This window comes from Spiroplasma endosymbiont of Nomada ruficornis (genome assembly GCF_964030795.1).
Lineage (GTDB): Bacteria > Bacillota_I > Bacilli_A > Mycoplasmatales > VBWQ01 > Spiroplasma_E > Spiroplasma_E ixodetis_A.
This window is the reverse complement of sequence record NZ_OZ034962.1, coordinates 865,074-980,416: the sequence shown is the minus strand read 5'-3', so window position 1 is coordinate 980,416 and position 115,343 is coordinate 865,074. Positions and strand designations below refer to the sequence as shown.

Below are 115,343 nucleotides of genomic sequence, written 5' to 3'. Positions count from 1 at the left end.
GCATATATCAACAATCATTATTTCATACTGGATGATTTATTTTAGGAGTTACTTCACAAACATTAATTGTACAATTATTACGAACTTCTAAGGTACCTTTTATTCAAAGTATGCCATCTCATCAGTTATTTTTAACAACAATTATAATTACTATTATTGGCATTAGTATTCCATATACACAATTAGGAGCTACTATGGGTTTAACACCAATTCCTTTAATTTTTTATGCTTATTTAGCTGGTGTTGTCATTGTTTATTTCATTGCTAGTCAATTATTCAAAATGATATATATAAAGGTTAATAAACGCTGATTATAAACTAAATTTTAATTTTAAGAAAAATGTATTGGATTTTTTTAAAATTATGATACAAATAAATGTAAAACTAAAGAAAGTTTTTTTATTCCTGTTACTTTATTAAAAGTAACAGGAATTTCATATTATAGATAGGAACAGATAAAAGTATGCTAACATTAAATTACCTTATTGATCAATTTCAAAAGAAAAGAATTCAATTTTCTATTATTGAAGATTTTATGAATAATCCAAACATTAGTGATGAGGAAGTTATTAGTTTAGATAATAACAATAGAAATGCCCTTCATAATAGTTTTTTATTAGATTTAGATGAAGGAGCAGAAATAGAAGATGAATATAACTATGATCCACATGAGGAAGGTTGAGAAACTTCAAGTTAATTAATAGAATTTACAACTAATAAAATAAAACTTATTAATTGATTAATAAATTTTAAAAAAAATGATAAAAATTTTTTAAATCAACAAGATATTGAAGGAAATTCACCCTTACATTTAGCAATTATGAAACAATATATTGTAGACTGAAAACTTGGAGGAGAGTTTAAAAATATAGCAAAACAACTAATTAATAATTCACAAGTTAATCCCAATTTAGTAAATTTGCAAAATGGGGTTTCATTTTGCAAATTATTAATACAAGAGATTAATAAAGCTGATGCATATCCGACAAATGAAGAAATTCGTGAATTAGTTAATGATTTTCAAAATAATTCTCATTTTAATATTAATAGTATTAATGCTGAATTATACTTGTAAGTGCAAGTAAATAAAATTGCAAAAAATTCTCGCTAAATTGTAAAGGTAAGTGCAACTAAATTATTTTTCTATCCAAATATTCGATTGGTGAAAGATAATTTAGTATTTTTCTCGGTCTTTGATTTAAAGACAATATAAATTTATGAACTTCATTTTTATTAGTTTTTGAAAAAATAAATTTTTTAGGAAATTTTTCTCTAATTAAACCATTAGTATTTTCATTAGTACCTCTTTGTCAAGGTGAATATGGATTGGCAAAATAAATTTTTACATCTAAATTTTTTTCAAGTTGTTGTCAATTTGAAAATTCTTTGCCACGATCAAAAGTAATAGTTTTAACAATGTTTTTAGGAAGAATTGATAAATAATAACTGACATTTTTATTAATAACTTTAGTAGTTCTGTTTTTAACTAATATTGCTAAAGTAAATCGTGATACTCTTTCAACTAAAGTTATTAAACATGATTTGCTTTTACCTCGTGATGATACTATAGTATCTCCTTCTCAATGACCAAGTGTTATACGATCATTAACATTTCTAATGATTTCTTGTAAATTTTTTGCTTTTTTAATGCCAATTTGTTCTAATGTTTTAGTTTTTTCTGCTAAACTAATAAATTTAGTTGTACGATAACCACGACTAATTCTATTAAGTCCAGCAAATGCAGGTAATATATTAAAAAAAGTATTTAATGGTGTAACATTTCCTTTTAAATAATCATAAACTTGATTAATAGTAAAATCAGTTAAAAACTCTACACCAACAGCACTAATACTAGCAAGTAAATCACTTGCACCTAAACCAAGTGCTAAACTTTCACTTAATCCACCAGTAAAAGGAGCAAGTGCTACTGCTATTACTTGTACACCAATCATTTCTAAAATTTCTCATCATCAACTTTTATGTTCTTGTTGTTGACTTGTTCTAGTATGTTTTGGTTTATTTATGTTTAAAAGTATTGCTGTACTAGTTGTACCAATTGGCATAATAATTATCCTTATTTAAGAGTTATTTTTATAGGATTTGTTGAACCTTGATAATTTTTATCAGTGTCATTAGTAGTGATTACTACATATAAATCTCCTGCTTTTTGGTTTTGATTACTTACATCCACTTGACCTTGGGCATCACTAAAATGATTAATAATTGGAGTTGTTAAATTTGGATTTAAATTATTTAGTTCAGTTGTATTTTTAATTGTTGTATCTAATAATTTATTCTTTTTAGTAGTATCAGCAGTAATATTAGTTGTTAATGTTGTAATTTCTTCACTTAAATATTTTTTATTAACAATACCACATAACATTCATCTTGATTCTGTTTCTGAGTTTGACATATAAGGAATAGATTCTCCTGTTACTTGTCCACCAACTAAATATCTTTTTGGAACTTTACCATCTTTAATATCTTCAACATATATACTAGTTTGTTGTAACATATATCTTTTCATTGCTTTTGGTGTTGCTAAAACAAAATTCATAATTTGATTTTTATTTTCAGTATTTTTAAATGTCATATAATCATCCATAACAATTTGACATAATACACCTTTAATATATAAATTTGTTCCATTTAATCTTAATTGTTGTGCTAGTTGATTATCAGTAATTAAACCTTTATTATCTGCTAAATAAACTAAAGTATCATAAAGACTATTTGTTATAAAAAATTTACAATTATTACTATTTCTTAATTGAAATAAAGTATTTCATGCTGATAACATTGATTTTAAATATCCTACTGGTGTTGTATCAGTAATGATTACTTTTTTGGCAGATTTAGCAATTGTATTTGTATCATTATTTGCTAAATAATCTGCTAAATCATTAGCAACTTCATATTGCATACTTTCTAGTAAATTTTGCCCATTATCTGCAAATAAATCAACTTCACCAATCATTTCTCCTGTACTAGCTTCTTTTGTAATTTCTTTAATAATTTTATCAGTATCAACATAACCAACTTCTAATCCTTTACTTTTATCATTTCAATGAAGTATTTTGAATGTTGGGTCTTTTGGTTTTTTAACTATAAATTCAATTTTTGTAGAATTAACCATTTCAATTGGAAAAAAACTTGCTCATGGACTATTTGATTGTTTATAAAATTCTATAAATTCAGGTGTTTCTACTAATTTTGTAGTATTATCTAAATTTTGTTTAAATGGCACTGGATTTGGCATTTTAAATTTTCCTTTCTTTTATAAATTATTTTTCTTTTTATAATCTAATAAACTACTTTTTATTGAAGTTTCTTGATTTGTTAATATTGTTTCTTGTTTACCACCTGTATTAATTGGTTCTTTAAATAGTGGTTGTTCTTTAATCATTTTTTTAATAGTTTCTTCAATTTTTGAATTTTCTATATTACTTGTTTTAAATTTTAAAAATTCATAAAATTCTTTTTTAACTTGATATTTTTTAAATATATTAATTATTTCTTTTTCTTTAATTTCTTGATTAAGTTTATTTAACTTATTTTCTAATTCAACAATCTTAATTTCTTGCTCTTGTTGTAAATTATTATTTTCAATTAAAGGTTCAGTATTTTGTTCAACATTAGTTTCATTTTCTAACATTTAAATCACACCTTTATTATTTATTTTCTTTTCCATTAATTTTTTCATTAAGTTTTGCTAATTTTTTTTGATGTTTCATCACTTTATTATTTCTTCTAATATGTTTTGGAGTTGTAATAAATCTTTTAAATCAAACAATTAATTCTCTACAAATTAATGTTCCTACACTTGTTCCAATAATAATTAATTCATGTAAAAATTCTTTCATTTTCAATTATTTCCTTTCAATTATTTATTTTTAATTATTCGTCAAATTGACCATTATTAATTCTTTCAATCATTGATTTTGAATTACTTATAATAGTTACCAATAAAGATATTTCTTTATTTAATTGTTCCATTCTTTCTTTATATGTCTGAATTTCATTGTTATAATATTCAATCAATTTTTCTTTATTCATTAGTTATCATCTCCTTTATAAACTATCATATGTAGTTGGTCTTTCATATAAAACATCACTACTTCCACTATTATTACTAATAGCATCACTATTAATTAATCTTCTTGTTTCATTTGTAAATGATGTTTCTTGCATTTCTTGATTATAATTTGTAGTTTCCATAGGTAATAAATTATGTATAATTTCACTTGCACCAGCAACTATTGTTGGTACTGCATAAGCATTATTAAAATCATTATTTATACCCATAGCTACACCACTTGAAATTAGACATCCACTAGTTGCCATATTACATATTTTTCTTATTACTTCAAATCTATTAGGTATTAGTTCACTTAACCCACCAATTAGATTTGATATACCATAAGTACTTAAACTAATATATGTATCTCAATCCATTTGTTGTTTATTATCATTAGTTAATAATAATGGTCATGGTGGTGTTTCTGTGGTAGTAGTTGTTAATCAAGGTGGTGGTTCAGGATTAGGATTGATTTTTGTAAATTTTGCATAATTAATTAAACCAATAGTTCCTAAACCTAATAATATTTTTTTTACTTGAATTTAATATTTTCTTTTTAGTACTTGGCATTTGATTTAAGTTTCATATATCAATTCCTAACTTTTTACTAAATAATAAAGCATTAATACTTCCTAATACTGGATTACCAATAATTTGACCATAATAAGCACTTGTACCAATCATTGCTGATAATGGACTTATTCCAATTCTTATTATTTTTAATAAAGTATAGTTATTTGATTGTACATTCGTGTCATTTGGCATTTTCATTTACTCCTTCATTTTTTGGTTTAATAAACACTTCAACTCAACCTGTATAGTGAACGTTATCACCAACTAAAATAGCAGTATTTGCATGTGGTTGAGAAACAACTAAATATTCAGCAATAACATTAGGATATTTTCATAAAATAATTGCTTTTATATCATTACTATCTGTTAAATCTTTGGGATTTGGTGAAAATATTTCTATTTTATCTTGACCAAATAAATCTGTTAATTTAGTCATTATCAAATTCACCTTTTTCTATTTTTTCAATTAATAAATTTAAAATATTTTTGTCCAAATCAGAGTTTGTATAATTAATTTTTTTAGTTCATTTAATTATATCTTTCATATATTTAAGTAATTTTTCTTTATTCATTATTTATTCTCCTTATTTAAATAATATCAACCAATTAATAAACTATCTGCTTCATCATGATTTGATATTTTTATATTTCAATTATTTTCTTTAATAATTTCTTCAGCAACATATATACTTAGTTCTTTATCTCAAGGTCTTAATCAAAAAATAGGTGGGTCATAACGTTCATATCATTTCTTTCATTCACTTGGACTTATTAACATATCTTTTGTTAATAATTTATTAAATTGTCCTGCAATAAAACCACGTAAATGTTCTTGAGTTTCATAACCAATACCATTTTTTGAATTAAAAGTACCACGTTCAATAATTAAATCCAATTCATTATCATTAACTTTTATATCTCAATAAAATTTTCTTTGTCCATCATATTCTTTTAAATTATAATTTTTAACAAATATTGGTTTTCAATTTCAAAAATCATATTTATCATGTAAATAAACTTTTTTTCATAAAGTAAATCCAGTATTTTTAATACTTGGGTCAATTGAAAGTAAATAATTAGTCATTATCAAATCACCGGTCTTTAATTCTGGTTTTAATTGGTTTATAAACTTCTTCATAATATCCGTTTAAGCGATATGTGTTTTTAAGATATTGCATAAATCTTTCTTTATTAATACAATTTTTATGTCTTGATTTATTAATTTCATCAACTTTATTTCTATGTTCTTTATCACCTTGATAACAATGTTCACATACATTTTCTCAGCAGTTTTTTTCGCAAGTAAATAAATCATGTTTTTTATCACATACACAACAATCTTCACAACATACTTCTTTATTCATTATTTATTCTCCTTTCTATTATTTCTTTCTTGCTTTATTAAGAAATTTATTCAAATAATTTGATTATCATCATCACCTAATTTTTTTAAAAGATATTCATATCTTTTCTTAAAATCTTCACTATCAATATCTCTATCTTGGTAAATTATTTTTTTCAATTTTTTTATTTTATACAAGGTTTTTGGAGAATATATTTCTCCATGCATGCAAAGAAAACATTTCATTATTTATTCTCCTTATTTTCAATTTGATTAGCAATTTCACTTAATATTTTTAATACTTTATATTCATTTTTTAATTCTTTAATAATAAATATTAAAAATATTATTAGTGTTATACTTGTTATTAATATTGGTGCTATTAATAAAATTTCTCATCATATCATTTTTTACTCTTTTCATTTTTTAAATCATTTAACATTAATTGAACAAAATACACGATTTTAGGAATGTTTAAAGTATTAAAAATTTGACCAGTGACAATAATTTCATCGTTTTTGTTTAATAAAATACATCGGTTATAAAATTTTGGATTATTAAAAATTAAAGTAACATAGTTTAAACCATTTCATTGACCACGAACACTATAATATAATTCTTTATTACCTTTTTCGTAATATTTTGCTTCAATAGTGTTACTTAGTTTTACTGTTAATTTGACATAATTGGCTTTATCTTTCATTTTTATAATTCCTTAAATAGTATTGAATGTGTTTATATGCATCTTGTTCATGTTTTGTTAATTTTATATTTCCTTTATAATTTGTTATTTTATTTTTATTTTTTGGTTGGTTTTCTAGATAATCTCAGTTGAAAACATCTTGTACTAATACCATTAATGAACCAATAATTTTAGGAGTTGCTAATGGATTAGTTAATAATTGTTTTGAACTTAAAAAGAAATTTTCTACAATAACTAATATTTTGTTTTCAAAAAATTGTTCTTTGATTATTGATAATATTCTTTTATAACGATTTTTACTTTCAAAAACATGTGTTGTGTTGAATGTTTCTGTATAAATAATCCTATTTGTTTCATTTGAATATATAACAATTCCATTATTACCAATACCAGCGGGGTCAATCCCAATAATTAAGTCATATTGCATTATTAATCAAATTCACCATTTTTAATTTTTTGATTTAATTGAGATATAAGATTTAATCTTCCATTAAAACAACTTTTTCAAAGTTTAGTTACTTTTTCATCGTCTCTCATTTCTTTATTTCATTCTCATTCATCTTTAAGATATTCAAGTATTTTTTCTTTATTCATATTTATACCTCCTACTTAACCTAATATTTAAAATACAGTCATAACAAATTGCTTTACTATTTTTATCTCTTAAAAAATATTTTCTTGTTTTTATATCATTAGTATTAAAGAATAAATAATCTAATTTATTTTGTTTACATGTTCAACAAAAATACTTTTTCATTATGAGTTGAAATTTCCTTATAAGAAGTAACTATATAATTAATTGGTAAATCATCATGTTTATATGGATTATTTATTTTAAAACCTTTTCTGTTTTCTTCTCACGTAATGTTATATTTAAAACAAGGATTAGTAATTTTAGTTTTGTTATCTGTTATTTCACCCATAAATCAACTATTATGCTGTTCATAAAATGTTAATTGTTCAAGTTTTATATCATTAAGATAATATTCTTTTGGAGCAGTTGGTTTATTAACAGTTATTTTTTGGTCTTTAATATATGGTTCTAATAACTTTATTAATTCATTACCACTTAATTCTTTTTTAATATTTTCTAAATTAAAAACTCAATATGTGCAACTGTTATCAACAATAAAAGAATTATTTTTAATCATTCATTTTGGAAGAGATAATTTATATTCAACATAATCAATAAGAATAGATGGTGGTTTATCTTTAACAATTTGTTCTTTTTTAAATTCTATTTGCATAATAATCCTTTCCTAATATGTTCTGTTGCTTCTAGCATAAAGAACATATATTTTTATTCTTAGATTATTAATAATACTACTATTTGTTTTATTCATTCCAGCAATTCTGGGCTCAAAAATAAATTGTGAAATTTTAAAAAACATTGAGGCATTCGATTCAATATTTATTTAATTTGCGTTTAGCAAATTAATATTTTAATTGAACCGGTCCCGCTCAATTTTTTTTACAAGTTTGAAATTTATTTTCTCTCCCAAAAATTTTTCAAAAAAAAATAAAAAATAAAACCAACACTTGCTCACTTGGTAGTGGCAAGGTTGGTTAAATAAAGAATAATAGTTGGTCCCCACTCCGGGTCTATATATACTAGTTTCCAATTCGCTCCCACCCCAAGAATTACCATTTCTGGTTAGTATATTTTATTAGGTATCACTCCACTTTTTATTTATCCATGCAAGTCCACATGCTAGCTACTATTTTTAACAACTATGTTGTAGTTCACTTTTTTAGTTCCTAACACGTGTTGATAATAGTGCTAAAGACGGTTATTAAAAATTTTAAAATTTTACAATTACAAAAAAAGACAAGAATTTTATTCTCGTCTTTTGTCATTTATTTTTTAATTTAATAGTTTAAAAAAGAAAGGAGTTATTTTTAAAAATTTTTATTTATCGACATCTTCGGTACGCTCCCAATAATTAGGTGATGAATATTATTCAGGTGCAGAAATTTATGAAATAAATTCAATTGCACCTCATTTATTATAAAAAAGGAGTAATTTAATATGCAAACATGAATAAAAACAAATTTAAGTAAAATAACATTAGCATTAGCACTAACTGGTGCTACAACTGGAACAATAGGATTAATCATGGGGGGTGCTTACCCATAAAATAGATAATTCCTATTTAGAACCAAACGGCGAAAGAGTATTATGAATAACAACTATTTGATGAAATAAATGAGATAGTCCGAATAAAACTGAATTATATTTTTCTAAATTTAAACATCATGATGAAGATGTAAAATGAGATGGTACTTATACAAATAATTATTTTGAATAATTATATCTCTAAATTTATATAAGAAATATTTTCGTTATATTTATCAAATAAATTAATATTTTGTAAATTTATTTCTTGCTTATCTGTCATTAAAATTAAATCATAATTTCCAGCACCAAATATGCCACTAATTTCAATCCGATTTAAATTATTAATCGGATTTTCTATTTGTAATTCAAATTCGTTATTATTATCAATTTGTAAAATTTCTTTATAAAATTCTAATTTTGAAAATAATTGTGATTTATTTGAACCATATAAATTTAAAACATTTTCAATTTTTTTTTTCAATAATTGTTCTTGTAAAGTATTTTCCGTATTCTCCATTACCAAGTGTTCAATCAGCAGGAATTAATGAAGGTATATTGTTACTTTCTAATTCATTAGTTATAGATAATCAATTAAATTGATTATCATCTAACTTAAATAATTCATTTTGACTAATATCATTACTTTTTAATTTGATATTATTAATATCAGTCAAATCAAAATATGAAGAGTGTAATATAACTTTTATATCTTTATACTCTCAAATTTTATTTTCATTTTGATGTATTGGTTTTGATTTTAATTCAAAAAAATAAGGTAATAAAATTTTATTATCATCATTTAAACCTTTATTAATTGACATACTTGAATAAATATATTTTGATAACATTATAAATATTTGTTTAAATATTTTCACTTGTAGTAAATTTATGTAATTTGGATAATCTAATTCTCATTGTTTAAACAAATTGGTTATTAGTTCTTCGGGTTTTTGTCCTTCAAATTTTGCTCTTAATTTTGCTATATCATTATCGGGTTTACCAGTTTTATCATTATATTTAGCACCTTCAAAATTTCTATTGTAGTTATATGTATAACTTAGCATATCTAGTAATAACTGTTGTAAACTATCAATTGGTGGTTTATCATTTATTTCAATTTCAATGTCATTAAAATTCTGTGATAACTCAATAGCAATATATCTACTTGGATATGGTGGGTTTGGTTCTCTATGACTATATAATGTATATTGTTCATTCTTTTTCATTTCAAAATCAGCTAATTTTTTCGGTACTGGTGATGGTCCATCATATTTACCAATTTTAGCATATGTTATTTTTGCATTATTAATAATTTCTTTTCTTGTTTCACTTCCACCACCAATAGCAATTAAATCTAAAACTGATTTTTCTTGTCCTATAAATTGTTTTGCTAAATTTCATGGTAATATTTGTTCACTAAATCATTGTTGTAATATTCTAACTTTTGGTTGAGTTTCAATAGGCATTGATAACAGCGGAAATGCTATCTTATCCTTGACAAATAACTTTGGGTATACTTCCATATTGTCAACTTCACCAAGTACCTTTATATTGCCAAAAATCATGCTTCTAGGTGCTTTAATTTTTAAACCAATAACTTTGGTGTCTTTATCTAGTGGTTTTTGTAATTTAATAATAATTGGATAACCATCTCTTGTTTTAAAATCTTTCATTTTAATAATAGTTATACTTTTAGTACTTATTGTTTTTGGGTTTTGATATGGCTGTGAATAATTATTTATTATGCTAAATTGTAAAGGTAAGTGCAACTAAATTATTTTTCTATCCAAATATTCGATTGGTGAAAGATAATTTAGTATTTTTCTCGGTCTTTGATTTAAAGACAATATAAATTTATGAACTTCATTTTTATTAGTTTTTGAAAAAATAAATTTTTTAGGAAATTTTTCTCTAATTAAACCATTAGTATTTTCATTAGTACCTCTTTGTCAAGGTGAATATGGATTGGCAAAATAAATTTTTACATCTAAATTTTTTTCAAGTTGTTGTCAATTTGAAAATTCTTTGCCACGATCAAAAGTAATAGTTTTAACAATGTTTTTAGGAAGAATTGATAAATAATAACTGACATTTTTATTAATAACTTTAGTAGTTCTGTTTTTAACTAATATTGCTAAAGTAAATCGTGATACTCTTTCAACTAAAGTTATTAAACATGATTTGCTTTTACCTCGTGATGATACTATAGTATCTCCTTCTCAATGACCAAGTGTTATACGATCATTAACATTTATATCTCGTTCTTGAATTGATTTACCATTAAACTTGCCACGATTTTCTTTAGATTTTCGTTTTTTACCTTTTCTTCTTAAATTTTTACTAGTAACTTTATCAAGCATTCCAAAATAAATTAAAGTATAAATTGTTTTAAAACTAATAACTCAATCTTTATGAAAATTTTTAATTCTGCCATAAATTTGTTCAGGTGATCAACCTAATAGTAATTTTTGTTGTACATATTTTACTAAATTCTTATTTTTAAACTTATGAAAACTAATATGTGATTGTTTTCGATTTTCAGCTTTATTTTGTGCAATTAATGAAAAATAATGATTATTATCTTTATTTCTATTAATTTCTCGAATAATAGTACTAATACTTCGATTAAGATTTTTAGCTATTTCACTAATTTTAAATTTAAATTTCAATTGATTCTCAATATAAATCCTTTCATCTATGCCAAGATGTTTATAACTCATATAAAAACTCCTTACTTTTTTCTAAACTAAATTTAGCATTATGAAATTTTTATATGAGAATTTTTTGCAATTTTATTTACTTGCACTTACAAGTATAATTCAGCATTTTCATTTTTTTTCTTATTTTCGATTTCTTGTTGTTGTCTTTCTTTTTCAGCTTTTTCGGATTCTTTTTTTAATTTATTAGCTGCAATTTTTTCTTTTATTCTTGCTATTTCTTTTTCTCTTTTATTTTTTTCATCCATAAAAATCCCTTTCTCACTACTTTTTTGGTATATTTATTCTTATACATCTAAAATACCCAAAATCAGTGTACATTTTTTAGAAAAAAAATAAATATAAAATATTAAAAAAGTCACTCTTTTTAAAAGAGTGACTAAAAATTAAATTTAAATAGTGCTTTTAATTGAATGGCATTGGATGGTATATTCCTGTACTTGTTGATGGTTGGTTATTTATATCATTTGCAAATTCATATGGATTGTCAATAGGAAATTCTTCTATTGATGTTTCGTCATCAGTTTCTTTTTCATTTGATGATTTTTCTGATTCTATTTGTTGTGATAAAACTTCTTCAATACCAGAATCTTCAAATTCTTCTTCCTGATATTTTTTAAACAATTCATCAAAAGTTGTGCATTTCCCATTGTTTTCTAATTTTTCTAAATGTTTTTCAAGAAAAACTGCTTCTTTTTTAGTAAATCCACAACAACTAGTTAATATTGCTGTTATTTTTTTTATAGTTATTGGTTGATTAAATACATCTTTATAAAAATCAGAAATAGCAAAAGCAATCATATCAATTGCTGTTACACCAATTGAAAATCCTAATGTTGTTCATCTAACAAATTTTTCATAAAATAATTTTGTGGCTTTTTGAAATCCATATTCAGTAACTAATGCAGCTTCTGTTTTAACAGCATTAACAGTACAAGTGACTGATAAAAATAAAGGGATTGCCATTAATATTTTTTTATATCTAGTTTGTTTTTCAACTCATTTTGAAAGTTTTTCAGGACAAAGATTAGTTGGAATTCCTAAGTTTGTTAAACCCGATTTAAAAATATTATTAATTGGTCTCATAACAAAATAACGACTTATATTTGCTGCTAAAGCACCTGTAGTAAAAATGTCTTTCGTGATTCAATCATGTAAATTAAAATCTTCTTTAGAAGTATTTTCTGATGAACCAGTTAGAATAATATGACTACCTGCCCATGTTAGTGTTTCTAAAGTTAAATTAACTAAAAGATTACGTCCTCAATTAGTTACTAATGCTATTGGTTTATTATTTTGTTGTTCCATAGTTTTAATTGTTTTATTTGCTAAAGATATTACTTGTTTAATTTCAATATCATTATTAGCATTATTATTTTCTGTTTGTGAATTAATAATTAGTTTTTTAATTCGTTCAATTTCTTTTTTAAAATTTGGATGATATTCAAATTCTGTTTCTACACAATTTTCAATTTGATTAAATTTCTGTATTAAATCATTAAGTATGGAAATATTTGAAAAATATTTCATTAATTTTTGATGGTCTTCTTCAAATAAAAGTGTTTCAAATATTTCTTTATATTTTTCAAAGTCACTGGTATTAAATTGATTGATTTCAATGGGATTTGTTTTGTTTTTTTTATTAAAAAAAACATCTCGTGATCAACTTGAAGCTGCTGAAGTGAAAAATGTGCCAAGTGCAGTATCAAGTAATACCATAACATAATTTTGTCAATTTCAAAATATAGCATCAATATAATCTTGGGATGTGTGTTCTTTACCATCAATGGGAAAATTAGAAACTACTCTTTGTAAATTTTTGCCAGTAAGTCCAATATAAATTTCTAATAATCCTAAAAATTTATATGCAATATTTCTTATTATTCCTGGTTTTGTTTGATCAATAAAATTTTGTATTATTGTTAAATATTTATATAATTTTAATAAAACATTTAAATCTCTATTATTAGAATTTTCTTTAAATAATTTTAATTGTTCATTAAGTGAGTTGGTATTTGTTATAAATTTATTAAGATTATTAATAGTTTTTATAGTAATACCTTCTAAGAATTGATCTTCGGGTGATAATCTTCTTTCTTTTTTTTGAAAAGTTTTTAAATCTAAATTATCATCAATATATTCATCAACATCATTGTATTCTTTTTTATATATTTCTATTGTATTTCTATTAAAGTTTATTTTTAATAATTCTAAAATCACTATAATTACTGTTCCATTTTTTTCAACAAATGTTAGTTTTTGTCAGTATTGATTGTTATTAATGGTAATAGTGCTTTCATTAAAAAAAGTTAAACTATCAAAGTTATTTTTAATTTGGGTTTCATATTTTCAATTTCCATTATCATCGAGTTTTTTTTGTGTTGTTCCTCCATAACGACTACTACAATTTATTCAATTATTTTCTTCACTATCTTCTATTTCGATGATTGTAATTGAACTATTAAGACTTTCAGTACTACTTGAATTACTATTATTTATAGAAGATTGTTGCTGGGTAATTCCATAATTAGCATGTTTATTTTTTTCTAATAAAGGTTTTTTTTCTTCTTTTGGCATTTTATTTTCTCCTTTAAGTATAAAAGTCCTATTTTGTTTATAACAACAAAATAGGACTTAAAAATATATTTAAACATATATCTGATTTGGATTATATCATTTATTTAATAGTTTTTAAATAAAAAATATCTTTTTATATATAGTTAATAAAAATTAAGTTTTTTATTTATTTGCTGAATTATACTTGTAAGTGCAAGTAAATCAAATTGCAAAAAATTCTCATATAAAAATTTCATAATGCTAAATTTAGTTTAGAAAAAAGTAAGGAGTTTTTATATGAGTTATAAACATCTTGGCATAGATGAAAGGATTTATATTGAGAATCAATTGAAATTTAAATTTAAAATTAGTGAAATAGCTAAAAATCTTAATCGAAGTATTAGTACTATTATTCGAGAAATTAATAGAAATAAAGATAATAATCATTATTTTTCATTAATTGCACAAAATAAAGCTGAAAATCGAAAACAATCACATATTAGTTTTCATAAGTTTAAAAATAAGAATTTAGTAAAATATGTACAACCAAAATTACTATTAGGTTGATCACCTGAACAAATTTATGGCAGAATTAAAAATTTTCATAAAGAGTGAGTTATTAGTTTTAAAACAATTTATACTTGAATTTATTTTGGAATGCTTGATAAAGTTACTAGTAAAAATTTAAGAAGAAAAGGTAAAAAACGAAAATCTAAAGAAAATCGTGGCAAGTTTAATGGTAAATCAATTAAAGAACGAGATATAAATGTTAATGATCGTATAACACTTGGTCATTGAGAAGGAGATACTATAGTATCATCACGAGGTAAAAGCAAATCATGTTTAATAACTTTAGTTGAAAGAGTATCACGATTTACTTTAGCAATATTAGTTAAAAACAGAACTACTAAAGTTATTAATAAAAATGTCAGTTATTATTTATCAATTCTTCCTAAAAACATTGTTAAAACTATTACTTTTGATCGTGGCAAAGAATTTTCAAATTGACAACAACTTGAAAAAAATTTATATGTAAAAATTTATTTTGCCAATCCATATTCACCTTGACAAAGAGGTACTAATGAAAATACTAATGGTTTAATTAGAGAAAAATTTCCTAAAAAATTTATTTTTTCAAAAACTAATAAAAATGAATTTAATAAATTTATATTGTCTTTAAATCAAAGACCGAGAAAAATATTAAATTATCTTTCACCAATCGAATATTTGGATAGAAAAATAATTTAGTTGCACTTACCTTTACAATTTAGCATTTAAAAAATTCAGTAAATGATTTTTTGCTATGACGTTCAAGAAATTTATTAAATTCAATTGTTTTTTCATTTTTAATTTTTTCTAAAAATATATTAACTTCTTTTCCAGTACCTAATGGAATTGTATTAGTGTCAATACCTTTTATTTTTTTAATTTCTTCTAAAAATAAATAACGACTAATAATAGTACTACAAGCGATAGCTAAATACTTACTTTCTGCATTAGTAACAAATTGAACTTTATCTTTAATAATTTTATTACGATTATCTTTCATATTTTCAATGTATTTGTAATATGTATCTTCATTAATATATTGATCAATAACTATAGTATCATATTGAATTCTATGTTGTAACATACGAACTAATGCTTGATTTTCTCCTCAGGTTTTAATAATATTGGGGCTATAACCCGCATCAATTCATTGATTATATTTACGATTGTTAATGATTACTGACTCAAAAATAATTGTTTTCATAATATCTTGTGCTAATTCAATAAATTTACTTTGTGATAAGTCTTTATAATCGCGAATGTTAAGTAAACGTAATTTTTCTAAATTACCCGAACCAATATAAGAACTAATAATAACAAGTGGACCAAAAAAATTATTAATACCAAATTCAGCATTGCCAATGACTGGTGATTGATTTTCATCAAGTTGATTTCAAATTCTACGATATTCTGCAATAATATCCTCTTTAGTACCTTTAAAAATAACTTTTTCTTGATAAATTTCAATTGTTATATTATGATATTGAAATAATTCATAACTACTATTTTTATTATCAACTTTATAGTTTTGGTAGTGTTCTTTAATTAATGATTTTTGTTTTTGATTTAAGTAAAATGTCATTAATATACCACCATCTTTTCAAAATTTATTTGATTTATTGAAATTAATATCACACTTTCTTTCATATTAATTATATAATAAAAACAATGATTTTAGGGTTTTAACCTTTTATTTTATATAAGGAGTTAACAATGCGTAGTGTAGGTATAGATATTATTGAAGTAAATCGAATAGAAAATATTGAAGAATTTGCTAAAAGAATTTTAAGTAAGAAAGAAATTATACTTTTTAATCAATATTCTTTACAACGTCAACAGGAATTTTTGTCAGGAAGATGAGCATTAAAAGAAGCAATTTTTAAGGCATTACCACAAGAAAAGTTAACATTTAAAAATATTGATATTAGTTATAATCAATATAATCAACCAATAACTATCATTAAGAATTATCAATTACTTTTATCTTTATCACATAATGAAACTAATGCAATTGCAATTGCAATTGTTATTTAATAAAAAGAAAGTAAGGTGTTTTATTAAAATGTATATGATTGATTTAATCTCTAAAAAGAAATTAGGACAAAGTTTAAATAAAGAAGAACTAAAATTTTTAACAGAAGGTATTGTCAATGAAACAATACCAGACTATCAAATTAGTGCTTGAGCAATGGCTGTTTATTTTCAGGGAATGACTAATGATGAATTAGTAGAATATACAAAAGCCGTTATTAATAGTGGTGAAACCATGGATTTATCACAAATTACTGGTTTTAGTATTGATAAACATTCAACTGGTGGTGTTGGTGATAAAACTAGTTTAGTATTTGGTCCATTAGCTGCTGCTTGTGGATTAAAGGTTGCAAAAATTTCTGGAAGAGGATTGGGTATTACTGGTGGTACTATTGATAAACTGGAAATAATTCCAAATTTTAAATGTGATTTGGAAATATCAGATTTTATTAAAGTTGTTAATAAAGTTGGTATGAGTATTATTAGTCAAACTAGTAATTTAGTGCCTGCTGATAAAAAATTATATGCATTACGTGATGTTTCAGGAACAGTTGATTCATTGCCATTAATTGCTGCTAGTGTTATGTCTAAAAAAATAGCAATGGGTGCTGATTTAATTTTACTAGACATTAAATGTGGAAAAGGCGCCTTTGTTCAGGATATAGTAACTGCAAGAAAGTTAGCAAAATTAATGGTACATATTGGTAAAGCTTTTAATAAAAAAATTTATGCTATTATTAGTGATATGAATAAGCCTTTAGGACAAACAATTGGTAATGCATTAGAATTACAAGAAGTTATTTTAAGTTTAAAAAATAAAGGACCAGAAGATTTGAAAATTCTTGTTAGTAATTTAGTAGCTTTAGCCTTATTGGGAGCTAAAAACGTAAAAACCTTAAAAGAGGGTATTGATAAAGTTAATGCTATGTTTACTAGTGAAAAACCACTACAAATTTTTTATGATTTTGTTAAAAGTCAAGGTGGAGATACTAAATATCTTGATAATATTGATAAATTACCACCAGCTAAATATATTATTAAAGTTAAGGCACAATTATCGGGCTATTTAGATGTTACTAATAATTATGCTTTAGGTGAATTATCAGTAATATTAGGAGCAGGAAGAACTACTAAAACTGATATCATTGATCCAGTGGCAGGAATTTATTTAAAACAAATTCATGGTCAAAAAGTTGAAAAAAATAGTGTAATTATGGAACTCCATACTAATAAAGATCAACATTTTCATCAACAATTTTTAGATTTGGCAATTTCTACATTTCAGATTACTAATAAAAAATACGATATTAAACCAATAATTTTAGAAATAATAATGTAATTTAGTTTAAAATTGTTTATAATGTTACAGTATTTTAAAAAATATTAATTAAATGAAATGATAAGGAGCGTTTTTGTGAAATCTTTATTAAAATTACTGGGCACACTTGCTTTAGCAACAACACCAGTTGTAACAGTTGTTGCTTGTGGTAGTGAAAATAATCAAATGACTCCAAGGGATATTCTTAATTTTGCTGCCTCTTTTGTTACTGATAGTAGTGTGCAAATTAAGGCTGATCTTAATTTATCAGATGATACCAATATAGGAGAAATGAAAAGTAAAATTTTTAGCGAATTAGATACTTCTGTGCAAACAGCTATTGGTAACTTTTTCTCTAGTAAACTTAAAGAAAGTACAAATGAACATCCAAAAAATTGATATCACCCTGATGCACATGTCAAAATTATGGACTATGTTCCAAAAAAAGATAATGATAATGATGAAAAAGACAAACCTAAGTTTGTTTTACCAACTGGTAGTGAATTAGTCAATGGTCATTTATGAGTAAAAGCGGAAATCTCTTATTTAAATTTACCATCAGTTACTAAAGATATTAAAATTACAATTAATAATGATACAAGTCATACTAGTGATCAAAAAAAAGCTGATGCAATTAGAGACTTTATTAAAGAAGAAATTACTAAAGGTAATCTAAATATTAATGTTGAAAATTTACCAATAACTGGAGAAATTAAAGGAGCAGAAAAAGAAGAAATTGCTAGAACTCAGTTATCATATATTAAACAAAATTTAATTGTTGCCATTAAAGATAAAGTTCAATATTCTGGTTTAAGTTTAAGTTTTGAATTTTCAGGTGATTTTTCAAATGTTCCTAAATCAACTTTATTTAAAATGGCAGATCCAACGGTGACCAATAATGATGATAAATCAATTGTATTTAATGGTAATGTTAGTAATATTACTATTGATTTCTTAGTTGGTAATGATGGTAATTCTACTTTTAATACTGGTGATATTGAAAGTACTACTGCTATTAAGATTAACCAAACTTTTGTTGATGCAACAACACAAATTTCAAAAATATTTTCTGACTGAACAGTTGATACAGTAAAGGAATTACCAAAAGCTTCAGATAAGTATTCAGATTATGACAAAGATGGAAAAATAAAAGAACAAGTTATAACAAATGGTTATTTTGCTAATATTAATAAAATTTATAGTATTCTTGTTCCTAAATGAAATAATGTAATAACTATTACTAATCCTGAAAGTAGATTTAATCTTAATCCTAATGAAAAAAATGGTTATTTTAATTTAAACTTTAAATTAGAATATGATCTAAGTAAAGTCTTTCCAGATATAAAGACAACTTCAAAATTTGAAATATCTGCTGAAAATATTCATATTACGTTACGTGAAGTTAAATAATAATATTTAAAAATATAATAACTTTTAAAACTTATTTTAATCATTAAAAAATTAAAAATAAGTTTTTTTTATTTATTAAAGATTAATCAAGTACTATTAAATTAAGTTATAATTAATATTAATAAGTATAAAATGATATTGAGGGAACGAGAATAATGTTACAACCAGTAATTACAATTGAATCTTTTCAAGGACCAATGGATTTGCTTTTGCATTTAATTAAAGAAAAAAATATTGATATTTTAGATTTAAATCTAAATGATGTTACTAACCAATATGTTCATTTTATTAATGAAGAATTAATTAAAAACATTGATTTAGTAAGTGAATATTTACCGATTGCTGCTTATTTATTAGAATTGCAATCAAAACAATTATTACCAAAACAAGAACTATTACTAGTAGTAGATAGTGCTTATGAAAATGAAGTTAATCGTCAAAAATTAATTGCTCGTTTATTAGAATATAAAAAATTTAAAGAAATAAGTAATCATTTTAAAGAACAGGCTGTATATAGAACCCAATTATTAACAAAAGCACCTAGTGATTTAAAAACATATTTAGTTGATGAAATTACACCAATTTTGGTAAAAAATAATGTTAATAAACTAACACAAGCAATGTTAAACTTATTTAATAGACTACAAAATGAAAATAAATTACCAGTTAATTTAGCATTAAACTTAATTTCAGCTGAAGATCGAACTAAAGAAATTAAACAGTTACTGAAAAAAAATCCCAAGCAACATTTTACTTTAGAACAATTATTTTTTACTAAAACATTAACTTTACATTATTTTATTATTACTTTTATTGCAATTTTAGATCTTGCAAATCATCAAATGTTACATATTATACAAACTAATACTTTTACTGAAATTACAGTAATTTATCGAGGTGAGAAAAATGAATAATAGCAATTGAAAAACAAACGAAAGATTAGCAGTTTTACAAGGTTTATTATTTATTGTTGGCAATGAAGGTCTTGATTTATTAACACTTGCTGAATATTTAGAATTAACAAAAAAACCAAAAACTGTTGAAAATTTAATTGCATCTTTACAAATGAAATTAAATGATGATGATACCAGTGGTTTAAGTTTAATTAAAGTTGGTAATATTTATAAATTAACAACAAAACCTATTCATTATAATCGCTATCAAGTATTAAAACAACAACCTTTAATACGTTTATCACAAGCAGCTTTAGAAACACTAGCTATTATTGCTTATAATTATCCAGTTACTAAACCACAAATTGAAGATATTCGTGGTGTAAATTGTGATTCTATTATTTTTAAACTAAAAAGTTTAAATTTAATTACCGAGATTGGTCGTAGTGAATTACCGGGAAAACCAATTTTATATGATTTAACTGATGAATTTATGGATCATTTTAATATCGAATCTTTAACTCAATTGCCAACTTTGCCTCAATTTAATAACCAAAATGATGAACAAGAAATCTACAACTTTACTAATGAATAATGATTTAGAACGCTTGCAAAAAGTTATTGCTAATTCTGGAGTATGTTCACGACGAAAAGCAGAATTACTAATTATTAATGGGCAAGTAACAGTTAATGGGCAAATTATTACAACGTTAGGTTTTAAAGTTACAAGTAGTGATGTTATTAAAGTTAATAATCAAATTATTAAGCAATCTAATCATATTTATTTAGCATTTTATAAACCACCTAATTGTTTAACAACAGTAAGTGATCCTAAAAATCGACCAACGGTAATGAATTATTTTACTAATATTAATAGTAGAATTTACCCAGTCGGTCGTTTAGATTTTGATACTTCAGGTTTGTTGTTAATGACTAATGATGGTGAATTTACTAATGCTATTATTCATCCTCGTTATAAAATAGATAAGGTATATGAAGTATTGGCAAGTGGTATTTTGTCATCAAATGCTATTAAAAAACTACAAGACGGTATTATTTTATCAACTTCATTTACAACTTCTCCTGCTATTGTTAAAATAATTTATAAAAATATAAAAAAAGAAAATACTTTACTACATCTCACTATTCATGAAGGACAAAATCAACAAGTTAAACGTATGATTAAAGCAGTAGGAAGTAGAGTAATTACTTTAAAGCGTTTACAAGTTGCTAATATTACTTTAAAAGATTTAGCAATGGGTGAATATCGTTATTTGACAGAAGAAGAAGTAACAACATTGATGAAATTGAGTCAAAAGAGTTAAAATAAAAGAATAATTTATTTTTTAAATATAACAACTTTTTATATTTTCTGGGTTTGTCTTTATATCAAAAACCTTATTTATTTCAATAATATTATCAGCAAAATCTTTTGCTGTTTTTATTTCGTCTTGTAATTTTTTATTTGTAATAATATCATTTTTAAAATTTTTCAGTATTTCAATAAGATTATTTAAGTTTTAAAATTTATTTATTTCTTTAGCAATAGCGTATTTTTGTTTTTCACAGATTTTAATACCGATATCTATTCAATCTTGTAATTTTTTTATTTTTCATTTTTGATTTGGAGTTATTAATGGTGGATTTTGATAATTGTTAATTGCATGATACATGCTTGTGTTAAAAACCATTATTCTTAATCCATTATTACTTAATTCTTGGTGAAAATATTTATTTAAGTTACCTTTATTATTTAAAAGATAATTAATAGCATTATGTGTTCCGCGATCTCAATTTCTTATAATTTTTTGAAAAAAACTCAACTTTGTATTATTGGATTTATAGGTCTTTGACTTTGAAGAATAAAATATTTAACACTTCTGAAACGAATACTTTCTGATGTAGTTAGAATTACTCCTATTAATGAGCATTTAATTTGATTTTCATTTAAGTTAGAATTTGTTAACAATAAAAAATCATTATGTATTGTTTGTCAAGAATAATTATTATGTGCCTGGAGTCCATTACTTGCTACATAACTTCCTACAAAAGGTAAAGATTTGCAAAAAATATTTTTTATATTAGGATTTATTAATGTGCTGTCTTCAAAATAATAATAAGTTGTTTCAAAAGTAAATCCTTGTAGGTATAAACTTTTTGAACGCTGAATTATACTTGTAATTGCAAGTAAATAAAATTGCAAAAAATTCTCATATAAAAATTTCATAATGCTAAATTTAGTTTAGAAAAAAGTAAGGAGTTTTTATATGAGTTATAAACATCTTGGCATAGATGAAAGGATTTATATTGAGAATCAATTGAAATTTAAATTTAAAATTAGTGAAATAGCTAAAAATCTTAATCGAAGTATTAGTACTATTATTCGAGAAATTAATAGAAATAAAGATAATAATCATTATTTTTCATTAATTGCACAAAATAAAGCTGAAAATCGAAAACAATCACATATTAGTTTTCATAAGTTTAAAAATAAGAATTTAGTAAAATATGTACAACAAAAATTACTATTAGGTTGATCACCTGAACAAATTTATGGCAGAATTAAAAATTTTCATAAAGAGTGAGTGATTAGTTTTAAAACAATTTATACTTGAATTTATTTTGGAATGCTTGATAAAGTTACTAGTAAAAATTTAAGAAGAAAAGGTAAAAAACGAAAATCTAAAGAAAATCGTGGCAAGTTTAATGGTAAATCAATTAAAGAACGAGATATAAATGTTAATGATCGTATAACACTTGGTCATTGAGAAGGAGATACTATAGTATCATCACGAGGTAAAAGCAAATCATGTTTAATAACTTTAGTTGAAAGAGTATCACGATTTACTTTAGCAATATTAGTTAAAAACAGAACTACTAAAGTTATTAATAAAAATGTCAGTTATTATTTATCAATTCTTCCTAAAAACATTGTTAAAACTATTACTTTTGATCGTGGCAAAGAATTTTCAAATTGACAACAACTTGAAAAAAATTTAGATGTAAAAATTTATTTTGCCAATCCATATTCACCTTGACAAAGAGGTACTAATGAAAATACTAATGGTTTAATTAGAGAAAAATTTCCTAAAAAATTTATTTTTTCAAAAACTAATAAAAATGAAGTTCATAAATTTATATTGTCTTTAAATCAAAGACCGAGAAAAATATTAAATTATCTTTCACCAATCGAATATTTGGATAGAAAAATAATTTAGTTGCACTTACCTTTACAATTTAGCAAATTAATAAAGATGTACAAAATATTTCGATTTCAACTCCTTCATTAAAAGTACATACATTAAAAATGTAAAATATATAACAAGCTATTTTTTAATAAAATCATTTAAAAATCTAGAATTTAATTTTTTTTAAATTATGATATAATCACTTTAAAATAATTATTAATTTTTTACAATATTTAAATGAGGTATATATATGAAAAAACCATTATCATTTATGGGTGCATTATTATTATCAAGTGCAGTCACTGCTAGTACAACGGCATGTAATAATCTAACTATATTCAAAAAAGATTTAAAAAAAGATTTAACACAAACAGATTTAAAAATTGTACCAGAGGAACATCGAGGAACAATACCTACAGATTATGAATTAAAATCACAACTATTTATTTTAAATCATGAACTTCATACTGATAATATTAAAATTATTAATAAAACCACTAATTATGCTTTTGTTGTTGGTGATGGTATTTTTTATAATCAAGATAAAATTAAAATTACTTATCAAATCCAAACTATTGATATTAGAACAATAATTGTTGATGGAGCATCCATTGGTAATTTTAGTACTAGTGGTCAAAAACCTACTGTGGAAGCTGTTTACAGTCGTATTCAAGAAAAATATTCTAATTTAGAAATGGATCGCCTTAAAATTGACGTTATTTCTAATAAAGAAGCAACTATTACAGGTATTACGGGTGATGATATTATTCCTCTTTATACTGGTAAGGTAACAGTTACATTTAGTACTAATGATAGTGTTGATTTAAGTACTATTATTAATAAAAAAGATTTAACGGTTAAGACTAGTGGTCATGATATACCATCAAATAATGATGTAATGAGAGCATTACGTGATACTTACCAAGAAAAGTTAGATACTTCTTTTATTGCAATAGAAATTACTTCTACTAATAGTGCCACTATTACTAGTACAAATCAAAAAAAATATACTGGTAAAGTAATACTAAGTTTAAATCTTGATATTAGAATTGCTCTTAAAGACGTTATTAATAAGGGATTAGATAAAATTGCTATTATAGGAAAAGTAATAACTTTAGAAGATGTTAATAGTGCATTGAAAAAACAATATTCAAGCTTAAATATGAATGCTATTCAAGTAACGTTGCAAAATAATAGTGTTACTATTAAATCTATTAATCAATATGTATACACTGGTCCTAATGTAGTAATTGATAATTTACTTATTGATTTCAATAGTGTTTTAAATAATAAATTACCAACTTTTAATATTCCTGGACAAAACAAACCAAGTAAAGGACAATTAATTTCAGCACTTAAAACCGCTAACTATAATCTTGATGTAAGCAAAATTATAGTTGATAAAATTACTGATAATAGTGCAGTTATTAATGGTGATGGTAAATTTTATAGCAATGATAGTATTGTTGTTACTTATGATTGTGATAAAACAGAACTTTTAAGTGATGTTTTTAAAAATTTAAATTTAGGAACAATTAAAACTAATGGATTATCAAAACCAAATATGGAAGAAATTAAAACTGCGATTAGTAAAAGTAATCCAAATGTAAAGTTAGATGCAATTAAATTTAGTGAAGATGATATTACTAATCAACAAGTAACTATTAGTGGTGATGAAACTATTTATAAAGGGAAGATAGTTGCTGATTTTACTATTGATAGTAGTATTATTAATAATGATCAACTAAATTATAATTATAGTGAAACTAATAGTGTTGGTTCATTAAAAAGTACTTGAACCAGCCCCGATATTACTCTATTATCTAATTGAACAAATTATGCACCAGATTGAGATAGTTTTTCTAATAAGTTTAGTAAATTAAGTTTTGGTGATAATTCGTATTTTAGTCTTTATTGTAATACTTATACTGATCAAAAATTAAAAGGTTCGCAATTAAGTATTAATACTAATGATATTAATAATGATAGAAACAAAAATATATTTGAGCTTAGTTATTATTATGATGGTGGATTTTGAGGAGCCTTTCTTGAATTACATGGTTATATTCATATTTGACATGATGAAGAAAATGTTTATGTAAGCATTAATTGAAGCATTGACACAGTTAAATGTTTCCGTGATCGAGTATGGAATATTAACTTGCAAGGTGTAACCTTTAGTTAGAATTTAACAGATTATATTTATATAGTTTTACTGTTAATCATATAATTTTGAAATATTAATTTTTATTAAAAAGATAAATGAGAGATAATACTCTCATTTTTAATATCTTTTTATATAAATTGAGTAAATAACTAAAAAAGGATATACAAAGTAAGTTTAAAAGCTGAATTATACTTGTAAGTGCAAGTAAATAAAATTGCAAAAAATTCTCATATAAAAATTTCATAATGCTAAATTTAGTTTAGAAAAAAGTAAGGAGTTTTTATATGAGTTATAAACATCTTGGCATAGATGAAAGGATTTATATTGAGAATCAATTGAAATTTAAATTTAAAATTAGTGAAATAGCTAAAAATCTTAATCGAAGTATTAGTACTATTATTCGAGAAATTAATAGAAATAAAGATAATAATCATTATTTTTCATTAATTGCACAAAATAAAGCTGAAAATCGAAAACAATCACATATTAGTTTTCATAAGTTTAAAAATAAGAATTTAGTAAAATATGTACAACAAAAATTACTATTAGGTTGATCACCTGAACAAATTTATGGCAGAATTAAAAATTTTCATAAAGAGTGAGTTATTAGTTTTAAAACAATTTATACTTGAATTTATTTTGGAATGCTTGATAAAGTTACTAGTAAAAATTTAAGAAGAAAAGGTAAAAAACGAAAATCTAAAGAAAATCGTGGCAAGTTTAATGGTAAATCAATTAAAGAACGAGATATAAATGTTAATGATCGTATAACACTTGGTCATTGAGAAGGAGATACTATAGTATCATCACGAGGTAAAAGCAAATCATGTTTAATAACTTTAGTTGAAAGAGTATCGCGATTTACTTTAGCAATATTAGTTAAAAACAGAACTACTAAAGTTATTAATAAAAATGTCAGTTATTATTTATCAATTCTTCCTAAAAACATTGTTAAAACTATTACTTTTGATCGTGGCAAAGAATTTTCAAATTGACAACAACTTGAAAAAAATTTAGATGTAAAAATTTATTTTGCCAATCCATATTCACCTTGACAAAGAGGTACTAATGAAAATACTAATGGTTTAATTAGAGAAAAATTTCCTAAAAAATTTATTTTTTCAAAAACTAATAAAAATGAAGTTCATAAATTTATATTGTCTTTAAATCAAAGACCGAGAAAAATACTAAATTATCTTTCACCAATCGAATATTTGGATAGAAAAATAATTTAGTTGCACTTACCTTTACAATTTAGCAAAAATTAAAATTAAAAATTATTAATTTATAATTATTATAAACTTAATATAGTTTTTATTTTAAAATAAATGAGTTTAGATTGAAAGGAAAAAAATGATGAATAGAGGGTAAGAAATAAATATATTAAATGTAGAGATAAGTTTAATTGAACAAAAAATGGCTATTATTAAAAGTAATTTAGAAACTTGTATCAAAAATATAAGTGATAATCAAAGACAAGTATCTAATTATTTAGAACAACTTAAAAGAGAAGAATTAGAACATAAAAATTTATTGTCTTAACCATGTTTAGAAAAAAGTATAATGATAGTAATAAATCCAATACAAGTTATAGTAAATTAACATAATTGAAGTAATTATATAAGTTTTATATTTAATTTATTTAATAAAAAGTTATCATTTCTGATAACTTTTTTATATGTTTATTTATATTATTGAAAATTTCATTTAAGTAATCTTGTTGAAAGTTGGTTTTAAAAATTTTGAAAGTGTTGAAAATCAAATTTAATTTATTCTGTAGGAGCTATTCCACAATCAATTCTATGGATACTTACATTACCAAAATGGATTTCTAAAAAAACTTTTGAATTTGGAAAATTTCCTGTTACTGGTGTTCAAGTGTTACTATCACTAAAAAATTGTGTAGAAATTTTTGTATTTAGTATTTTAACTAGTTCATCAAATTGCTTTTGTTTATCATTAGTTTTAAATTAAAATTTAAAACTAGTAATCGGATTACCTTGTCTAAAACCTTCTTCTGTTGTTAATTTTAAAGTACTTTTATTAAATATAGTATTAGTAATAATTATATTATTAATACCTAATTGATTATTTTTGCTTGTATTGATAGTATAAGATGTAATAAGTTTATCAATTTTGTCATCTTTGTTTACAATATCAATTTGACAAGTACCGTCACTAACTTGAAAGTCATTTTCATTATTTTCTGTAATTTTACCTGGATTACTATTTCTAACTTTTGCAATTAAATTACTAATTTCATTAACATCATAACTTGAATAATCCTGATTTTCATTACCAGATGTATATCCTAATTCTTGTAAAAATGCTGCAGCATGCTCATTTCTTGCTTTATATTTTTTTGAAGTAGAACCTGTAATTAATAATTTATTTTTAAAGAGATTATCGGGTGTAATTAATGAATCATCGGCAATAATTAAATATTTTTCGTTATTACTATCATAACTTAATTTTTGTTGGATTAAATTTATTGAGTTATCTGAATTATATCATCCTAATAATTTTGCATATCTAGAATTTAAATCAGGCACTTTTATTGAATCATATTCACAAGCAATAATTGAGCTTGTGCTAATAGAAGTTAAAGTAATTGCACTCATCATTTTTAATGTTATTTTTATACTTCTCATATTTGTACCCCCATAAATAGTATTAATTACTTTTAATGATTTATAACTATCATTTAGAGTAATATTCTAGTATAAATTATATATTAATTTTATAAATTGAGTTTTATGAGTAAAAGTAGTTTAGTAAATAACACCGATAATATATCATATATTATTGAACAAAAGCATAAGCAATAAAGTAACCAATGAACATTAGATCAAGAATATAAGTAATAATATGAATATCTTTATATTTTTTATTAATTATTGATACCAAAGTATAAATCAAATAACCAATTGCAATACCATTAGTAATTGAATAAGTAATTATCATAATAATAATTGTAAAGAAAGCCGCAATACTAATCTCAGATTTTTTTCATTCGATGTTTATTAATTGTTTTATCATTAAACTACCAACAAAAATTAAAGCTGCTCCAGAAACACAAGGAGTAATTAGCTTAAATATTGGATATAAAATAATAGCAATTAAAAACATTGTTCCAGTAATTATGGCTTAAAATCCGGTTCTAGCACCTTGTGCAAAACCAGTTGAAGATTCAATATAAGTAGTAATTGGTGAACAACCAATTAAGCTACCTGATAATGTACCAAATTAGTCAGCCATTAATGCTTTTTTATTTAATTCATAATTACTATTAACTTGTTCATTAATTTGATGAGTAATTGAATATAAACAACCTGTTGCATCAAAGAAAGAAACAAATAAAAAGACAAAAATAGCAATATACATTGTTGGTGAACTTCAAATTTTCGGATTTACAATTGCATTATAGGTATTGTTTCAATTAATTTTTCAAGAACTAAAATCTGAGTAACTTCAATTAGTTCAATGTGCAAAGTTTTTTTGCTGAATTATACTTGTAAGTGAAAGTAAATAAAATTGCAAAAAATTCTCATATAAAAATTTCATAATGCTAAATTTAGTTTAGAAAAAAGTAAGGAGTTTTTATATGAGTTATAAACATCTTGGCATATATGAAAGGATTTATATTGAGAATCAATTGAAATTTAAATTTAAAATTAGTGAAATAGCTAAAAATCTTAATCGAAGTATTAGTACTATTATTCGAGAAATTAATAGAAATAAAGATAATAATCATTATTTTTCATTAATTGCACAAAATAAAGCTGAAAATCGAAAACAATCACATATTAGTTTTCATAAGTTTAAAAATAAGAATTTAGTAAAATATGTACAACAAAAATTACTATTAGGTTGATCATCTGAACAAATTTATGGCAGAATTAAAAATTTTCATAAAGAGTGAGTTATTATTTTTAAAACAATTTATACTTGAATTTATTTTGGAATGCTTGATAAAGTTACTAGTAAAAATTTAAGAAGAAAAGGTAAAAAACGAAAATCTCAAGAAAATCGTGGCAAGTTTAATGGTAAATCAATTAAAGAACGAGATATAAATGTTAATGATCGTATAACACTTGGTCATTGAGAAGGAGATACTATAGTATCATCACGAGGTAAAAGCAAATCATGTTTAATAACTTTAGTTGAAAGAGTATCACGATTTACTTTAGCAATATTAGTTAAAAACAGAACTACTAAAGTTATTAATAAAAATGTCAGTTATTATTTATCAATTCTTCCTAAAAACATTGTTAAAACTATTACTTTTGATCGTGGCAAAGAATTTTCAAATTGACAACAACTTGAAAAAAATTTAGATGTAAAAATTTATTTTGCCAATCCATATTCACCTTGACAAAGAGGTACTAATGAAAATACTAATGGTTTAATTAGAGAAAAATTTCCTAAAAAATTTATTTTTTCAAAAACTAATAAAAATGAAGTTCATAAATTTATATTGTCTTTAAATCAAAGACCGAGAAAAATACTAAATTATCTTTCACCAATCGAATATTTGGATAGAAAAATAATTTAGTTGCACTTACCTTTACAATTTAGCTCTTTTAATTCATTAAAAGTTAATTTTTCAGATAAGTTAAAGATTTTTTTCATTTCTTTTGTTATTGGTTTATTAGGAAAAAAATTTGTTGGTATAAAATTTCTATTACTGTTAATGTAGTAAGAGTTATGCCAAAAATAACAAAAATTTTAGAATAGTATTCTAATCAAGTAATATAGTCAGTTAAAGTTGTTTTTAATTTTTTATATTCAAGTTCATTTATATTTTTTTCTGAACTATTATTTATTTTATCTAGTTCTTCAGTACTTTTTTTATGTAATATTCAAACTGTGATAATTGTAATTCAGTTTAATGCTAATATACATTTTGTTTTATTGCTAATTTTTTTCATATTTTTTACCCCCGTAAAAATAAAATACATTTTTTTAAATTTTTATTTTAAAAAAATGTAAACACTAATTTTTAAATAATATATTAAAGTATAACATTTATAATATTTAAAAATATATTTTTATTAAATTTAATTAAAACTTAAAATTTTATTTATTTTTTGAATTATGGAAATTTGTTGTAAAAAAGACAAAATTTGATAACATATAATTATTATTGAGTTTATATCACCCATTACTTTAAATTAAAGTAAATGGTTTTTTGTTTAAAAAAAGGAGAAAAAAGAATGGCTGATAAAACAAATTTGCAAACATTTCATCAAATCATTAAACAACAAAGAATAAATGATATTTTAAATAAGTCAGAAATTGCTATAAAAGCAAGACATGGGGGCTTAACAATAAGATTTGAAAAAAATAAAAAAAATATAAATAATACTGAATTTACTAGTTCTTTTAATTCAAGTCAAATATCACAAACTAAAATAATTGAAAATGGATCACAAAAGTATAGATATAATTCTGTAACAATTTTAGATCTTGATAAACAAATAGCAAAGAAAATAATAATTGAAGAAGCAAGAGCACACAGAATATTAAATTTACAAAAAGAAAAGGGAGCGTACCGATGTTGTCAATAATATTCAAATTTGTCTTTAAATTATAAGTTTAGACGAGAATAATTTAGACTTCAATATGCAATTGTAAGTTAATCTTAACACTTCAAAAATATTAGTCAACAATAATACTTACTTTTATAACTCAAAAATTCTTATTAAAGTTTTCTTTAATAAGTTTTATTTTATTTTTATTTATTTGCTAAATTGTAAAGGTAAGTGCAACTAAATTATTTTTCTATCCAAATATTCGATTGGTGAAAGATAATTTAGTATTTTTCTCGGTCTTTGATTTAAAGACAATATAAATTTATGAACTTCATTTTTATTAGTTTTTGAAAAAATAAATTTTTTAGGAAATTTTTCTCTAATTAAACCATTAGTATTTTCATTAGTACCTCTTTGTCAAGGTGAATATGGATTGGCAAAATAAATTTTTACATCTAAATTTTTTTCAAGTTGTTGTCAATTTGAAAATTCTTTGCCACGATCAAAAGTAATAGTTTTAACAATGTTTTTAGGAAGAATTGATAAATAATAACTGACATTTTTATTAATAACTTTAGTAGTTCTGTTTTTAACTAATATTGCTAAAGTAAATCGTGATACTCTTTCAACTAAAGTTATTAAACATGATTTGCTTTTACCTCGTGATGATACTATAGTATCTCCTTCTCAATGACCAAGTGTTATACGATCATTAACATTTATATCTCGTTCTTTAATTGATTTACCATTAAACTTGCCACGATTTTCTTTAGATTTTCGTTTTTTACCTTTTCTTCTTAAATTTTTACTAGTAACTTTATCAAGCATTCCAAAATAAATTCAAGTATAAATTGTTTTAAAACTAATAACTCACTCTTTATGAAAATTTTTAATTCTGCCATAAATTTGTTCAGATGATCAACCTAATAGTAATTTTTGTTGTACATATTTTACTAAATTCTTATTTTTAAACTTATGAAAACTAATATGTGATTGTTTTCGATTTTCAGCTTTATTTTGTGCAATTAATGAAAAATCATGATTATTATCTTTATTTCTATTAATTTCTCGAATAATAGTACTAATACTTCGATTAAGATTTTTAGCTATTTCACTAATTTTAAATTTAAATTTCAATTGATTCTCAATATAAATCCTTTCATCTATGCCAAGATGTTTATAACTCATATAAAAACTCCTTACTTTTTTCTAAACTAAATTTAGCATTATGAAATTTTTATATGAGAATTTTTTGCAATTTTATTTACTTGCACTTACAAGTATAATTCAGCAAATTTAAGTTTTAATTTATAATAACTGGATAATTGTATTTATTTGATAACATTTAAAATTAACCATTTTTGTATACATATCAATGTTATAAGTTCTATCACCAATCATATGCTTTAAAATTTGTTTAATATTAGTTTCAGTAAAGCAACCAATATTTTCAACTAATGCTTGGTTTAATACACCATCTTTTGCATTAATAAAATAACCAACTTTTAATTTTTTATATTGTAAAGTTAATGATTGTAAAAAATCAATTAATTCATAATATTGACCTTTGGCAAATAAATTTATTGCATTTTGATAGTGTAATTTAGCAATTTGATTTTTTCTTCTTCCTGCCATTATACCAAGAAATAAAACATGAAAAGCATGAAATTTATCTAAAATAAATTTAGCATTTAAAATTGTAGCAGTTTTTCTAATTCATTTTGCACTATCTCCACAAACTATTAAATTTGCTTGGTCAAAGTTTTCAAAAAATAAATTACCATATTTTTCTATTAATTTTGCGGTTTTTTCAGCACCAATTTCTGTTTTTGAAACTCTTATTTTACATACAGCTCTTTTATTAATTAATTTTCCATTTTTCTTTTTACCAGTACACATTACTATTAATCTCATCGAACATTTTTTACAATTTTTAGTATTGTGTTTTTCATTAAACTTAAATTTTCGATGACCATCATCAATATTTACATATAAATTTTGATTTGGTTGTAATGGTATTTTGGGAATATTTGCTTTTGGTAATTCAAATTTTTGATATGTTCTACAAACTGTACTATTACTTATTAAATCTTCAATAAAAGTATCACAAACATCACGATACTTTTTACCATCAGCAAAATATTTTAAAATTTGTTTAATAACGTTAGGTGCAAGTTTACTATATTTTTTAACACCAAGATAATTATCTAATAATGATACGTACTCCATTTTTTGTGTTTTTGTGTTATAATGTGTACAAATACGTCGCTTATAAGTTAATAAACCTTTTTTTGCTTTTAATTTTCGTTGTCTAAATCTATATGATTTATATTCAGATTTATCACATATACTTCATAAATAATCATCTATTTTTGCAAATAATTCTTCTGTTTGTTTTAAACTTAATTCATCTTGATTAAAATCATGTTTGTCTCAATCAAAATGATTTGCGAATGGTAATATAAACATTTTTAATGTTCCTTTCTAATTTTTGTTTGTTAATAATTTAAGTTTAATTTTTTTTTAAAAATAAGGAGTAAATATGGCTTTTATTAGTAGTTATGGACAATTAAATAAAAAATATAATCTTAATTTTAGTGATAATAATTATGGTTTTAGTTGAGATATTTTTAAAGAATTTGTTGGTGATGAATGAGCAGAATATTTTACTACTAATTGTTTTTATCGTTTTGTTCCAACAGCACGTGGAACAAGAAAAACTTGAAACTGTTTAGCATTTGATTTATTTATATGTTGTAATTTTAGAGATAGTAGTGTTCAAGAAGTAAGAAGATATGAAAATACTCATAGTGAAACTACAATTGGTGCTTTAATGAATGTTTGTCAAGTTTTATTAGATACATATAATATTAATTTATTACCTAATAATCCACATGGCATTAAATGAAAAATTACTAAGGATGGGGGATGTATTATCTTTCCAAGTAATCAACAAATTGACTTTATTGGTTATGCTAATGGTAATAAGATTTTTGGAAAAGAAGCAGGTGGGTCAAGTTTTTTAGGTTCAAGAACAGATGAAATTATTATGGCAGAAGAAAAAGAAACATTAACTGAAAAACAATTAACATATCGATATGAACGTTTACAAAACTCTATGTTTAGAAGTAATCGTATTAAAGTATCAAATAAACCTATTAAAGAGTGAAGTTGAACATTTATTGATAAAAATATATATAGTTCTACCTTTGGACAAAAGATTACTCGTTATTTTTATAAAAGTTTTTTCATTACTTTTACATGTAATCCTTATGATAAATATCATCCATTTTATTTAAAATACTGTACACCATTTTTACCATTAAATGATGAAGTCATGAAAAATCTTAAAAAAGTTGGTAAAGTTTATTATGAAAATAAAGATATGTTTAGTGGTTTAGGTTTATTTGTTTTAAGATTTACTATTCAACCATTTTGAAATAAATTACCTGACATTCAACAAAGAACATTATTAGAAATGGAAAAAAGTAATCCAGATGAATATAATACTGTTTATTATGGTTTTGAATTTTTAGATAGCGATGCAACAATTTTCCCATTTCAAAAAACAGTAAAATATTGACAATCATATGATTTAAAACAATTTTATAATCAAGAAAAAGAAATGTATAAATTTGATTTTTATAGTGTTGGTATTGATTGAGCTACGGGACCAAAAGACCATACTGTATTTATGGTAGTTGGTTTTAAAGAATATAATAATACTGGTTATTATGATGCTTATATTATTTGTGAATTAGTAGTTACTCCAAATGATTTTATAAATGAAAATGAAAAAATTAATGCTTATGTTAATGAAATTTTAGGATTAATGGATAATTTTGAAAATTTTGAACAAGCAATTTATTTTTATGATGATAAAGCAAGAACAGCAATGGATTGATTAAATCAAAAATTAATTGATGAACACAATACTATTTTAATAACACAAACCGCTATTAAACATGCTTCAAATTTAAATCAAGAAGCCGGATTAACTAATAGAGTAGTTTGAATGAGAAATATTATGAGTTATGGAAACTTTTATGCAAATAAAGATGATTTACCAAAAACAACTCAATGTTTAGAAGAATTACGTTATGACCAAACCAAAACTAACATTCCTGACAAAAATATGTATCAAGACCCTTATGATGCATTATTTTATGCATTATATCCATATAAAAATGTAATTAGGGGTAAAAATAATGCTACTGTAAAAAAAAGTATCTTCACATTTGCAATATAATAAATAAGCGCAATACAATTAATATTATAGGTATCAAAAAATAAACACCTTTAATTTAGGCGTTATTTTGCTTTTAAAAGCATACTTGTAAAAATAATCAAAAATAGTACAATTTAAAAGTAAAATCAAGGAAAAAAGGAGATATTTATTATGAAAATATGAATAAAAACAAATTTTCAAAAAATATCATTATCATTTGCTGTAATAACTGGTGTTACCGGTTTAATCTTAGGAATAGTTTCATATAATAAAAATAATCAATTAACATATTTTTATGATTACGACCATGAAGCACACTGGGGGGCAACTATTTGAGCAAGACCAGTAAGTAATAAACATAAAATTACTCTTTACTGAGCATCAAATAAATTAACTGATGATGCAGTAAAATGAGATGGTATTTATCCAGATGGATATTTTGATAATTAAATTTCTAAATTTATATAAGAAATATTTTCATTATATTTATCAAATAAATTAATATTATTTAAATTTATTTCTTGTTTATTTGTTACTAAAATTAAATCATAATTACCAGCACCAAATAGTCCGCTAACTTCAATTCGATTTAAGTTATTAATTGGATTTTCAATTTGTAATTCAAATTCACTATTATTGTCAATTTGTAAAACTTCTTTATAAAATTCTAATTTAGAAAATAATTGTGATTTATTTGAACCATATAAATTTAAAGCATTTTCGGTTTTATTTTTATTAATAATTAATCTTGTAAAATATTTTCCATATTCACCATTACCTAATGTTCAATCTGCCGGAATTAATGATGGTATATTATTGCTTTCTAATTCATTAGTTATGGATAGTCAGTTAAATTGATTATCATCTAATTTCAATAATTCATTTTGACTAATGTCATTGTTTTTTAGTTTAATGTTATTGATATCTGTAAAATCAAAATATGCAGATTTTAATACTACTTTTATATCTTTAAATTCTCAAATCTTATCAGGTGTAGAATGTATAGGATTTGATTTTAATTCAAAATAATAAGGTAATAATAATTTATAGTCATCATTTAAACCGTTATTAATAGACATGGTTGAATAAATATTTTTTGATAGCATTATAACTATTTGTTTTAATATTTTAACTTTTGGTAAATTTGTATAGTTAGGATAATCTAATTCTCATTGTTTAAATAAATTAGTAATAACTTCATTTGGTTTTTGTCCTTCAAACTTAGCACGAATTTTATCTAAATCATTCATTTCTTTTAAAACATTACTTAATGATGCACCATCAAAGTTTCTATTATAAGTATATGTATAAGTTAACATATCTAATAATACTTTTTGTAAACTATCAATTGGTGGTCTATCTTTTATTTCTAGTTCAACATCATGAAATTTATTTGTTGTAGAAATAAATAAATTATAGTCACTTACTAAAAATCATGACTCTAATTTTTTATCTTTTAATTCTAGTTCATCAGATAATGGTCATACTTTTGAATTTTTAGAAACATCATAACCAATTTTATCATTAGTTACTCTTGCATTATTAATAATTTCTTTTCTTGTTTCTCTACCACCACCAATAGCAATTAAATCTAAAACTGATTTTTCTTGTCCTATAAATTGTTTTGCTAAATTTCAAGGTAATATTTGTTCACTAAATCATTGTTGTAATATTCTAACTTTTGGTTGAGTTTCAATAGGCATTGATAATAGCGGAAATGCTATCTTATCTTTGACAAATAACTTTGGGTATACCTCCATATTGTCGACTTCACCAAGTACCTTTATATTGCCAAAAATCATGCTTCTAGGTGCTTTAATTTTTAAACCAATAACTTTGGTGTCTTTATCTAGTGGTTTTTGTAATTTAATAATAATTGGATAACCATCTCTTGTTTTAAAGTCTTTAATTTTAATAATAGTAATACTTTTAGTACTTCTAGTTTTTGGATTTTGATAAGGTTCTGAATAATTATTAATAATATATAAATTATCAATATTATTTTCAGTTAATGGTTCATTTATACTAACTGCATATAACTTAAATTGATTTAATAAATTTATTTCTTGAAATATTAAATTTTTAATATTAGTCATACTATATTCAATTGTATTGTCATTAATATTAGTACTTGCTCTTTGATTTAATTGCATAGTAAAATCAGATGTTTCAACAGCAGTAGTTTTTAATACTTTATCAATATCAATAAAACCTATTTTAATAGTATTTGCTGAAAATCTTAAACTATTATTTTCATTATTTTTAAATAAACGTTCAATTTCATAAATATAAATTTTTCTTTTTTTAAATTCATCGTATGCTCTATTAATATCAGGGTCACTAGTAGCACTCATCATATTAGTAAAATCATAAGGAATATTATCAATTAAATAATCATTTTCTATTTCTGCTTGATTAAGTTTAGTTTGTTTCTGTGGAAACTTCGTTTGTGGTTTGTTGTTGTTTTCCATTGTTTTCTCCTATTAATTGGTTATTTTCTGGATTAAATAATTTTAATTTAACTGTTAAGTTATTAATTTCTTGTTCATCATTAATATTAAATGTTTTACTATTTAATAAATCTTTATCTAAACGTACTAATATTTGAATAAATTTAAGAATATCAATATTAAATTGTCATAATTTTTGTTCAATATAATTAATAGTTGAAATATTTACCGCTGTACTTTCGGGAACCGATTGTTGTGCTGATTTCTTTTGACTTGGTATATGAATACCACAACGTTTAAATATTTCATTAATATTTCAATCATATATATCAGTTAAATTTTTACCTTTAAAATTACTACTTGTCATATTAATATTTTCACTTTTTTCATTATTATCACCAGTAGTTTTTCAAATATAGTTGTTAGTAACTAATGTTCTTACGGCTTCATCCATTGTAGATTTAGCATTACCATAAGTTTGGTCAAAAATAAACTTTGGTGAATTTAAAATAGTATCTAAAACAATTTGTTCATAAATAACATCTAATGCTTTAATTTTATCCATTACTTTATTACAATCTGCTAACTCATTTGCTTTATTTCTCATAATTGCTATTGGAATATAATTAATATTTAATGTTTGTTCTTGTTCTAAATTAGGATTATTACTATATTCTTTAAAAGGTAAAGGAAATTGTTTTTTATTATCACTAATACTATAAATTGCACGATTAATAGTTACTTGTTCATTATTTAATTTATAAACTTCAAATAATCTTACTGTTTGTGCATTTTGTTGATAACTATCATAAAAAATAGTACATTGAATTAATTTACCAGTAATATCATAAATTCTTTGCTGTATATCTACTACTTGAAAATAAAAATCATCATTAGCAATATAAATTAAATAACCACTAATTCCTAATTTGCTTAATTTAAAAATAGAATTTCAATTCTTTCTATAAAATTCTTGTTTAATTAAATATTGTTTAATAGTTTCATTATTAATATCCAATGGAGCATTATATAAATTAGCATTATTTTCAGCAACAAAATCAGTAAAATAAGTCTCATGATTAAAATCATTAAAACCAAAATAACTTAAAATAGAAGTGTGTGTACTTTTATTTTCTAAAAAAATTAATTTAGATTTTTCTTCATTATTATTAATATTTGTTTTATCTTTTCTTGGTCAAAAAGGTTTCATTTTTTTCTCCTTTCTAAAATATTTGATTAATTTTTAAGACAATTTTTACTATAATAAATATAATTAAACCAGCAACAGCAGAAGATAATAAAACTCCAATTAAACTTAAAATAATTTTTATAATTTTTCAAATCATAATTTTATTCCTGTAATTCTTCTACTTTTCATGTATTACCTTTATCGCTACCTTTTAAAGAATAAATAGTAATAAATTTTGAGTGTTGTACTGATAAAACTAAGACATTAGTATTATTGTTAAAAACTTCTATTGGTACACCTGCTATTTTTGTATTAGTTATAATAAATTCTTTAATTGCAAAAACATTATTATATATATTTCAAGAATAATAAACTTTATATCTTTTATTAACTATAAAATCATAAGTAATTTGTCAATTATCTCATTTATTTTTTTCTCTTATTCCTACTTCTTTTCAAATTGAACTACTTGGAGGAATTGGAATTGGTTGTGGTTGTTTTTTGATAATTTCATTAATAGCACCAGCAACAGTTTTATCAGTAGTTTCTAAATTAGGAATTTCAGTACCAATAGTATTTATAGAAAAAGCATATTTGAATTGGTCTTTATCCATTTTATTGTCTAATTTTTTATCTACTTCTTCTTTTTTATAATAATCAGTTAAATCAGTTTTCCCGCAAGTAGCACTAATTTTATTATTTTCATCAATTTTAATATTTTCACCAGCAATTAACTTATCTTGTTTTTTATCTAATAATTGATTTGTTTCTAGTTTTGTATAATAATCATGTTCAGTATTTTCTTCTGCTATAAATTCAGTTGGTGTATCTATTCCTTGATATTGATATATTTCTTCTATATCACCAATTAAATTAATTTTTCCAAGTTCAGGATAAGAATTACCACCACCACTAAATTGTTTCTTTTTATTGTTATAGTAAATAGTTCCAATATTTAAAATATTTTTATTTTGTATTTGTTCTCCATAAGTCATGGAATCAACATTTAACAATTCAAATTCGTTAAAAACATTATTTAAATAAATTTTAATTACTTTATAAAATTTCATAAAGTTATTTTCTGTTGAATATTGATAACTGATTTTAATAAAATATCATTTAAATATTTCTATATTATTATTTTCAACTTTTTTTCATAAGGGACTAGTTTCAATATTAAATCAATTATTTTTAACATCATTAATATTTTCGTTTGTTTTAATTAATTCACTATTTAATTTGGTAATTTCATTTTCATTTGTAGTAATTCGTTTTTGTTGTTTAGCAGAAAAATCACAAGTTGGTGCATGTGTATAATCACCAATTTGTGGATTGTTTTGTAAAACATCAGGTGGTAATGTTCCAATTTCATTAGGTCAATCTAAAATCATAGTTTCAGTTTTTGAGTCATATTCTGTTGCAACATAACCTTTATTTATTAAATTTGTAACTGGTCCCCTATATGTTTCATTTTTATTACCATTAATGGTATCATCATATAATTTTATTTGCTTTGATAATGTAAATTCTTTTTGTTCTTGAATTAATTCATTAACTTGGTTTCTAGTATAAAATGCTTTTAAGTCAATTTTTTCAACATCTATTTCATCATTATTATAATTTGAAAATATTTGTTTTAATTCTGTTAATCTTGCTCATATTTTCATTCTACTAGGTGCTAAATCTCAAATATTAATCGTAGGAGTACTACTTGCACTAAATTGATTACCATTATTAAATTGAATAGTAGCATCAACATTAAATTCAATTGGTGTACGATTAAATACTCAATGTTCAACCATAACATAAACCATATCTCTTAAAGTTTCTTTAATTAATTCATCTTTAAAACTATCAAAAGGAAATTTAGATAAAATAAAATCAAGATAAGCATTAATATCATTTTGAGCACGAATAGCAAATGTTTTAAATCAATCATCAACATTTGGTCATGTATTTATATATTGTCGTGGTGTTTCTGTAATTGTTCCAGTTAATGGATATCAGTTATTATAATTTTCTAAACTGACACCAGTTCAAAGTTTATTAATCATATTTTATCATTCCTTAAAAAATGCTTTTTTATAACGTTTGGTTTTTGATTTAGTTTTTCTATGTGATATATGTATAATTTCTTTTTGTAATTTTTTATTTCCTTTTTTTACAACTTGATTATATGCAAATTTTTCTAAATGTCTTAACAATCCAGTACCAAATACAGTATTAACTGATAATTTTAAACCCACCCTTTTAAATGATTTATTGACATTATCAATAGGATTATTAATAACATTAACTACTTTATGATAAGTTCTAATTGTCCTTAATATTTGCCTATAAATTTTAAAACTATCTTTAATCATTTGTTGTACAACTGGTAGAGCAAAAGCAATACTTTTTAATCATTTATTTTGACTAACTCCATATCCAATATATCAACCGCTATATCATCTATATCAATGAAATGGATGTATTTGAATAACAAAAGTTTCTGCTTTGATAATACTATCAATAACTACAATTGGTTTATATTTAGGATTACGATGATAAATAGTAATTCCACATTTATCTAATGATAAAGGTTGAATTTTACAAGCCATAAATACTGGTGAATTTAATGGAATTAATTGTGCATGTTTAATTGCTTTCTTTTCAGCACTTGTAAATACATCAATTGTTTTTTCTTTTAATTTATTAATTTTTTCAAATGCTTGTTTTTCTAATTTTTCGAATTTCTCTTGTAATTTATAAATATTTATTCTTATTTTTTCAAAATATGAAGTATCTTTTCAAAATTTATTTAAACCTTTTTTAAAATAAAATTTAATATCAAAATATTTAAAAGTTTGATTTGCTTTTAATACTAATTTATGAATTGAACTATTTTTAAAATTAAATTTAATTGCATTAGCACGAATTTTTTGTAAATCTAAAATTAAAGATTTTCCATATCTATTTTCTGCATGTATTGTATGAACTAAATTTAATCAGTCATGTTGGTTCATTTTTAATACTTCTTTTAAATCAGTATTATATTTTTGTAAAAAATTGTTTGCTTTATCAATATCTTTAATTTTAAATTTAGGAGTTAACTGTGGACTTAACTTTATTAATTCATTTTGTAATAATAAATAATTTTTTAATTCTTGTACTTCTAATTTTGCAAAATTATTTTTATATTGTCTTTCAGCAACAAAACCTAAATTTTGTATTATTGTTTCGCGATTTGGAGCATGGTTATAATTAAATAAATAACGTTTATTTCCAATAATTTTATCTGTTAAAATTTCTTTTCCACTTACTTGACTAATGATTTCTTGTAAATTTTTTGCTTTTTTAATGCCAATTTGTTCTAATGTTTTAGTTTTTTCTGCTAAACTAATAAATTTAGTTGTACGATAACCACGACTAATTCTATTAAGTCCAGCAAATGCAGGTAATATATTAAAAAAAGTATTTAATGGTGTAACATTTCCTTTTAAATAATCATAAACTTGATTAATAGTAAAATCAGTTAAAAACTCTACACCAACAGCACTAATACTAGCAAGTAAATCACTTGCACCTAAACCAAGTGCTAAACTTTCACTTAATCCACCAGTAAAAGGAGCAAGTGCTACTGCTATTACTTGTACACCAATCATTTCTAAAATTTCTCATCATCAACTTTTATGTTCTTGTTGTTGACTTGTTCTAGTATGTTTTGGTTTATTTATGTTTAAAAGTATTGCTGTACTAGTTGTACCAATTGGCATAATAATTATCCTTATTTAAGAGTTATTTTTATAGGATTTGTTGAACCTTGATAATTTTTATCAGTGTCATTAGTAGTGATTACTACATATAAATCTCCTGCTTTTTGGTTTTGATTACTTACATCCACTTGACCTTGGGCATCACTAAAATAATTAATAATTGGAGTTGTTAAATTTGGATTTAAATTATTTAGTTCAGTTGTATTTTTAATTGTTGTATCTAATAATTTATTCTTTTTAGTAGTATCAGCAGTAATATTAGTTGTTAATGTTGTAATTTCTTCACTTAAATATTTTTTATTAACAATACCACATAACATTCATCTTGATTCTGTTTCTGAGTTTGACATATAAGGAATAGATTCTCCTGTTACTTGTCCACCAACTAAATATCTTTTTGGAACTTTACCATCTTTAATATCTTCAACATATATACTAGTTTGTTGTAACATATATCTTTTCATTGCTTTTGGTGTTGCTAAAACAAAATTCATAATTTGATTTTTATTTTCAGTATTTTTAAATGTCATATAATCATCCATAACAATTTGACATAATACACCTTTAATATATAAATTTGTTCCATTTAATCTTAATTGTTGTGCTAGTTGATTATCAGTAATTAAACCTTTATTATCTGCTAAATAAACTAAAGTATCATAAAGACTATTTGTTATAAAAAATTTACAATTATTACTATTTCTTAATTGAAATAAAGTATTTCATGCTGATAACATTGATTTTAAATATCCTACTGGTGTTGTATCAGTAATGATTACTTTTTTGGCAGATTTAGCAATTGTATTTGTATCATTATTTGCTAAATAATCTGCTAAATCATTAGCAACTTCATATTGCATACTTTCTAGTAAATTTTGCCCATTATCTGCAAATAAATCAACTTCACCAATCATTTCTCCTGTACTAGCTTCTTTTGTAATTTCTTTAATAATTTTATCAGTATCAACATAACCAACTTCTAATCCTTTACTTTTATCATTTCAATGAAGTATTTTGAATGTTGGGTCTTTTGGTTTTTTAACTATAAATTCAATTTTTGTAGAATTAACCATTTCAATTGGAAAAAAACTTGCTCATGGACTATTTGATTGTTTATAAAATTCTATAAATTCAGGTGTTTCTACTAATTTTGTAGTATTATCTAAATTTTGTTTAAATGGCACTGGATTTGGCATTTTAAATTTTCCTTTCTTTTATAAATTATTTTTCTTTTTATAATCTAATAAACTACTTTTTATTGAAGTTTCTTGATTTGTTAATATTGTTTCTTGTTTACCACCTGTATTAATTGGTTCTTTAAATAGTGGTTGTTCTTTAATCATTTTTTTAATAGTTTCTTCAATTTTTGAATTTTCTATATTACTTGTTTTAAATTTTAAAAATTCATAAAATTCTTTTTTAACTTGATATTTTTTAAATATATTAATTATTTCTTTTTCTTTAATTTCTTGATTAAGTTTATTTAACTTATTTTCTAATTCAACAATCTTAATTTCTTGCTCTTGTTGTAAATTATTATTTTCAATTAAAGGTTCAGTATTTTGTTCAACATTAGTTTCATTTTCTAACATTTAAATCACACCTTTATTATTTATTTTCTTTTCCATTAATTTTTTCATTAAGTTTTGCTAATTTTTTTTGATGTTTCATCACTTTATTATTTCTTCTAATATGTTTTGGAGTTGTAATAAATCTTTTCAATCAAACAATTAATTCTCTACAAATTAATGTTCCTACACTTGTTCCAATAATAATTAATTCATGTAAAAATTCTTTCATTTTCAATTATTTCCTTTCAATTATTTATTTTTAATTATTCGTCAAATTGACCATTATTAATTCTTTCAATCATTGATTTTGAATTACTTATAATAGTTACCAATAAAGATATTTCTTTATTTAATTGTTCCATTCTTTCTTTATATGTCTGAATTTCATTGTTATAATATTCAATCAATTTTTCTTTATTCATTAGTTATCATCTCCTTTATAAACTATCATATGTAGTTGGTCTTTCATATAAAACATCACTACTTCCACTATTATTACTAATAGCATCACTATTAATTAATCTTCTTGTTTCATTTGTAAATGATGTTTCTTGCATTTCTTGATTATAATTTGTAGTTTCCATAGGTAATAAATTATGTATAATTTCACTTGCACCAGCAACTATTGTTGGTACTGCATAAGCATTATGAAAATCATTATTTATACCCATAGCTACACCACTTGAAATTAGACATCCACTAGTTGCCATATTACATATTTTTCTTATTACTTCAAATCTATTAGGTATTAGTTCACTTAACCCACCAATTAGATTTGATATACCATAAGTACTTAAACTAATATATGTATCTCAATCCATTTGTTGTTTATTATCATTAGTTAATAATAATGGTCATGGTGGTGTTTCTGTGGTAGTAGTTGTTAATCAAGGTGGTGGTTCAGGATTAGGATTGATTTTTGTAAATTTTGCATAATTAATTAAACCAATAGTTCCTAAACCTAATAATATTTTTTTTACTTGAATTTAATATTTTCTTTTTAGTACTTGGCATTTGATTTAAGTTTCATATATCAATTCCTAACTTTTTACTAAATAATAAAGCATTAATACTTCCTAATACTGGATTACCAATAATTTGACCATAATAAGCACTTGTACCAATCATTGCTGATAATGGACTTATTCCAATTCTTATTATTTTTAATAAAGTATAGTTATTTGATTGTACATTCGTGTCATTTGGCATTTTCATTTACTCCTTCATTTTTTGGTTTAATAAACACTTCAACTCAACCTGTATAGTGAACGTTATCACCAACTAAAATAGCAGTATTTGCATGTGGTTGAGAAACAACTAAATATTCAGCAATAACATTAGGATATTTTCATAAAATAATTGCTTTTATATCATTACTATCTGTTAAATCTTTGGGATTTGGTGAAAATATTTCTATTTTATCTTGACCAAATAAATCTGTTAATTTAGTCATTATCAAATTCACCTTTTTCTATTTTTTCAATTAATAAATTTAAAATATTTTTGTCCAAATCAGAGTTTGTATAATTAATTTTTTTAGTTCATTTAATTATATCTTTCATATATTTAAGTAATTTTTCTTTATTCATTATTTATTCTCCTTATTTAAATAATATCAACCAATTAATAAACTATCTGCTTCATCATGATTTGATATTTTTATATTTCAATTATTTCTTTAATAATTTCTTCAGCAACATATATACTTAGTTCTTTATCTCAAGGTCTTAATCAAAAAATAGGTGGGTCATAACGTTCATATCATTTCTTTCATTCACTTGGACTTATTAACATATCTTTTGTTAATAATTTATTAAATTGTCCTGCAATAAAACCACGTAAATGTTCTTGAGTTTCATAACCAATACCATTTTTTGAATTAAAAGTACCACGTTCAATAATTAAATCCAATTCATTATCATTAACTTTTATATCTCAATAAAATTTTCTTTGTCCATCATATTCTTTTAAATTATAACTTTTAACAAATATTGGTTTTCAATTTCAAAAATCATATTTATCATGTAAATAAACTTTTTTTCATAAAGTAAATCCAGTATTTTTAATACTTGGGTCAATTGAAAGTAAATAATTAGTCATTATCAAATCACCGGTCTTTAATTCTGGTTTTAATTGGTTTATAAACTTCTTCATAATATCCGTTTAAGCGATATGTGTTTTTAAGATATTGCATAAATCTTTCTTTATTAATACAATTTTTATGTCTTGATTTATTAATTTCATCAACTTTATTTCTATGTTCTTTATCACCTTGATAACAATGTTCACATACATTTCTCAGCAGTTTTTTTCGCAAGTAAATAAATCATGTTTTTTATCACATACACAACAATCTTCACAACATACTTCTTTATTCATTATTTATTCTCCTTTCTATTATTTCTTTCTTGCTTTATTAAGAAATTTATTCAAATAATTTGATTATCACCATCACCTAATTTTTTTAAAAGATATTCATATCTTTTCTTAAAATCTTCACTATCAATATCTCTATCTTGGTAAATTATTTTTTTCAATTTTTTTATTTTATACAAGGTTTTTGGAGAATATATTTCTCCATGCATGCAAAGAAAACATTTCATTATTTATTCTCCTTATTTTCAATTTGATTAGCAATTTCACTTAATATTTTTAATACTTTATATTCATTTTTTAATTCTTTAATAATAAATATTAAAAATATTATTAGTGTTATACTTGTTATTAATATTGGTGCTATTAATAAAATTTCTCATCATATCATTTTTTACTCTTTTCATTTTTTAAATCATTTAACATTAATTGAACAAAATACACGATTTTAGGAATGTTTAAAGTATTAAAAATTTGACCAGTGACAATAATTTCATCGTTTTTGTTTAATAAAATACATCGGTTATAAAATTTTGGATTATTAAAAATTAAAGTAACATAGTTTAAACCATTTCATTGACCACGAACACTATAATATAATTCTTTATTACCTTTTTCGTAATATTTTGCTTCAATAGTGTTACTTAGTTTTACTGTTAATTTGACATAATTGGCTTTATCTTTCATTTTTATAATTCCTTAAATAGTATTGAATGTGTTTATATGCATCTTGTTCATGTTTTGTTAATTTTATATTTCCTTTATAATTTGTTATTTTATTTTTATTTTTTGGTTGGTTTTCTAGATAATCTCAGTTGAAAACATCTTGTACTAATACCATTAATGAACCAATAATTTTAGGAGTTGCTAATGGATTAGTTAATAATTGTTTTGAACTTAAAAAGAAATTTTCTACAATAACTAATATTTTGTTTTCAAAAAATTGTTCTTTGATTATTGATAATATTCTTTTATAACGATTTTTACTTTCAAAAACATGTGTTGTGTTGAATGTTTCTGTATAAATAATCCTATTTGTTTCATTTGAATATATAACAATTCCATTATTACCAATACCAGCGGGGTCAATCCCAATAATTAAGTCATATTGCATTATTAATCAAATTCACCATTTTTAATTTTTTGATTTAATTGAGATATAAGATTTAATCTTCCATTAAAACAACTTTTTCAAAGTTTAGTTACTTTTTCATCGTCTCTCATTTCTTTATTTCATTCTCATTCATCTTTAAGATATTCAAGTATTTTTTCTTTATTCATATTTATACCTCCTACTTAACCTAATATTTAAAATACAGTCATAACAAATTGCTTTACTATTTTTATCTCTTAAAAAATATTTTCTTGTTTTTATATCATTAGTATTAAAGAATAAATAATCTAATTTATTTTGTTTACATGTTCAACAAAAATACTTTTTCATTATGAGTTGAAATTTCCTTATAAGAAGTAACTATATAATTAATTGGTAAATCATCATGTTTATATGGATTATTTATTTTAAAACCTTTTCTGTTTTCTTCTCACGTAATGTTATATTTAAAACAAGGATTAGTAATTTTAGTTTTGTTATCTGTTATTTCACCCATAAATCAACTATTATGCTGTTCATAAAATGTTAATTGTTCAAGTTTTATATCATTAAGATAATATTATTTTGGAGCAGTTGGTTTATTAACAGTTATTTTTTGGTCTTTAATATATGGTTCTAATAACTTTATTAATTCATTACCACTTAATTCTTTTTTAATATTTTCTAAATTAAAAACTCAATATGTGCAACTGTTATCAACAATAAAAGAATTATTTTTAATCATTCATTTTGGAAGAGATAATTTATATTCAACATAATCAATAAGAATAGATGGTGGTTTATCTTTAACAATTTGTTCTTTTTTAAATTCTATTTGCATAATAATCCTTTCCTAATATGTTCTGTTGCTTCTAGCATAAAGAACATATATTTTTATTCTTAGATTATTAATAATACTACTATTTGTTTTATTCATTCCAGCAATTCTGGGCTCAAAAATAAATTGTGAAATTTTAAAAAACATTGAGGCATTCGATTCAATATTTATTTAATTTGCGTTTAGCAAATTAATATTTTAATTGAACCGGTCCCGCTCAATTTTTTTTACAAGTTTGAAATTTATTTTCTCGCCCAAAAATTTTTCAAAAAAAAATAAAAAATAAAACCAACACTTGCTCACTTGGTAGTGGCAAGGTTGGTTAAATAAAGAATAATAGTTGGTCCCCACTCCGGGTCTATATATACTAGTTTCCAATTCGCTCCCACCCCAAGAATTACCATTTCTGGTTAGTATATTTTATTAGGTATCACTCCACTTTTTATTTATCCATGCAAGTCCACATGCTAGCTACTATTTTTAACAACTATGTTGTAGTTCACTTTTTTATTTCCCTAACACGTGTTGATAATAGTGCTAAAGACGGTTATTAAAAATTTTAAAATTTTACAATTACAAAAAAAGACAAGAATTTTATTCTCGTCTTTTGTCATTTATTTTTTAATTTAATAGTTTAAAAAAGAAAGGAGTTATTTTTAAAAATTTTTATTTATCGACATCTTCGGTACGCTCCCAAAGAAAATAATGATGAAACTTTAAAAATTGAATTTGAATTAAAAAAAGCAAAGGAAAATTTAGAAAAAATTAAAAATGAAATAGTTAGTGGTCAATTATTTGGTAAAAAAACGTTAAAGAAAAGAAAAAGAGAATTAGCCAAATATGAACATGAAATTAAAGAAAAAACAACTAGGTTAAGGAAATTAAAACAAAGAAAAGAACAATTAAATGAATATCAAAAGATAAATAGCAATATCCAAAATGAATTAAAAAATGATATTAAACAATTTTTAAATAATGATGAAAAGAACAAAACCAAAATATTAACAAAAAATAGAAAAAAAATAAAAAAACTAAAAATTAAACTTAATAAAATTAACATTCTACAAAAAGAATTAAAATATGAAAATAAAATATTAAAATTAGAAAACGAAATTAAACAAGAAAAAATTGAAAATGGTAAAAAAGTTAAACAAATATATGAAGAAATTTTGACAATAAATAATAATTGTTATTATATAACAACTTTTATACATAATAATCAATCAATTTCAGAAAAAATAATGTTTTTTCACAACTTTGATAATGATAATATACAAATATTAACGCAAACAAAACAATATAAAAATTTAAGTCAATACAAAAATGATCTTTTATTAATAAATAATAATAATAATTTTGATAGAATACCAATCAAAGAGTTTATAAAAGAACAAACAGAATGTAAAGAAAAACCATCTATAGCGGAATTCACAATGTGGGGTGTTATTTCAGTACTTTCTGTTGGTGTTCCAATATTGATTTCTTGTTTACCCTTTGTAAGGAGGGAAATTGCAACAGAATTAAAAGACAAACTTATAGTTGGTTTAATTTCAATTACGCTTGGCTTATTTATTAAAACTGCTGCAACAACAGTTTCAACTGCAATAAAAAAAGTTGATTCATGAATTTATAATAAAATGTTTAAAAATCAAGAAAAAATTGAAAAAGATAAAAAAGAATTTAAAACAATAATTAGAGACTTGACAAGTGATAAAGTAGAAACTCAATTAGAAAGACAATTTAATATTTTAAAACAAGAATTAGATAATAGGAAAAAGCAAAAAATAAATAAACTATTAAGTAATAAAATAACATGAGAAAATCCAGATAAAGCAAAACCAACAGTTACTAATCCTGTTGCTAAAAATTTTGATTTAAGTGTTATAGTTAATTCTTCTGATATACAACCCCCAATTAGTCCAGTAACAAAACAACGAAGTTATTCAATATAAAATATTGTTTTAAAAATAATTTTAATAGTTTTGTTAAAAAGAGTAAAATTATATATTTTTTATATTTACATTTATAAAAAATATATAATTTTACTGAGTATTTAAAGGGGAGAAAAAATATTCAAAAAATAATAAAGGAAGTAAAAAAATATGCCATGAGAACCATATGAAAAATGAAGTACAAAAGATAAAGATTCACTTGCAAAAAAATTCGATGAAGTAAATAATAGTTTTGGAAAAGAAAAAGAAAGAGAAAGACGAGGAAAAGTTGCTGATACATTCGAAGAAAGTAATAAAAATAAGAACATAATAAATGATAAACCTTTAGTAAACATAGATAATAATGCTACTACTAAAGTTGCAAAATGTATTATTTTATAAATAATTAAAAACTACTTAATTAATTAAGTAGTTTTTAATTTAGTTTCATGATAAAAGAAAAAAGAAATTTTATATTTTAGAAATTAAAGATGATAGTTAAAACTTGTTAATTTGAGTTTTACCTTATGTTATAATCAAATTAGAGGTGGACTATGGAATGCTACTTTACTAACCATAAAACTAATAATATTTTAATATTAGATGAAGAAGATAGTAAACATCTAATTAAAGTATTACGTCATAAAATTAATGATGAAATAGTTATTATTCATCAAGAACAAAAATATTTAACAAAAATTATTGAAATTACATCAGTTATTAAATGCGAAATTATAAAAACAGTGCCAAATAGTAATTCAGAATTAAGATGTAAAATCACATTAGTAATATCGTTATTAAAAGAACAAAAATTTGATTTAGTCATTCAAAAAGCAGTAGAATTGGGAGTTTATCAAATTGTGCCATTGCAGTTAAAACGATGTGTTAGTATTTTAACGAGAACAAAAGCAGAACAGAAAGTTTTACGTTGACAAAATATTGCAAAAGCTGCTGCCAAACAATCAAATCGCAATTTAATTCCGATTGTTACACCCGTTGTTTTTGATTTAAAACAATTAGAACGATATCGGTCTCATCTTAATTTGGTTGCATATGAAAATTCATCAGAAACTAGTTGGATTAGTCAAATAAATAATAAATTATCATCAATAACAATTATAGTTGGACCCGAAGGAGGAATCACTAAAGAAGAAATTGCAACTTTAACACAACTTAATTTTAGTAATATTAGTTTAGGAAAATTAATTTTACGTGCCGAAACTGCACCTTTATTTTTAATGTCAATCATTAATTATGAAACAAGTTTAAAAAGTTAAAGGAGTACAAGATGATTAGAATTGGTATTATTGGAACTGGAAAAATTGTTCAAAGATTTATAAAGCAAGCGTTAACTAATAAAAAAGTTAAAATAACTTGTATATATTCAAGAAGTTTAGATAAAGCAGAAACATGAGCAAAAAAATATAATATTGCCCATAGTACTGATGATTTAAATAAAATGATAGAACATATTGACGCTATTTATATTGCTTCACCAAATGGTTTGCATTACGAACAAAGTAAATTATTTTTAAATAATAATATTCATGTTTTAGTAGAAAAAACTATTACTTTTACAGTTGAAGAAGTTAAAGACCTAATTTCTTTAGCAAGAAGTAAAAAAAAATTTTATTAGAAGCTTATGTTACTGTTCATTTACCTATTTTTTCTAAATTAAAAAAATTAGTTCATGAAATAAATCCAGAAGTAGTTAACCTTAATTTTAATCGTATTTCTTCAAGAATGCCATCAGTTGAAAAAGGAATATATGATTCTGTTTTTGATAAAGATTTTGGTAAAGGTGCAACTTATGATAGTTTAGTATATCCATTACAATTAGTATTGTATTTATTAGGTAAAGTAAAAACAGTTAAAGCGATGGCAATTAAATTACCTAATGGTGTTAATTTAAGTAATCATGTTATTTTGAAGCATGAAAATGGAACTATTACTACTATTACTTGTAGTAAAGGAGTAACCTCTTATGCACAAAGTGAATTTATAGGTCATAATAGTAGTCTTGTTTTATCACAAGTTCATCCATTAAGTGGAATTAAGGTTTATACTAAAAACGGAATAAAAGAAATCGCAGATAATACTAATGAAGAAAGTTTAATGACATATGAATTAAATGATTTTGTAAAAATGATTAAAAATAAAGATTATTTAAGTCGAGATTATTGATTAAATCATAGTTTAATGAATCTTGAAGTTATTGAAGCAATTATTAAAAGTGAAAATGAATTAGGAGTTGAAGTTTATGAAAAGTAATATTAATTTAAATGAATATATTGATCATACATTATTAAAACCAGAAGCAACATTATCAATGATTGATACATTATGTAAAGAAGCTAAAACTTATTATTTTAAAGCAGTTTGTATTAATCCATTTTATGTTAATCGTGCTGTTACTTTATTAAAAAATAGTAATGTTAAAGTATGTACAGTGGTTGGTTTTCCATTGGGTGCCAATACTAAACAAACTAAAGTAGCAGAAACAATTAATGCGATTAAAGATGGTGCTCAAGAAATTGATGTTGTTATTAATATTGGTGCATTAAAGGATAATGATCAAAAACTTGTATTGCAAGATCTACAAGCAGTTCGTAATGCATGTCCACAAAATATTATTTTAAAAGTAATAATTGAGTGTAGTTTATTAACAACAGAACAAAAAATTATTGCTTGTCAGTTAGTAACTAAAGTAAAAGCAGATTTTATTAAAACTTCAACTGGTTTTGCTAATGGTGGTGCAACGGTTGCTGATATTAAATTAATGAAAGCAAATATTGGTCCTCATGTTGCAATTAAAGCTTCTGGTGGTATTAAAAATCAAGATGATGCAATGGCGATGATTAATGCTGGTGCTACTAGAATTGGTACTAGTAATGGTGTTGCTATTATTTCAGGACAAGAAACTAAGGGTGGTTATTAATTAATGTAAATCAACAATTATATACTAAATATAAAAGAAAGAACAAAATATCTAAAACAGAAAATGAGAAAACAATAATCATTAACTTCATTTATTTATTATCTTTAAATAATTAAAATCAATTTATTAAAACTAATAATTTTGATAAAAATTGATATTTAAGGATTGTTTTTAAAGAATTTTTTTCTTTAATAGACAAAATTATTTTTGAAAAATGCTTATATTATTTTTTAAAAATGATTGATTTTGATAGGAAAATTATTGAAAATAATACTGTTTAAAAATATTTAACATTGAATTTACTAAGCAAAGATAATTAATCATCAATTACAAAAAGTCATCAGAAATAAAAAAGTCTTTCTTAATGATATGGCAGTTTTTCAAAATATTTTACTTAGTAATTAAAATATAACAAAAATTGAACAATTCATTTCAATTTTGAATAGGAATTGTTCAATTTATAATAAATTTGCTGAATTATACTTGTAAGTGCAAGTAAATAAAATTGCAAAAAATTCTCATATAAAAATTTCATAATGCTAAATTTAGTTTAGAAAAAAGTAAGGAGTTTTTATATGAGTTATAAACATCTTGGCATAGATGAAAGGATTTATATTGAGAATCAATTGAAATTTAAATTTAAAATTAGTGAAATAGCTAAAAATCTTAATCGAAGTATTAGTACTATTATTCGAGAAATTAATAGAAATAAAGATAATAATCATTATTTTTCATTAATTGCACAAAATAAAGCTGAAAATCGAAAACAATCACATATTAGTTTTCATAAGTTTAAAAATAAGAATTTAGTAAAATATGTACAACAAAAATTACTATTAGGTTGATCACCTGAACAAATTTATGGCAGAATTAAAAATTTTCATAAAGAGTGAGTTATTAGTTTTAAAACAATTTATACTTGAATTTATTTTGGAATGCTTGATAAAGTTACTAGTAAAAATTTAAGAAGAAAAGGTAAAAAACGAAAATCTAAAGAAAATCGTGGCAAGTTTAATGGTAAATCAATTAAAGAACGAGATATAAATGTTAATGATCGTATAACACTTGGTCATTGAGAAGGAGATACTATAGTATCATCACGAGGTAAAAGCAAATCATGTTTAATAACTTTAGTTGAAAGAGTATCACGATTTACTTTAGCAATATTAGTTAAAAACAGAACTACTAAAGTTATTAATAAAAATGTCAGTTATTATTTATCAATTCTTCCTAAAAACATTGTTAAAACTATTACTTTTGATCGTGGCAAAGAATTTTCAAATTGACAACAACTTGAAAAAAATTTAGATGTAAAAATTTATTTTGCCAATCCATATTCACCTTGACAAAGAGGTACTAATGAAAATACTAATGGTTTAATTAGAGAAAAATTTCCTAAAAAATTTATTTTTTCAAAAACTAATAAAAATGAAGTTCATAAATTTATATTGTCTTTAAATCAAAGACCGAGAAAAATACTAAATTATCTTTCACCAATCGAATATTTGGATAGAAAAATAATTTAGTTGCACTTACCTTTACAATTTAGCATTTTATAACAATAAATAAAATATTTGATTTATTAGTATTTTATTTCCAAAAATTTGAAAAACTTATCAAAAAAAATAGATTTTTCTGATAAATCAATATATAATTTATGAGATACGAAAGTAAGGAGGCAACAGACTATGGCAGTACCAGCAAGAAGAACGTCAAAAATGCGTAAAAATACACGTCGTGCCCATGATAGTTTATCTGCAACAACTACAACTAACTGTTTAAATTGTGGAGCAATTACTAAACCACATCATGCCTGTATGAAATGCAAGGCATACAAAGGTGTAAGTATTACTAATCCATTACAAGCAGAAAAAACATCATCAACAGAAAAAAAATAAAATATGAATATATCTTATCTTAGATTATCTTCCTCTTATTTATTGAAAATAATATTTTAAATATTAGAGGTTTTTTTACTTTACAAAATTATTTTATAATAGTTAATAATTTATGCTAAATTGTAAAGGTAAGTGCAACTAAATTATTTTTCTATCCAAATATTCGATTGGTGAAAGATAATTTAGTATTTTTCTCGGTCTTTGATTTAAAGACAATATAAATTTATGAACTTCATTTTTATTAGTTTTTGAAAAAATAAATTTTTTAGGAAATTTTTCTCTAATTAAACCATTAGTATTTTCATTAGTACCTCTTTGTCAAGGTGAATATGGATTGGCAAAATAAATTTTTACATCTAAATTTTTTTCAAGTTGTTGTCAATTTGAAAATTCTTTGCCACGATCAAAAGTAATAGTTTTAACAATGTTTTTAGGAAGAATTGATAAATAATAACTGACATTTTTATTAATAACTTTAGTAGTTCTGTTTTTAACTAATATTGCTAAAGTAAATCGTGATACTCTTTCAACTAAAGTTATTAAACATGATTTGCTTTTACCTCGTGATGATACTATAGTATCTCCTTCTCAATGACCAATTGTTATACGATCATTAACATTTATATCTCGTTCTTTAATTGATTTACCATTAAACTTGCCACGATTTTCTTTAGATTTTCGTTTTTTACCTTTTCTTCTTAAATTTTTACTAGTAACTTTATCAAGCATTCCAAAATAAATTCAAGTATAAATTGTTTTAAAACTAATAACTCACTCTTTATGAAAATTTTTAATTCTGCCATAAATTTGTTCAGGTGATCAACCTAATAGTAATTTTTGTTGTACATATTTTACTAAATTCTTATTTTTAAACTTATGAAAACTAATATGTGATTGTTTTCGATTTTCAGCTTTATTTTGTGCAATTAATGAAAAATAATGATTATTATCTTTATTTCTATTAATTTCTCGAATAATAGTACTAATACTTCGATTAAGATTTTTAGCTATTTCACTAATTTTAAATTTAAATTTCAATTGATTCTCAATATAAATCCTTTCATCTATGCCAAGATGTTTATAACTCATATAAAAACTCCTTACTTTTTTCTAAACTAAATTTAGCATTATGAAATTTTTATATGAGAATTTTTTGCCATTTTATTTACTTGCACTTACAAGTATAATTCAGCAATTTTAATTTTAAAAAAATAATGCTTTTTTATGATAATTAGGTTGACAATAATTATGGCATGTTGTACTATTGTTATTGTCCCAAAAATAAATGGGTTACAAACTAGAAAAAACGATCTTTGAAAACTAAATAGAACAAGAATTAATCCGTCAATTTTTTATTAAAAATTAAATAAGTCAGACATCATCTTTTAACAAAAACAATTTTATTGAGAGTTTGATCCTGGCTCAGGATTAACGCTGGCGGCATGCCTAATACATGCAAGTCGAACGAAAGTAGCAATACTTTAGTGGCGAACGGGTGAGTAACACGTATCTAACCTACCATTTAGTGGGGAATAACTGTTGGAAACGACAGCTAATACCGCATATGTTATTTATTTGCAATGATAAATAATGAAAGGAGCATTTGCTTCGCTAATTGATGGTGATGCGGCGCATTAACTAGTTGGTAAGGTAATGGCTTACCAAGGTAACGATGCGTAGCCGATCTGAGAGGATGAACGGCCACATTGGGACTGAGACACGGCCCAAACTTCTACGGAAGGCAGCAGTAGGGAATTTTTCACAATGGGCGAAAGCCTGATGGAGCAATGCCGCGTGACTGATGAAGGTCTTCGGATTGTAAAGGTCTGTTGTAAGGGAAGAAGTGCTAGAATAGGAAATGATTTTAGTATCGACCATACCTTACCAGAAAGCCACGGCTAACTATGTGCCAGCAGCCGCGGTAATACATAGGTGGCAAGCGTTATCCGGATTTATTGGGCGTAAAGCGTGCGTAGACGGTTTTGCAAGTCTGAGGTTAAATTTAGGGGCTCAACCCCTAACCGCCTTGGAAACTACATTACTAGAGTATAGGAGAGGTTAGTGGAATTTCATGTGTAGCGGTGGAATGCGTAGATATATGAAGGAACACCAGTGGCGAAGGCGGCTAACTGGCATATTACTGACGTTGTGGCACGAAAGCGTGGGGAGCAAATAGGATTAGATACCCTAGTAGTCCACGCCGTAAACGATGAGTACTAAGTGTTGCCATGAGGCAGTGCTGTAGCTAACGCATTAAGTACTCCGCCTGAGTAGTATGCTCGCAAGAGTGAAACTCAAAGGAATTGACGGGGACCCGCACAAGCGGTGGAGCATGTGGTTTAATTCGAAGCAACGCGAAGAACCTTACCAGGTCTTGACATACCTTGCGAAGCTATAGAGATATAGTAGAGGTTAACAAGGATACAGGTGGTGCATGGTTGTCGTCAGTTCGTGTCGTGAGATGTTTGGTTAAGTTCAGCAACGAACGCAACCCTTGTCCTTAGTTGCCAGCATTAAGTTGGGGACTCTAAGGAGACTGCTAGTGTAAGCTAGAGGAAGGTGGGGACGACGTCAAATCATCATGCCCCTTATGACCTGGGCTACACACGTGCTACAATGGCTGATACAAAGAGTCGCTAAACCGCGAGGTCAAGCAAATCTCAAAAAGTCAGTCTCAGTCCGGATTGAAGTCTGCAACTCGACTTCATGAAGTCGGAATCGCTAGTAATCGCGAATCAGCAATGTCGCGGTGAATACGTTCTCGGGTCTTGTACACACCGCCCGTCAAACCACGAGAGTTGGCAATGCCAGAAGTCGGTGTCCTAACCGTAAGGAGGGAGCTGCCAAAGGCAGGGTTGATGATTGGGGTTAAGTCGTAACAAGGTATCCCTACCGGAAGGTGGGGATGGATCACCTCCTTTCTATGGAGTTTAGTTTCTCATAAGAAACCAAGACAACAAGAAAAAATAGATGGATGATTTATTGGATTACTTCTTTTGTTCTGTTTAGTTTTCAGGGATTGTTTTCTCTGAGCAATTGTTCTTTAAAAACTGGATAATAGACATCTTTTAAAAAAAATAAGATAATTTTTATCTTGCAATAGGATATTCTAAAAATAAATTATTAAGAGCGTATGGTGGATGCCTTGGAATTGGAAGACGATGAAGGACGCGATTACCTGCGATAAGCTTCGGGGAGTTGGAAATAAGCTTTGATCCGGAGATGTCCGAATGGGGAAACCCACTATCTTTAATCAGATAGTACTGTACAATGAATTCATAGTTGTGCAGAGTGATACCTAGAGAATTGAAACATCTTAGTACCTAGAGGAAAAGAAAGCGAATGCGATTCCCTTAGTAGCGGCGAGCGAAAAGGGAGCAGCCTAAACCAGTCGTAAGACTGGGGTTATAGGACTGTCTATTAGGTTCGACCTATGAAGAGTTACAAAATTTATATATAGCAGAAGTTGTTGGGAAGCAACGCCATAGATGGTGAAAGCCCAGTATGCGAAATGTATAAATCTCTTGACAGTATCCTGAGTACGGCGAGGCACGTGGAACCTTGTCGGAATTTGCGCAGACCACTGCGTAAGGCTAAATACTAACCAATTACCGATAGTGAACCAGTACCGTGAGGGAAAGGTGAAAAGTACCCCGAGAGGGGAGTGAAATAGTTTCTGAAACCATATGCTTACAACAAGTCGGAGCCCGTTAATGGGTGACGGCGTGCCTTTTGTAGAATGAGCCGGCGAGTTACGATTACATGCAAGGTTAAGTTGAAAAGACGGAGCCGAAGTGAAAGCGAGCCTGAATAGGGCGTTTAGTATGTGGTCGTAGACCCGAAACCAGGTGATCTAGCCATGAGCAGGTTGAAGTTAATGTAACAGTTAATGGAGGACCGAACCAACGTTCGTTGAAAAGACCGTGGATGACTTGTGGCTAGCGGTGAAATTCCAATCGAACCTGGAGATAGCTGGTTCTCCCCGATATAGTTTTAGGACTAGCGTCAGAATTAGTGCAATGGAGGTAAAGCTCTGAATGTATGATGGCCCCACCTCGGGGTACTGAATGCAATTAAACTGCGAATGCCATTGTTACATATCTGGCAGTCAGTCTATGGGTGATAAGGTCCATGGACGTGAGGGAAACAGCCCAGATCATCAGCTAAGGTCCCCAAATCAATGCTAAGTGGAAAACGATGTGGAATTGTTCAGACAGCTAGGAGGTTGGCTTAGAAGCAGCCATCCTTTAAAGAGTGCGTAACAGCTCACTAGTCGAATGATTCTGCGCGGAAAATGTACCGGGGCTAAGCATTGTACCGAAGCTATGGGTCTATATATATGTTTACATATATTGTGGGCGGTAGGGGAGCGTTCTAATCTGCGACGAAGTTAGACCGGAAGGACTAGTGGAGTGTTTAGAAGTGAGAATGCCGGCGCGAGTAACGATTGAAGGTGAGAATCCTTCATGCCGATTGACCAAGGTTTCCTGGGCTAGGTTCGTCCACCCAGGGTTAGTCAGGACCTAAGGCGAGGCCGAAAGGCGTAGTCGATGGATAACAGGTTGATATTCCTGTACCACCATGGTGACTGATGGAATGACGGAGAAGGCTAAAATGTCCCAGTGATTGGTAGTGCTGGGCTAAGTACAAAGAGGGTTGTGTAGGCAAATCCGCACAGCGTTAACCTTGAAGTACGATGGGGAGTGAACGGTTCGCTTAGTAACGAAGCATTTGATGCCATACTTCCAAGAAAAGTTTCTAAAGACATCACCATGGTGCTTGTACCGAGAACGGACACACGTGGTCAAGGAGAATATCCTAAGGCAAGCGAGATAACTATAGCTAAGGAACTCTGCAAAATAACCCCGTAAGTTAGCGAGAAGGGGAGCTCATAGCAATATGAGTCGCAGTGAAGAGGTCCGGGCGACTGTTTAGCAAAAACACAGCTCTCTGCTAAGTTGTAAGACGATGTATAGGGGGTGACGCCTGCCCAGTGCTGGAAGGTTAAAGAGATTTGTTAGCGTAAGCGAAGCTTTGAATTGAAGCCCCAGTGAACGGCGGCCGTAACTATAACGGTCCTAAGGTAGCGAAATTCCTTGTCAGGTAAGTTCTGACCCGCACGAAAGGCGTAACGATCCGGACGCTGTCTCGGCTATAGACTCGGTGAAATCTTAGTACCTGTGAAGATGCAGGTTACCCGCGATTAGACGGAAAGACCCCGTGGAGCTTTACTACAACTTGATATTGAATTTTGGTGTAGTTTGTACAGCATAGGTGGGAGACGTTGATATGCAGACGCTAGTAGGCATGGAGTCACCATTGGGATACCACCCTTCCTATATTGAAATTCTAACTTGAGACCATAATCTGGTCTAAGAACAGTGTCTGGTGGGTAGTTTGACTGGGGCGGTCGCCTCCTAAAAAGTAACGGAGGCGCCCAAAGGTACCCTCAATATGAATGGAAATCATATGTAGAGCGCAAAGGTAAAAGGGTGCTTGACTGCGAGACATACAAGTCGAGCAGGAACGAAAGTTGGGCTTAGTGATCCGGCGGTGCTGTGTGGAAAGGCCGTCGCTCAACGGATAAAAGTTACCCCGGGGATAACAGGCTAATCTCTCCCAATAGTTCATATAGACGGGGAGGTTTGGCACCTCGATGTCGGCTCATCGCATCCTGGAGGTGTAGTCGCTTCCAAGGGTTGGGCTGTTCGCCCATTAAAGCGGTACGCGAGCTGGGTTCAGAACGTCGTGAGACAGTTTGGTCCCTATCTGTCGTGGGCGCAAGAAATTTGAGGAAAGCTGTTCCTAGTACGAGAGGACCGGAATGGACCTACCTCTGGTGCACCAGTTGTCACGCCAGTGGCACAGCTGGGTAGCTATGTAGGGCATGAATAAGCGCTGAAAGCATCTAAGCGCGAAGTCAGTTCCAAGATGAGATTTCTCATTCGAAAGAAGTAAGATCCCTTGAATACTACAAGGTTGATAGGTCAGGTGTGTAAGCATAGTGATATGTTCAGCTTACTGATACTAATAGATCGAGGATTTATTGAAGAATATATTCTCTATTGCAAATCAAAAGTAATCATTTAAAGATGTCTGTTTCTAGTTTTTAGGGAGCAATTGCTAAACTATTTGGTGTCCATGGCGGAGTGGTCACACCTGTTCCCATCTCGAACACAGCAGTTAAGCACTCCAGCGGCGAAAATACCAGCAATGGGAAAATAGCACGATGCCAAATTTTTTTTATTGTGTTAATATTTAATTTAAAATTTAAATTTTTTTTATGTTAAGATTGAGAATATTAAAATGTAAAAAAGATTTTAAGAAAAAAGGAGAAAAAATGGATAAGGTTGAAAAGAAATTAGATAAAAAATTATACATTGGAGCTAAAATTGGATTCATAACAAATATTATAAGTATTATTTGAAGTGTAATTATTACAATTATTTTAGCTACAGCAAGTAGTGTCATTTTTAACAGTTTTACAAAATATGATCACACTTCATTAACATCAGGAGTTAGTACAATATTTATTGTTGGATTGATTTTTGGACTTTTAATTGCTATTGGATTTTCAATTGCAATAATTATCATGTGCAATAATGTTTTAAAAGGAAATGCTAATAGTGGTTTAGCTGTTGGAATTGTAACTTTAGTTTTAGCAGGTTTTTCTTTAATAGCTATGTTTTCATCACATTTTAATTTTATTAGTGGTATTAATATTATTTTTTTAGAACTTAATATTGCTTCAGGTGTATTATTAATTATTGGTAAATATCTTCCAGTTACTAATAAACCAGAAGAAGTAGTTTCTATGGTAAATGAATAATTAAAAATATTTAATAAATTATATAAATAAGGCTTTAGAAATTAAAATCCTTATTTTATTTTTTTATAATTTAAAACCATAAGGATAAGTAATGATTGGAAAATTTGGTTTATCATCATCATGCTTTTTTTATATTGTATATTATTAATTCATAAATAAAGGTATTGTAAACCAATACTAATAATTAACAGAAAAATAATAGCAGTAACTAATACTCCTACACCATATTTTTGGTAGTTGAAAAAAAAGTAAGGATAACAAGTATTAATATTTTCTCCTTGTTTAACACGTAGTACACCACGAACCATTACCATTACCACATAAAAACAAGGATAAAATAAGATAAATCACATATAAAGTTTATGATGATTTTTTAGTGAATAAAAATCACGTCCACATGATAAAGCAAAATTTAAAATCATAACAATTGGCATAATTAGATTTAGAATTATTGTTTTAAATCATAAATAAATATCAGTTCCATATTTACTTCTTTCTTGGCTATTACTAATGATACCTATTCAAAATACTAACATTGTAATTGTAATATAAATAGTAATGCTTAATAAAATGCTGAGTTATACTTGCACTTACAAGTAAATAAAATTGCAAAAAATTCTCATATAAAAATTTCATAATGCTAAATTTAGTTTAGAAAAAAGTAAGGAGTTTTTATATGAGTTATAAACATCTTGGTATAGATGAAAGGATTTATATTGAGAATCAATTGAAATTTAAATTTAAAATTAGTGAAATAGCTAAAAATCTTAATCGAAGTATTAGTACTATTATTCGAGAAATTAATAGAAATAAAGATAATAATCATTATTTTTCATTAATTGCACAAAATAAAGCTGAAAATCGAAAACAATCACATATTAGTTTTCATAAGTTTAAAAATAAGAATTTAGTAAAATATGTACAACAAAAATTACTATTAGGTTGATCACCTGAACAAATTTATGGCAGAATTAAAAATTTTCATAAAGAGTGAGTTATTAGTTTTAAAACAATTTATACTTGAATTTATTTTGGAATGCTTGATAAAGTTACTAGTAAAAATTTAAGCAGAAAAGGTAAAAAACGAAAATCTAAAGAAAATCGTGGCAAGTTTAATGGTAAATCAATTAAAGAACGAGATATAAATGTTAATGATCGTATAACACTTGGTCATTGAGAAGGAGATACTATAGTATCATCACGAGGTAAAAGCAAATCATGTTTAATAACTTTAGTTGAAAGAGTATCACGATTTACTTTAGCAATATTAGTTAAAAACAGAACTACTAAAGTTATTAATAAAAATGTCAGTTATTATTTATCAATTCTTCCTAAAAACATTGTTAAAACTATTACTTTTGATCGTGGCAAAGAATTTTCAAATTGACAACAACTTGAAAAAAATTTAGATGTGAAAATTTATTTTGCCAATCCATATTCACCTTGACAAAGAGGTACTAATGAAAATACTAATGGTTTAATTAGAGAAAAATTTCCTAAAAAATTTATTTTTTCAAAAACTAATAAAAATGAAGTTCATAAATTTATATTGTCTTTAAATCAAAAACCGAGAAAAATACTAAATTATCTTTCACCAATCGAATATTTGGATAGAAAAATAATTTAGTTGCACTTACCTTTACAATTTAGCAAATATAAAAACTTGGTTTTGAATTTTCTTTAAATTTACTTTCAAATAAAAAAGCAAATAAATAAATGAGTACTAAATAATTAGTTTGAGTTGTAAAATAAAAATAATAAATTGCTAATCTTTCAGTTGGTTTATCAACATTAGGAACAATGAAAGCATTGGGATAATTAATAGTAATTATTAAATCAAAAATTAAGAATAAAGAAATAATAAGTAGACCAAATAAACGTCAAATAAATTTAATAAGATTTCTTTTTTTTAATCGGTATTCACTACTATTTTTTCAATTCATATTTTTTCTCCTATTTATATTAGAATTAAATTTAATTAAATTTTTGATAGGAAATTTAATTTTTAATTATGATTGAATATGCTACTTATTTAGTATATCAAGTTTTTCCTTGTCACTATTAATATTTACTAACTGATTATTTAAAACACCTAATCAGTTAAAAAAAATTAACTTATTAATTATTTAATCTTGATTTTTTGCTAATAAAGTTTATTATTAATGTTAAGGATATAATTTTTATCCTTATAATTTTAATGAATATATAAGTAATTATATAAGTATTAAAATTATATATGTTGATTTAACAAAAAGTTTAATAATTGATTATATATCCTTAGTTTTATTTTATTAAAACTAAGATTTTAAGTATTTAATTAAATATGCTTAATTTAATATTATCATTATAAACACAAATAATAGGTAAAAAAGGAGTAATCATAATGACAAATTTCTTATCTTTTAGTTTTTTTAAAACTAAAAGTTTTAAAACAATAAGTTTGGCTTTGGCATTATCTCTTACTAGTAGTTTAATGATAGTTACTAATCATCAATCTAATATTAGTACTGTTAATGAGAGTAACAAACTTTCTGGGTTTCATATTACTGTTAAGGAAAATAATAAAAATTTAATTAGTGAAGCTAATACTTGAAATTCAATTAATAATAATTATGAAGATTTTATTAGATTGCATAAAGAAGTAATAACAGAACAATTTAATGATTGATCAGACCTTATTAATAAGGTTAATAATAATCCAAATGATGATATTAGTAAAGATGTTAATAAGAAATTTAAGGAACAAATTGAAAACAAAGCTAATAATATCTTGCCAGATAATGGTATTAAATATTTTACTGATAAAGTTATTGGTCGTAGTGTTGCTAAACAAAGTTTTAATGATATTGTTAGTTTTGGCTATGTTTATGTTGGTTACCATGATAATAGTTTACCAGCGCAGATTAACCATGGTATTTTTGCAACGGTAAATCCTAGGGCAGATTTTAATAATTATTTTAGTATTCCTTATATGATTAAACCGAGCGATGATTTTTTAAATAGTCATAAAAGTGTTCAAGATCGGTTAGCAATTTTACTACTTAATAATGGTAATCCCAATGATACTAATCAACCAATGTTAGCTATTTTAGCAAAAAATAAAAATGATAAGAATGAACAATTATTAATAAATGATAAAAAGGATGAAGTTGTTGATAATGATTCAATTAGTTATGCAATATTAAATCATAAACCAGATGATCATTTAAAATCAACTAGTTTTAATGTTAGTGTTAAAGATAGTGGTTATAGTAAAACTATTAAGTTAACAAATAATAGTTCAAATATTCAATTTAGTACTATTAGTGATGAAAAAGTTAAAGAAAATCCTGTAATTGTACCTCAATATTTATTTCAAAATAATTCACAAGATAATAAAAATACATTAATAGTTATGAATAAAGCCATTGAGAAAGCTAAAGTAAATATTAGTGATTCACAACAACATTGACTAAAATGAAAAGTTGATTCACAAACTTTACAAAAAGCAAAAAATGATTTGGGAACACCTATTAAAGATGGTGATAATTTAACTCTTAATCAAGGAAGTAATTTTCAAGTTTATTGTATAGGTTTAGATACATCTGACTTACAACGTCAAGCTGCTTCTGAACAATATATTACTGTTTATAGAAGCAATACAAAAATACCTAATTTTCCAAATTGTACTGATTTTTTGGAAAAAACTAATAATTTATTAGCGGGTTTTCAACAATATTTAACTAGTGCTACTAATAATAGTATTAAAATTGAAGATTTAAAAAATAATGCTGCTGGTGAGTTTTTATCATGATTGATTCAATATCAAGGTGATATTACTAAACAAAATTATGTTAATTATTTACAAAGTAATAATTCAGATCGTCCCTGAGATGTTAATATATCATTAACAACTAAGATGTTAGTTAATAATTGAAATATTATTATCATTTGTGGCTTCATTATTAGTTTTTTAACTATAATTCCAATAGTTGTTGTTATTATTCGTAAAAAGAAATATTTAAAATAAAGTTTATTATTTTTAAGTAGTACTTGTTAAAAAACAATATTTTATATAAAAATATAAAATGATAAGTGTAAAAAATGTTATTACTTGTTTTTTCTTTTTAGTGAGTTACAATAAAAATGGCAGTTATAAATGTTTAGGTAATGCCGGTTTTAATTTTATATTTGACTTTAAGTCCTTGTATACTATATATGCTATACAAGGAGTTTTTATATAATTTTAAAATAAAATATATTAAGAAAAAGGAGGCAAAAAATAACAAAATAATATTTAAAAAAAATAATACAATTTCAAATTTTTACTTTTCACAAATATATATTCCTCCCTACAATTATTTTTCAATATTTTTTAAATAATAAATAATAGTAATAAAGTGTACTAGTTTATAAACTAGTACACTTTATTTATAAATTATTTTACATTAAAAATTTGTATCTCTTAAAGCCGCTATTGGTTTATTATTTTTTTTATAAAGGATATTATTATAAAGAGTAAAAAGTAACATCAAAATTATGTATAAGATTAAAATTGCAAAGATATAAATAAAGAAAGTAGTTAAACTTTTATGAAAATCTAAAAATGGATATGGAAATGAATAATCAATTTCTGTTGTTCCTTTTCTTAAAAAACCAACAAAATTTCCTTTAGCAAGTGCATAACCTAAATATACAAACATGTAAATAGAAATAATTGGTATTCAAAGATATGTTTGTTTTCCAAGTTTTCAGTAGTATTTACCAGCAGAAAACATAAAATATAAAATCACTATCACTGGTACTATTAAATGTAATAAAAATGTATTTATAAAATTTAATATGCTAATACTATTACTACTATCTAAATTATTTATCATTGGTTTAAATAATACAGCAAAAAATACGATAAGAGTTACGGTAATATAAACAGTAATTGCTAATGAAAAGCGCCCAAAAACAAATTGTGCGCGATTGTCATGAAAACGATTTGTTAATACAAAACAAAAGAAAAGAAAAACTAAAAAATTTGACTGAATAGTAAAGGTAGAAATCATTGTTCAAATACCAACTCATGGGCCATCTGGAGTTCATAAATTATGAGGATTAGGTGTTCCAACTGTTATTGGTTTATACTCAATTAAAACTATTGCAAATTGCATTATTAGACCTATAACAGCAATAATTAGTCCAGATCAAAGTAAAAAATCAGAAAATTTACTTTTAAATCATATATTTTTTCCTATTCCCATATGGATCAACTCACAATTCTATATTTTTTCTATTTTAATTACATTATACATGATATTATAATAAGTATGTAAGATATTAGAAAATTATTAATAGCAACTAAATGAAATAATAAGGTGATGTTATGTATCAATTATATTTAGATACAACAAATAACAAATTAACAGTGGTGATTTTGCAAGCTAATAAAATTTTAGCAAGTTCATCATTTATTGCTTGACAAAAACAAACAGAATTGGCAATTCCAACTATTACTAATTTACTTGTAAAATGTAAAATAAAATTAAAAGATATTTCAAAAGTAGTTATTGCAAATGGTCCTGGCAGTTATACTGGAATTAGAGTAGCAATTACTTTTGTCAAAACACTTAAAGTTTTGAATAGTTTTTTAACGGTTTTTACTATTAATAGTTTATTATTACAGGCAGGATTAATAAAATCAATAAGTGTTTTGTCAGCATACAATAATAAAAGTTATTTGGCAGTATGTGATAATGGAAAAATAATTATTCAGCCGCAATTAGTAGATGAAAATGCTAAAATTGGTATTATTAGTGATTTACTCGATTATAAAATAATTGAAAATTTAGAAAAGTGTAATATTGTGGAAAATTTTCAAAAGTTGTCACCATATTTTATCGAAGTAAAAAACATGGAAGATTTGCAACCATATTATATTAATGATCCATTTTCATCACATAATTAAAAAATAATAATATTTAAATATTTTACATTAGTTTAAAAAGGAGTTTTTACATGCTTATCAATGATAATTTTTGATCTAGAGTATCAAAGGAAGAAAATAATTTCACAAAAAAAAGAAAAAGTTCTTATTAACTATATTAATAAGAATAGTCAAAAAATGGATCAAGTTACTATTAGTTCTTTGGCTAAAGAAAATACTGTTGGTTATAGTGTTGTTTATAATTTAATTAAGAAATTGGGATTTAAAGGTTATCGTGAATTTATCATTAGTTTAGCTGCGCAAGAAACTACTTTCAAAGCTTTAAATCGTGAGTTTTTTGGTGATCGTAGTGTTTTAAAAGAACATTATAAAAAACTAATGGATTTAAATGATTCAATGATTAATTATGAGGAATTACAAAGATTTATTAATTGAATAGATGATAATCGTAAAGCTTTGTATTTATTTAGCAGGCATTGGTCATTCTGGTTTAGGTGCGGAGGATTTATCAAATAAATTATATCGGTTTGGTTTACGATCAATCTGTTTAAATAAAGATGATGATAGTATTTTAATGCATGCTTCTTTAATTATTCCAGAAGATGTAATAATTCTTTTTTCATTATCAGGTAAAACCGCTACTATTGTTGAAGCAGCTAAACTTGCTAAAAAGAATAATGCTAAAATTGCAGTTGTTACATCACAAGATAAAACTGAATTAGTGACTTATGCTGATTGAACATTTAATATTGTTTCTTCAGGACTTTATGAAGCACAAGAAATATTTATTTCTCCATTATTTGCTATTACTTATTTTAATGATTTAGTAACAACATATTTATTAAAATCAAAGCATAAAGATTGATATTTAGAAAATAGAATTAAAACTAATAAAGTAATTAAAAAATTTAATTAATTTTTTAAATAAAAAAACTGTTTTTTTTAAAATAATAATTTAATATTATGTCATGAATATTTATTAAGTAAGGAGATGAAGTATGTTGTCTAAACAAGATGATATTTTGACAGTAGAACACGTTTTTCTTGAATCTGATTGTAAAACACAAGCAGAAGCTTTTCAAGAAATAGCAACTTCTGCTAAAAAATTAGGTTTTTTGAAAAAAAATATTAGTGAAAAATCCGTAGTTAATAGTTTTCTACAAAGAGAAGGAGAAGGAACTACTGGTTTTGGTGGTGGTGTTGCTGTGCCACATGCTCGTAATGAAGATATTGTTAAATCAGGAATTTTTATTATGCGTTTTAAACAGCCAATTCCTTGGAAAGCACTAGATGAACAACCCGTTAAAGCAATTATTGCTTTAATTGTGCCACTAAAAAGTGCTGGTAATGAGCACTTGGAAATTTTATCAAAAGTGGCACAAAGATTAACAAAACCGGAATTTCAATCAATATTATTTAATTCAAAAGATAAAAAAGTAATTATTCAATCACTAAATATTAATAATAAATCTAATGTTGAAACTAGTAGTAAAACTATTAGTGAAGATATGAAAGGTTCTTCAAAAAAAACTAAAAATATTATAGCAATTACTGCTTGTCCAGTTGGGGTAGCACATACTTATATTGCACAAGATAAATTAGAAATTGCTGCAAAAAATTTAGGTTATAATATTAAAGTTGAAACTCATGGTAGTATTGGTATTAAAGGTGCTTTTACAGCAACTGATATTGCCAACGCTGATTTAGTTATTATTGCAGTATCGGCCGGTGTTGCAGATTTAAAATTAGAACGTTTTAATAATAAACCATTATATAAAGTAGAAATTAGCAAAGTTATTAAAAATCCTGAAAGTATTGTTAATGATGCTTTTGCTAACGCAAAACCTTATGAAATAAACAAGTCAGAATCGGGACAAAAAGCGGAAAAAGAAAATAAATCAAATGATTTATTTACTACTGATAAACAGGGAATTATGAAACATATTATGGCTGGTGTTGGCTATATGGTTCCATTTGTTGTTTTTGGTGGAATTATGTTAGCATTATCAATTGGTATTGCTAAAGCAGTTTATGGTGTTGACTTTTATATTTCCAAGTTACCACATAATCATTTTCTTTATTTTATGAATCAAGCTGGAAGTATTGCTTTTACATTAATGATTCCAATTTTAGCTGGTTTTATCGCTAATTCAATTGCAGGACGTGCTGCCTTGGTTCCGGCAATGGTAAGTGCATATGTTGCTAATACAGCAGGATTAGTTTATCCAATTGCTGGTTTAGAGCCAAAGGTTTCTGCTGGATTTTTAGGAGCATTATTAATTGGTCCAAGTGTTGGATATTTAGTAAGATGAATTATTAGTTGAAAAGTACCAAAGACTATTGCTCCAATTATGCCAATTTTCTTTATTCCTATTGTAGTAACATTTTTAATTAGTTTCACTTTTATTTATGCAATTGGAGCTCCAATTGGTTGAATAATGGAACAATTTCAAAATGGGTTAACCCACATGCCACGTGAAGCAATGGCAGCAATTGGAATGTTGCTAGGAGCCATGATTGGATTTGATATGGGTGGTCCAATTAACAAAGTTGCTTTTTTAGCAGCCTCAACAACTATAAATGCTGATCCTAGTTCACAATTATTTATGGGAGCAGTAGCTGCAGCTATTCCTGTTGCACCACTTGGAATGGGTTTAACAACTTTGATTTTTCGTAAATTCTTTAATGAAAGTGAACGTACATTAGGTTTAACAGCAATGTTAATGGGGTGTATTGGTATTTCTGAAGGTGCGATTCCTTTTGCAGTAAGAGATCCAAAACGTGCTATTATTAGTAATATTATGGGTAGTGCTGTTGCTGGTAGTATTGCTGGTGTTTTCTTATTAACTGATGCTGCTGGTCATGGTGGTCCTATTGTTGCTATCTTAGGTGCAGTTAGTTCAGTTAATTATGTGCTTTGGGTAAGTATTCTTTTATTCTTTTTAGCCATTATTGTTGGAAGTATTGTTACTTGTTTAGTATATGGTGGATTATTAATTATTCAATCACGTAATATTAAGGTTTTTAAATTAATGAATGAAAGAATCATGAAAATATTTAATAGTAAAAAAACTAAATCTAAAAATAGTAAAAATAAAGTTTAATTGAACAAATAATCAAAGTTTAGGAGAGTGAATATGAATAATAGCACATCACAAATAATTTTTTTAAAACCTGCTTTTATTCGCAAATTGTGAGGTAGTCAAAAATTAGCACACAAATTTAATTTTGATTTACCTAAAAATACACCAATTGGTGAAGCATGATTAGTTAGTGCTCATCCCAATGGAATGAGTTATGTTTTAAATGGCGAGTATAAAGGATTAAGTTTAGCAGAATTGTTTAAACAGCAACCTAGTTTATTTGCTAATCTTGATAGTTCAGGTAGTGTGATTAATAAAGAATATCCATTGTTAACAAAAATTTTAGACGCAAATGATAGTTTAAGCGTTCAAATTCACCCTGATGATAAATTCGCAGAAAAAAATCATAAATGTTTAGGAAAAACTGAATGTTGGTATATATTAGAATGTTTATCCAAAGGTAGAGTTATTTTGGGTCATAATGCTAAAACCAAAGATCAGTTTAATCAATGATTGGCAAAAGAACAATGACCTAAACTATTAAAATATATACCAATTAAAAAAGATCAATTTATTTATGTTCCTTCTCTAAAAATTCATGGTTTATTGGCACATACTATGGTTTTTGAATTACAACAATCATCAGATATTACATATCGTTTATATGATTATGATCGTAAAGATGAACTTGGTAATTTACGAAATTTGCATTTGAAAGAAGCATCAACTATTGTTTTAGCTCCTGATTTAAATAGTAGTGAAGCTAATGGTCATGATAATTATTTAGTTGATAACAAGTTTTTTAAGTTAATTAAATTAATTAATGAGGGAATTAACCATTATAGTTATCCTAATACTAGATGATTGCAAATCTCAGTATTGGATGGTAATGGTATAATTGATGATACTAGTATTAAAAAAGGTGACTCATTTATTTTACCAAATGGTTATACTGATTTTTGTTTAAGTGGTAATATGTTGTTGATGGTTGCATATTGCTAATAAATAATTATTATAGTTTTTTTAATGCTTGTTCCAAATCATTTCACAAATCTTCAACATATTCAATACCAATTGAAAGACGAACAAGACCTTCTGAAATATTTGCATCTGCTAATTCTTGTGCATTATAATTAGAATGTGTCATTGAAGCAGGATGTTCAATCAATGACTCAACTCCACCTAAAGAAACTGCCAAAATTATTAATTTTAAATTATTTAATAGTTTGATTCCTCCATCATATCCACATTTTAATTCGAAACTAATAATTGCTCCTGGTAATTTCATTTGTTGTTCATAAAGTACTTGTTCTGTTGCTGAATTAGTTAGTCCAGGATAAAATACTTTTTTAATCTTAGGATGTTCTTTTAATCTTGCTGCAATTATTCTTGCATTTTTGCAAGCTCTTCATAATCGTAATTCTAAAGTTGATAGTCCTCTTAAAACAAGAAAGGCATCATGAGGTGATAATACAGCTCCTGTTAAATCTTTTAATCCTTCAAAACGAATTTTATTTATTAAAGTACTTTTACCACAAACAATTCCGGCCATAACATCAGAATGACCGTTAATATATTTTGTTGCTGAATGGATAACAATATCAGCACCAAAAATTAATGGTTTAGTAATGATTGGTGTAGAAAAAGTATTATCAACAATTACTTGAATTTGCGGATTATATTGATGGACAATATCACTAATTGCTTTAATATCTAAAATTTCTAAAGTAGGATTAGCTGGTGTTTCGAAAAAAACAACTTTAGTATTTGGTTTTAAATTTTTTTTAATTTCATCAAGTTTAGTAAAATCAGCAAAATCAACTTCAATTTGAAAGCGTGATATTCCTTTTTCAATAACTGAATGAGTACCACCATAAATTGTTTTTGATGATAATAAATGGTCAGTAGCATTCAATAATGTTCAAAAAGTAGATGCAATGGCCCCCATACCCGATGAGAAAGCAATTGCTTCTTCTGATCCTTCTAAATGTGCCATTCGTTTTTCTAAAACAGTTGTTGTTGGATTACCAATTCTTGTATCAACATATCCTTCTTCTTTTAAATTAAATATCCTACCACCTTGTTCGGCACTATCAAAAGCAAAAGTTGTTGATAGATAAATAGGAGGTAGAGCGGCTCCAAATTTATCATTATAATTACCACAATGAACTAATTTAGTTGCACTTACCTTTACAATTTAGCAATGCATCTTTGGGAATTCTAGCAACTTGAACTGCTGCTCTTGCTGGAGCGTGTTTACCAAATATTTCTTCATAAACTTTATTCATTTCAACAAAGTGATTTAAGTCTTTTAAGAAAATATTAACTTTTACAATATTATTTAAAGTAATATTAGCAGCTTCACAAATTGCTTTAATATTTAATAAACTTTGCTTAGTTTGTGAAGAAATGTTAGTGCCAATAAATTCACCTGTTTTACTATTAATTGGTAATTGTCCAGAAATATATAAAAAGTCACCTGCAATTATTGCTTGACTATATGGCCCAATAGCAGCAGGAGCATTAGGCGTATGGATAATATTTTTCATAGTTTATCACTCTTTCTAAAATTATTATGTTTTTGCATCATTGAATATATTAGTAAAATGTAGCGTTATTTTTAAGTTATTTACGTGGTATTAAATAATTAATTAGTAATATAAAATTAGCATCATTAATTATTAAAACTTGAACAACTATAAATATATTTTACATGTTTTTCTTTTCATTTTTTTAATAATTATTTTTCATTTTAATTTTAATTAAATATTTATTTAATATTTTATTATCAGTATTGAAAATTAAATTTTATTTTTATTTTTTAACCTTTATAAGTGTAAAAAAAATATTATTCAAATAATTTTATCATTTTTTTAGAAAAAAAATACATTTTATGGTTCACTTTATAAAATGTTACTATATAATTTGATTACAGACCAGTAACATTTTTAAATTGGTTTGAAGATAACGTAGTTATAATAATATCTATAATAGACATTATAATTATAATTATTAAAACATTAGGAGGAAATTTTATGGCAAAAAGTAATTCTAAAACAAAGACAGAAATTATTAAGATAGTGGCGCAAAAGTCTGACGTCACAATTGCCTTAGCGACTAATATTATTGATTTATTTTTTGAAGAGATAAAAGTTGAAGTTGCAAATGGTGGTAAAATTAATATACCAAAATTTGGAATATTTGAAACTATTATTCGTGAAGCAAGAACAGGTCGTAATCCCCAAACTGGTGAATCTATTGTAATTAGTGCTTCTAAAGCACCTAAATTTAAAGCGAGTTCTGAATTTAAAAAACATACTAATCAACAAACAGAAACTTTAGCTTCTTAAATTAAAAATTTTAAAAAATCAAGATAAAATGGATATATAATTTCTAATTTATATCCATTTTGTTCTACTTGTTTATATGTCAGTGCTTTTTTTTGAACTTTTAAAAATTTTAATTTTTCTCAAAAAACTAAAAAAAAGGCATTATGTTCTGAAAAATAAATAATAACAAAACTAATAGCATTAAGATAAAAAGCATTTTCTAAGTATTCAAGTTGATGTTTTTTAAAATTATTTCATGGTAATGTTAAAGACTTAGTACTTTTTGCTTCAAAACACAAATATTTACCATGATAAACTCCATGATAATCAACATTACTTTTTTCTTTAAAAATTTTATTGTTTTGATATAAAATTGATGGATTTTGTTTAAAAATTAGTGCTTGTTTTTCATTATTTATAATTTCAATAGTATAATTAATTATAGTTTCAAGAAACATTCCACGGTTAGCATAAAACATTATTTTAATTCCCCCTTACATATAGAATATTACTAACTTTGGAATAGTTTTCCTTTTAATTAAAGGAGGTATAAGTATGAATATTTGTAAAAAGGATATTATAGATAAAGAATTTACTGTTGATTATAAAGGCTATGATTCTAAAGAAGTAGATTTATTTCTTGATTTAGTAGCTACTAATTATGAAATACTAGAAGAATTTGTAAATAAACTAAAAAAGCAAAATGCAATTTTAGAAAATAATAATTACAAGTTACTTAAAGAAATTGATGTTTTAAAAACACAAATTTTAGTTTTAAAACAAGAAAAACAAAAATTAGAAGAAAAAGGTGTAGAAAATGTTGATATTATTACGAGGTTAAGCAAATTAGAAAGTATTGTACATGAAGAATAAATATGTTATAATTTTTTTCTAAAAGAATAAAAAATGAGCTAATCGCTGCATTAGTATGTAGAGGAAAGTCCACGCTCGCACTTTCTGTGATGAAAGTAATGTTTGTGTTAGAGAAAACAATAACTCTAAGCAGTAATTCTGACGGCTGACAAAAACCTAAGTTTTTTATTCAATAAGGTTCTAGTCTATAAAAGTGTCATAGAGACGAGTTTTAAGGAAACTTAAAAGCTGGAACGAGATAAACCCCACAAGCGAGAAACCCAAATTTAGGTAGGGGCATTGGTTTATTAGAAATGAATAATAAACCGAACTATTGTTTACAATAGTAGATAAATGGTTAGCACTTGCAAGAAGCAAGAACAGAACGTGGCTTATGATTTTTTTATTCTTTTTTTGTATTGTAAATTATTTGATTGAAGGTTTAAAAATGACTGAACTTTTAGTTTTATTAGATAAATTTAATTTTAGAATTAGTTGTTGTGAAAGTATTACTGGTGGACTTTTTGCTCAAGAGATTACTAGTATTGCTGGTGCTTCTAAATATTTTAGTGGTGGTTTTATAACGTATACTAATGAATCAAAAATCAATATTGTTAAAATTAAAAAAACAACCATTGAAAAATATGGTGTAATAAGTAAACAATGTGCTATAGAAATGGCTTTAAATACACAAAAAATTTTAAAAACAAATATTGCTATTAGTTTTACTGGAAATGCAGGACCTAATGCTCTAGAAAATAAACCGGTTGGTTTAGTATATGTAGGTATTGTTATCAATGATAATGTTTGATGTGAAGTGTTAAATATTTCAGGTAATAGAAACGAAATTATATCAACTATAGTAGCAAAAGCAGTAGTTATTTTAAAAAAAATTTTATTAAGTTTTTAAATTTTAAAAAGGAATTATCTTACAGAGTTATTAATATTTTGTAGGGTGATTTTATGGAAATAAACATTAAAGAAAAAGAGCAATTATTAGAAAAGGCCATTAAGCAAATTGAAAAAGAATTTGGCAAAGGTGCTATTATGTTACTAAGTGATAGTAGTATTGGCGATATTGAAGTTATTAGTTCAGGAAGTATATTATTAGATGATATTTTAGGTGTTAAAGGTTTTCCAAAAGGTCGTATTATTGAAGTTTATGGACCAGAATCGGCAGGTAAAACTACATTAGCATTAATGGCTTTAGCAGAAGTTCAAAAACAAAATGGTAGAATAGCATTTATAGATGCTGAACATGCATTAGTTCGTCAGTATAGTCAAAAATTAGGTGTTGATATTAGTCGTTTATTAATTACACAACCAGATTCAGGAGAATAAGCATTAGAAATACTAGATATTCTTGTTAAATCAGAAGCTTGAGATATGATTGTTGTTGATTCAGTAGCAGCATTAGTTCCACAAATTGAACTTGATGGTGATATGAATGATCAAACAATTGGTGCTCAAGCGCGATTAATGTCTAAAGCATTACGAAAATTAGTGGAAGTATCGCAAAAACTAATTCTATTGTTTTATTTATTAATCAAATTCGAGAAAAAGTTGGTATTATATATGGTAATCCTGAAATAACACCCGGAGGAAAAGCATTACGTTTTTATAGTACAATTAGACTAGAAGTACGTAAAGGTGAACAATTAATCAAAAGTAATCAAATAATTGGTCATAAAATAAAAATAAAAGTTGTAAAAAATAAAGTAGCACCACCATTTAAAACAGCAAGTCTTGATTTTTGTTTTGAAGAAGGATTTTCAAAAATTAGTGAAATCATTACAATTGCTGTTGAGAAAGAAGTTATTAATAAATCTGGTGGCTGATACACTTATGAAAATGTAAAATTAGGACAAGGAAAAATAAAAGCAAAAGAAAGTTTAGAAACAAATACTTTTCTTTTAGAACAAATTAAGGAACGAATCAAGTTTTAAAAAAAACATGCTAAAATTAATGTAGGATTATTATCCTACTTATTTGTGTGTAGATATTAAAGAAGAAAAATATAAAATTTTAATTTTATTTAAGTTTTTGAGTGTAAGGATTCTTTTTCTTGTAGGTGTTTTGCAGCCAGGAGAAAAATATAAATGGAAAAAAATATGTTAGCTATATTATCAAATATAAGTAGTCAACAGTTTGGAATGTGAGTAGGTATATCAATTTTTCTAGCAATGATAGTAGGGATAATTGCTGGATTTCTAATTAGAAAAATGTATTTAAAAATTAAAGAACAACAAAGTTTTACTAATATTTTAAAGAGAGAAAAAGAATCTCAAAAATTAATTCAATCCTCAAGAGCCGATGCAAAAATTGAAATAAGTAAAATGAAAAAAGATTTGTATTTAGAGATTGAATATCGTAAAGAACAAAATTTAGAATATGAGAAACTTTTAAATAAAAGAGAACGCAAATTAAGTGAACGTGAAGAAATAATTGAAACACAAACACAAAATCTTTATCATCAACGTGAAATTGTAAAAAATGTTAAATTAGAATATCATCAAAAAATTGATCAAATTATTATGGAATTAGAAAAAATTTCTGGTATGAGTCGAAATGAAGCAAAAGATGAATTGTTTAGTAAATTAAAAGAAAAATTATCATTAGAATTTAATAAAATTATTAAAAATCATGAATATAATATTAAACTTCAATCTAAAGAGTTAGCCAATAATATTGTTAGTGAAGCAATAGAACGTTATGCAAGTAATTTTATTGTTGATAAGTCAGTATCATATGTTAAGTTACCTAATGAAGAAATGAAAGGCAGAATTATTGGTAAAGAGGGTAGAAATATTAAATCTTTTGAGTTAACAGCAGGTGTAGATATTATCATTGATGATACGCCAGAAACAATTCAAATTTCTTCATTTAATCCGATCAGAAGAGAAATTGCAACTAGAGCTTTAGAAGATTTAGTTAAAGATGGAAGAATTCATCCAATTAGAATTGAAGAAATCTTGAGATTTCATGAGCAGGAATTAAATGAAGGTTTTAAAATTGATGGTAAAAAAATTATTGATGAGTTAAAATTAACTGGTTTTGAACCAGAGTTAGTATCTTATATTGGAAGATTAAAATATCGTACAAGTTATGGTCAAAATGTTTTATTGCATTCCTTTGAAGTTGCCAAACTTGCAGGAGCAATGGCAGCTGAATTGGGTTTAGATGTTAATATTGCAAAACGTGCTGGTTTATTACATGATATTGGTAAAGCTGCTGATTATGAATTAGAAGGTTCACATGTTTATAATGGTGTGATTTTAGCAAAAAAATATGGTGAAAGTGATATTATTATTAATGCTATTCATTCTCATCATGGTGATGTTGCAAAAGATAATGTTTATTCTTCTTTAGTTTCAGCTGCTGATACATTATCAGCAGCTAGACTTGGTTCAAGAAATAATTCATTAGAAGAATTTATAACTAGAATTAAAGAAATTGAAGATTTGTGTAAATCTGTTAAAGGCGTAGAAAAAGCATATGCTGTTCAGGCTGGAAGACAAATTAGAGTTATTGTGGATCCTAAAGTTATTAATGATTTTGATGCTCATATATTAGCAAGAAACTTAAAACAAAAATTAGAACAAATGATTACAATACCGGGCGATATTCATATTACTGTTATTCGTGAAGTAAGAGCAACAGAATTAATTAATTAAAAAATTAATTAATTATTTTTTAGAGAACCCTTAGGTTCTCTTTTTAACTTTATAAAATATATAATTTGTTAATTCAAATATTTATTTTTTTATGTTTAATTTATTTTTTCATTATTATTTTAGTGTTAAAATAATGTAGTCTTAAAAATAGAGGAGAATATAAATATGAGTTTTGCTGACATTATGTCAAAAAAAGTACAAAAAACATTAGAAAAAAATTTAAGTAAAAAAACTTTAACCATGGAAAATATGGAAGCAACAATTAAAGAATTTAGATTAATTTTGTTAGAGGCTGACGTTAATTTTAGAGTGGTTAAAACTTTAACTAATGAAATTATTAATAAAGCAAAAGGTGAATTTATTAAAGAAGGCTTAGATCAACAAGAAATGTTAATTAAAATTATTCATGATGAATTAACAAAGATTATGGGTACTAAGAATGTTGAATTAGATTTATCTACTAATCCTACTGTTATTATGATAGTTGGTTTACAAGGTTCTGGTAAAACAACAACAATATCTAAACTAGCAAAGTTGTTAACAGATAAATATCAAAAAAAATGTTTACTAGTTGCAGGAGATATTTATCGTCCAGCTGCTGTTGAACAATTAAAAGTTTTAGGAAAACAATTGAATATTGAAGTTTTTTCCCAAAAAAATGAAACTCCTACTAATATTGTTAAAAATGCTCAAATATATGCTAATAAAAATAAGTTTGATGTAATATTAATTGATACAGCTGGAAGATTACACATTGATGAAAAATTAATGCAAGAACTAGCAGAAATAAGAAAAATTACTTCACCAAAAGAAGTTTTACTTGTTTGTGATGGTATGGCAGGACAAGATATAATTAATGTTGCTATTGAGTTTAATAATACTATTCCTATTACTGGAAGTATAATCACTAAATTAGATGGTACTGCTAAGGGTGGTTCAGCTCTTTCAATTTCTTATTTAACAAAGATTCCTGTTAAGTTCTTAGGAATGGGTGAAAAGGTAACTGATTTAGAGGTTTTTTATCCAGAAAGAATGGCAGAACGTATTTTAGGAATGGGTGATCTTACTACATTAATGGAGAAGGCCGAAAGTATAGTTTCAACTCGTGATGTTGAAGAAACTATGAATAGAATGATGTTAGGTCAATTTGATTTGAATGACCTTGTTAATCAAATGAAGCAAATTCAAAAAATGGGTAAATTGGGCTCACTTGTAAAAATGATTCCTGGTATGTCTGCTAAAATTAGTGATGCTAAAATTAGTGATGCTGAAACTGATTTAAAAATAGCAGAATATATTATTGCTTCAACAACTGCTCAAGAACGTGAAAAGCCACAAATTTTACGTTATCCAACTAGAAAAGCAAGAGTATTAAAAGGCTCAGGTCGTTCAGAAAAAGAATTAAATAAAGTGCTAAACCAATTTGAAAAAACTAAAAAAGTTATGGATCAAATTGCTGGTCAGATTAAAAAAGGAGAAATGCCAAATATTCCAGGATTAGATAAGTTAATAAAAAGTTAGAAAAATAAAAAAAATTTGTTATTTTTTGTTAATTTGTTAAAATTTATTTAACTCAAGAAATGTATAAAACTTTGATTTCTTGAGTTTTTATAGATATTATTTTATTAAAATTTTTTTAAATTTTCTTCTTTGCTTTTAAAAATTTAATTTATTTTTTAAAGTAAAACTAGATTTTAAAAAGAAAATAGTGTTTAAATAGTGGGTTATTTTAAATTAAAAATATAGCAAAAATTTATTTTTTCTTTTTCAGTTGCTTAATAATATTTAGGGAACAAGATAACTTGGAATTGTGTTTAGTAAACAAATTAAATTCAGTTAGGAGACAATGATTATGAAAGATACGTATACATCTGTTCGATTAGCTCAAAAGCCACAAAATTCTTTTGCTTGCTATCGATGTGGTAGAGTAATTTTGATAGCTGATTACTTAGAAGGAATAAATATTCAAGTTAATTGCAGTCGTTGTGGCTTTAAGAAGCGTGTTAATAGTATAAAGATAGAGAAAATAAACAGTAAACCAAATTCAGCGCTAAATTCTAATGAAATTTCAAAAGAAAAGATAAATGAAATTTTTAATTCCTAAAACTATTAAATTTGTAAAATTACAAATTTGGAGAAGTGTTGGTTTAATTGATTTATTAATTATTTTAATGGTAGTTGGATTTGCTTCAATTATTATTTTATTATTTCAAATTGATATTATTTTTAAAATATTAGCTGTTATTTTAGTTGGTTGTGCTACTATTCCGCTTACTTTTTATTGACAGCCAAGAAAAAAAGGATGAGAAATTATTTTATTATGATTTAAATTTCATAGTAAAAATCGTTATTATAAATCTGAAAAAAATTCACAAATATTAGTACCATTTAAAAAAATTATTAGTAAGAATGTGATGCAATTAAATGTGAAAAATACAAATTATACTAGAGCTTTATTATTGGAGGGTTTTAATATTACATTATTATCTAATGAAGAAGCCTCAAATAAAATTAAAGATTTAGCTGCAGCTTTTAAAATTATTAATATTTCTATGTCTTTAATAAAGATTGATATGCCTTTAGATATAACTGCACAAACTAATTTTTATAAAGAACAACTCGAAAAAATTGATTTAGAAAATATTAGTGAAAAAGCAAAATTAGCAAGAAAATTTCAAATGATATCAGCAATTAATGCTAATAATGAAATTCAAAATCAAAATGAAATGACGCAACCATTTTTTTACTTATTTTTTTATTCATCAAATCAAGAAAAATTAAAAGAAGAAGTAAATGCTTTTAAAAATTATATCAGTCGTAGTGGTGTTAAAGCTAGTGATATTAATTGTTTTGAAATGATGGTTGTTTATAGTAAATTAATAAATTCTAATGAAAATGCTTCGTTAGAAGAAATGTTTACTACAAAAAAAGAAGAAACTGTTAAAAGTAAAGATTTAACTAATGATTTAGCGATTAAAGAATTATTAGTTCATAAGAATAATTTAGAATTTGCTAATTGTTTTCAAGCTGTTTATAACATATATGATTATCCATTTGAAGTTTCAGCAGTCTGATTAGCAAATTTAGTAAATATTCCGAATACTAGTTTAATCTTTACTTTTAATAGTATCAGTGAAGAAAGTGCTAAAAAACAATTGAATAAAGCTATGCAAAATTTAGCAACTTTAAATTTTATGACAAAATCATTATCAGAACGAAGAGATTATGATTATCATTATCAATCATTAAATGAATTATTAGATCAAATTGCTGGTGGTGGTGAAAAAATATTTAATACTAATATGTATTTATTAATTAATGGTGCTGATCGTAAGCAACTTAAGCAAAATATTAGTACTTCCGAATACGAAATAAAAAACAATAATATGAAGTTTGATAAATTATATTATCGTCAATTAGAAGCTTTTTTATCAGTAATGCCAGATAGTGCTGATTGATTTAAAGAAACAGGTCACGAAATGCCATGTTTAACAATAGGTGCTAGTTTTCCTTTTTTAAATCAAGAATTAAATGATAAACAAGGACTGTTTCTTGGATTTAATGAAAGTGGTAATAAAGTATTTTTTGATCAAAGAACTAAAAGTAGTACTCGTAAAAATCATAATCAATTAATTATTGGTACTAGTGGTTCAGGAAAATCTTATACTTCTAAAAAAGAAGTAAATTATCAAATTATGCTTGGTCATAAAGTAATTGTTATTGATCCTGAACGTGAATATCGCGATTTATGTAATTATCATGATGGAAGTTGAATTGATGTTGGTGACGGTTCTTCTGGCAATATTAATCCATTTCAAATTACATTGGCACTGAGTGATGATAATACTAATGATAATAATACTCGTGATATTTTAGCACCACATATGCAATTCTTAGAACAATTTTTAAACGTTGCTACTGGTGGATTAACGAGAAATGAATCAAGTTTATTAATGATTTATGTAAATTTAATGTATGAAAAATTTGGTATTACTTCTCGAACAAAAATTCATTTATTAAAACCAAATCAATTTCCAATTTTTCAAGATTTATATGATATTATTGAATCTGATATGGTTAAAGAAGAAGAGATTAGAAGTAAAAATGAATTAAAAAATTTACTAATTATATTATCAAGATTTGCAACTGGTGGTACTGATGCTAATTTATGAAATGCTCATACTAATATTAATAGCAGTAGTTTATTACAAGTTTATGATTTATATACTTTAACGCAATCAGGGAATAAACGTTTAGTTAACGCTCAAATGTTTTTAATTTTGAAATATATTGAAAATGAAGTACGAAAAAATAAAAATGATAATGAAATTAATAATAAACAACAATGAATTTCAATTACTATTGATGAAGCCCATTTACTTATTGATAAAGAATTTCCAGCAGCATTATTATTTATGTATCAAATTGTTAAGAGAATTCGTAAGTATACAGGTATGATAAATATTATTACACAAAATATTAACGATTTTCTTGGTTCTGAAGAAATTAAAAAATATACTACTGCTATTATTAACTCAAGTCAATATTTAAAAGTATTAAACTTACAACCTCATGATTTAGCGGCATTAAATGAATTGTATTCTTCATATGGTGGCATTTCTGCTAATGAAACTGATTTTATTGCTCGTGCTAAAGTTGGTGAATGTCTTTTTGCTATTTCTAGTTTATATCGTATGTGTTTAAATATTAATGTTAGTGATGCTGAAACACAAGCAATTAAAAATATAAAAAATAAAGAAATTGAAAATTAGTATATTTTTTTATACATTATCGATTTCATCAATAATTGTTAATTTATTTTAAATTAAAGCTGAATTATACTTGTAAGTGCAAGTAAATAAAATTGCAAAAAATTCTCATATAAAAATTTCATAATGCTAAATTTAGTTTAGAAAAAAGTAAGGAGTTTTTATATGAGTTATAAACATCTTGGCATAGATGAAAGGATTTATATTGAGAATCAATTGAAATTTAAATTTAAAATTAGTGAAATAGCTAAAAATCTTAATCGAAGTATTAGTACTATTATTCGAGAAATTAATAGAAATAAAGATAATAATCATTATTTTTCATTAATTGCACAAAATAAAGCTGAAAATCGAAAACAATCACATATTAGTTTTCATAATTTTAAAAATAAGAATTTAGTAAAATATGTACAACAAAAATTACTATTAGGTTGATCACCTGAACAAATTTATGGCAGAATTAAAAATTTTCATAAAGAGTGAGTTATTAGTTTTAAAACAATTTATACTTGAATTTATTTTGGAATGCTTGATAAAGTTACTAGTAAAAATTTAAGAAGAAAAGGTAAAAAACGAAAATCTAAAGAAAATCGTGGCAAGTTTAATGGTAAATCAATTAAAGAACGAGATATAAATGTTAATGATCGTATAACACTTGGTCATTGAGAAGGAGATACTATAGTATCATCACGAGGTAAAAGCAAATCATGTTTAATAACTTTAGTTGAAAGAGTATCACGATTTACTTTAGCAATATTAGTTAAAAACAGAACTACTAAAGTTATTAATAAAAATGTCAGTTATTATTTATCAATTCTTCCTAAAAACATTGTTAAAACTATTACTTTTGATCGTGGCAAAGAATTTTCAAATTGACAACAACTTGAAAAAAATTTAGATGTAAAAATTTATTTTGCCAATCCATATTCACCTTGACAAAGAGGTACTAATAAAAATACTAATGGTTTAATTAGAGAAAAATTTCCTAAAAAATTTATTTTTTCAAAAACTAATAAAAATGAAGTTCATAAATTTATATTGTCTTTAAATCAAAGACCGAGAAAAATACTAAATTATCTTTCACCAATCGAATATTTGGATAGAAAAATAATTTAGTTGCACTTACCTTTACAATTTAGCTAAATATAAAGATACTTTCATATTAATAAAACTTATAAGTTTTATTAATATGATTTTATTTAAATCAAAAATTTTATAAAACAATAAAAAATAAGTTGATAAAATTGAAAATTTTTATTTACTTTATTTTAAAACCAACTATAATTAAAGTGTATCAACATTATTTATAACATATGAATTTGACTGTAAGTCCTAATTTATCTCTTTAAGGAGTAAAATAGGGCTTATTATATTATTAGATAAATTCATGCTTTATAAACAATTTTGATTAGTAAATAATTTTATTTTTTTATTATTGAAGGAGGAAAAACTTATGATTTTTCATTATCTATCAGATGGACCTGATATAAATAAAATCATTGATGTAGCAAAACCTTATGTTTCGGCAGTTGCAGGATTGCTAATTGCTGCTTTAATTGCATTTAGTGTTTTTAAAATAATTATATTGGCAAAAGATTTAGCGGCCGCTGGTGATGATCCACAACGTAGAAGTGAGATTAAAAAAGCGTTTATGTATACATTAATTGCACCAATTATTGGCATTACTGCATCAGCAATAATAATTGCTCTTGTGCAAGCTTTTGGTGGTAATCCAAATATTCTTCCTAGCTAACTAAAGAAAGTTATATATTAACTTAATATTAAGTTATGAAGAGAAAAGAGATGAAAATATGGATTGACTAACAGATATTATACTAGGAGCTTTATTATTTATACCTTGACTTATTTTCATTCAAGGACCATTATATTTAATTGATATTTTATTGAGATCACCTAATCATGGTCATGGCGGCATATTTGATTATTTAACAACTGATGCGATAACTAATTTAGTTTTTGGAGATTTTACTAAAGATCCACTTAATAGTAAAAATTTACCAGTATTTTTTTCAGCATTAGCAATTGTTTCAATTGGCGTAATACTTATTATGTTTATTATGCAATTAATTATTATTCAATTTACTGAAACACATACAATTAGAGAAAAATTAGGTAAAGCTATAAAAAATACATTTTTAGCTTTTTTAGTAATTGTTTTCATTCCATTTTTTATGAGTACTATAAATTATTTAATAACAGGATTATTGGCAGTTTTACAAATTACAGCTTTAGGAAAAAATGCTAGTTTAGCTGATTTATTATGAGGTATTGGTGCTCCGGATGCTAATGCTGCTCAGCATGATCCTGGTGTTTATTCAATGCCACCTATTTCTCAATTAAAACATTGAAACTTTATTCTTGAAATTATTGCGGTGTGATTTACTTTATATGTATTATTTGTTGCATCAATGACATTGGTTGAAAGAATTATTGATTTATTACTTTTATTTTCAATATCACCAATTGTTGCTTCTATGATGCCTGTTGATCAAGGAAAAAGATTGGGTGTTTGAAAAGAAATGGTAATAGGTAAGTTTATTATTGGTCCAGGAACGATGTTACCTATTTATATCTTTCTTCAAATATTACCAAAGGCAATATTAGATATTACTAATAATACTAATTTTAGTTGACTTGAAAAACAAGTTTTATATACGTTATTTTGTACGGCTGGTGCTATTAGTTGTTTAAGAACTCAAAAAATTATTAATCACTTAGTAACACAAAACTTAGGTGTACAAAGTGCTATTGATTCTAATGGAGCAGCTATTGCTGGAAATATTATGGGTAAAGCTCGGACTTTTGCTAGCCTTGCAGCAGGTGGTGCTGGTGCATTAAAACTTGGGAAACAAATTGCATTTGGTGGTGCTAAAGATGGAAGAAATCCTGATGGTAGTCAAAAGAAAGCAAATGGACTATTAAAAAATGGTATAACAGGTTATTTAGGTAAAGGTACTAAAGGAGTTGCTAAAGGAATTGGTAAATTTCAAAATTCTCATGATCAAGGTACTAAATGACAAGATACAAAAAATAATTTAAAAAGCCCTTTTGTTGGATTAAATAATATGGCTAAGGGTGCTTTTGTTGAACCTTTTGTAAATTTAAATAACACTAGAAAGAATGCAAGAAGAGGAGATCCTGATGAATAAAAAAGTAAAATATTAAAATCTTGGAGAAATAATCATGAAATTTAAAAAAACAAAAAATGAATTTAAAAAGAAAAAAAGTTATCATTGAAGACGTAATGTAACTATTGGTATTTTATTATTAATAATATCAGGTATTGCTGGTGTTATTTCCCAATATGGGTAAAATATAAATTATTATAAAATATATAAAAAATAAAGGAACATAAAAATGAAATTTATTCGTCAAAAAAAATGAGTACTACCAGCAGTAATTATAATTGTTATACCCTTTTTAGTATTAATAAATACTTTATTAGTTTATGCTTTAGTCTTTGTTCGTAACATGTTTTCTCATAGTGGAGATAATCAACAACCATTTACACTTAAATTTTTAATACAGGATGTTATTAATTATTGATTAATATTTTTAATTCTATTTCTTATTGAATTTTCAGTTTTATTATCTTACTTTATGATTCATAAATATAAAATTTATTGTGAAACTCATAATAAAAGTCGCTTTTTACGTGATTCAAAAAATAAAGTGTATGGATCTGCTGCTTGATTAACACCCACTGAAATTGCTAATACCTTTCCTTTATCAAAAACTGTTGAAAATGATTACGGTATTGTTGTTCAAACAACAAAGACTAAAATTGGTGGTGTCCAATTTAATATTAAGTCTGATGCTCATAATATTGTAATTGGGGGAACAGGAAGTGGTAAAACTCAAAAATTAGTTATTCCAACTATATATTTAAATGCCCAATCGAAAATTAAACCATCAATGGTTATTACTGACCCAAAAGGAGAATTATTTCAAAATCATTCTAAAATATTAAAAGATAATGGTTACGATGTTTATGTTATTAATTTACGTGATACATCAGTATCTAATTCATGAAATCCTTTTGTTAAAGTATATGATTTTTATGTAGAATCAATGCGTTTAAAAAAAGAAAATAATCCTTTAAATGAATCAATTACTTATGAATCAATGGCATTATCATGAATTAATGATATTGTTGAAGCTTTATTTCCTGAATCAGATCCAAAACAAAAATTTTGAAATCAATCAGCGATGCAAGTTGTTAAATCAATTATGTTATTTATGTTAGAACAACTTGAAGATCAACCTGATGTTCCTTTAAAATACTTTAGTATGTCAAATGCTGCTATTGTTGCTACTAATCGTCAACGATATGTTGAAATTCTAAAAAAAATGCCAACTCATAGTTTAGCTCGTCAAATTGGTTTAGGTGCATTAGAAGGTGCTGAAGAAACTGCGGGATCAATTAGTCAAATGGTTGCTAATGGATTACGTTTATTTACTGATCCAGTGACGCGAAATATTAGTTGTAGTAATGATATAAATTTAGATGAAATTGTAAAAAAACCAAGTGCTGTTTTCTTAGTTGTTCCTGATGAAAGTAATGAACGTAATGCTTTTGTATCAATGTTTATTGCACAGTTATATAAAAATACAATTCGTTATGCAAGTACTTTACCTGATATTAAATTACCACGTCCTTTATACTTTTTATTTGATGAGTTTGGTAATATACCAACGATTGCGAGTATGGCACAAATGATTACTGTTGCACGAAGTCGTAATATTTTTTTCATGATGATTATGCAAGATTTACAACAATTAACACAAAAATATGGTAAAGAAACAGCAGAAACTATTTTTAATAACTGTATTTTGCATACTTTTTTGCAAACTATGGATTTACAAACCGCTAATAAATATTCAGATATGTTCGGTGAAAAAACAATTATTAATTATAGCCATTCTGGTAATAAAGATAAAAAAGCTGATAATATTAATTCATCATTACAAGGTAAAAAATTAATTACAGGTAGTGAGTTAATGAAATTAGATTTTGATACTGCTGTTATTTTTTTAGCAAAACATAATCCAGCAAAAACACGTTTAATTCCGTTTTATGAATGAGGAAGTAAACCGGCAGGACAAGCAACTGTTACAAATGCTTCACGTTTAATTGATTTTAATAAAGATTATTATTTAAGTTATATTGGTTTATTCTATTATATTGAGAAAAGAAAAAATCCACAAGCTGCTGCCGAAAGAGAAAAATCAGAAAAATAAAAAACAAACAATAGTTAAGAAATTGTATATAAAAGAATATTTATTTTAATATATAAATGTATATTATTGATAGATATAGAAAATAACGATATACTTATTTCATGAATAGATCAAAAATGCTGAATTATACTTCTAAGTGCAAGTAAATAAAATTGCAAAAAATTCTCATATAAAAATTTCATAATGCTAAATTTAGTTTAGAAAAAAGTAAGGAGTTTTTATATGAGTTATAAACATCTTGGCATAGATGAAAGGATTTATATTGAGAATCAATTGAAATTTAAATTTAAAATTAGTGAAATAGCTAAAAATCTTAATCGAAGTATTAGTACTATTATTCGAGAAATTAATAGAAATAAAGATAATAATCATTATTTTTCATTAATTGCACAAAATAAAGCTGAAAATCGAAAACAATCACATATTAGTTTTCATAAGTTTAAAAATAAGAATTTAGTAAAATATGTACAACAAAAATTACTATTAGGTTGATCACCTGAACAAATTTATGGCAGAATTAAAAATTTTCATAAAGAGTGAGTTATTAGTTTTAAAACAATTTATACTGGAATTTATTTTGGAATGCTTGATACAGTTAAGTAAAAATTTAAGAAGAAAAGGTAAAAAACGAAAATCTAAAGAAAATCGTGGCAAGTTTAATGGTAAATCAATTAAAGAACGAGATATAAATGTTAATGATCGTATAACACTTGGTCATTGAGAAGGAGATACTATAGTATCATCACGAGGTAAAAGCAAATCATGTTTAATAACTTTAGTTGAAAGAGTATCACGATTTACTTTAGCAATATTAGTTAAAAACAGAACTACTAAAGTTATTAATAAAAATGTCAGTTATTATTTATCAATTCTTCCTAAAAACATTGTTAAAACTATTACTTTTGATCGTGGCAAAGAATTTTCAAATTGACAACAACTTGAAAAAAATTTAGATGTAAAAATTTATTTTGCCAATCCATATTCACCTTGACAAAGAGGTACTAATGAAAATACTAATGGTTTAATTAGAGAAAAATTTCCTAAAAAATTTATTTTTTCAAAAACTAATAAAAATGAAGTTCATAAATTTATATTGTCTTTAAATCAAAGACCGAGAAAAATACTAAATTATCTTTCACCAATCGAATATTTGGATAGAAAAATAATTTAGTTGCACTTACCTTTACAATTTAGCAATTATGCTAAAAAAGGTAAGTACATAATAATGTTAAATATTATAAATAAACTTATATGAAAGGATTTTAAATATGAATGTTCCCAATATTATTTCTTTAATAAGATTAATATTAGTCCCAATTATTGTTAGTTTAATGATTATTGGTCGAATAGATAATGATAATTTTTATCATCTTTGAATAACAAGTATTAATATTAATAGTTATAGTTTACCGATTAGTTGGTTAATAGCAGCAATTTTATTTATTATTGCTGCCATTAGTGATTTTATTGATGGATGATGAGCAAGAAAATTTAATCAGGTAACAACTTTTGGTAAATTTTTTGATTCAATTGCAGATAAACTTTTAACTAATGGTGTTTTAATTGTAATGGCATGTGCTACTATAATTCCGGTTTGAATGGTAATTATTTTGGTATTACGTGATTTTATTATTGATGTAGTTCGTCAAATTTTGGCTACTAAAGGTACAGTAATGGCTGCTGATAAATATGGTAGAATAAAGGCAGCATTACAAATGTTAGGAATTACAATTTTATTTTTTATTAATTGACGATTTTTAAATGGTAGTGTTAATGGTCATAGTAATAATGATCAATATGGTTTCATTAATCAATTAGTAATGATACCAATGTACGTTGCTACAGTATTAAGTATTTTTAGTGCTTATAATTATATTAGTTCAAATAGTAAAAAATTGTTTAATATCTAAAAATAAAAGGAGTATTAATATAAATGATAAATAAAGTAATTGTTTTGAATCAGTGAGCAGTAGTTACAGGAGCGTCTAAAGGATTGGGATATTATTACTGTCAAGCATTATTAGCACAAGGTTATCACGTATTAGGGGTATCACGTGATAGTAAAAAAATATTAGAATTAGCAGATAAGTATCCACACTTACAAGTTAAAAATTATGATTTAGATTTATCTGATTTAAAAAATATTTATAAATTATTTGAGTTATCAAAAGAATTAAATGTAACAGTAGTTATTAATAATGCTGGTTATGGTGTTTGAGGAACATTTGCAGATAGTATGTTAGAACAAGAATTAAATATGATTAATTTAAATATTTCTTGTTTACATATTTTAACAAAGTTATTTGTTCAACGTTTTAGTAAAAATAATTATGGTCGTGTTATTAATATTGGAAGTATGGCAGCTTTTAGTCCAGGTCCTGTTTTTGCTAGTTATTATGCTTCTAAATCATATGTTTGAAGTTTAGGTGTTGCAGTTAATTATGAATTAAAAAGAGCAAAAAGTAAAGTAAGAGTAATTACAATTTGTCCAGGTCCATTAAAAACTGAATTTTGAAATCGTAGTAGTAATGGTAAAGGAAATAAAGAACATTATAGTTCATTATTACCAGTTTTAGATACTGAAACTTATGCTAAAAAGTCTTTACAAACAGCCTTAAAAACAAAAAGAAAAAGTGTTATTATTACAGGAATTTCTAATAAAATTACAAGAACTATTATTAGAATATTACCTTTAAAAAGAGTACTTAAGTTAGTATATAATTATCAAAAAAATCGCTAATAATGAATTTCATTTTTTATTTTAATCGTAAAAATTATTAAAAAACATTTATTTATTATAAATGTTTTTTTATTGTTTTCTTTAAAAGAAAGGTTTATGATGTATCCAACTTCTTAAGATTTTAAGAAGTTATTAAAAAAGAGGTGTTATTTATGAAAAAATATTTATCAATGTTAACAACAATAGCATTATCAGCAGCATCAATATTTTCAACTTCTTCGATATTAAATTCATATGCAAAAAATTCCAATTTAATAAATGTTGATAATTTACATGATGTAATACCAATTGATATTGTTGAATACCCTATTTTTGCTGATAATGGAGAAACTACAGTTAAAACTTTTGAAAAAAATGTTATTGTTCTTTTTAGTGATCCTTCAAAATTAAAATATATAGAATTAACTGATATAAAAAGTCATGTCGATTTTCATATAAATGGAAAAGATTATTATAATGATCAAAGTAAGAATTCAGTTATTGTATCTAGTGATACAAAGTTTATTGATAATAGTATTTCACATGAAGGAAATATGAATAAAGTTCAGCAAACAGTTAGTTACGATTATGATTGAAATCAAAAAGCATTTATTTTTAAATTTGTTAGTGTTGAAACGGTTACAGCAAATAATGAAAAAGATACTCAGTTTGTGAGAGGTTATTTTACTACTAGTTTAAAGTTAAATTTGCATGAATTTTAATTTATAGTTTAAAATATTATTTTTTTAACTTAATTAGAGAAATTATATTATAAAAGTAGTACTTAAGTACTACTTTTATTTATTTTTTTGTTTTTTAAAATAAAATAATTATAATAAAATAAATAATATTTATATTATAAAATTAATTAAAGCATTAATAATAATTTATAATAATGATTAATCAAAATATATTATATACAGTATGAGATTCTATGTCAATATCGAGTGAAAATTTCCCAAAAATATTTATCAAAAAAAATAAAAAAGAAGTAAAATTTAACAAATAAAAGTTGCTTTGTTTTGAAAGTAAATATTTTTATATTTACTTTCAAAGGAGAACAAAATTATGAAATATTTTAGTCCAAGTTATTGATTTAAATTGTGAGTATTAACTGCTCCACTTTTAAATAATAAAATACAAGGTATTAATGGTAAGTCAATTGATAATTCAAATATTAAAAATTGAGTTAGAAAAAATACGACTAGTTTAGATTTAGTAAATCAACAATTAAATTTTGCAAGTAATAATCAAACAGATTTTATTATTAACAACCCAACAACAAATAGCAAAATAAATATGAATAAACATCGTCATGAAAAACACAGAAATCGATTAAAAAGAACATTAAATGGTAAAAACGAAATAAGGGGTAGTTGAGGTAAAGTAACTTGTTCATTTACACCAAAAACTTTTGAAGGAATAATAGCTGATTATCATTATTGAAAAGATAATCCTGCATGAGAACTTGGCGAAAAATTTAAAGAGGATATGATGCAACGATATAATTCTAATGATATTTCAATTACTGCAATTTTTCCATGAACATGAAAAGAAATACAACAAGTAGGTAAAACAATTTGAGATAATTTTTCAAAAATTGAAAAAGTATATACAGATAGTTCTAGAAAAGAACGTATAGAAATTGTACTTTATGAAAAACCATTTAATTGATTTGATTTTGAATCAGTAAGAATAATAACAGAAGATGAGAAATATTATCCAAATAATCGTCTTGATAATTTAGAAAATGATTTTCCAGATTGAAATAAAGATATAAAAATTAATTTAGGAAAAATTAATCATAACGTTGATAACGAAATTAAAAGTGCCATAAAGAAAAAATATCATAATTTTAAATTATCAGAAGTTTATTTATTGGATAAATCTAATTACTCACACTTTATTGACTATTTTGAAAAAAAATAATTGTTGGTACTTTTAGTCCCTATTCTTATGGTTTGACAAAACCAACTTTTACCTATGTAACACAAGATAAATTTAATGAAATTTCAAATATTATAGCAAATGATTCAAAAGTTAAACAATGATTTGCACATATAAATGAATGAAATTCTACTTTACCACAAGCAATCAATAATTCTAAAACATTTAATCCTCAAGCATTATATAATTGAAAAAGACAAGAAAAAGAAATAATAAAAGGTTATATAAGAGATTGAAGTTATATTTCAACTTTAATTGAACATGAATTAAAGTTAGATGAATTAAACAAAAATATTCAAGGAATCAAAGCAGATTTTGAAACTTTAAAAAAACAAGTTAATGAACTTGACAACAGACTTCTAAATCTAGAAAATAAATCAAATTTAAATTGTGAAAACACATTAACTATTGTTAATGGTGCTTTAAATACTATTCCCATAATTGGTAATGTTGATGGTGGTATTACAACAATGGCTTCTGGTGCTTGTGCTATTGGTGGTGTATAATTTTATTTTTTTATATCTTTAAAATCAATTTTAAGGCATCAAATTTGCTGCTCGACAAACGATTTAAAATTTTATATAGTTAAGTATTCACAAAAATAATCTTTTATAAAAAGAATTTTATCTAATTTTAATTTGGTATTATTAGTATCCATATCTTCAAGGATGGTTTTTATTTGGTATATAAAACTTTTTAGTTTTTATCAACTCTTCTTTGATAATTGGTTTTGGTGCTATTTCTTTTAATTCATATATTTGATGATTATAACTAAGATATAACTCATTAATAAACGATTTAAGTACAATTACATCAGTTCTAGGTTGTATGTATTGAACTTTGCTATTTTTATAAGGAAAATACTTTTTACCATAATATGTTATAGTTGAACCACTATCCGTTTTTCTTTTAGAAAATCTTGAAAGATAAATATTTATTTCTTCTTGGTTTGGAGCTTTAATCATAGCAGATTTATTATTATCAATAGGTAAGGCAAATTGCTTATTAAAAATACTTATATATATTTTAAGAAATTGATTAGCTTCTTCTAAATTTTTAATTTTATTAAGTCTAAGTTCACTAATTAAGCGACTTTGAAGTGTTCCAAATAAGCGTTCGATTCTACCCTTAGCTTGTGGAATGGAAGTTCTAATAATTTCAACACCTAAATCATTACAAGACTTTTGGAATTGAGTATAAGTATCATTTTCCGTGTTTATTTTGCCAGCATCGATTTGTTTTTTATATCCAAAAACTGTTCTATTATCAGTATAAAATGTTTTTGGTATGCCATATTTAGTTAAAATTTGATAAAAAACATTATAATAACCATCTAATGTTTCTTGATGATCAAATCATAGTCCGACAATATTGCCTGTAGCATCATCAATTGCAGCATGTAAAAAAGCTTTTGGTTTATCCTTACCAAATCAATGATGATTACTTGCATCCATTTGAATTAATTCACCAAAATTTGTTCTTCGGTTTCTTGTAGGATGCAAGTTATTTTTCTTATTTTTATGTCTTTTTGGTGAAGTAATTTTTTCTTTAATTAATATAGTATAAAGTGTACTATATGAAATTTTAATTTTTTCTTCATTGTTTAATTTCTCATGGAAATGTTGAAAATTAAAATTATAATATTTGGTTTTATATAAATTTATAATCTTAATTTTGATTTCAAAATTTGTTGTTTTATTAGAAATTTTATTTCGGGATTTATGAATAAAACCAACTTTACCTTCTCTATTGAAAATTTGAATTAATTGGTTAATTCTTCTAATAGTTAGGTTAAGTTTATTCTTAGCTTGATGTTTAGATAATTTATTAATAATAATGTCATTTATAATATTAAACTTATATTTTTCTTTCATAGTCATGCTTCTTTCCATATTTATCACCAAGTATATTTAACTTTACTTTTGGGAAATTTTTGCTCGATAACTAATAGGAAATTATCACTAAATAATGACAACAGTATGAGATTCTATTGTAATTTGGTTTAAATTTGTTATTATTATATTTGTCCTAAAACTTTAGGACAAAACATCAGTTTAATTAATTTAAAATTGTAAATTTGGCTTTATGCCCTTATATGAGTAATTTTCATGTAAGGGTTTTGTATTTTAATTTATTGATATGAGTCTTTAATTTAGTTTAAAAACTCAATTTAATATCTATTCCAATTTCATAAATTAATATTCCCACTTACCCTTAAACCAAAATTTATACAGACTAATAATTAAAAACATTTTAAAATTTATATCATTATAATTTAAAAGTATTAAGTTTAAGGTCAAATTTACTCTTTTATGGTAATTAAGTTTGTTTATAGTAAAAGTATTATTAAAACTTTAGAAAATGAGGTTTATTAAATGCAGAATATTATAAATTGTGGCATTTATTTTGCCAATGTGCCATTAATAAAAACAACTAACGAAACTAGATGTGAAAATATAAATTGTAATTATCAATATTGTAATGGTTGCAAACTTGAAACAGTTATCATTTGAACACAAACTCCTGATCAAAAATGTTTAATAATTCCTATTATTAGAAATTCAATTGAACAACATGAGCAAAGCCTAGGCTTATTAGGTGATAACTTATCTATTATTAAATTGAAAAAATCTAATAATAATTCTATTTTAAGTTTTCGCGAGGAAGATATTAGTTATGCTGATCTTAATCGTGCAACTTGAATTAAAAACTTTAGAATTGGTGATGAATACTTAATCAACGGAGAACTTCGTGTCTTAAATGAAACTGAAATTTATGATTTATCTTTTAGAGTAAAAACATTACCAATATCAAGTCTTAATACAATTGCCAATATTGGTATTAATAAAAATTTAAATTTAAATAATAAAATTGTAAGTTATAGTGACAATACTTTGAAAGAATAATTTCTTAAAACAATTAAAAATATAAAAATTCTTAATATTAAATTTCTCTTTCTTTTAAAATTAAAAAATAATAAAGAATTGTCTAAAGTATTTTAAAATTCAAAAATTAGATAAATATTCTTTATTTTTTTATTTTTACATTATTTCATTGGTTGGTCTAATAATAATTTCATTTCAAGTAGCATCAGCGGGTAATTCAATTGCTTGTTTTATTGTTAGTGCTATTCGTTCGGCAGATATGCTATAAGTTTTATAATATTCTTTAAATTCAGAACTAAATTCTTTATCAGTTACTCTATTCAATAATTCAGTATTGATTGCTCCAGGTGAAATTACTGTAATTCTAATATTAGTTTTATCCTTTGCTACTTCTTCTCTTAATGATTCACTAATCGCTCTAACTGCTCATTTTGTTGCTGAGTAAACTGCTTCACCAGCATGAGCAAAATGACCAGCAATTGATGAAATATTAATGATATGACCTGAATTTTGTTGATACATTAATGGTAATGATGCAGCTATACCATAAAGTGTTCCTTTAATATTGACATCAATTGTTTCATCTCAGTCTTTAATGTTTTTTTGTTTTAAAGATGTTAGTATCATAATTCCTGCGTTATTAATTCAAACATCAATTTTATTAAATGTTTTAATTGCAAATTGTGCTAGTTTTTCTACCTCATGATGTTTGGTGACATCAGTTACTAAATAATTTGCTTCACCATTTTTATTTTTAATACTAGTAACTAATGCTTTAAGTTTTTCTTCTCTTCTTGCAGCTAAAATTAATTTATGACCGGCTCTTGCTAATAGCTTAGCTGTTTCCATACCAATACCACTAGAAGCACCTGTGATTACAATAACTTTTGATTTCATGTGTATTCACCTCTAAACTATTGATCAACAATGATCAATGTTTTTATTTTTAATAATTAATGCAATTAAAATTGCTTTTAACAGAAATGTTTAATAAATGTATGTATAATTAATGAATATTAAATTAAATAAAAAATAATGATTTACAAAATTAAGTAATTGTAAATTCTCTGCTTAAGAAAATAAAAAAGAAACAGGGGTAAAAAATGGTAAATTAGCTAAATTGTAAAGGTAAGTGCAACTAAATTATCTTTCACCAATCGAATATTTGGATAGAAAAATAATTTAGTTGCACTTACCTTTACAATTTAGCATATGCTATTGCACCTAAAGTTAAACCAATACCACCAGTAATTACAGCAAATGATAACGCTATTTTTTGAAAATTTGTTTTTATTCATGTTTTCATATTAAATTACTCCTTTTTTTAAGTATATTAAATTATTTGTATATCAGCCAGTAGTTCATGCTTTATTTTGATTAATATTAATATATGTTCAATATTGTGTTCCTTGGCCATAAATTGTTGTTTTTAAAGGAATATCGCTTATAAAAATATTTGATTCATGTATATGACTATCTATTGTAAATCCTATTATGTATGATTGTTTTTCTTGAAAATTATATATTATTTCTCCTTGTTCGTTTATTTTATATTTTTCTTTATCTAAATTAGGTTTTTCACATGCAATAACATTTGAAGTTATAATACAACCTAAAGTTATTACTCCCAAAATAGTTAATATATTTTTAATTTTAAATTACTCCCTATATTTTTTGCTTGCTTCAATTATTTTTATTGCTTGTTCTTTTGGTAAATTATCTATAATACTTGGTAACTCTTCTTCATATTCATTTGCATGTTTATGACAGAAAAAAAATTTACCAAATTCATCTATATCTATAACATTAGTTCATTCTTTAAAACATCCTTCTTTTTGACAAAAAATAAGTTTAGTATTTTCAACTTCATATTTATTTACAAGTATTTCATGATTTTGATTTTTAAATTTATTTTGTTTTTTTTGGTTTTTTCATTTTTATTTTTGTCTTACATCTTTTTTTACTCATAAATTCTCCTTTTTTCATTGATTTTACTTACAAATTGTACTATTTTTGATTATTTTTAAAAGTATACTTTTAAATGCAAAATAAAGCCTAAATTAAAGGCCTTTATTTTATGAGACCTATACTATTAATTATATTGAAATTGTTTATTATATTTTAAATATGAAAGTGGTTTTTTAAATAATTTTTATTTTATTTAAAATTACACTTATATATTTATATAATAATTAAGTAAATTAATTTTTTAAATATATTTACAATAAATTTAGAATTTTTTAAAATAGTTAGGAGAAAAAATATGAGTTTTAATTATTTATGAACTTTAAAAGAAGCAACAAAAAGAATGTATCAATCATTTAGAGATGATATAAAAAATCAATGAGAAAAAACAGATTGAAGAATATTAAAAGAACGAGATATAAAATATATTCCAGTTAAAATTAAAGAAAGAACTAGAAATACTATCAATGGTCTTGTTACTTATAAATGTCGTGATTATAAATATTATGATGAACAATTAAAAAAATGAGTAAGAGTTTGTTTATTAGATGAAGAATTAGAATTACCTAAATATAAAAGAACTTGTCAGGATATAAAAAATAATGTTATTGAACATTTTGCTGATGGAAAAAGATATGTTGATATTTTACATACTATGAAGCAAACAAAATTTAGTACAACAAGTATTAGTAGATTATTTCAAGAATATCAAGTTAATAAATTAGATGTTCCTAAAATAAAATTAGAACTAAATCAATTTATTTATATTAGTATTGATGATGGACATCGAAAATTTTGAAAATTTAAACGCAATTCTGGTAAATATTCAATGCGTTCAGTATTATTTTGTACAGATAATGTTAATCATAAATTAGTTAATAAAAGAGCAGATGTAATAATAAGACCAACAAAAACAGCAATTGGTGTTAAAAAAACTGCTGAATTTATTAAAGAACAAGGAAATAGATTTTTTGAAAATTTTGACCAAGCAAAAATAATTATTTGTGGAGATAGTGCAGGATGAATTAAAGAAGTTGCTAATTATTTAGGTGCAAGTTTTGTTTTAGATAAATTCCATTTAGTTAAAAAATTATATGTTGGAATAATCGCTGGAAATAAAGGAAAATATTGAGATGAATATAAGATTTGTAGAAATTTTATTGAAAATGGTCAATATGATGAGTTAATAAAATATATGAATGAAATATTAAAAAATCACAAAAAATTAAAAAAACAATATTTTAAAAATAATAAACAAGGTATTGAAAATCAAGGTGCAAAGTGAAATATAGGTTGTTTTACAGAAGGTAATATTTGACATATTTTAAAAGAAATGCTTGGTAATAGAACTTATAACATAAATATTTATATTAAAATGGTTATTTTTAAATGTAATCAAATAAATTTAAAAATATAACTTAATTTATTTTTTTATTAAAATTTTGAAAACTTATTAAATTAAAAGTTAATAAGAATTTTTGTTGTGTATAAATATTAATTTTATTTTTCATTTTTTTAATATTTGTATTTTAATTGCAATTCATTTAATTTAGTAGTAAGATAAATTTACAATTGCATATAATTACAATTATTTCTTGTCTATAATTTTAAAGAAATGTTTAAAAAGTAATTATATCCTCCGTTTTTGTTACCGTCCCTATTATTTTTAATAATGTTTAAAAGAAAACTAAGTAAAAACAATTATTTTTTAAAATATTATCAATATTATCAATAGTTAAATTTGTATATTATAATGATTTTATATATTTATGTTATAATCAAGAAAATTATCATTACTATTAAAAATAAATCAATATTGGAATTTTTTAAATATTAATTTGTGGGTGCTTTAATGACAAGAATGGAAAAGTATAAAAGTTTACGTGAACAAATTGCTAAAGAAATTAAAGAAAATAGTAAGCTTTGAGAACAAGAACAAAAAATAGAAAATTATTATCAGCAACTAATAAAAATTGATAAATCATATTTTGAGCCAATTTTTCAAAAATTAAATTCTGATTTAAATTTAGTTAATTTTGAAAATTATTTTATTAAAAATAATGAACAACATTTAGATGATAATGATAAATTAATATTGGAAAATATGTTAGAAAATATTAATAATATTTTAAAAAAATATAGCGAAAATATTTATTTTGAAATAGTTGATGTGCCATTAATAAGTACTAACTTGGAATATCAAACGTTAATTAATAGTATGCATAATAAAATAAATGAATTTCAAAAAGACTTAGAAAGTAAAATTCATGATGTCAAAAATTTTGTTAAAAATTTAGAATTTAAATATAAAAAGTATAAAATAAATAATAGTGATCTTAATAAAGAACTAAAAGAAATTAATCAAGAACATAATAATTTTCAAGATGAATTACAAAAAGTTAAAATTAAGAATAACTATAAGTGAAGTTTAACAGTATTTAGTATTATCATTATTTGTTTAATTTTAATAGTCGTGTTAGTATTATCATTAATATTATTTATTAAGTAGAGAATGGAGAAAAACAATGTACCCAAAGATTAATATTGCAATAGATGGTCCAGCAGCTAGTGGTAAATCAGCAGCAGCATATTTACTTTCTAAAAAAATTGATTATCAATTTATGGATACAGGAATTATGTATCGTAGCTTTACTAATTATTGTTTAAAAAACAAAATTGCTTTTGAAAGTGAAGATTTAATACTTGCAGCATTACAACTTTTTGATATAAGATGAGTTAATGGTCATTTTTTATTTAATGATCAACCACCAACAGAAGAAATTTATGATAAAAATGTTACTAGTAAAGTACCAATAATTGCTTCGTTATCTGAAGTTAGAAAAGTTATGGTTGCTAGAATTCAAGAAATGGTTAGAAGTCAAGGCTTTATTGTCGTTGGCAGAGATATTAGTAGTGTTGTTTTACCTGATGCTCAATTAAAGATTTTTTTAACTTCTAGTTTACACGCTCGTAGTGAAAGAAGATATAAACAGTATATTAAAGAGGGTATTAATATTACACAAGAACAAGTATATAACGATATGGTAATTCGTGATAATGTTGATAAAACTCGTAGCACTGGTCAACTAGTAATTGTTGAAGATGCAGTTATTTTAGATAATAGTGATTATAATTTACAAACGACCGTTGATAAATTAAAAGTTTTATATGATAATTACTTTAGTCATAAAAAATAATATTTTAAATATAAGGATTTGAATAAAATGAATAAGTTACCAAAAGTAGTAATTGTAGGACGCCCTAATGTTGGTAAATCTTCAATTTTTAATCGTATATTACAAAAAAAAGTAGCAATAATTGAAGATATGCCTGGAGCAACTAGAGATCGAATTTATGGCATTGGTGAATGATTAACACAAAATTTTGTGATTATTGATACGGGTGGTATTACTAAAACGATTACTAATTTTACTCAACAAATCAATCAACAAGTTAATATTGCTTTAGCTGAGGCTGATATTGTTTTATTTGTTTGTTCTTATCAAGAAGGTCTAACTCACGAAGATGAAGATATTGCTAAATTATTATACAGAACTAAGAAACCGGTTATTATTATTGCAAATAAATATGATAATGTTCAAAACGATAATGATAAAATTTATGATTATTTAAAAGTTGGCTTTGGCGAACCAATTTTAGTATCTGCTAGTCATGGTGTTGGTTTTGGTGATTTATTAGATATGATAATTACTAAATTACCAAAAGAGGTTCATACAGAAAAAAAAGAACATATTAATTTAGCAATTATTGGTCGTCCCAATGTTGGTAAATCAAGTTTAGTTAATACTATTCTTCAAGAGAATAGAGTTATTGTTTCACCAATAGCAGGAACAACAACTGATGCTATTGATAGTAATTTTGTTTATAATAAAAAACAATATTGTGTTATTGATACTGCTGGAATTCGTAGAAAAGGAAAAATTACTGAAGATTTAGAAAAATATAGTTTAATTAGAACTACTAATGCTATTGAACGTAGTGATATTGTTTTGTTTTTATTAGATGGTAGTGTTGAAATTCAAGAACAAGATTTAACAATAGCAGGAATGGCAAAAAATTTAGATAAGCCAGTTATTATTATTGTTAATAAATGAGATTTAGTTAAAAAAAATAAAAAAACAATGCAAGAGTTTACTCAAAAAATAAAAGAAAAATTTAAATACCTTGAGTATTCTTTTGTTGTATATTTATCTGCTTTAGAAAATACTAGAATTCATACTTTATTTGCTACTATTAATGAAGTATTAGTTAATATGAATTTAAGAATTAAAACAAGTATTCTTAATGAAATAATTAATAAAGCTCAATTAATTAATGAGCCGCCCTACTTTAAAGGTGGTAGATTAAAGATATATTACACAACACAGGTTGAAAAAAATCCGCCTACTTTTATTTTAATGGTAAATGATCCACAACGATGTCATTTTTCTTATGAACGTTTTTTAATTAATCAAATTCGTGAACGATTTGGTTTTCAGGGTGTACCAATTAAATTAAGATTTAGAATGCGTAAGTCATTGTATAATAAACAATAAAAAAGTGTAAAATTTTGTGATTATATTTATTTAAGAAAAATTTATTGTATAATAATATTTATTAATTAAGTAACGTTTTTGTTTATGTTTGATTTTATAATTTTTTATGTTAAGATTATTTTATTAAATAAATATATGAAATTATTAATAAAGTTCGGATTTTTATATATGCAACAAGATTTTTATATTAAAAAAATTTTCTATGCTTGTTATGTGAAAAATGTAGTATTACCTATTTCATTTTTGAATAATATTGGAAATAAGAAAGGTAAATCTTATGTTGGTAATAAACAAAAATTAAGAAATAGTACAGTTCGTACTAAAACTAATTTAATTCAAAAAGCATTACATAATTTTTATAATAGTAAGATGTTAAGTTTTGTTACTTTAACTTATAGTAATAATATGCAAGATGTTAAAAAAGCAAAGAAAGATATTCGTTTATTTTTTATTAAATTAAAGAAATGATGAAATGACCCTAAACGTTTTTCGCATTTAGGAGAATTAAAATATTTTTATGTTTATGAGTATCAGTCTCGTGGTGCTATACATTTTCATATAATTTTCAATAGAAAGATACATAAAAGTATGTTAGCAGAATGATGAACTCATGGTTTTAATGATTTAAGAGTAGTTAAAAAAGGTACTAATGAATTTGTTATTAAATATTTAGGAAAATATGTTACAAAAGCGATAGATGATGTTAAGTCTTTAAATCAAACTGATGTAGGTGTAAAGGCTTATGCTTTTAGTCGTAATTGCAAAAATCCTATTGTAGTTCGTGGTATTAAGAAATTAACAATTGCAGATATAATTAAAGCAAGTTTTAATGCAACAAATGTGTTTTATTTTAAAACTCAAAGAGATAGTAATGGTGATACGGTTATGATTGGTGGTATTATTGAAAGTACTGTTGTAAATGATTATTTTAAAGAGTATGAAGATTATGAACGATATGTATATTTAAGTGCTTTATCATATAAGGATTATTTACGGACTAGCGAGATTGGTTATTTAATTCAAAAAGATAGAGATGTTTTGACTTGGGTTAATAAAGTTTTTGGTGATAAAGTTGAAAAAATAGATTTTAGGAAAAAAGTTTTACATTAGAAAAAAAACTTAATTTTTCTATAATTTTACTTGTATATATATGTATATATATATATAATGGTTAATGGATATTAGTAATTACCGAACTTTTTACTAATATCTATTTTTTTATTTTAATTGTATTTTTTAAATTTTATGTTATATTTATAATTAAGATCATTAATATCCATTATCTTAATCTAGCGTTAGTTCGCTTAAAGTTCGGAGGTTAAGTTTTTTTATGTTTAAAGTTCAATTAGTTAATATTGAAAAAGGGCGTATTATTCCCGATAAAAATAATAAAGGTCAAACATTAAAGTTTGATGTTTTGAAGTTTGTAGAAATAAATAAACAAACGAGCGTGCCAACTGGTCAAACACGTGATAAATGATATAATCCGGAATTTGCTAGTGATTTTAATAATTGTTTATCTACTGTTAATTTAAAAGTTGGTAATTTTTATTCACTTGAACTTGATTTAAGCGGTAATATTAAAAAACTTTCTAATTGAAAATAGTTATTTATTAAAAGGGTAATTTTAAATAATTATTAATATGTTAGGAGTTAAATTTAAATTATGGCTAAAAATGATAATTGTTCATGTGAACAAGCATTTCATTTAGCAATTTATATGTGTAAACTTTGTGACCAAGTTATTTGTCCTAAAAGAGTTTTACAAAACTTATATACTAGAAAATATTATTGTCCAAATTGTATATTAGATATTGCTTTAAATAAATCAATGAGACAACAAGAAAGTAATTTAAATTATGAGACATAAGTGTAGTGATTGGACTTATGAGCGAGTATATGGTTGTGAAATGTGTTACAGAGTTGCTAATGAAATGGAACGAATAAGAAAAGAGAATAAAAGAAATAAATAAAAATTAAATAAGGGGCTTATATATGGATTATATATTTTTCATTAAGCCCCAATTGATTAGATTATAATTCATAAATAAGCTCCTTATTAGTATATAAGTAAGGAGTTTTATTTATGCCTAATGATTTAGAACAAACTAGTAATTATACTTTGACTAAAATATTAAGAACTGGATTAAGTCCATTAAGTGCTATGGTAGGAGTTAGTGCTTACTATGGTCAATATTTAAAAGACCCGATTTTGGGTTCTATAAATTCTTTGTTATTTAGTAAAAAGTTAGGAATTGATATATGGAATATTAATCAAAGACCAACTACTAAAAATAAAGTTATTAATAGTTATAAAAAGATATTTTTAGGTTTAGGAACAATTGGTTTAATTAATTATGCTAAGTTTGTTCAGTATGTAGATAAGTCTGTGTCTTTATTAAGAGATGAACCTTGTTTTTGACCACCTTGTCCAACTGAACCACCTAAACCAACGTATCCACCATTTACAACTGTTAAACCGATAGTTGATAATCCTTTTGTAGATTGAGATACTTATATATCTTTAAATAGTTTTGGTATATCAAATCTTATTAGTGGAATAACTGAGTTAATACCTAATAAATTGGAAGCAATAAGAAAAATTTGTAATATGGCAACTGGTGGTTGTTTAATTTCAAGTGGTGTTGCTATGGGTATAAATCATGATTTTAATAATGCTTATGCAGTACCTACCATAATTGCTGGTGCAAGTGAGATTATTAATACTTTATTGTTACCTTTGGGAAGTACATATAATAGTACGGAATTACAAGAAGTATTTACAGATGAAAGAGCAAGATTAATTAATGGTAGTGTTAATGATTATCAAAGTACAAATGACAGTATGGTTGATGTTGATTTAAATGATGATAATATGTCGGAGATTAATTTAGATAGAGCAAGTTTAAATTGGGATTATTCTTTTATGCTTATACACTAGGTGGTGTTTAAAATGAGAAAATATATGCTATGAATTTTAAAATTTTTGGTATTAACTGGATGTATTACATTTGGCTTATTTTTAGGATTAATTCCTAGTATTGTAGTTTTAGGAATAGTTGCAATTAAACCGTTAGTATTTGTTGTTAGTATAGGTATGGGTTATATTGCTATTCCATGAAATAAAATGCTGAATTATACTTGTAAGTGCAAGTAAATAAAATTGCAAAAAATTCTCATATAAAAATTTCATAATGCTAAATTTAGTTTAGAAAAAAGTAAGGAGTTTTTATATGAGTTATAAACATCTTGGCATAGATGAAAGGATTTATATTGAGAATCAATTGAAATTTAAATTTAAAATTAGTGAAATAGCTAAAAATCTTAATCGAAGTATTAGTACTATTATTCGAGAAATTAATAGAAATAAAGATAATAATCATTATTTTTCATTAATTGCACAAAATAAAGCTGAAAATCGAAAACAATCACATATTAGTTTTCATAAGTTTAAAAATAAGAATTTAGTAAAATATGTACAACAAAAATTACTATTAGGTTGATCACCTGAACAAATTTATGGCAGAATTAAAAATTTTCATAAAGAGTGAGTTATTAGTTTTAAAACAATTTATACTTGAATTTATTTTGGAATGCTTGATAAAGTTACTAGTAAAAATTTAAGAAGAAAAGGTAAAAAACGAAAATCTAAAGAAAATCGTGGCAAGTTTAATGGTAAATCAATTAAAGAACGAGATATAAATGTTAATGATCGTATAACACTTGGTCATTGAGAAGGAGATACTATAGTATCATCACGAGGTAAAAGCAAATCATGTTTAATAACTTTAGTTGAAAGAGTATCACGATTTACTTTAGCAATATTAGTTAAAAACAGAACTACTAAAGTTATTAATAAAAATGTAAGTTATTATTTATCAATTCTTCCTAAAAACATTGTTAAAACTATTACTTTTGATCGTGGCAAAGAATTTTCAAATTGACAACAACTTGAAAAAAATTTAGATGTAAAAATTTATTTTGCCAATCCATATTCACCTTGACAAAGAGGTACTAATGAAAATACTAATGGTTTAATTAGAGAAAAAATTCCTAAAAAATTTATTTTTTCAAAAACTAATAAAAATGAAGTGCATAAATTTATATTGTCTTTAAATCAAAGACCGAGAAAAATACTAAATTATCTTTCACCAATCGAATATTGGGATAGAAAAATAATTTAGTTACACTTACCTTTACAATTTAGCATTTTCAAGTAGTAGATATACAGAAAAGAATTTATGATATTACTGGTAAATTAATTCAATGTACTATTTTTATGATAGTTATCAACAAAATGCACAAACAGTAAGATTATTTGAAGTTTATAAATTAAATAATGAACAAGTAACTATTAATCGTGCAATTTATAGTATTAGTGATAATAAAAAACAATTTCCTTTACCTTTTAAACAATATAGTAATAATCCTAATTTACAACAAGAACAAACATTAAATATCAATTATATTCCAATAGCAATTATGAGAAATAAAGCAAATGAGTTAGCAGATTGTAATAAAGTAATGGATAAAATTAAAGCATTAGATGTTATTGATGAACAAATTGTTTTAGATACTATTTTAAACTCACCAAAATTTATTTTTGACCAAACTTATGGTAATGCTAAATCTACAATGGATGAAGCCGTAAGAATATTAGTTACTAACAATTATATTTGAAAAACTACTGGTGATAATAATGAAAAAAGTAAAAATATCAATATGACAAGTAGTAATTTTAAAGGTAAAAATTTAACTGATATATACGATTGAAATGTTAATGAAATATTTAAACGTTGTGGTATTCATATACCAAGTCAAAAAAAATCTGCACAACAATCAGTTCCCGAAAGTACAGCAGTAAATATTTCAACTATTAATTATATTGAACAAAAATTATGACAATTTAATATTGATATTCTTAAATTTATTCAAATATTAGTACGTTTAGATAAAGATTTATTAAATAGTAAAACATTTAATATTAATGATGAACAAGAAATTAATAACTTAACAGTTAAATTAAAATTATTTAATCCCGAAAATAACCAATTAATAGGAGAAAACAATGGAAAACAACAACAAAGCACAAACGAAGTTTCCACAGAAACAAACTAAACTTAATCAAGCAGAAGTAGAAAATGATTATTTAATTGATAATATTCCTTATGATTTTACAAATATGATGGGTGCTACTAGTGACCCTGATATTAATAGAGCATATGATGAATTTAAAAAAAGAACAATTTATATTTATGAAATTGAACGTTTATTTAAAAATAATGAAAATAATAGTTTAAAATTTTCAGCAAATACTATTAAAATAGGTTTTATTGATATTGATAAAGTATTAACAACTACTGCTGTTGAAACATCTGATTTTACTATGCAATTAAATCAAAGAGCAAGTACTAATATTAATGATAATACTATTGAATATAGTATGACTGATATTAAAAACTTAATATTCCAAGAAATAAATTTATTAAATCAATTTAAATTATATGCTGTATCTATTAATGAACCTTTAACTGAAAATAATATTGATAATTTATATATCATTAATAATTATTCACAACCTTATCAAAATCCAAAAACAAGAAGTACTAAAAGTATTACTATTATTAAAATTAAAGATTTTAAAACAAGATATGGTTATCCAATCATTATTAAATTACAAAAACCATTAGATAAAGACACAAAAGTAATTGGTTTAAAAATTAAATCACCCAGAAGCATGATTTTTGGCAATATAAAGGTACTTGGTGAAGTTGATAATATGGAAGTATACCCAAAGTTATTTGTCAAAGATAAGATAGCATTTCCGCTATTATCAATGCCTATTGAAACTCAACCAAAAGTTAGAATATTACAACAATGATTTAGTGAACAAATTTTACCTTGAAAATTAGCAAAACAATTTATAGGGCAAGAAAAATCAGTTTTAGATTTAATTGCTATTGGTGGTGGTAAAGAAACAAGAAAAGAAATTATTAATAATGCCAGAGTAACTAATGCTTGATTAGGTTATTTTATAAGTTCTCATGATTTTGGACAATGACCATTAAAAGAAAAAGGAGAACTGAAAGATAAAGAAGTATGAAAAATTCATGATGCATTAGGTACAACATATACAAGTATTGCTACAAATGATGAATTTAAAGATGTTGAATTAGAAATAAAAGATAAACCACCAGTTGATAGTTTACAAAAAGTATTATTAGATATGCTAACTTATACATATAATTATAATAGAAACTTTGATGGTGCTATATATGAAAATGGAAATCCTAAAATAAAATAGCAGAATTAAGACAAAAATTTGAAGGACAAAAACCCGATGATGTTATTACTAATTTATTCAAACAATGAAAATTAGATTATCCAAATTATATTAACTTAGAGCAAGTAAAAATATTTAAACAATTAATAATTATGTTATCACATAATATTGATTCAAATATGTCAATTAATAAAGGTTTAAATGATGATAATAAAATTTTATTACCATATTATTTCGAATTAAAATCAAATCCTATACATACAGATAGTGGTGAAGTTTGAAATTTTAAAGATGCAAAAGTAACATTAAAATCTGCATATTTTGATTTTATAGATATCAATAATATTAAATTAAAAAATATTGATATTAGTCAAAATGAATTATTTAAATTAGATGATAATCAATTAAATTGATTATCTATTACAAATGAATTAGAAACTAATAATATACCGTCACTAATCCCAGCAGATTGAACATTAGGTAATGGTGAATATGGAAAATATTTTACAAGAGTAGTTATTGATAAAAGTAAAATTGAAAATTCTTTAAATTTATATGGTTCAAATAAATTTCAGTTATTTTCAAAATTAGAATTTTATAAAGAAATTTCACAAATTGATAATAATAACGAATTTGAATTGCAAATTGAAAATCCGATTAATAACTTAAATCGAATTGAAATTAGTGGAATATTTGGTGCTGGTAATTATGATTTAATTTTAATTACTGATAAACCAGAAATAAACTTACAAAATATTAATTTATTTGATAAATATAATGAAAATATTTCTTATATAAATCTAGAAATTTAATTACTAAAATATCCAGTAGTATAATTTCCATCTCATTTTACGTCTTCTTTATTAGTAGGTTTTCATGCAAAATATAATTCTGTTTTATTGGGGCTTATTGCTTTATTTCATCATATAATACTTGTTACATATATTGCTTTTCCATCTGGTGTTAAATAATATTTAAGTTTATTATTTTCATGGGTAAGCACCCCCCATGATTAATCCTATTGTTCCGGTTGTAGCACCAGTTAGTGCGAATGCTAATGTTATTTTACTTAAATTTGTTTTTATTCATGTTTTCATATTAAATTACTCCTTTTTTCCTTGATTTTACTTTTAAATTGTACTATTTTTGATTATTTTTACAAGTATGCTTTTAAAAACAAAATAACGCCTAAATTAAAGGTTTTTATTTTTTGATACCTATACTATTAATTGAATTGTATTTGTTTATTATATAGCAAATGTGAAGATACTTTTTTTCACAGTAGCATTATTTTTACCCCTAATTACATTTTTATATGGATACAGTGAATAAAACAAAGCATCATATGGGTCTTGATACATATTTTTGTCAGGAATATTAGTTTTTGTTTCATCATAACGTAATTCTTCTAAACATTGAGTTGTTTTTGGTAAATCATCTTTATTTGCATAAAAATTTCCATAACTCATAATATTTCTCATTCAAACCACTCTATTAGTTAATCCTGCTTCTTGATTTAAATTTGAAGCATGTTTAATAGCAGTTTGTGTTATTAGAATAGTATTATGTTCATCGATTAATTTTTGATTTAATCAATCAATGGCAGTTCGTGCTTTATCATCATAAAAATAAATTGCTTGTTCAAAATTTTCAAAATTATCCATTAATCCTAAAATTTCATTAACATAAGCATTAATTTTTTCATTTTCATTTATAAAGTCATTTGGTGTAACTACTAATTCACAAATAATATAAGCATCATAATAACCAGTATTATTATATTCTTTAAAACCAACTACCATAAATACAGTATGGTCTTTTGGTCCCGTAGCTCAATCAATACCAACACTATAAAAATCAAATTTATACATTTCTTTTTCTTGATTATAAAATTGTTTTAAATCATATGATTGTCAATATTTTACTGTTTTTTGAAATGGGAAAATTGTTGCATCGCTATCTAAAAATTCAAAACCATAATAAACAGTATTATATTCATCTGGATTACTTTTGTCCATTTCTAATAATGTTCTTTGTTGAATGTCAGGTAATTTATTTCAAAATGGTTGAATAGTAAATCTTAAAACAAATAAACCTAAACCACTAAACATATCTTTATTTTCATAATAAACTTTACCAACTTTTTTAAGATTTTTCATGACTTCATCATTTAATGGTAAAAATGGTGTACAGTATTTTAAATAAAATGGATGATATTTATCATAAGGATTACATGTAAAAGTAATGAAAAAACTTTTATAAAAATAACGAGTAATCTTTTGTCCAAAGGTAGAACTATATATATTTTTATCAATAAATGTTCAACTTCACTCTTTAATAGTTTTATTTGATACTTTAATACGATTACTTCTAAACATAGAGTTTTGTAAACGTTCATATCGATATGTTAATTGTTTTTCAGTTAATGTTTCTTTTTCTTCTGCCATAATAATTTCATCTGTTCTTGAACCTAAAAAACTTGACCCACCTGCTTCTTTTCCAAAAATCTTATTACCATTAGCATAACCAATAAAGTCAATTTGTTGATTACTTGGAAAGATAATAAATCCCCCATCCTTAGTAATTTTTCATTTAATGCCATGTGGATTATTAGGTAATAAATTAATATTATATGTATCTAATAAAACTTGACAAACATTCATTAAAGCACCAATTGTAGTTTCACTATGAGTATTTTCATATCTTCTTACTTCTTGAACACTACTATCTCTAAAATTACAACATATAAATAAATCAAATGCTAAACAGTTTCAAGTTTTTCTTGTTCCACGTGCTGTTGGAACAAAACGATAAAAACAATTAGTAGTAAAATATTCTGCTCATTCATCACCAACAAATTCTTTAAAAATATCTCAACTAAAACCATAATTATTATCACTAAAATTAAGATTATATTTTTTATTTAATTGTCCATAACTACTAATAAAAGCCATATTTACTCCTTATTTTTTAAAAAAAATTAAACTTAAATTATTAACAAACAAAAATTAGAAAGGAACATTAAAAATGTTTATATTACCATTCGCAAATCATTTTGATTGAGACAAACATGATTTTAATCAAGATGAATTAAGTTTAAAACAAACAGAAGAATTATTTGCAAAAATAGATGATTATTTATGAAGTATATGTGATAAATCTGAATATAAATCATATAGATTTAGACAACGAAAATTAAAAGCAAAAAAAGGTTTATTAACTTATAAACGATGTATTTGTACACATTATAACACAAAAACACAAAAAATGGAGTACGTATCATTATTAGATAATTATCTTGGTGTTAAAAAATATAGTAAACTTGCACCTAACGTTATTAAACAAATTTTAAAATATTTTGCTGATGGTAAAAAGTATCGTGATGTTTGTGATACTTTTATTGAAGATTTAATAAGTAATAGTACAGTTTGTAGAACATATCAAAAATTTGAATTACCAAAAGCAAATATTCCCAAAATACCATTACAACCAAATCAAAATTTATATGTAAATATTGATGATGGTCATCGAAAATTTAAGTTTAATGAAAAACATAATACTAAAAATTGTAAAAAATGTTCGATGAGATTAATAGTAATGTGTACTGGTAAAAAGAAAAATGGAAAATTAATTAATAAAAGAGCTGTATGTAAAATAAGAGTTTCAAAAACAGAAATTGGTGCTGAAAAAATCGCAAAATTAATAGAAAAATATGGTAATTTATTTTTTGAAAACTTTGACCAAGCAAATTTCATAGTTTGTGGAGATAGTGCAAAATGAATTAGAAAAACTGCTACAATTTTAAATGCTAAATTTATTTTAGATAAATTTCATGCTTTTCATGTTTTATTTCTTGGTATAATGGCAGGAAGAAGAAAAAATCAAATTGCTAAATTACACTATCAAAATGCAATAAATTTATTTGCCAAAGGTCAATATTATGAATTAATTGATTTTTTACAATCATTAACTTTACAATATAAAAAATTAAAAGTTGGTTATTTTATTAATGCAAAAGATGGTGTATTAAACCAAGCATTATTTGAAAATATTGGTTGCTTTACTGAAACTAATATTAAACAAATTTTAAAGCATATGATTGGTGATAGAACTTATAACATTGATATGTATACAAAAATGGTTAATTTTAAATGTTATCCAATAAATACAATTATCCAGTTATTATAAATTAAAACTTAAATTTAAAAAATAAATAAAAATAAAATAAAACTTATTAAAGAAAACTTTAATAAGAATTTTTGAGTTATAAAAGTAAGTATTATTGTTGACTAATATTTTTGAAGTGTTAAGATTAACTTACAATTGCATATTGAAGTCTAAATTATTCTCGTCTAAACTTATAATTTAAAGACAAATTTTAATATTATTGACAACATCGGTATGCTCCCAAAAATAAAGAAAAAATATTTTAAAAATAATAAACAAGGTATTGAAAATCAAGGTGCAAAATGAAATATTGGTTGTTTTACAGAAAGTAATATTTGACATGTTTTAAAAGAAATGCTTGGTAATAGAACATATAATATTTTGATTTACATTAAAATGGTTATTTTTAAATGTAATAAGATAAATTTAGAAACATAATTTAATGAATGTAATAATTACTTATTATTTCACAATTTGCAATAGCATCTCAAAAATTATTATTTTTTATTTTTCTTTTTAAGCCAATAATGAAAAAAGCTAATGCTATAATTATAAATATAAAAATCGGCATCACTATTATTAATAAAATAACTCCAATTTGCAATTGAATTCAATTATAATAATTATCATTATTTTGAAAAATATGAAATAAACATATATGATTTGCACAATGACATAAAATAAAATATGTACTATAAATTTTTAAAATATTAAATCCATTTGTAATTTTAATCTGTTCATAATTATTATAACTAAAATTTGAAATACCAATTAATATTAAAGCAATAATAGTTATTAAAATAGTTAAAACAAATAGTAATACAGTTATTAACTGTAATTTTTTAATTGCTTTAAGTTTCATCTTTAAATTCTCCTTAACTTTTACAATAAGTTTAACACCTAGAGAACTTAATTATAAGTATTTTAGTTGCAATTTATTGAAAAAAATTATATTATTTAAATACAATTTCATAAAAATACAAATTATTTCTTGTCTAAGCATAATAAGACTATATATGTTTTAATTTATTCCGGATTTTTGACAATCTCCCAATGATCACTAATAAATAGTGATCATTTTTAATTAAATTATTTATAATTGATTTTTTACTTCTATAATTTTTACCCTATATGTTTCTTTAATACCTTTAATATCAACAATATCACCAACAACACAATTCATAATTGATACTGCTAATGGGCACTCATTAGAAATTAATCCTTCAAATGGATTACTTTCAATACTTCCAACAATTTTAAATTTTTCTTCTGAATCAGAAACAATTTTACCATCTTGAATTTTTACAATTGTTACTCAACTACCAACACGAACTGCTTTGATATTACTATTTTTACGTTGTTTTTGTTCTTCAAGAATAACAGCACTAGTAATAATCGTTTCAAGTTCTTGAATGCGTGCTTCATTTTTACCTTGCTCTTCACGCGCACTAGTATAATCAGCATTTTCTGATAAATCACCATCAGCCCTAGCTGCTTTTAATCGTTCTTTTATCGATTCACGTTCAACATTAATTCGTTTATATAATTCTGTTTTTAACTTTTCTAAACCTTGTTCTGAAATTATTATTTCTTTATTTTTGTTAATTTCGCTCATTAAATGCCTCCATTTATATAATTTAATATTTTAAGAACATAAATAATTATAT

139 protein-coding genes, 3 rRNA genes, 1 other RNA gene and 1 pseudogene (1 of these 144 only partly in view) are annotated in these 115,343 nt (G+C 24.4%); 76 read left to right on the top strand and 68 right to left on the bottom strand.

What is annotated here, in order from left to right; all coding sequences use genetic code 4:
• The 3 genes from mgtA to AAHM79_RS05980 form a co-directional block, all read left to right on the top strand.
• Window positions 1-317: the 3' end of a magnesium-translocating P-type ATPase gene (gene mgtA / locus AAHM79_RS05990; protein WP_342257349.1), read on the top strand. Its footprint begins 2,407 nt before the window's first position; only the last 317 of its 2,724 coding nucleotides appear in the window; its start codon lies off the left edge, out of view; it ends in the stop codon at window positions 315-317.
• Between the two features lie 218 nt (window positions 318-535).
• Window positions 536-697: a hypothetical protein gene (locus tag AAHM79_RS05985; RefSeq protein WP_342257348.1), complete on the top strand. Its 162-nt coding sequence runs from the start codon at window positions 536-538 to the stop codon at window positions 695-697.
• Between the two features lie 123 nt (window positions 698-820).
• The gene (locus AAHM79_RS05980; RefSeq protein WP_342257347.1) at window positions 821-1,075 is read left to right on the top strand and encodes a hypothetical protein; all 255 of its coding nucleotides are present in this window, start codon (window positions 821-823) and stop codon (window positions 1,073-1,075) included.
• Between the two features lie 55 nt (window positions 1,076-1,130).
• Here the strand turns inward: AAHM79_RS05980 and AAHM79_RS05975 are convergent, their stop codons facing one another.
• The 18 genes from AAHM79_RS05975 to AAHM79_RS05890 all read right to left on the bottom strand — a co-directional run bounded on the left by AAHM79_RS05975 (window position 1,131) and on the right by AAHM79_RS05890 (window position 8,087).
• On the bottom strand, window positions 1,131-2,063 hold the full coding sequence (locus AAHM79_RS05975; RefSeq protein ID WP_342257346.1) for an IS30 family transposase: 933 nt from the start codon (window positions 2,061-2,063) through the stop codon (window positions 1,131-1,133).
• A gap of 11 nt (window positions 2,064-2,074) precedes the next feature.
• Window positions 2,075-3,259, bottom strand: coding sequence for a hypothetical protein (locus tag AAHM79_RS05970; protein WP_342257345.1), 1,185 nt, complete (start codon window positions 3,257-3,259; stop codon window positions 2,075-2,077).
• Between the two features lie 18 nt (window positions 3,260-3,277).
• Window positions 3,278-3,655: a hypothetical protein gene (locus AAHM79_RS05965; RefSeq protein ID WP_342257219.1), complete on the bottom strand. Its 378-nt coding sequence runs from the start codon at window positions 3,653-3,655 to the stop codon at window positions 3,278-3,280.
• A 16-nt stretch (window positions 3,656-3,671) separates the two neighbouring features.
• Entirely contained in the window at window positions 3,672-3,863 is a 192-nt protein-coding gene (locus tag AAHM79_RS05960) for a hypothetical protein (RefSeq protein WP_338957816.1), read from the bottom strand.
• Between the two features lie 34 nt (window positions 3,864-3,897).
• A complete protein-coding gene (locus AAHM79_RS05955) occupies window positions 3,898-4,056 on the bottom strand; it encodes a hypothetical protein (protein ID WP_338957552.1) in 159 nt (52 codons plus the stop codon).
• Window positions 4,057-4,071: 15 nt separating this feature from the next.
• On the bottom strand, window positions 4,072-4,455 hold the full coding sequence (locus AAHM79_RS05950) for a hypothetical protein (RefSeq protein WP_342257220.1): 384 nt from the start codon (window positions 4,453-4,455) through the stop codon (window positions 4,072-4,074).
• 115 nt (window positions 4,456-4,570) lie between these two features.
• On the bottom strand, window positions 4,571-4,843 hold the full coding sequence (locus AAHM79_RS05945; protein WP_342257221.1) for a hypothetical protein: 273 nt from the start codon (window positions 4,841-4,843) through the stop codon (window positions 4,571-4,573).
• Window positions 4,812-5,087, bottom strand: coding sequence for a hypothetical protein (locus tag AAHM79_RS05940; RefSeq protein WP_338957557.1), 276 nt, complete (start codon window positions 5,085-5,087; stop codon window positions 4,812-4,814). The genes AAHM79_RS05945 and AAHM79_RS05940 overlap by 32 nt, the downstream gene beginning before the upstream one ends.
• Complete coding sequence (locus tag AAHM79_RS05935; RefSeq protein ID WP_338957559.1) at window positions 5,080-5,223, bottom strand: hypothetical protein; 144 nt, start codon at window positions 5,221-5,223, stop codon at window positions 5,080-5,082. Before AAHM79_RS05935 ends, AAHM79_RS05940 begins: the two co-directional genes overlap by 8 nt.
• Complete coding sequence (locus tag AAHM79_RS05930; protein WP_342257344.1) at window positions 5,223-5,789, bottom strand: hypothetical protein; 567 nt, start codon at window positions 5,787-5,789, stop codon at window positions 5,223-5,225. The genes AAHM79_RS05935 and AAHM79_RS05930 overlap by 1 nt, the downstream gene beginning before the upstream one ends.
• Window positions 5,728-6,015: a hypothetical protein gene (locus AAHM79_RS05925; RefSeq protein ID WP_338957561.1), complete on the bottom strand. Its 288-nt coding sequence runs from the start codon at window positions 6,013-6,015 to the stop codon at window positions 5,728-5,730. Before AAHM79_RS05925 ends, AAHM79_RS05930 begins: the two co-directional genes overlap by 62 nt.
• Window positions 6,015-6,221, bottom strand: coding sequence for a hypothetical protein (locus AAHM79_RS05920; protein WP_342257343.1), 207 nt, complete (start codon window positions 6,219-6,221; stop codon window positions 6,015-6,017). The genes AAHM79_RS05925 and AAHM79_RS05920 overlap by 1 nt, the downstream gene beginning before the upstream one ends.
• A gap of 17 nt (window positions 6,222-6,238) precedes the next feature.
• Window positions 6,239-6,400: a hypothetical protein gene (locus AAHM79_RS05915; RefSeq protein WP_338957563.1), complete on the bottom strand. Its 162-nt coding sequence runs from the start codon at window positions 6,398-6,400 to the stop codon at window positions 6,239-6,241.
• Complete coding sequence (locus AAHM79_RS05910) at window positions 6,376-6,696, bottom strand: hypothetical protein (RefSeq protein ID WP_342257315.1); 321 nt, start codon at window positions 6,694-6,696, stop codon at window positions 6,376-6,378. Before AAHM79_RS05910 ends, AAHM79_RS05915 begins: the two co-directional genes overlap by 25 nt.
• Complete coding sequence (locus AAHM79_RS05905; protein ID WP_338957565.1) at window positions 6,686-7,123, bottom strand: hypothetical protein; 438 nt, start codon at window positions 7,121-7,123, stop codon at window positions 6,686-6,688. Before AAHM79_RS05905 ends, AAHM79_RS05910 begins: the two co-directional genes overlap by 11 nt.
• 2 nt (window positions 7,124-7,125) lie before the next feature.
• Complete coding sequence (locus tag AAHM79_RS05900; protein ID WP_338957566.1) at window positions 7,126-7,290, bottom strand: hypothetical protein; 165 nt, start codon at window positions 7,288-7,290, stop codon at window positions 7,126-7,128.
• 134 nt (window positions 7,291-7,424) lie between these two features.
• Window positions 7,425-7,943 (bottom strand): hypothetical protein, encoded by a 519-nt coding sequence (locus AAHM79_RS05895; protein ID WP_342257342.1) that lies wholly within the window; start codon window positions 7,941-7,943, stop codon window positions 7,425-7,427.
• Window positions 7,944-7,955: 12 nt separating this feature from the next.
• Window positions 7,956-8,087: a hypothetical protein gene (locus AAHM79_RS05890; protein WP_338958910.1), complete on the bottom strand. Its 132-nt coding sequence runs from the start codon at window positions 8,085-8,087 to the stop codon at window positions 7,956-7,958.
• 732 nt (window positions 8,088-8,819) lie between these two features.
• Here AAHM79_RS05890 and AAHM79_RS05885 point away from each other — a divergent pair.
• Window positions 8,820-9,005 (top strand): hypothetical protein, encoded by a 186-nt coding sequence (locus AAHM79_RS05885; RefSeq protein ID WP_342257341.1) that lies wholly within the window; start codon window positions 8,820-8,822, stop codon window positions 9,003-9,005.
• Here the strand turns inward: AAHM79_RS05885 and AAHM79_RS05880 are convergent, their stop codons facing one another.
• From AAHM79_RS05880 to AAHM79_RS05860, 5 genes are all read right to left on the bottom strand, one after another.
• Complete coding sequence (locus tag AAHM79_RS05880; protein ID WP_342257340.1) at window positions 9,006-9,296, bottom strand: hypothetical protein; 291 nt, start codon at window positions 9,294-9,296, stop codon at window positions 9,006-9,008.
• Window positions 9,250-10,488: a hypothetical protein gene (locus AAHM79_RS05875; protein WP_342257339.1), complete on the bottom strand. Its 1,239-nt coding sequence runs from the start codon at window positions 10,486-10,488 to the stop codon at window positions 9,250-9,252. The genes AAHM79_RS05880 and AAHM79_RS05875 overlap by 47 nt, the downstream gene beginning before the upstream one ends.
• Window positions 10,489-10,584: 96 nt before the next feature.
• Window positions 10,585-11,535 (bottom strand): IS30 family transposase, encoded by a 951-nt coding sequence (locus tag AAHM79_RS05870; protein ID WP_342257338.1) that lies wholly within the window; start codon window positions 11,533-11,535, stop codon window positions 10,585-10,587.
• 86 nt (window positions 11,536-11,621) lie between these two features.
• Window positions 11,622-11,780 (bottom strand): hypothetical protein, encoded by a 159-nt coding sequence (locus AAHM79_RS05865; protein WP_342257337.1) that lies wholly within the window; start codon window positions 11,778-11,780, stop codon window positions 11,622-11,624.
• A gap of 157 nt (window positions 11,781-11,937) precedes the next feature.
• A complete protein-coding gene (locus AAHM79_RS05860; protein WP_342257336.1) occupies window positions 11,938-14,109 on the bottom strand; it encodes a hypothetical protein in 2,172 nt (723 codons plus the stop codon).
• Window positions 14,110-14,385: 276 nt separating this feature from the next.
• On the opposite strand from AAHM79_RS05860, the gene AAHM79_RS05855 reads away from it, so the two are divergent.
• On the top strand, window positions 14,386-15,336 hold the full coding sequence (locus AAHM79_RS05855) for an IS30 family transposase (protein WP_342257335.1): 951 nt from the start codon (window positions 14,386-14,388) through the stop codon (window positions 15,334-15,336).
• A gap of 19 nt (window positions 15,337-15,355) precedes the next feature.
• Here AAHM79_RS05855 and AAHM79_RS05850 read toward each other — a convergent pair whose 3' ends face one another.
• Window positions 15,356-16,219 (bottom strand): ribonuclease HIII, encoded by an 864-nt coding sequence (locus AAHM79_RS05850; RefSeq protein ID WP_342257334.1) that lies wholly within the window; start codon window positions 16,217-16,219, stop codon window positions 15,356-15,358.
• A 131-nt stretch (window positions 16,220-16,350) separates the two neighbouring features.
• Here AAHM79_RS05850 and AAHM79_RS05845 point away from each other — a divergent pair, with 131 nt between their 5' ends.
• The 6 genes from AAHM79_RS05845 (at window position 16,351) to AAHM79_RS05820 (ending at window position 21,614) form a co-directional block, all read left to right on the top strand.
• Window positions 16,351-16,671, top strand: a complete 321-nt coding sequence (locus tag AAHM79_RS05845; protein WP_342257333.1) for a holo-ACP synthase — start codon at window positions 16,351-16,353, stop codon at window positions 16,669-16,671.
• A gap of 28 nt (window positions 16,672-16,699) precedes the next feature.
• On the top strand, window positions 16,700-18,007 hold the full coding sequence (locus AAHM79_RS05840) for a thymidine phosphorylase (protein WP_338959314.1): 1,308 nt from the start codon (window positions 16,700-16,702) through the stop codon (window positions 18,005-18,007).
• A gap of 75 nt (window positions 18,008-18,082) precedes the next feature.
• Window positions 18,083-19,396, top strand: coding sequence for a hypothetical protein (locus AAHM79_RS05835; RefSeq protein ID WP_342257332.1), 1,314 nt, complete (start codon window positions 18,083-18,085; stop codon window positions 19,394-19,396).
• 155 nt (window positions 19,397-19,551) lie between these two features.
• The gene (locus AAHM79_RS05830; protein ID WP_342257331.1) at window positions 19,552-20,310 is read left to right on the top strand and encodes a segregation/condensation protein A; all 759 of its coding nucleotides are present in this window, start codon (window positions 19,552-19,554) and stop codon (window positions 20,308-20,310) included.
• On the top strand, window positions 20,303-20,884 hold the full coding sequence (gene scpB, locus AAHM79_RS05825; protein ID WP_342257330.1) for an SMC-Scp complex subunit ScpB: 582 nt from the start codon (window positions 20,303-20,305) through the stop codon (window positions 20,882-20,884). The genes AAHM79_RS05830 and scpB overlap by 8 nt, the downstream gene beginning before the upstream one ends.
• On the top strand, window positions 20,877-21,614 hold the full coding sequence (locus AAHM79_RS05820) for a pseudouridine synthase (RefSeq protein WP_338959663.1): 738 nt from the start codon (window positions 20,877-20,879) through the stop codon (window positions 21,612-21,614). The genes scpB and AAHM79_RS05820 overlap by 8 nt, the downstream gene beginning before the upstream one ends.
• Window positions 21,615-21,809: 195 nt before the next feature.
• Here the strand turns inward: AAHM79_RS05820 and AAHM79_RS05815 are convergent, their stop codons facing one another.
• Complete coding sequence (locus AAHM79_RS05815; RefSeq protein WP_342257329.1) at window positions 21,810-21,980, bottom strand: hypothetical protein; 171 nt, start codon at window positions 21,978-21,980, stop codon at window positions 21,810-21,812.
• Between the two features lie 576 nt (window positions 21,981-22,556).
• Between AAHM79_RS05815 and AAHM79_RS05810 the strand changes: the two genes are divergently transcribed.
• The 4 genes from AAHM79_RS05810 (at window position 22,557) to AAHM79_RS05795 (ending at window position 27,186) form a co-directional block, all read left to right on the top strand.
• Window positions 22,557-23,507, top strand: coding sequence for an IS30 family transposase (locus AAHM79_RS05810; protein ID WP_338979395.1), 951 nt, complete (start codon window positions 22,557-22,559; stop codon window positions 23,505-23,507).
• 220 nt (window positions 23,508-23,727) lie between these two features.
• A complete protein-coding gene (locus AAHM79_RS05805) occupies window positions 23,728-25,662 on the top strand; it encodes a hypothetical protein (protein WP_342257328.1) in 1,935 nt (644 codons plus the stop codon).
• 266 nt (window positions 25,663-25,928) lie between these two features.
• Complete coding sequence (locus AAHM79_RS05800) at window positions 25,929-26,879, top strand: IS30 family transposase (RefSeq protein ID WP_338979395.1); 951 nt, start codon at window positions 25,929-25,931, stop codon at window positions 26,877-26,879.
• A gap of 181 nt (window positions 26,880-27,060) precedes the next feature.
• The gene (locus tag AAHM79_RS05795) at window positions 27,061-27,186 is read left to right on the top strand and encodes a hypothetical protein (RefSeq protein ID WP_338959655.1); all 126 of its coding nucleotides are present in this window, start codon (window positions 27,061-27,063) and stop codon (window positions 27,184-27,186) included.
• Between the two features lie 428 nt (window positions 27,187-27,614).
• Here the strand turns inward: AAHM79_RS05795 and AAHM79_RS05790 are convergent, their stop codons facing one another.
• From AAHM79_RS05790 to AAHM79_RS05780, 3 genes are all read right to left on the bottom strand, one after another.
• Window positions 27,615-28,295, bottom strand: coding sequence for a hypothetical protein (locus tag AAHM79_RS05790; RefSeq protein WP_342257327.1), 681 nt, complete (start codon window positions 28,293-28,295; stop codon window positions 27,615-27,617).
• 151 nt (window positions 28,296-28,446) lie between these two features.
• Entirely contained in the window at window positions 28,447-28,773 is a 327-nt protein-coding gene (locus tag AAHM79_RS05785) for a hypothetical protein (RefSeq protein WP_342257326.1), read from the bottom strand.
• Between the two features lie 117 nt (window positions 28,774-28,890).
• On the bottom strand, window positions 28,891-29,028 hold the full coding sequence (locus AAHM79_RS05780) for a hypothetical protein (RefSeq protein ID WP_342257325.1): 138 nt from the start codon (window positions 29,026-29,028) through the stop codon (window positions 28,891-28,893).
• Between the two features lie 220 nt (window positions 29,029-29,248).
• Between AAHM79_RS05780 and AAHM79_RS05775 the strand changes: the two genes are divergently transcribed.
• Window positions 29,249-30,199, top strand: coding sequence for an IS30 family transposase (locus AAHM79_RS05775; protein ID WP_342257324.1), 951 nt, complete (start codon window positions 29,249-29,251; stop codon window positions 30,197-30,199).
• A gap of 85 nt (window positions 30,200-30,284) precedes the next feature.
• Here AAHM79_RS05775 and AAHM79_RS05770 read toward each other — a convergent pair whose 3' ends face one another.
• Window positions 30,285-30,575, bottom strand: a complete 291-nt coding sequence (locus tag AAHM79_RS05770; RefSeq protein ID WP_338959635.1) for a hypothetical protein — start codon at window positions 30,573-30,575, stop codon at window positions 30,285-30,287.
• 285 nt (window positions 30,576-30,860) lie between these two features.
• On the opposite strand from AAHM79_RS05770, the gene AAHM79_RS05765 reads away from it, so the two are divergent.
• Window positions 30,861-31,214 (top strand): hypothetical protein, encoded by a 354-nt coding sequence (locus tag AAHM79_RS05765; protein WP_342257323.1) that lies wholly within the window; start codon window positions 30,861-30,863, stop codon window positions 31,212-31,214.
• Window positions 31,215-31,415: 201 nt separating this feature from the next.
• Here the strand turns inward: AAHM79_RS05765 and AAHM79_RS05760 are convergent, their stop codons facing one another.
• Both AAHM79_RS05760 and AAHM79_RS05755 read right to left on the bottom strand, forming a co-directional pair.
• Window positions 31,416-32,366 (bottom strand): IS30 family transposase, encoded by a 951-nt coding sequence (locus AAHM79_RS05760; RefSeq protein WP_342257214.1) that lies wholly within the window; start codon window positions 32,364-32,366, stop codon window positions 31,416-31,418.
• Between the two features lie 120 nt (window positions 32,367-32,486).
• Complete coding sequence (locus AAHM79_RS05755) at window positions 32,487-33,647, bottom strand: Mbov_0401 family ICE element transposase-like protein (RefSeq protein WP_338957526.1); 1,161 nt, start codon at window positions 33,645-33,647, stop codon at window positions 32,487-32,489.
• 73 nt (window positions 33,648-33,720) lie between these two features.
• Here AAHM79_RS05755 and AAHM79_RS05750 point away from each other — a divergent pair, with 73 nt between their 5' ends.
• The gene (locus AAHM79_RS05750) at window positions 33,721-35,427 is read left to right on the top strand and encodes a hypothetical protein (RefSeq protein WP_338958622.1); all 1,707 of its coding nucleotides are present in this window, start codon (window positions 33,721-33,723) and stop codon (window positions 35,425-35,427) included.
• 150 nt (window positions 35,428-35,577) lie between these two features.
• On the top strand, window positions 35,578-35,856 hold the full coding sequence (locus AAHM79_RS05745) for a hypothetical protein (protein ID WP_342257212.1): 279 nt from the start codon (window positions 35,578-35,580) through the stop codon (window positions 35,854-35,856).
• Here the strand turns inward: AAHM79_RS05745 and AAHM79_RS05740 are convergent.
• From AAHM79_RS05740 to AAHM79_RS05630, 23 genes are all read right to left on the bottom strand, one after another.
• A complete protein-coding gene (locus AAHM79_RS05740) occupies window positions 35,853-37,877 on the bottom strand; it encodes a hypothetical protein (RefSeq protein ID WP_342257322.1) in 2,025 nt (674 codons plus the stop codon). The two genes, AAHM79_RS05745 and AAHM79_RS05740, sit on opposite strands and share 4 nt — an antisense overlap.
• Complete coding sequence (locus AAHM79_RS05735) at window positions 37,828-39,066, bottom strand: hypothetical protein (RefSeq protein ID WP_342257210.1); 1,239 nt, start codon at window positions 39,064-39,066, stop codon at window positions 37,828-37,830. The genes AAHM79_RS05740 and AAHM79_RS05735 overlap by 50 nt, the downstream gene beginning before the upstream one ends.
• A gap of 13 nt (window positions 39,067-39,079) precedes the next feature.
• Window positions 39,080-39,202: a hypothetical protein gene (locus AAHM79_RS05730; protein ID WP_338957828.1), complete on the bottom strand. Its 123-nt coding sequence runs from the start codon at window positions 39,200-39,202 to the stop codon at window positions 39,080-39,082.
• 4 nt (window positions 39,203-39,206) lie between these two features.
• Window positions 39,207-41,099, bottom strand: coding sequence for a hypothetical protein (locus AAHM79_RS05725; protein WP_342257209.1), 1,893 nt, complete (start codon window positions 41,097-41,099; stop codon window positions 39,207-39,209).
• A 3-nt stretch (window positions 41,100-41,102) separates the two neighbouring features.
• A complete protein-coding gene (locus AAHM79_RS05720; RefSeq protein ID WP_342257321.1) occupies window positions 41,103-42,800 on the bottom strand; it encodes a hypothetical protein in 1,698 nt (565 codons plus the stop codon).
• A gap of 11 nt (window positions 42,801-42,811) precedes the next feature.
• Window positions 42,812-43,996, bottom strand: coding sequence for a hypothetical protein (locus AAHM79_RS05715; RefSeq protein ID WP_338958609.1), 1,185 nt, complete (start codon window positions 43,994-43,996; stop codon window positions 42,812-42,814).
• An 18-nt stretch (window positions 43,997-44,014) separates the two neighbouring features.
• Entirely contained in the window at window positions 44,015-44,392 is a 378-nt protein-coding gene (locus AAHM79_RS05710) for a hypothetical protein (protein ID WP_342257219.1), read from the bottom strand.
• Between the two features lie 16 nt (window positions 44,393-44,408).
• The gene (locus AAHM79_RS05705) at window positions 44,409-44,600 is read right to left on the bottom strand and encodes a hypothetical protein (RefSeq protein WP_342257320.1); all 192 of its coding nucleotides are present in this window, start codon (window positions 44,598-44,600) and stop codon (window positions 44,409-44,411) included.
• Between the two features lie 34 nt (window positions 44,601-44,634).
• The gene (locus tag AAHM79_RS05700; protein ID WP_338957552.1) at window positions 44,635-44,793 is read right to left on the bottom strand and encodes a hypothetical protein; all 159 of its coding nucleotides are present in this window, start codon (window positions 44,791-44,793) and stop codon (window positions 44,635-44,637) included.
• A 15-nt stretch (window positions 44,794-44,808) separates the two neighbouring features.
• The gene (locus tag AAHM79_RS05695) at window positions 44,809-45,192 is read right to left on the bottom strand and encodes a hypothetical protein (protein ID WP_342257319.1); all 384 of its coding nucleotides are present in this window, start codon (window positions 45,190-45,192) and stop codon (window positions 44,809-44,811) included.
• Window positions 45,193-45,307: 115 nt separating this feature from the next.
• Window positions 45,308-45,580, bottom strand: coding sequence for a hypothetical protein (locus tag AAHM79_RS05690; protein ID WP_342257221.1), 273 nt, complete (start codon window positions 45,578-45,580; stop codon window positions 45,308-45,310).
• A complete protein-coding gene (locus AAHM79_RS05685; protein ID WP_338957557.1) occupies window positions 45,549-45,824 on the bottom strand; it encodes a hypothetical protein in 276 nt (91 codons plus the stop codon). The genes AAHM79_RS05690 and AAHM79_RS05685 overlap by 32 nt, the downstream gene beginning before the upstream one ends.
• Window positions 45,817-45,960, bottom strand: coding sequence for a hypothetical protein (locus AAHM79_RS05680; protein ID WP_338957559.1), 144 nt, complete (start codon window positions 45,958-45,960; stop codon window positions 45,817-45,819). Before AAHM79_RS05680 ends, AAHM79_RS05685 begins: the two co-directional genes overlap by 8 nt.
• A gap of 70 nt (window positions 45,961-46,030) precedes the next feature.
• A complete protein-coding gene (locus AAHM79_RS05675) occupies window positions 46,031-46,525 on the bottom strand; it encodes a hypothetical protein (RefSeq protein WP_342257318.1) in 495 nt (164 codons plus the stop codon).
• Window positions 46,464-46,688, bottom strand: coding sequence for a hypothetical protein (locus AAHM79_RS05670; RefSeq protein WP_342257317.1), 225 nt, complete (start codon window positions 46,686-46,688; stop codon window positions 46,464-46,466). Before AAHM79_RS05670 ends, AAHM79_RS05675 begins: the two co-directional genes overlap by 62 nt.
• A gap of 61 nt (window positions 46,689-46,749) precedes the next feature.
• Window positions 46,750-46,956, bottom strand: coding sequence for a hypothetical protein (locus AAHM79_RS05665; protein WP_342257316.1), 207 nt, complete (start codon window positions 46,954-46,956; stop codon window positions 46,750-46,752).
• A 17-nt stretch (window positions 46,957-46,973) separates the two neighbouring features.
• Complete coding sequence (locus AAHM79_RS05660) at window positions 46,974-47,135, bottom strand: hypothetical protein (RefSeq protein WP_338957563.1); 162 nt, start codon at window positions 47,133-47,135, stop codon at window positions 46,974-46,976.
• Window positions 47,111-47,431, bottom strand: coding sequence for a hypothetical protein (locus tag AAHM79_RS05655; RefSeq protein ID WP_342257315.1), 321 nt, complete (start codon window positions 47,429-47,431; stop codon window positions 47,111-47,113). Before AAHM79_RS05655 ends, AAHM79_RS05660 begins: the two co-directional genes overlap by 25 nt.
• Window positions 47,421-47,858, bottom strand: a complete 438-nt coding sequence (locus tag AAHM79_RS05650; RefSeq protein WP_338957565.1) for a hypothetical protein — start codon at window positions 47,856-47,858, stop codon at window positions 47,421-47,423. Before AAHM79_RS05650 ends, AAHM79_RS05655 begins: the two co-directional genes overlap by 11 nt.
• Before the next feature lie 2 nt (window positions 47,859-47,860).
• The gene (locus AAHM79_RS05645) at window positions 47,861-48,025 is read right to left on the bottom strand and encodes a hypothetical protein (protein WP_338957566.1); all 165 of its coding nucleotides are present in this window, start codon (window positions 48,023-48,025) and stop codon (window positions 47,861-47,863) included.
• Window positions 48,026-48,159: 134 nt separating this feature from the next.
• Entirely contained in the window at window positions 48,160-48,354 is a 195-nt protein-coding gene (locus AAHM79_RS05640) for a hypothetical protein (RefSeq protein WP_342257314.1), read from the bottom strand.
• Window positions 48,355-48,417: 63 nt separating this feature from the next.
• Window positions 48,418-48,678 (bottom strand): hypothetical protein, encoded by a 261-nt coding sequence (locus AAHM79_RS05635; protein WP_342257313.1) that lies wholly within the window; start codon window positions 48,676-48,678, stop codon window positions 48,418-48,420.
• A 12-nt stretch (window positions 48,679-48,690) separates the two neighbouring features.
• A complete protein-coding gene (locus tag AAHM79_RS05630) occupies window positions 48,691-48,822 on the bottom strand; it encodes a hypothetical protein (RefSeq protein WP_338958910.1) in 132 nt (43 codons plus the stop codon).
• Window positions 48,823-49,916: 1,094 nt separating this feature from the next.
• Here AAHM79_RS05630 and AAHM79_RS05625 point away from each other — a divergent pair.
• From AAHM79_RS05625 to rpmF, 8 genes are all read left to right on the top strand, one after another.
• Window positions 49,917-50,627 carry a hypothetical protein gene (locus tag AAHM79_RS05625; protein WP_342257312.1) on the top strand — a complete coding sequence of 237 codons (711 nt, stop codon included), beginning with the start codon at window positions 49,917-49,919 and terminating at the stop codon, window positions 50,625-50,627.
• Between the two features lie 150 nt (window positions 50,628-50,777).
• Window positions 50,778-51,008, top strand: a complete 231-nt coding sequence (locus AAHM79_RS05620; protein WP_342257311.1) for a hypothetical protein — start codon at window positions 50,778-50,780, stop codon at window positions 51,006-51,008.
• 152 nt (window positions 51,009-51,160) lie between these two features.
• Window positions 51,161-51,883: an RsmE family RNA methyltransferase gene (locus tag AAHM79_RS05615; protein ID WP_252320509.1), complete on the top strand. Its 723-nt coding sequence runs from the start codon at window positions 51,161-51,163 to the stop codon at window positions 51,881-51,883.
• 11 nt (window positions 51,884-51,894) lie between these two features.
• Window positions 51,895-52,242, top strand: coding sequence for a Gfo/Idh/MocA family oxidoreductase (locus AAHM79_RS05610; protein ID WP_342257310.1), 348 nt, complete (start codon window positions 51,895-51,897; stop codon window positions 52,240-52,242).
• A 107-nt stretch (window positions 52,243-52,349) separates the two neighbouring features.
• Window positions 52,350-52,877 carry a Gfo/Idh/MocA family protein gene (locus AAHM79_RS05605; protein WP_342257309.1) on the top strand — a complete coding sequence of 176 codons (528 nt, stop codon included), beginning with the start codon at window positions 52,350-52,352 and terminating at the stop codon, window positions 52,875-52,877.
• On the top strand, window positions 52,867-53,544 hold the full coding sequence (gene deoC, locus AAHM79_RS05600) for a deoxyribose-phosphate aldolase (RefSeq protein WP_339039639.1): 678 nt from the start codon (window positions 52,867-52,869) through the stop codon (window positions 53,542-53,544). Before AAHM79_RS05605 ends, deoC begins: the two co-directional genes overlap by 11 nt.
• Window positions 53,545-54,119: 575 nt before the next feature.
• Window positions 54,120-55,070 carry an IS30 family transposase gene (locus AAHM79_RS05595; RefSeq protein WP_338979395.1) on the top strand — a complete coding sequence of 317 codons (951 nt, stop codon included), beginning with the start codon at window positions 54,120-54,122 and terminating at the stop codon, window positions 55,068-55,070.
• Between the two features lie 162 nt (window positions 55,071-55,232).
• Window positions 55,233-55,442, top strand: a complete 210-nt coding sequence (gene rpmF / locus AAHM79_RS05590) for a 50S ribosomal protein L32 (protein WP_338959609.1) — start codon at window positions 55,233-55,235, stop codon at window positions 55,440-55,442.
• Window positions 55,443-55,580: 138 nt separating this feature from the next.
• Here the strand turns inward: rpmF and AAHM79_RS05585 are convergent, their stop codons facing one another.
• The gene (locus AAHM79_RS05585; protein ID WP_342257308.1) at window positions 55,581-56,531 is read right to left on the bottom strand and encodes an IS30 family transposase; all 951 of its coding nucleotides are present in this window, start codon (window positions 56,529-56,531) and stop codon (window positions 55,581-55,583) included.
• 310 nt (window positions 56,532-56,841) lie between these two features.
• Here AAHM79_RS05585 and AAHM79_RS05580 point away from each other — a divergent pair.
• The 4 genes from AAHM79_RS05580 to AAHM79_RS05565 all read left to right on the top strand — a co-directional run bounded on the left by AAHM79_RS05580 (window position 56,842) and on the right by AAHM79_RS05565 (window position 62,271).
• A 16S ribosomal RNA gene (locus tag AAHM79_RS05580) occupies window positions 56,842-58,363 on the top strand.
• A gap of 192 nt (window positions 58,364-58,555) precedes the next feature.
• A 23S ribosomal RNA gene (locus AAHM79_RS05575) occupies window positions 58,556-61,493 on the top strand.
• 80 nt (window positions 61,494-61,573) lie between these two features.
• Window positions 61,574-61,680: ribosomal RNA gene (gene rrf / locus AAHM79_RS05570) — 5S ribosomal RNA — on the top strand.
• Together the 16S, 23S and 5S rRNA genes form the textbook arrangement of a ribosomal RNA operon.
• A gap of 102 nt (window positions 61,681-61,782) precedes the next feature.
• A complete protein-coding gene (locus AAHM79_RS05565; RefSeq protein ID WP_342257307.1) occupies window positions 61,783-62,271 on the top strand; it encodes a hypothetical protein in 489 nt (162 codons plus the stop codon).
• 50 nt (window positions 62,272-62,321) lie between these two features.
• On the opposite strand, the gene AAHM79_RS05560 is transcribed toward AAHM79_RS05565, so the two are convergent.
• Complete coding sequence (locus AAHM79_RS05560) at window positions 62,322-62,807, bottom strand: hypothetical protein (protein WP_342257306.1); 486 nt, start codon at window positions 62,805-62,807, stop codon at window positions 62,322-62,324.
• 140 nt (window positions 62,808-62,947) lie between these two features.
• Here AAHM79_RS05560 and AAHM79_RS05555 point away from each other — a divergent pair, with 140 nt between their 5' ends.
• Window positions 62,948-63,898, top strand: a complete 951-nt coding sequence (locus AAHM79_RS05555; protein WP_342257305.1) for an IS30 family transposase — start codon at window positions 62,948-62,950, stop codon at window positions 63,896-63,898.
• Between the two features lie 19 nt (window positions 63,899-63,917).
• On the opposite strand, the gene AAHM79_RS05550 is transcribed toward AAHM79_RS05555, so the two are convergent.
• Window positions 63,918-64,214, bottom strand: a complete 297-nt coding sequence (locus AAHM79_RS05550; protein ID WP_342257304.1) for a hypothetical protein — start codon at window positions 64,212-64,214, stop codon at window positions 63,918-63,920.
• Window positions 64,215-64,654: 440 nt separating this feature from the next.
• On the opposite strand from AAHM79_RS05550, the gene AAHM79_RS05545 reads away from it, so the two are divergent.
• On the top strand, window positions 64,655-66,280 hold the full coding sequence (locus AAHM79_RS05545; RefSeq protein ID WP_342257303.1) for a hypothetical protein: 1,626 nt from the start codon (window positions 64,655-64,657) through the stop codon (window positions 66,278-66,280).
• A gap of 418 nt (window positions 66,281-66,698) precedes the next feature.
• Here the strand turns inward: AAHM79_RS05545 and AAHM79_RS05540 are convergent, their stop codons facing one another.
• Window positions 66,699-67,502 carry a hypothetical protein gene (locus AAHM79_RS05540; RefSeq protein WP_342257302.1) on the bottom strand — a complete coding sequence of 268 codons (804 nt, stop codon included), beginning with the start codon at window positions 67,500-67,502 and terminating at the stop codon, window positions 66,699-66,701.
• 122 nt (window positions 67,503-67,624) lie between these two features.
• On the opposite strand from AAHM79_RS05540, the gene tsaB reads away from it, so the two are divergent.
• The 5 genes from tsaB (at window position 67,625) to AAHM79_RS05515 (ending at window position 72,270) form a co-directional block, all read left to right on the top strand.
• Complete coding sequence (gene tsaB / locus AAHM79_RS05535; protein ID WP_252320355.1) at window positions 67,625-68,206, top strand: tRNA (adenosine(37)-N6)-threonylcarbamoyltransferase complex dimerization subunit type 1 TsaB; 582 nt, start codon at window positions 67,625-67,627, stop codon at window positions 68,204-68,206.
• 60 nt (window positions 68,207-68,266) lie between these two features.
• Window positions 68,267-68,701 (top strand): hypothetical protein, encoded by a 435-nt coding sequence (locus AAHM79_RS05530; protein WP_342257301.1) that lies wholly within the window; start codon window positions 68,267-68,269, stop codon window positions 68,699-68,701.
• Window positions 68,625-69,101: an SIS domain-containing protein gene (locus tag AAHM79_RS05525; RefSeq protein ID WP_342257300.1), complete on the top strand. Its 477-nt coding sequence runs from the start codon at window positions 68,625-68,627 to the stop codon at window positions 69,099-69,101. The genes AAHM79_RS05530 and AAHM79_RS05525 overlap by 77 nt, the downstream gene beginning before the upstream one ends.
• An 82-nt stretch (window positions 69,102-69,183) precedes the next feature.
• The gene (locus tag AAHM79_RS05520; protein WP_342257299.1) at window positions 69,184-71,289 is read left to right on the top strand and encodes a fructose-specific PTS transporter subunit EIIC; all 2,106 of its coding nucleotides are present in this window, start codon (window positions 69,184-69,186) and stop codon (window positions 71,287-71,289) included.
• Window positions 71,290-71,322: 33 nt separating this feature from the next.
• On the top strand, window positions 71,323-72,270 hold the full coding sequence (locus AAHM79_RS05515) for a type I phosphomannose isomerase catalytic subunit (protein ID WP_342257298.1): 948 nt from the start codon (window positions 71,323-71,325) through the stop codon (window positions 72,268-72,270).
• A 10-nt stretch (window positions 72,271-72,280) separates the two neighbouring features.
• Here the strand turns inward: AAHM79_RS05515 and AAHM79_RS05510 are convergent, their stop codons facing one another.
• A complete protein-coding gene (locus AAHM79_RS05510) occupies window positions 72,281-73,465 on the bottom strand; it encodes a trans-sulfuration enzyme family protein (protein WP_425289556.1) in 1,185 nt (394 codons plus the stop codon).
• Window positions 73,443-73,817, bottom strand: coding sequence for a RidA family protein (locus tag AAHM79_RS05505; RefSeq protein WP_342257297.1), 375 nt, complete (start codon window positions 73,815-73,817; stop codon window positions 73,443-73,445). The genes AAHM79_RS05510 and AAHM79_RS05505 overlap by 23 nt, the downstream gene beginning before the upstream one ends.
• Window positions 73,818-74,303: 486 nt before the next feature.
• Here AAHM79_RS05505 and AAHM79_RS05500 point away from each other — a divergent pair, with 486 nt between their 5' ends.
• The gene (locus AAHM79_RS05500) at window positions 74,304-74,618 is read left to right on the top strand and encodes an HU family DNA-binding protein (protein ID WP_252320859.1); all 315 of its coding nucleotides are present in this window, start codon (window positions 74,304-74,306) and stop codon (window positions 74,616-74,618) included.
• On the opposite strand, the gene AAHM79_RS05495 is transcribed toward AAHM79_RS05500, so the two are convergent.
• Entirely contained in the window at window positions 74,615-75,076 is a 462-nt protein-coding gene (locus AAHM79_RS05495) for a Holliday junction resolvase RecU (protein ID WP_342257296.1), read from the bottom strand. The two genes, AAHM79_RS05500 and AAHM79_RS05495, sit on opposite strands and share 4 nt — an antisense overlap.
• A gap of 76 nt (window positions 75,077-75,152) precedes the next feature.
• Between AAHM79_RS05495 and AAHM79_RS05490 the strand changes: the two genes are divergently transcribed.
• The 21 genes and pseudogenes from AAHM79_RS05490 to AAHM79_RS05385 all read left to right on the top strand — a co-directional run bounded on the left by AAHM79_RS05490 (window position 75,153) and on the right by AAHM79_RS05385 (window position 94,326).
• The gene (locus tag AAHM79_RS05490; protein ID WP_338959370.1) at window positions 75,153-75,470 is read left to right on the top strand and encodes a DivIVA domain-containing protein; all 318 of its coding nucleotides are present in this window, start codon (window positions 75,153-75,155) and stop codon (window positions 75,468-75,470) included.
• 29 nt (window positions 75,471-75,499) lie between these two features.
• Window positions 75,500-75,849: RNase P RNA component class B (gene rnpB / locus AAHM79_RS05485), an RNA gene on the top strand.
• Between the two features lie 48 nt (window positions 75,850-75,897).
• Window positions 75,898-76,359, top strand: a complete 462-nt coding sequence (locus tag AAHM79_RS05480; RefSeq protein WP_342257295.1) for a CinA family protein — start codon at window positions 75,898-75,900, stop codon at window positions 76,357-76,359.
• Between the two features lie 53 nt (window positions 76,360-76,412).
• Window positions 76,413-77,164, top strand: a pseudogene (gene recA / locus AAHM79_RS09650) (recombinase RecA); the annotation flags it as partial.
• Entirely contained in the window at window positions 77,141-77,395 is a 255-nt protein-coding gene (locus AAHM79_RS09645) for a hypothetical protein (RefSeq protein ID WP_425289555.1), read from the top strand. The pseudogene recA and the gene AAHM79_RS09645, both read left to right, overlap by 24 nt.
• Window positions 77,396-77,548: 153 nt before the next feature.
• Window positions 77,549-79,123 carry a ribonuclease Y gene (gene rny, locus AAHM79_RS05460; protein ID WP_342257292.1) on the top strand — a complete coding sequence of 525 codons (1,575 nt, stop codon included), beginning with the start codon at window positions 77,549-77,551 and terminating at the stop codon, window positions 79,121-79,123.
• A 165-nt stretch (window positions 79,124-79,288) separates the two neighbouring features.
• Window positions 79,289-80,644, top strand: coding sequence for a signal recognition particle protein (gene ffh, locus AAHM79_RS05455; RefSeq protein WP_342257291.1), 1,356 nt, complete (start codon window positions 79,289-79,291; stop codon window positions 80,642-80,644).
• A gap of 331 nt (window positions 80,645-80,975) precedes the next feature.
• Complete coding sequence (locus AAHM79_RS05450; protein WP_174480064.1) at window positions 80,976-81,227, top strand: hypothetical protein; 252 nt, start codon at window positions 80,976-80,978, stop codon at window positions 81,225-81,227.
• Window positions 81,208-83,895, top strand: a complete 2,688-nt coding sequence (locus tag AAHM79_RS05445) for an Mbov_0397 family ICE element conjugal transfer ATPase (protein ID WP_342257290.1) — start codon at window positions 81,208-81,210, stop codon at window positions 83,893-83,895. Before AAHM79_RS05450 ends, AAHM79_RS05445 begins: the two co-directional genes overlap by 20 nt.
• 162 nt (window positions 83,896-84,057) lie before the next feature.
• Window positions 84,058-85,008, top strand: coding sequence for an IS30 family transposase (locus AAHM79_RS05440; protein ID WP_342257289.1), 951 nt, complete (start codon window positions 84,058-84,060; stop codon window positions 85,006-85,008).
• A 337-nt stretch (window positions 85,009-85,345) separates the two neighbouring features.
• On the top strand, window positions 85,346-85,645 hold the full coding sequence (locus tag AAHM79_RS05435) for a hypothetical protein (protein WP_342257288.1): 300 nt from the start codon (window positions 85,346-85,348) through the stop codon (window positions 85,643-85,645).
• A 58-nt stretch (window positions 85,646-85,703) separates the two neighbouring features.
• Window positions 85,704-87,062, top strand: coding sequence for an Mbov_0396 family ICE element transmembrane protein (locus AAHM79_RS05430; protein ID WP_342257287.1), 1,359 nt, complete (start codon window positions 85,704-85,706; stop codon window positions 87,060-87,062).
• A 34-nt stretch (window positions 87,063-87,096) separates the two neighbouring features.
• On the top strand, window positions 87,097-87,225 hold the full coding sequence (locus AAHM79_RS05425; protein ID WP_338959541.1) for a hypothetical protein: 129 nt from the start codon (window positions 87,097-87,099) through the stop codon (window positions 87,223-87,225).
• Window positions 87,226-87,270: 45 nt separating this feature from the next.
• Window positions 87,271-89,154, top strand: a complete 1,884-nt coding sequence (locus AAHM79_RS05420) for a VirD4-like conjugal transfer protein, CD1115 family (protein ID WP_342257286.1) — start codon at window positions 87,271-87,273, stop codon at window positions 89,152-89,154.
• A 222-nt stretch (window positions 89,155-89,376) separates the two neighbouring features.
• The gene (locus AAHM79_RS05415) at window positions 89,377-89,757 is read left to right on the top strand and encodes a helix-turn-helix domain-containing protein (RefSeq protein WP_342257285.1); all 381 of its coding nucleotides are present in this window, start codon (window positions 89,377-89,379) and stop codon (window positions 89,755-89,757) included.
• Complete coding sequence (locus AAHM79_RS05410) at window positions 89,741-90,325, top strand: IS30 family transposase (protein ID WP_342257284.1); 585 nt, start codon at window positions 89,741-89,743, stop codon at window positions 90,323-90,325. Before AAHM79_RS05415 ends, AAHM79_RS05410 begins: the two co-directional genes overlap by 17 nt.
• 97 nt (window positions 90,326-90,422) lie before the next feature.
• Entirely contained in the window at window positions 90,423-91,064 is a 642-nt protein-coding gene (gene pgsA / locus AAHM79_RS05405) for a CDP-diacylglycerol--glycerol-3-phosphate 3-phosphatidyltransferase (protein ID WP_342257283.1), read from the top strand.
• 23 nt (window positions 91,065-91,087) lie between these two features.
• Window positions 91,088-91,894 (top strand): SDR family NAD(P)-dependent oxidoreductase, encoded by an 807-nt coding sequence (locus tag AAHM79_RS05400; RefSeq protein ID WP_342257282.1) that lies wholly within the window; start codon window positions 91,088-91,090, stop codon window positions 91,892-91,894.
• A 152-nt stretch (window positions 91,895-92,046) separates the two neighbouring features.
• Window positions 92,047-92,595: a hypothetical protein gene (locus AAHM79_RS05395; RefSeq protein WP_342257281.1), complete on the top strand. Its 549-nt coding sequence runs from the start codon at window positions 92,047-92,049 to the stop codon at window positions 92,593-92,595.
• Window positions 92,596-92,941: 346 nt separating this feature from the next.
• Entirely contained in the window at window positions 92,942-93,802 is an 861-nt protein-coding gene (locus tag AAHM79_RS05390) for a hypothetical protein (protein ID WP_342257280.1), read from the top strand.
• Window positions 93,803-93,834: 32 nt separating this feature from the next.
• Window positions 93,835-94,326, top strand: coding sequence for a hypothetical protein (locus tag AAHM79_RS05385; protein WP_342257279.1), 492 nt, complete (start codon window positions 93,835-93,837; stop codon window positions 94,324-94,326).
• A 141-nt stretch (window positions 94,327-94,467) separates the two neighbouring features.
• On the opposite strand, the gene AAHM79_RS05380 is transcribed toward AAHM79_RS05385, so the two are convergent.
• Window positions 94,468-95,712: an ISNCY family transposase gene (locus tag AAHM79_RS05380; protein ID WP_342257278.1), complete on the bottom strand. Its 1,245-nt coding sequence runs from the start codon at window positions 95,710-95,712 to the stop codon at window positions 94,468-94,470.
• Between the two features lie 483 nt (window positions 95,713-96,195).
• On the opposite strand from AAHM79_RS05380, the gene AAHM79_RS05375 reads away from it, so the two are divergent.
• Window positions 96,196-96,726 carry a hypothetical protein gene (locus AAHM79_RS05375; protein ID WP_342257277.1) on the top strand — a complete coding sequence of 177 codons (531 nt, stop codon included), beginning with the start codon at window positions 96,196-96,198 and terminating at the stop codon, window positions 96,724-96,726.
• Window positions 96,727-96,861: 135 nt separating this feature from the next.
• Here AAHM79_RS05375 and AAHM79_RS05370 read toward each other — a convergent pair whose 3' ends face one another.
• Both AAHM79_RS05370 and AAHM79_RS05365 read right to left on the bottom strand, forming a co-directional pair.
• The gene (locus AAHM79_RS05370) at window positions 96,862-97,602 is read right to left on the bottom strand and encodes an SDR family oxidoreductase (RefSeq protein ID WP_342257276.1); all 741 of its coding nucleotides are present in this window, start codon (window positions 97,600-97,602) and stop codon (window positions 96,862-96,864) included.
• A 410-nt stretch (window positions 97,603-98,012) separates the two neighbouring features.
• Window positions 98,013-98,336 (bottom strand): hypothetical protein, encoded by a 324-nt coding sequence (locus AAHM79_RS05365; RefSeq protein WP_342257275.1) that lies wholly within the window; start codon window positions 98,334-98,336, stop codon window positions 98,013-98,015.
• 632 nt (window positions 98,337-98,968) lie between these two features.
• Here AAHM79_RS05365 and AAHM79_RS05360 point away from each other — a divergent pair.
• The 13 genes from AAHM79_RS05360 to AAHM79_RS05300 all read left to right on the top strand — a co-directional run bounded on the left by AAHM79_RS05360 (window position 98,969) and on the right by AAHM79_RS05300 (window position 110,321).
• Window positions 98,969-100,087 (top strand): Mbov_0401 family ICE element transposase-like protein, encoded by a 1,119-nt coding sequence (locus tag AAHM79_RS05360; RefSeq protein WP_342257274.1) that lies wholly within the window; start codon window positions 98,969-98,971, stop codon window positions 100,085-100,087.
• A 435-nt stretch (window positions 100,088-100,522) separates the two neighbouring features.
• A complete protein-coding gene (locus AAHM79_RS05355) occupies window positions 100,523-101,179 on the top strand; it encodes a hypothetical protein (protein WP_342257273.1) in 657 nt (218 codons plus the stop codon).
• A gap of 16 nt (window positions 101,180-101,195) precedes the next feature.
• Window positions 101,196-101,867, top strand: coding sequence for a (d)CMP kinase (gene cmk, locus AAHM79_RS05350; protein WP_252320710.1), 672 nt, complete (start codon window positions 101,196-101,198; stop codon window positions 101,865-101,867).
• Between the two features lie 27 nt (window positions 101,868-101,894).
• On the top strand, window positions 101,895-103,226 hold the full coding sequence (gene der, locus AAHM79_RS05345; protein WP_342257272.1) for a ribosome biogenesis GTPase Der: 1,332 nt from the start codon (window positions 101,895-101,897) through the stop codon (window positions 103,224-103,226).
• A 168-nt stretch (window positions 103,227-103,394) separates the two neighbouring features.
• Entirely contained in the window at window positions 103,395-104,336 is a 942-nt protein-coding gene (locus AAHM79_RS05340) for a rolling circle replication-associated protein (protein ID WP_342257271.1), read from the top strand.
• Between the two features lie 220 nt (window positions 104,337-104,556).
• Window positions 104,557-104,832: a hypothetical protein gene (locus tag AAHM79_RS05335; protein WP_342257270.1), complete on the top strand. Its 276-nt coding sequence runs from the start codon at window positions 104,557-104,559 to the stop codon at window positions 104,830-104,832.
• A 60-nt stretch (window positions 104,833-104,892) separates the two neighbouring features.
• Complete coding sequence (locus tag AAHM79_RS05330; protein WP_342257269.1) at window positions 104,893-105,096, top strand: hypothetical protein; 204 nt, start codon at window positions 104,893-104,895, stop codon at window positions 105,094-105,096.
• Window positions 105,097-105,312: 216 nt separating this feature from the next.
• A complete protein-coding gene (locus AAHM79_RS05325; protein WP_342257268.1) occupies window positions 105,313-106,167 on the top strand; it encodes a hypothetical protein in 855 nt (284 codons plus the stop codon).
• 24 nt (window positions 106,168-106,191) lie between these two features.
• A complete protein-coding gene (locus AAHM79_RS05320; RefSeq protein ID WP_342257267.1) occupies window positions 106,192-106,383 on the top strand; it encodes a hypothetical protein in 192 nt (63 codons plus the stop codon).
• Window positions 106,384-106,459: 76 nt separating this feature from the next.
• The gene (locus AAHM79_RS05315; RefSeq protein ID WP_342257266.1) at window positions 106,460-107,410 is read left to right on the top strand and encodes an IS30 family transposase; all 951 of its coding nucleotides are present in this window, start codon (window positions 106,460-106,462) and stop codon (window positions 107,408-107,410) included.
• Between the two features lie 82 nt (window positions 107,411-107,492).
• Window positions 107,493-108,344 (top strand): hypothetical protein, encoded by an 852-nt coding sequence (locus AAHM79_RS05310; RefSeq protein ID WP_342257265.1) that lies wholly within the window; start codon window positions 107,493-107,495, stop codon window positions 108,342-108,344.
• Window positions 108,295-109,530: a hypothetical protein gene (locus AAHM79_RS05305; RefSeq protein ID WP_342257264.1), complete on the top strand. Its 1,236-nt coding sequence runs from the start codon at window positions 108,295-108,297 to the stop codon at window positions 109,528-109,530. Before AAHM79_RS05310 ends, AAHM79_RS05305 begins: the two co-directional genes overlap by 50 nt.
• 158 nt (window positions 109,531-109,688) lie before the next feature.
• Window positions 109,689-110,321 carry a hypothetical protein gene (locus AAHM79_RS05300; protein ID WP_342257263.1) on the top strand — a complete coding sequence of 211 codons (633 nt, stop codon included), beginning with the start codon at window positions 109,689-109,691 and terminating at the stop codon, window positions 110,319-110,321.
• Here AAHM79_RS05300 and AAHM79_RS05295 read toward each other — a convergent pair.
• Both AAHM79_RS05295 and AAHM79_RS05290 read right to left on the bottom strand, forming a co-directional pair.
• Window positions 110,318-110,512, bottom strand: a complete 195-nt coding sequence (locus tag AAHM79_RS05295; RefSeq protein WP_342257262.1) for a hypothetical protein — start codon at window positions 110,510-110,512, stop codon at window positions 110,318-110,320. The genes AAHM79_RS05300 and AAHM79_RS05295 overlap by 4 nt on opposite strands.
• A 244-nt stretch (window positions 110,513-110,756) precedes the next feature.
• Window positions 110,757-112,463 (bottom strand): hypothetical protein, encoded by a 1,707-nt coding sequence (locus AAHM79_RS05290; RefSeq protein WP_342257261.1) that lies wholly within the window; start codon window positions 112,461-112,463, stop codon window positions 110,757-110,759.
• A gap of 73 nt (window positions 112,464-112,536) precedes the next feature.
• On the opposite strand from AAHM79_RS05290, the gene AAHM79_RS05285 reads away from it, so the two are divergent.
• The gene (locus AAHM79_RS05285; protein WP_342257260.1) at window positions 112,537-113,697 is read left to right on the top strand and encodes an Mbov_0401 family ICE element transposase-like protein; all 1,161 of its coding nucleotides are present in this window, start codon (window positions 112,537-112,539) and stop codon (window positions 113,695-113,697) included.
• Between the two features lie 213 nt (window positions 113,698-113,910).
• Window positions 113,911-114,114 (top strand): hypothetical protein, encoded by a 204-nt coding sequence (locus tag AAHM79_RS05280; RefSeq protein WP_342257259.1) that lies wholly within the window; start codon window positions 113,911-113,913, stop codon window positions 114,112-114,114.
• A 1-nt stretch (window position 114,115) separates the two neighbouring features.
• Here the strand turns inward: AAHM79_RS05280 and AAHM79_RS05275 are convergent, their stop codons facing one another.
• Entirely contained in the window at window positions 114,116-114,538 is a 423-nt protein-coding gene (locus AAHM79_RS05275; RefSeq protein WP_338979630.1) for a hypothetical protein, read from the bottom strand.
• 231 nt (window positions 114,539-114,769) lie between these two features.
• Window positions 114,770-115,291: a transcription elongation factor GreA gene (gene greA, locus AAHM79_RS05270; RefSeq protein ID WP_342257258.1), complete on the bottom strand. Its 522-nt coding sequence runs from the start codon at window positions 115,289-115,291 to the stop codon at window positions 114,770-114,772.
• Between the last annotated feature and the right edge of the window lie 52 nt (window positions 115,292-115,343).